Raw genomic sequence first — 111551 nt, 5'->3', positions numbered from 1 at the left:
AGGCCGCCGCATACGTGCGCGATCGGGAGGCGTTCGGTGCCAGTCTTATCGACGAGCCGACCATCCGCTTTGCACTGGCGGACATGGCAACCGCGTTGGAGTCGTCGCGGATGATGTTGTGGCGGGCGGCATCCGCTCTCGACAACGACGAGCCGGAGAAGGTGGAGCTGTGCGCGATGGCCAAGCTCCACGTGACCGATGCCTGTTATGACGTCGCCGACCGCGCGCTTCAACTGCACGGTGGGTACGGCTATCTGAGCGAGTACGGACTCGAGAAGATCGTCCGCGATCTGCGGGTGCACCGCATCCTCGAGGGGACCAACGAAATCATGCGCGTGGTGATCGGGCGGGCCGAGGCCGCCCGGGCCCGCGCTTCCGCGTAGAAGGAGATAGCTCGATGAGCACCGTGGCATTCTTGGGGCTTGGCAACATGGGTGGGCCGATGGCGGCCAATCTGGTCGCGGCCGGGCACACCGTGCGCGGATTCGACCTGGTGCCCGCGCTGAAGGCGGCCGCAGAGGACAAGGGCGCCAAGGTGTTCGACAGCGGCGCCGAGGCCGTTGCCGATGCGGACGTGGTGATCACCTCGCTGCCCAACGGCGCCATCGTCAAGGCCTGCTACGCCGAGGTGCTACCCGCGGCCAAGCCGGGCGCGCTGTTCATCGACACCTCGACGATCTCCGTCGACGACGCACGGGCCATCAACGCGCAGGCAGGAGAGCACGGCTTCGCGCAGCTCGACGCGCCGGTGTCCGGCGGCGTCAAGGGCGCCACCGCGGGCACGTTGGCCTTCATGGTGGGTGGTGACGACGCCGCCGTCGAGCGGGCCAAACCCGTGCTGGAACCGATGGCGGGCAAGATCATTCACTGCGGTGCGTCCGGCACCGGCCAATCCGCCAAGCTGTGCAACAACATGGTGCTCGCGGTGCAGCAGATCGCCATCGGTGAAGCCTTCGTACTGGCCGAAAAGCTGGGCCTGTCCGCACAGTCGCTGTTCGACGTGATCACCGGCGCCACCGGGAACTGCTGGTCGGTCCACACGAATTGCCCTGTTCCCGGCCCGGTTCCGACCTCGCCGGCCAACAACGACTTCAAGCCGGGGTTCGCGACGGCGCTGATGAACAAGGACCTCGGCCTGGCGATGGACGCCGTCAGCTCGTCGGGCTCCACCGCACCGCTAGGCACCCACGCCGCCGAGATCTACGCGAAGTTCGCCGCCGATCATGCCGACAAGGACTTCAGCGCCGTCATCGAACTGATCAGAAACGGCTAGTTGGTCGAGGGTGGTGGTTGGAATGGTTGGTACCACCACCATTGGGCGCGTTCGCCGGTCGGTCCCCGACACGGTTTGACCGCGGGTGGGGGTGTGGTCGGGGGTCGGGCCAGTGATCCGGCCTTCAGCGGTCTGCCTTGTTGGTCGGTGACGACGAGGTGCTGGGCGGGTCCGGTGATGGTGATGACACCCCGATGATGGGCCCGGTGGTGCTGGGAGCAGACCAGAACCAGGTTGTCCAACTCGGTCAGCCCGCCGTCCTCCCAATGCCGGACGTGATGAGCGTGCAGACCGCAGGTCGCCCCGCACCCAGGCACCACACAGCAGCGGTCGCGGTGCTCGAGAACACGGCGCAGCCGACGCCCGACCGTACGGGTCGCCCGTCCCGAGCCGATCACCCGGCCGTCGCGTTCGAACCAGACTTCGCAGGTGGCATCACAGGTCAGGTAGCGGCGGTCGTCATCGGATAACAGCGGGCCTAGATGCAGGGCGGCGACGCGGCTCTCGAGGTCGACGTGCACGACCACGGTTGTGCGCTGCCCATGCGGGCGGCGCGCGACGTCGGTGTCCCACCCGGCCTCGACCAGGCTCATGAACGCATCGACGGTGTTGGGTTTCGGCGGCGCCTGCGCCGCGACACCGTCTCCGTCTGGGTCTGCGTCGGTGTGGTCGCGTTTCCAGTCGGTGATCAGCGCGTCGCGATGCGAGTCGAGCGCGGCGTCGAACGTCGCGGCCTCATCGTGCGGCAGGGTGATCCGCCAGGTCGCGGTCTGCTCGTCGGCGGTCTTGCTGATCGAGCGCCGGGGTTCCGGCCGCGGCTCGGGCTCGGGTCGCGGTTCCAGCTTGATCGCGGTACGCAGTTGGTTGACCGTCGAGTAGGCGGCCATCTCCGCGTAGTGCGCGTCGGATCCGTCGGCGGCGCGTTCGGCGATGACGCCGACCTGATCCAGGGAGAATCGGCCCTCCCGCATGCCCTTCGCGCAGCGCGGGAACTCCTCGATCCGCTGCGCGACGGTGGCGATGATTTCGGCGTTGCGGGGTGACACACCGGTCATCCATGCCACCAACGAAGGCACCGAGCGGGCGCCGGTGGCGCCCCACAGCTCGTCGTGGTCGATCTCGGCCACGATGTCCACGATCTGCCCGTCGATCGCGTTGCGCTGGCCGGTCAACTCCGCCACCTTGTCCAACAACACATCGAGACGCTCAGCCGGGCTCACCTCAGGAGCGAAAGAGGCTGCAGGCGAGGACATACCACCATCAAACCAGAGGGGTACGACATTTTTGGCTCAGCTCTCCTAGTGCGTCAGCGCTGGGCTCTGACTCCAAGGACGTCGCGGAACACGGCTTGACGCAGGCTGAGTTCTCTCGGGTCGCTGAAGATGTGGAAGCCCATCTTGTTCATCACGTAGCCGAACCCGACACCGGTATCTGGATCGGCGAAGCCGAACGAGCCACCTGCTCCTGGCCATCCGAAGGCCCTGTCCGAGGAGCCGAATACGAATTCAGCGGTGGGCTTGCCGAGGCCCAGCGAGTACGACGCGTCGGTATGGATCACTTTGTCGCGCAGGCCCTTGGTGGGTGGCACCGCGGGGCCCTCCAGATCGTCGCGGACAGCCCTACTCAAGGCCAGCCCGGGACCTCCGCTGGCAGCGTCGCCGTACACCTTCGCGATCGACCGCGCGGTAGCCGTGCCGTTGACAGACGGCATTTCGAGCACCCGGAGTTCGTCGCGGTTGAAGTCTGCGGCGCCCTTGACACCCGCGGCGACCACGAAGGCTCTCGCAGACAGACTCGACGGGTTGAACATCGCGACTGCGAACATCGGGGGCATTGTGTTCAAGTGCAACACCAACTCCCGAAGGGCGAAGGCCTGCAACTGCGCCACCCGGTTTCGATCCACCGACACCGGCAGCCCGATGTAGAAGTCCAAGTCGAGTGGTGCCGCGATCTCCTCCGCGAAGAACCGGCCGATCGTGCGTCCCTTGGGGTCCACACGGCGAATGAGCTCGGACTGATACCACCCGAGCGTCACTGCGTGGTAGCCGTGCCTGGTACCGGGCAGCCAATGTGGTTCCTGCGCAGCGATCTTCGCCGACATCTTCTCCGGGTCCGCGATATCGGCCAGTGTCAACCGCGGTTCGACCGCAACCAGTCCCGCCTGGTGCCCCAGCAGTTGTCGCACGGTGATCGAGCCCTTGCCTGCCTGCGCGAACTCTGGCCAGTAGTCGGCAATCTTGGCGTCGTAGTCGAGCAGGCCACGTGAGACGGCGACCGCTACTGCAAGCGAGGCGATACCCTTCGTCGTCGAGAAGACATTGACGATCGTGTCCTGCTGCCACGGCGCTCGCGTGTTGGCGTCGCGATAGCCGCCCCATAGGTCGACGACCTTCCGACCCTCGCGGTAGACCGCGACCGCGGCGCCAAGCTCTCGACCACTGCTCAGGTTGCGCCGAAATGCGTCGGCGACCTTCCCATAGCCCTCGTCGACGTCACCGCAGACGGTATCGGTCGCAGTCGAGACACCCTTGGCCATGTCTCCACTCCATCGTCCAGTGGAGGTTTCGCGTGCGAAGTCCCCCGATCAAAAGATCGTACGTTCGGGTTCGGGGAGCGACGGTGAGAACTCAGATGTCTACCGGCCGGTGGTCTGCCAGCGCCGGTGCATCAGCTCGCAGCCCGCGGACAGCAGCCCGTCGTACTCGGACCGCACCTCCGCGGCACAGGCGAAGTCACCGCCGATGCTGTAGCCGGTGGTGACGACGAGCGTCGCCAGCTTCGCGGCGCGCGCGGCCCGCAGTCCGCGATGTGTGCCAGCCACCGCCAGCGCGCTTTCGGGCGCGAGCCCGAGTTCCCACAGTGCATACCCGTGCAGGTCGGGCTCACGGCCGGGGTTGGGGAGGTCGTCGGGGGTCACCACGGTCTCGGCGATGCCGTCGCCGACGAGCTGCCGCACCAGCGGCTCCACCCACGTCCGGGAACCCGTGCTGACGACCGCGATGGGCACGCCCGCGAAGAACAGGCTGTTCACCAGATCTTCGAGGCCCGTCCGCGCCGTGACGTCGCCGTTCAGCACGGATGCCTCGAACAGATCGTTCTTGGTCCGGGACACGTGTGCGGCGATCTCCGCGCTGACCCTGCCGAAACCACGCCTGCGCAGGGCCGACGCGATGCGTCGCTGCTCGTCGCCGATGCACATCAGCCGGCCGTACTCCTCGACAGTCCAGCTGATGTCCAGGCCATGTGCCGCGAACGCGGCGTTGAACGCCAACCGCTGGCCGTCGCGCTCCACGTCGGCCAACGCGCCATCGAGGTCGAAGATCACTGCCTTCAACGGCTCGACGGCGGCATGAGCCGGTCGCCCGGCATCCCACCAGAACGTCCTCACATCACACGCAACCGGCACGCTCACCAGGGTGTCCTACGTCACACCTGGCCCGACTCCCCCAAACGGGGGATTCGGGTAGCCATCTTGGGCACCGTCTTGGGCAGGCGTGATGACCTGCGCATCTAGGGTGATGGCATGAATCCGGTCAGGCTCGTCCTCATCGATGACCACGAGATGGTCATCGAGGGGCTCAAGGCGATGCTGGCCTCGTTCGGCGACCGGGTGGAGGTGGTCGGCCAGGCCGTTGGGGCCGAGCGCGCGCTCAGCGTCGTCGCCCATCTCGACCCCGACGTCGTCCTGTGCGACGTCCGCATGCAGGGCGCCAGCGGGCTGGACCTGTGCGCCGACCTTCGCAGCCAGGACCCAGGCCGCAAGATCGTGATGCTTTCGGTCTACGACGACGAGCAGTACCTCTTCCAGGCGCTGCGGGTGGGTGCCTCCGGCTACCTGCTGAAGAGCATCAGCAGCGACGAACTCGTCCGCCAACTCGAGTTCGTGCATCGCGGCGAGACGGCCATCGACCCCAGCATGGCGGCGCGCGCCGTCGACACCGCGGCGCGGCTGCAGCGCGACGAGTTCTGGCCAGGTGCCCGGCAGGGGCTGACCCAGCGCGAGAGCGAGATCCTGTCGCTCGTCGTCAACGGGCTGTCCAACAAGGGCGTCGCCAACAAGTTGGTGATCGGCGACGAAACCGTCAAGACCCACCTCCGGTCCATCTACCGCAAGCTCGGCGTCAGCGACCGTACCGGCGCCGTCGCCACCGCACTGCGAGAAGGCATCTACCAGTGAGGCGCCCATGACTGCCAAACCCAACGCCGTTCGCGACCTCGTCGACGCCGACCGCGAGCTGGCGCTGTTGCGGGAGTTGATCCAGGCGGCGTCGAGCGGTCCCGGTGTGGAGCCGCTGGCCGAGGCGGCAGCCAGGATGATCACCACCGCGACGGCCACCGACGTCTGCTTCGTGCACGTGCTCGACGACACCGAACGCTCGCTGACCCTGACGGGCGCGACACCACCCTTCGATAGCGAGGTCGGCAAGATCCGACTTCCCTTGGGGCAGGGGATATCCGGCTGGGTCGCCAGCCATCGCGAGCCGGTCGTGATCATCCACGACAAGGAGTCCGATCCGCGGTACAAGCCGTTCGAGTCGCTGCGCGGTTCGGACTTCACCTCGATGGTCTCGGTGCCGATGGAGACCGACCCCGGCGGACTGGTCGGCGTCCTCAACGTGCACACCGTGCAGCGCCGTGAGTTCGCCGACCGCGACGTGGAACTGCTCCTTGTCATCGGTCGGCTGATCGCTGGCGCCATGCACCAGGCGCGGATGCACCGCCAGCTAGTGGCCCGCGATCGTGCGCACGAGAACTTCGTCGAGCAGGTCATCCAGGCGCAGGAACTCGAACGGCGCCGGCTGGCCGGCGACATCCACGACGGCATCAGCCAGCGGCTCGTCACGCTGTCCTACCGGCTTGACGCCGCCAGCCGAGCCGTTGGCGACGATTCCACCACCGCTGCTGAACAATTGGCGCTGGCTCGCGAACTCGTCGATCTCACACTCGGCGAGGCCCGCGCGGCGATCAACGGGCTGCGCCCGCCGGTGCTCGACGACCTCGGGCTGACGGGCGGGCTGGCCAGCTTGGCGCGGTCGATCCCAGCCGTCGACGTCGACGTCGAGTTGGCGGACGCCCGGCTGCCCGACCACATCGAGATCGCGCTGTACCGCATCGCGCAGGAATGTCTGCAGAACGTCGTCAAGCACGCAAAGGCCACCAACGCGAAGCTCACGTTCTCGGTGGGCGACGAACACGTCCGACTCGAAATCGTAGACAACGGGCTGGGTTTCGATACGCTCGAGCATCCGCTCGGAGGCGACGAGATGGGCGGCTACGGTCTACTGTCGATGGCCGAGCGCGCGGAGATCGTCGGCGGCCGGCTCAACATCCGATCACGGCCAGGGTCCGGTACGGCAGTCACGGCGACCATCCCGCTGCCTTCGACCACAGCTCCTTAACCTCCCTTGCAGGAGATGTCGACGTAGACGGTGGTGAATTGGGTTGGGTCGATGATCGATCCATTCGAGTTGATGTTCGAATCGTGCAATCCTTCGATGCCGGTGACCTTGCATCCCGATAGCGGGTACACCGCTGCCCCGTTGAGCTGCACGTTGAAGCCCTGCACCTGCAGCGAGTTGATGGTGTCTTGGGCGTTGCCGAAGCCACCGGGACCGCCGGGTGCTGCCGCAGCCGCGGCCGGCGATCCAAGGCTTGCGGCAACGAGAATGGCGATGATGCTGAGCTTCTTCATGATTGGGGATAGGACCCCGGGTTACAGCCGCGCCCCTAGAAGCTCAGAAGTCGCCGGCGTGCCGCCGCAGTGACTCGATGGCGGCGGCCAGCGTTCGCGAATCTGCGGCCGACATCCCGATGTCGGCGAACACCTCGTTGTTGAGCGTCACCGTCGCGTCCTCGACGGTCGAGCGGCCAAGATCGGTCAGCCGGACCAGCGTGGTGCGGCCGTCGGTCGGGTGCGGGGTGCGTTCGACCAGACCGTCGCTCTCGAGCCGCCGGATGGCGTGCGTGACGCTGGTGACGTGCACCTGCAGGCGGTCGGAGGCCTTCGTGATCGGCAACGCGCCGCCGCTGGAGAATGCCAGCAGCCGCAACAGTTCATACCGGGAGAAGCTCAGGTCGTAGGGCCGCAACGCCGACTCGACGCGGGCAAGCAGGATCTGGTGCGCCCGCATCACCGACGTCACCGCCACCATGCCCTCGGCGACGTCACCCCACCCCGAACGCTCCCAGTTGTGGCGGGCCAATGCGATCGGGTCGCGCTTGACGGGCTCAGAGGACACGCCTCTTCATACCGCACCCGCGCAGCGGTCGCGGGGATCTCGGGGCGGTTAACTCAGAGAATCAGGCCGAAGCCAGCGCGGACAGCACCGCTCGCGACGACTGGCGGTTGCCGACGCTGATGCGCACGCCGCCGTCGGCGTAGCCACGCACCCGCAACCCGCGGCCCGAGAACACGTCCTGCCACGGCCGGGCGCATGCAGGCAGGTAGACGAAGTTCGCGTGACTGTCGGTGCTGTACACCCCCATCGCGGCAAGTCGCGCCCGCAGGTAGCGGCCCTCCGCGGAGATCACCCGGATGCGTTGCTGTAGTTCGGCTTCCGCATCGTAGGAAGCGGCGACGGCGACCAGCCCGGTGGTACCCATGCCGAACGGCAGCTGCATGGTCCACAACCGCCGCGCCAGATCCGGCGCGCAGAACCCGTATCCGATGCGCAATGCGGCCAGACCATATGCCTTCGAGAACGTGCGCAGCACCACGACGTTGGGGTACCGCGCCACCAGGGCCGGCGCGTCGATCCTCTGCTCGGGCGACAGGAACTCGACGTACGCCTCGTCGAGGAGTACCACCGTGTCCGACGGCACGCGCCGCAGGAAACGCTCGACGTCGGTCGCCGATTCGATGGTGCCGGTCGGATTGTGCGGGCGGCACAGCACCACCACCCGCGCCCTGGCGGCCGCCTCGGCCATGGCATCGAGATCGTGATGGCCGTGCCGGTCAAGGGCCACCGTCACCGAGTTCAGTCGCGCCATCTGCGCGAAGATCGGGTAGCCGTCGAACGTCGGGGACGTCATCACCATCGTGTCGCCGGGACTGGTCACCGCATGCAGCACCTGCATCACCACACCCGTGGCGCCAGCGCCGATCACCACCTGGTCATCGCGGACCCCCACCCGGCCCGCGATCAGCGACCGCATCCGCTCCGGGAGGAACTCCGGATAGCGATTGGCTGCGTCGATCGAGGCGACCAGCGCCGACCGCACCGACGGGAGCGGCGGGAAGGGGTTCTCGTTGAGCGACAACGCGAATGGGTTCACCGCGTCGGGTAGCGCGTCCACCGCATCCGTCAGCGCGTAGTGCATGCTCATGCGGTCCGTCCTCCCCACTGAACGGCAGCGGCCCCCGCGAAGTCACCGGCGTGCGCGAACGCCGCCATCATCACGACGTCACCCTTCTTCAGTCGACCCTCGGTGATCGCGCGGTCCAGGTTGACCGGGATGCCCGCGGCGAACAGGTTGCCGCAATCTTCGAAGGTGTCGGTGTGTTTCTCCTTCGGAAGCTCGAGCGCCTCGCGCCAGTTGCGCAGGAAGGCGCGGTTGGGCTGATTGGTGACGAGCAGGTCGAGATCCTTGGGCTGCATGCCGATTCGGTCGCACACCGCATACGACACCTCGGGCACCTGTCGGTTGCCGCGGGCCAGCACCTTGGTGATCTTGGCCTCGGTGAAGCCTATGCAGGCCTCACCAGGGCCCGCCTGCCACCACTTGCGGGGCGGGTCGATGGCCAGCGTCATGTCACCCGCATACTCGCCGTAGGTCCGGCACTCGATGTCCAGGATCGGCGACTCGTCGGACAGGGTAACCAGCCCGACCGCGGCGCCGTCTCCTGGCACGGCGGACTGCGCCTTGCGTCGGATGGTCGGCTGGTCGAATGCCGTTCCCGCCGAATTCTGGGCGACGGCGATGAGCGCGGTGCGCCCCTCTCCCGAGGCCAGCAGGTTGCGTGCGAGTTTCATGGCAAGCACGAACGCCGCGCACCCTCCGTTGTGCAGGTCGATCACCCAATTGGGTTTCATGCCAAGGCGATGCGCCATCCCGCCGCCACCGCCGTAGAACGGCATGTCCGGCATCTGGGTGTGGGTGATGAGCACGTCGGCTCCCGCGACGGCGTCCTGGCCATGTCGCTCGACCAGGCCTGCCGCGGCCCGTTCGACCATGTCGATCGCTGTCTCGTCTTCTGCGACGTGGTGGCGGAACTTCGGTGCGCGGAACATCAGGTTGTCGCGCAGTTCGTCGGAATCGGCGAACTGGGCGTAATAGTCGGCACTGATCGGCTTGCCGGGAAGGTAGGTGGAGACGTCGAGAAGACTGACGGGCGTCTGGGAGTTCACGGGGGTTCTCATCTCATCCAGGCCGGCGTCACCGGCAGTCCGTTGTGGTGCCGGTACTCGGCAATTGCCTTGAGGTTCTTCAGTTCCAGCTCGTGCCCCGCGCCGAACATGTCCCAGAAGTCGCCAACCCATACCGGCCGCTGCGACGGCGCCGCCTCGGGGTACGGGTTCTTGTCGTAGAACGGGTGATGGCAGTTGGTCCACAGCACCACCGAGCCGGGCTTGTTCAGCACCACCTGTGCGTCGACGACGCGCATCAGGTAGACCATCCACAGGTGTGTGCCCTGGTCCCAGGCGCAGTGGTAGTCGACCGTTCTGGCTTCGCGGTTGGCGACCGTGCGGGTGTAGATCTCGGTCTCCGACCCCAGTCTGTCGTAGGCCAGCCACAGCCCGGGTTCGTCGGTCGGCGTGAAACCTCGCAGGCTGTAGGTCCACTCCTCGAGGCTGCGGGTGTCGGAGAGATATTCGAACAGTTCGTCGGGCGGACAGTCGACGTAGTCGTTGACCGTGCAGTACTCACCGAATACCTGGTCGTGCGGGTACACCGACCGCATCATCTCCATGATGATCGGGGTGGCCTTCTCTCGCGGTGCCGTCTCGATCCGGACGACTCCGTCGATGGGTTCGGGATTGCCTGTGTGGTCGACGATGTCGTCAAGCGCGGGCAGCGACATGGTGCGTCATCTCCTTTTGTGTTGGATGCTGGTGTGAAGTACTGAGAAACGGTGCGAACGGCGGTATCTCGTCTGCGGAGCACTCGACGCTGACCACGGATGGTCCGTCATGTGCAAGGGCGGCGCGCACCGCACCGGGCAGTTCGGCGAAGTCGGTGACGTCGACGGACGGCAGTCCTGGGAACATCGCGGCGAGGCCTGCGCCGAGGCGGCTTGGCGTGAACCGGTTGTAGCTGTACCGGTCGCCGTAGAACAGCTGCTCACGGGTGACACACATGGCGTGGGCGTTGTTGTTGAACAGCACGACCGTGATGGGCAGGTCGTACTGGATGGCGGTGTGCAGTTCCATGCCGTGCATGAAGAACGAGCCGTCGCCGGCGATGACGACGGTCCGCTGGCTCTTTGCGCGCGGGCTCGTCGTCCGCGCGAAGCACGTCCCGATCGCCGCACCGAAGCTGTAGCCCATGCCCCCCATGCCGAGCGCGACCACGAATCGGCCGGATCGCCGCACGGGCAGGTGGTGGATGGCCGCCGCGCCGGTATTGCCCGCGTCGACGACGACGTCGACGCCGTCGGGAAGCACGTCGTCGAGGACGGTCATCGCGTCGCGGTAGCGGATGCCAGGGCCGTCGTGGGCGGGCGGCCGCAGTTCGCCGTGCGGCGACGGGTCAAGCACCCGCAATCCGTGCGGCCTGCCGTGACCCGTCAGGCCCTTGGTCAGTTGCGGCAACGAGACGCGCAGATCGTCGGAGTGAACGTGGGTGGCAGGCAGATACGGCGATTCGGCCCCGATCGACACCACGCGCACCCGCCCGAGGACGTCGTCGAGGCCTGCGCGCGCGGTGACGGGCAGGCGGGTGCCGATGAGCAGGCACACCGCACTCTCCGCCATGGCCTCGCCAATTCCCGGATGTCCCATCACCCCGGTGACGCCAAGCGACGACGACGCGCCGAGCCCGGGTGAGCCGCTGACGTCCTTGGCGTCGGGCACCGTGGCCACCCGCGCCCGCAGCACGGCACGCAGCTCTTCGAGCTCGGTGCGCGCGTCGTCACGGGCGACCTGGTCACCGGCGATGATGGTGACGGGGCCGAGCGCGCTGCGCAATTCGTCGAGGATCGGGTGCGGGTCACCTACTCGCGCGTCGTGCGCCGCCAGCGACCCGGAGCCGACGTCCACCAGTGCCTGCTGAATATCCTTGGGCAGCAGCAGGACCGCGGGGCCTCCGGTCCGTGCGGCGGCAATCGCCTCGGGCAGCGCGGTCAGGACGTCGGCCGGCGTCAGCAGCCGCTTGCAGTACACCGAGACGGCGGAGAACAGTGCATGGGCGTCGAGCGAACCACCCTCACCGCTGGTGTCCTGAAAGCTGCCAAGTCCGTCGAGGGCCCTCGGTGGTTGGCCGACGAGCGCCAACACGGGAATCCTGCTGGTGAACGACTCCCCCAGCCCCGCAATCAGATTCAGCGACCCGCCACCGGACGTCGCCGCCACCACTCCGAGATCGGAGGTGGCGCGGCTGAATCCGTCGGCCATGGTCGCCGCCGAGAACTCGTGTTTGGCCAGCACCGCGGTGATCCCGTCGCAGTCGTGTGCCGCGTCGTAGAGATCCTCGATGTTGGCGCCGTCGACGCCGAAGACGTGACTCACACCACGAGCCGCGAGGCTGCCGACCACGTAGTCGACGACTCTCTGCCTGCTGGTCATTGCTCACCTGCCTCTGATCCCTGTATGTGACACGACGTGCGTGCCACCGGGGTTCACCGCAGGCGGGAACTCACAGTTGACGTTCGAGCAAAACCTTCCCGTTGTCAGTCGAAACTAGTTGCACAGCAGCGATTTCCGACTTCTGAACTGGGGTGTTACCGCTGGGCAGCGCGGTGGCGCCGGACATTCCGAGCCACGTCGCGATCTGAGTGTGACTACCGTCACGACCGACGACCACCATGCCGAGGTTGCTCGGCGGAGGAACTTCGCCGCTCGACCATTGGCCGTAGGTGCAGGCCATGTCGATGCGGGTGCCCCAGGCGAAGCCGCTCAACGAGATGCTTGCGCTGAACGGGGTGTCCACCAGCTTGTCCATCGGCAGTTGCTGCGCCGTCGTCTGTTCCGTGCCGCTCTGAAGGCCAACGATGCCGGGGCGCACGGCGATCACCAGTCCGACGGCCAGCAGTGCTGCAGCCAATCCGACAGCGACCGACGTCAGCCACCGCGACCGGCGCCTGCGCCAACGCACCTTGTCCAGCACGGACTCCAACACCTCGGGGCGCAGCGGCGGAATGGGCTGCTCGGCTTCCAGCCCGCGGACGTCATCCACGTCGAGCAGTGACAGCAGTGCAGGCATGCCGCTGAGCTCCGCGACTGCTGCCCGGCACCGGTCGCACGTCTCGAGGTGCGCTTCGTACTCGCGGCGCTCGGCGCTCGAAAGCGAACCCAGTACGTAGGCCGCATCCCACGTCGCGTAGCGGTGGCCGTCCACCGCTTCCAATCCTCGGAATTCACCAGACTGTGTCACCGTGTCACCCCCATTTCCTGCAAGTTGAGACGAAGGGCTCGGACCGCGTAGTGCAGCCGCGACTTCACCGTGCCCTCGGCGATCTGTAGATCAGCGGCGATCTGCGCCACACTCCAGCCTTGGTAGTACGCACGCAGGATCACTGCACAGTGATCATCCGACAGTTGACTCATCGCGGTGCCAAGAAGTAATCGGTCAAGGGCTGTGTCCACCTCGTCGGGCCCTGCTCGGTCCGCCGCCGCTTCCACGTCGCCGGTCTGAGTCTCGTTGCGAAACCGCGCGCTGCGGCGCTCGTCGATGATCAGGTTGCGCGCGACGGTGAACAGCCACGCCCGCGCCGACCTGTCTGCGTCGTAGGTGACCTCCGGGTGGCGCCAAGCCCGCAGCAGGGTTTCCTGCACGACATCTTCGGCGCGTGCGGCATCGCCGGTCAACCGCAGCACGTAACGCCACAGCGCGCCCGCATGCTCGTCGTAGAGAACCCGCATCATGGCGGCCTCCGGATCATCCATTCCCAACCTCCGACAGTTAACACGCTGTGGACGGTCACGAAGTTCAGTCAACCCACGGTAGACGGCCAAGTGCGTCTCCGACCAGTGACGCGGCGGCAATCGGCCCTAGATGCGAAAACGCCTCGTTGAGATGGTGCTGGCGGCGGCGACTACTCGCGCTTCTACGCCAGGGGTGCCATCTCAACGGCAAGAGCTCAGAGCGTCAGGATCCGCGGACCGTCATCGGTCGCGGCGACCGTGTGCTCCCAGTGCGCCGCCCGAGACCCATCGGTGGTGACGACCGTCCATTCGTCGTCGAGCACGTTGGTCTTGGTGGTGCCGAGCGTCAGCATCGGCTCGATGGCCAGGACGGATCCGTGCGCCAGGTGGGGCCCACGGCCGGGTGCCCCCTCATTGGGCAGAAACGGGTCCATGTGCATGTGCCTACCGATGCCGTGCCCGCCGTAACCTGCGACGATGCCGAATGCGCGGTCGTAGCGCCTCTCGGCGGCGCGAGTTCCGGTCTCGATGGCGTGGGAGACGTCGGTCAGCCGGTTGCCGGGCACCATGGCGGCGATGCCGGCTTCCATCGACTCCCGGGTGGCCGCAGACAATGCCTCGTCGACGGGGATCAGCGCACCGACGCCGAACGTCACCGCCGAGTCGCCGTGCCAGCCGTCGAGGATCGCGCCGCAGTCGATGGACACCAGATCGCCGGCGACCAGGACTTCGGTGGCCGCCGGGATGCCGTGCACAACGCGGTCGTTGACCGACGAACAGATGCTCGCAGGGAAGCCGTGGTAACCGAGGAACGACGGTATGCCGCCGCCCTCGCGGATGACGGATTCGGCGATGGTGTCGAGGTCGAGCGTGGAGACACCCGGTGTGGCTGCCTGCTGGACGGCCCTCAGCGCCTTCGCGACCAGGGCGCCCGCAGCGGCCATGGCATCGAGCTCGTCAGCGCTTCGTTGGGGGACGACCTTGCGGCCACGAAGGCCAGGCAGGCCGATCATCGACTATCGACCTCTGCCTGATCGTCGGTTCACCGACCGAGGACCTGCAGCGCCCGCGCGAATACCTCGTCCACCGAGCCAATGGCGTCGACGGTCTTGAGCTCGGCCTGGTAGTAGTCCAGCAGCGGAGCGGTTTCGTCGCGGTAGACCTTCATGCGGTTGAGGATGACGTCCTCGGTGTCGTCGGCGCGACCCCGGCTCTTGAGTCGGTCGAGCAGCTCCTGCTCGGAGACCCGGAACTCCAGCACCGCGTCCAGCTTGGTGTCGCGCGCGGCGAGCATGTCCTTCAGAGCCTCGGCCTGCTCCACCGAGCGGGGGAAACCGTCGAGGATGAAGCCGTCCGCGGCGTCGGCGTCGTTCAGGCGGTCGTCGACCAGCCTGTTGGTCAACGTGGCGGGCACCAGATCACCGGAGTCGAGGTACTTCTTGGCCTCGAGGCCCAGCTCGGTCGCCTTGCTGATGTTGTCGCGGAACAGGTCCCCGGTGGAGATGTGCGGGATCCCGAGCTTCTCGGCCAGCTTCTGCGCCTGCGTACCCTTGCCCGCCCCAGGCGGCCCCAGCAAAACAATTCTCACTTGAGGAACCCTTCGTAGTTGCGCTGCATCAGCTGGCTCTCGATTTGCTTCACGGTGTCTAGGCCGACACCGACCATGATCAGGACCGCGGTGCCACCGAACGGCAGGTTCTGCACGGCGCCGGAGTTACCGATCTCGAGGAACAGGTTAGGCAGCACGGCGATCACGCCGAGGTAGATCGAGCCAGGAAGCGTGATGCGGCTCAGCACGTACCGCAAGTAGTCGGCGGTGGGCTTGCCTGGCCGGATGCCAGGGATGAAGCCACCGAACTTGCGCATCTCGTCGGCGCGCTCGTCGGGGTTGAAGGTGATCGACACATAGAAGTAGGTGAAGAAGACGATCAAGCCGAAGTAGAGCGCGATGTAGGCGGGGCTGGCCGGGTTGGTCAGATAGTCCGCGACGAACTTCGCCCACCAGCCGTTGCCCGGATTGGAGCTGCCGCTCTGGATCAGCTGAGTGATCAGGTGCGGGATGTAGATCAGCGACGACGCGAAGATGACCGGGATGACGCCTGCCTGGTTCACCTTCAGCGGTAGGTAGGTCGACGTACCGCCGTACATGCGCCGCCCGACCATGCGCTTGGCGTACTGCACGGGGATGCGGCGTTGGCCCTGCTCGACGAACACGACACCGACGATGATGATCAGGGCCGCGACGCAGACCGCTGCGAAGACGACACCGCCGCGGCTGTCGAGGATGGTCTTGCCCTCGGACGGGATCCGAGCGGCGATGCCCGCGAAGATCATCAGCGACATGCCGTTGCCGATGCCACGCTCGGTGACCAGCTCGCCCATCCACATCACCAGGCCCGCGCCCGCGGTGAGCACCAGCACGATGACGACGAGGGTGAAGATGCCCGAGTCCTGGATGATCTGCAGCGAACAGCCCTGCAGCAGCCCGCCATTGGCGGCCAGCGCGACGATCGAGGTGCCCTGCAGCAGCGCGAGCGCGATCGCCAGATAACGCGTGTACTGCGTCATCTTGGCCTGGCCGGACTGACCTTCCTTGCGCAGCTGTTCGAAGCGCGGAATCACCACCGTCAGCAGCTGAACGATGATGCTCGCGGTGATGTAGGGCATTACGCCAACGGCGAACACCGACAGCTGTAGTAGTGCGCCACCAGAGAACAGGTTGATCAGCGAGTAGATCTGCGCCGAGTCACCGCCCTGGACCTGCTCGATGCACTTCTGCACGTTCGGGTAGTTGACGCCTGGGGACGGCAACGTGGCGCCTGCGCGGTACAGGATCACGACCCCGAGCGTGAAGAGGATCTTGCGTCTGAGATCGGCCGTCCGCAGCGACGAAATGAAAGCCGAGAGCACTCTTCCTCCTGCGCAGCCGAGCACTTGTCGCGGCGTGCCAATGGGGCTGGTCCTACCAGCGTTTTGGTCAAGTCATGCGCGGTTGGTCCGCCAGCTCACGGGCATGCCCGCAGCCAGCAATGTCGCGCGTCAAACAGTCTACGAGAGTATCAGTCACCCCCGGGTGGACCCGCATCCGATCAGGGTGACCGCGGTCCAACCGGTCCTTCAGGTTCGAAGCGTACAGTCGGGTGAGCTCGTTACACAGGCTAATTAATATCGGTTCGAGGTTCTTCGGGAGATCGATGGCGCGCACCAGCAACGACTCGTGGGATCTGGCGTCCAGTGTGGGAGCGACGGCGACGATGGTGGCCGCCGGAAGGGCCCTGGCATCCAAGGAAGCCGACCCGCTGATCCAGGATCCCTACGCCGAACCCCTGGTCCGTGCCGTCGGCATCGACTTCTTCATCAAGCTCGTCGACGGAGTCATCTCCACCTCAGACGTCGACGACGGCGGCGCAGCCCACCTGATGACCGGAATGATGGCGGTCCGCACCCGCTTCTTCGACGACTTCTTCATCGACGCGACCGAGAGCGGCGTGCGGCAGGCGGTGATCCTGGCCTCCGGTCTCGATGCGCGCGCGTACCGGCTGGCATGGCCGGACGGCACCGTGGTCTATGAGATCGACCAGCCCAAGGTGATCGAGGCGAAGACCACGGCGATGGCCGACATCGGCGCCACCCCTACCGCCGACCGCCGCGCCGTCGCCGTCGACCTGCGCGACGACTGGCCGGAAGCGCTTCGCCGCGCCGGATTCGACGCCACCCAGCCGACGGCGTGGAGCGCCGAGGGGCTGCTGGCATACCTGCCGCCCGAAGCGCAGGACCGGCTCTTCGACGACATCACCGCGCTGTCAGCCCCGGGAAGTCAACTGTCCACCGAGTACCACCCCGACGCCGGGGCCAGCATCGGTGAACGTGCCAACGCCGTGACCGAGGCCTGGATCGACCATGGCTTCGACGTCAAACTGACGGACTTGTTCTATCCGGGCGACCGCAAACCGGTGGTCGACTACCTGACCGCTAGTGGTTGGCAGGTGTCCGCCCGCACCAGGCCCGAAGTGTGGGCCGGCTACGGCCGCGAGTTCCCCGATACCGAAGGCACCGCGGCGATGCGCACGTCGCTGTCCATCGTCGCCACCCGAATCTGAGCCACCCGAAAGCAAGAGGAGCACCACCATGGCACGAACCGACGGCGACACCTGGGACCTGGCCTCCAGCGTCGGAGCGACGGCGACGGCAGTCGCCGCCTTCCGCGCGATCGCGTCCCAGGGCCCCGACGCCCTTCTCGATGACCCATGGGCCGATCCATTGGTACGCGCGGTGGGCATCGACACCTTCGTCAAACTCGTCGACGGCGAGACCACGGCGACCGCCGAGACCACCGATCCGCTAGTGAGCCGTGCGGCGATGCGCGAGCAGATGACCGTGCGCACCCGCTTCTTCGACGACTTCTTCACCACCGGAGTCGCCCCGGCGACGACATCGGGTCAAGCAACCGATTCCGGCGTGCGGCAGGCCGTGATCCTGGCCTCGGGGCTCGACACGCGGGCCTACCGACTGGCGTGGCCTGCGGGCACGGTGGTGTACGAGATCGACCAGCCCGACGTCATCGAGTTCAAGACGCGCACGCTGGCCGGCCTCGGTGCCCATCCGACCGCTCAGCGTCGGACGATCGCGATCGATCTGCGCGACGACTGGCCGGCGGCGCTGCTACAAGCGGGTTTCATCACCAGCGTGCCGACCGTGTGGAGCGCCGAAGGACTCTTGGCGTATCTGCCGCCGGAGGCGCAGGACCGACTCTTCGACAACATCACCGATCTGTCGGCCCCTGGCAGCCGGGTCGCGTCGGAGTACATGGACATGCGCGGATTGCCATCGGACTGGGCAGAGCAGCTTACGGAGCGCTCCAAGCGCCTCGGCTCGACGGTCAACCTGGCCGAGTTGATCTACACCGGAGAGCGCAACGACGCCGCCGACTACCTGAAGACCCATGGTTGGCAGGTGGGCATACTTGGTGCCAATGAAGCGCACGCCGCGAACGGATTCGAACCGCCCGACAACGACATGAGGGCGTTCGGCGGCAACTACGGCTATCTCTCGGCGACATTGAACTAGGGGACGATCATGGCAAGAACCGATGGCGACAGCTGGGACCTGGCCTCCAGCGTTGGCGCGACCGCGACGATGGTTGCCGCGCAACGCGCGACGGCCCACCGCGAGAAGCTGATCGACGATCCGTATGCGGAGCCTCTGGTGCGGGCGGTCGGCGTCGACTTCTTCACCCGCGTGCTCGACGGCGACGTCGCGTTCGCCGACATCGACCCGGCGTTCACGGTGCGGCGCGCCGCCGAGGGCATGGCGGTGCGTACCCGCTTCTTCGACAACATGTTCCTCGACGCGGCCGCAACGGGAGTCCGGCAGGCAGTGATCCTGGCGGCAGGCCTGGACGCGCGTGCCTACCGGCTGGCCTGGCCGGACGGGACCGTGGTCTACGAAGTGGACCAGCCCGAGGTCATCGAGTTCAAGGCGTCGACGCTGGCGGGTATCGGCGCCAAGCCGACGGCGACCCGAAGGACTGTCGCCATCGACCTGCGCGAGGACTGGCCGAAGGCGTTGGTGGACAACGGCTTCGACCCGAAGCAACCGACTGCGTGGAGCGCGGAGGGACTGCTGATCTACCTCCCGCCCGAGGCCCAGGACAAGCTGTTCGACAACATCACCGCGCTGTCGGCGCCGGGCAGCATGCTGGCCACGGAACACATCCCCGACATGAGCGGCTTCTCCGACGAGCGCGCCCAGCGCATGTCGGAACGGATGAAGCAGTTCGGGTCCGACATCGAGATGACCGACCTGATCTACGAGGGCGACCGCAGCGACGTCGTCGAGCACTTGACCGCGGCTGGCTGGGACGTGTCCACGTTGCCGATGCGCGAGGCCCACCTGTCCAACGGCTTCGAGATGCCCGACGACGAGATGAGCGCCATCTTCGCCAACCTGAGCTACCTCAGCGCGACGCTGCGCGGATAGCAGAAGGTCAGAACCGGTAGTCCCCCAACCACAGCGCGTTGGCCCCTGACAGCGATCGCTCTGCTTGGACGAGGACGCCTGCGACCGATCGGCCCACCAGAGCGGCGACCGCTTCCGGCAGGGATGCCGCGGCGGGTTGCGACGACGGCTTGGGACGCAGCATGTCCACCCACGACGATCCGGGAAGACTGACCAGCTTGACGTCGGTGTCGGCGTCGAACCCTGCGAGCAACTTGGCGCGGTCGATCGCGGTGCGCAGCCCGCCCAGTTCGTCGACCAACCCCCGTTCAAGGGCATCCGCACCGGTCCACACCCGGCCGCGGGCGACGGCCTCGACCGCCTCGACGGTCATCCCCCGTCCCTGCGCGACGCGTTGCACGAAGTCGGTGTAGAACAGGTCAGCCTCCGCCTCGACGTGGGCGTGCTGTTCATCGGTGAACGGCTTGTTCAGCGACCACGCGTCAGCGTTCGGGTTGGTGCGCACCGAATCCGACCCGATGCCAAGTCGGTCCTTCAGATCGCGGGCCACCAGCTTGCCGGTCACCACGCCGATCGATCCGGTGATGGTGCCTGGATTGGCCACGATGGCGTCGGCGGACATCGACACGTAGTAGCCACCCGACGCCGCGACCGCGCCCATCGATGCGACGACGGGCTTGCCCGCCTCACGCAACCGATTCACTTCTCGCCAAACGGTTTCCGATGCGGTGACCGATCCGCCAGGGCTGTCGACGCGCAACACGACTGCAGACACCGCGTCGTCGGCACCGGCCTCGCGCAGCGCCGCGGCGATGGTGTCCCCGCCTGCGCTGGACGTGCCAAGAGGCGAGATTTGACGTCCGCCCCTTCCGCTGACGATTGGCCCCGCCAACGTCACGACGGCGATGGTGGGCTTGCCCTTGCGACCCGGCAGCGGCGGCGTCGGCACCGACAGGTTGGCGCGGGGATAGCGCGAGAGGTAGAGCCGCGGCGGGCCATCGGGACCGTCCGCGTCACCCGAATCCGATGGTGCGCCAACGAGTTCGCCGATCCGGTCGTAGGCCTCGTCGCGGTACCCGATCCGGTCGACCAGCCGGCCCTCCACCGCGGCGTCGCGCAGCAGCGGAGCCTTGTCGGCCAGCGCGTCGACCTCGGCGGGCTCGATGTGCCGCGACTCGGCAACGGCAGCCAACACCTGGGCGTGCAGGCTCTCGATCAGCCGGCTGTCGGCTTCCCGGTGGGCATCTGTGTAGCCGTCCTGCGTGAATAGGTTTGCGGCGGACTTGTATTCGCCGCGGGCGATGAACTGCGCCTGAACCCCTGCCTTGTCGAGCGCGTCGCGCAGGAACATCGCATTGGTGGCGAAACCCACCAATGCGACGGTGCCCGACGGCTGCATCCACACCTCGCGAAACGCCGATGCCAGATAGTAGGACAGTGTGCCGGGGTACGTCTCCGCCCACGCCAGTGAGGGTTTGGCGTCGCTGAACGCCGCGATGGCCTCGCGCAGCTCCTGCACCGGCCCCGCCGAAGTCGCCGGGATCTGCACCCTGGCGATCAAGCCGGCCACCCGGTCGTCCTCCGCGGCGCGGTGAATGGCGGTCACCGCGTCGCGCAGCAGCAGCGGGCGGCCACCGCCCGCGATCACGGCCAGCGGATCGAATCCACCCGTCTCGTTGGGCACCGATTGCAGATCGAGTTCGAGCACGCAGCCATCGGGAACGCCCTGGTGCCGTGCGGTGTCGACCTTGCGCGCGATCGCACGGAACTCGTCGGTACCTGGAATTCCTGACAGGAGACTAAACATCCCGCGAGCCTACCGATCACGGCATCACCTCGGTTTCGCCCGTAGCGTGGACGGGGTGCGATTCTCGATCTCCCTCCCCCAGCGCGACGCGGACGGCTTCGACGCAGCCGGATTCAAGGACTACCTGACCAGGGCCGAGGAACTCGGCTTCGAAGGCGGCTGGACACTCGAGCAGACGATCGGCGCCGCGCCGCTGATCGCGCCGATGGAACTGCTGGCCTACGCCGCCGCCTGCACCACCCGATTGCGGCTCGGAGTGGCGGTGATGGTGACGTCGCTGCATGACCCGCTGCAGTTGGCATCCGTCGCCACCGCCGTCGACCGGCTCAGTCACGGCAGGCTCGACTTCGGCGCGGCCCCTGGTGGCGGTTTCCGTCAGTTCGCCGCGTTCGGGGTCGATCCCGACACGTTCATCGGCAGCTTCACCGAGGGTCTCGAGTTGATGAAGGCCGCCTGGTCCGACGAGCCGACGGTGACGTTCCACGGTCGCTTCCGCGACGTCGACGGCCTGCCGATCGCACCCAAACCGGTGCAGCGTCCCCATCCGCCGATCTGGTTCGGAGCCAACGCACCCGCGGCGATCGCCAGGGCCGTTCGGCATGGTGACGCGTTCCTCGGTGCGGGCTCGTCGACGACGGCGAACTTCGTCGAGGCCGTCAAGGTGGTGCGCAGCGAGCTCGCGAAGCAGGGCAGGGACCCTGCGCACTTCCCCATCGGGAAGCGGGTGTACCTGACGGTCGACGACGATGCGGCGCGGGCACGGGAGCGGGTCGTCGCCGGACTGCACCGCATCTACGGCGAGATGCCGGGCGTCGAGGACGTTCCCGTGTCGGGCACCCCCGACGACGTGGTGGCCGGACTGCGCGCAGTGATCGACGCCGGTGCCCAGATGATCCTGCTCAACCCGGTCGGGGTGAACGTCAGCGACGACCGCGAGCAGATGGAACGGCTTGCTGCGGACGTGATTCCGCAGCTCAGCTAGGTCGGCAATTTTGCCAGAAATTAGGTGGTTTAACAGTCTGATCTTGGTGGTAAAAACAAGAGCATGATAGCCAAACTAAGATTCATCGCCCCGCTGCTCTTTGCGGGTGTCGCCGCGGCCGGAATCGCCTCGGCACCGGTGGCCGCCGCGGAGAACTTCGCGTGGGCGGCAGGTAATTCGATCACGCAATTCGCCCCCGCAAGCCCGGGCGGCGATGGTTGCGCCAACGGAGTCTGCGGTAGTGGTGACGCCGGCGGCGGCCAGGGCTGTACGGCCGATGGCACGTGCGGCAGCGGCGGTCCCCAGGGCGGCGGCGGCTGTACGGCCGACGGCGCGTGCGGCCACGGCGGCCCGCAGGGCGGCGGCGGTTGCGTGCCCGGTATCGGCTGCTTCAACTACGGGGCATAACCATCGAGAAAGCCCCGACACGCCTCTGGTGCGAGGTGTGTCGGGGCTTTTCGCCTCGTGCGGGATCTAGAGCTCGGTAGCCGATCCGCCTGCGGCGGTGATCTTCTCGCGAGCGCTGCCGCTGAACTTGTGGGCGGTGACGTCGACCTTGACGGTGAGCTTGCCGTCGCCGAGCACCTTCACCAGGGTGTTCTTCCGAACCGCACCGGCTGCCACCAGTTCCTCGATACCGACTTGGCCGCCCTTGGGGAACAGCCGGCTGAGGTCGGCCACGTTGACCACCTCGTACTCGGTGCGGAACCGGTTGCGGAAGCCCTTGAGCTTCGGCAGCCGCATGTGGATCGGCATCTGGCCGCCCTCGAACGTCGATGGGACGTTCTTGCGGGCCTTGGTGCCCTTGGTGCCGCGGCCTGCGGTCTTACCCTTGGAGCCCTCACCGCGGCCAACGCGGGTGCGGGCGGTCTTCGACCCGGGCGCGGGGCGCAGGTCGTGCAGTTTGATCGTCATTTCGACTCGACTCCTTCGACCGTGACGAGGTGGTTGACCACGGCGATGAGGCCGCGGGTCTGCGCGTTGTCCTCGCGGACCACGGACTGACGGATCTTCCGCAGGCCGAGGGTCCGCAGGCTCTCGCGCTGCTTCCAACGTGCACCCACGGTGCTGCGCACCTGGGTGATCTTCAAGTCAGACATCGTTAAGCCGATCCCTCACGCGCGGCCGTGGCGGCCAGCGCCTCGCTCTCACGTCGGGCCCTCAGCATGCCTGCGGGCGCGACGTCTTCGATGGGCAGACCGCGACGGGCTGCCACCTCTTCGGGACGCTGCAGCATCTTCAGCGCGGCAACGGTGGCGTGAACCACGTTGATCGCGTTGTCGCTGCCCAGCGACTTGGCCAGGATGTCGTGCACTCCGGCGCATTCCAGCACCGCACGCGCCGCACCGCCGGCGATGACGCCGGTACCGGGGCTGGCGGGGCGCAGCATGACGACGCCTGCGGCGGCCTCACCCTGCACTGGGTGCACGATCGTGCTGCCGATCAGCGGAACGCGGAAGAATCCCTTGCGGGCCTCTTCGACGCCCTTGGCGATCGCGGCAGGAACTTCCTTGGCCTTGCCGTAGCCGACGCCGACCATGCCGTTGCCGTCTCCGACGATGACCAGGGCGGTGAAGCTGAAGCGCCGACCACCCTTGACCACCTTGGAGACGCGGTTGATCGCGACTACGCGCTCGATGTAGTTGCTCTTCTCGCCGCCACCATCGCGGCCGCCACGGCCACCGCGGTCATCGCGACGGCCGCGGCCATCGCGGCCGTCACGGCCGCCGCCCCGGTTGTCGGACGTAGCCGGACCGCCGCCGGCACCAGTTGCCTGCTCGGCCATCATGCAGTCCTTCCGTTGGAAATAGTCATCAGAACTTGAGCCCACCTTCTCGCGCGGCGTCTGCCAGCGCGGCGATGCGGCCCCCGTAGGTGTACCCGCCGCGATCGAACACCACGGTGTCGATTCCTGCGGCCTTGGCGCGCTCCGCGATGAGCTGCCCGACGCGGACGCTGTGGGCCTTCTTGTCGCCCTCGACGGCGCGGACGTCAGCCTCGATGGACGACGCAGCGGCGAGCGTGACGCCCTCCTGGTCGTTCACCAGCTGCACGTGGATGTGCCGCGACGAGCGGTTGACCACGAGGCGTGGGGCCTCCGCAGTACCCGCGACCTTCTTGCGAAGACGCGCGTGCCGACGAATGCGGGCCACTCGCCGGGTCTCGGAGATGTTCTGCCCGACCGGCTTCCGCTTGGCGGCTTGATCTGTCTGGGTGGTAGCCATGGCTTACTTACCTGTCTTTCCGACCTTGCGGCGGATCTGCTCACCCTCGTACCGCACGCCCTTGCCCTTGTACGGGTCGGGGCGGCGCAGGCGGCGGATGTTCGCCGAAATCTGGCCGACCTTCTGCTTGTCGATCCCGGTGACCGAGAACTTGGTGGGCGTCTCGACCGCGAAGGTGATGCCCTCGGGGGCGTCGATGATCACCGGGTGGCTGTAGCCGAGCGCGAACTCCAGGGTGTTGCCCTTGAGCTGCACGCGGTAGCCGACGCCGAAGATCTCCATCTTGGTGGTGTAGCCCTCGGTGACGCCCGTGATCAGGTTGGCCACCAGCGTGCGGGACAGTCCGTGCAGCGAGCGGTTGAGCCGCTCGTCGTTCGGACGGGCCACCACGATGGCGCCTTCGTCGTTGCGTTCCACCGAGATCGGTTCCTTGACGGCGAGCGCCAGGGTGCCCTTCGGGCCCTTGACGGACACGTTCTGTCCGTCGATCGTGACGTCGACCCCGGACGGAACCAGGACCGGCTGCTTTCCAATGCGCGACATGTCTACTCCCTCACCACACGTAGGCGAGGACTTCGCCGCCCACGCCGCTTCGCGCTGCCTGGCGGTCGGTGAGCAGGCCTGAGGACGTGGAGATGATCGCCACGCCGAGGCCACCGAGTACCCGCGGCAGGTTGGTTGATTTCGCGTACACGCGGAGACCGGGCTTGCTCACCCGGCGCAGTCCCGCGATGCTGCGTTCACGGCTTGGGCCGTACTTCAGTTGCACCACCAACGACTTGCCAACCCGAGCATCCTCGGTGTGGAAGTCGGTGATGTAGCCCTCTGCCTTGAGGATCGTGGCGATGTTCGCCTTGATCTTCGAGTGCGGCAGGGTCACTTCGTCGTGGTACGCCGAATTGGCGTTGCGCAGACGTGTCAAGAAGTCTGCGATCGGGTCCGTCATGGTCATGACAGCCAGTTCACCTTCCTCGCGGCGGTTCCCACTGCCCAATTCTTTGGGGAGGGCCTACCGCAACTGTTAGTTAGTAGTTGTGGGCCGTTACCAGCTGGCTTTTTGCACACCGGGCAGTTCGCCGGCATGCGCCATCTCCCGCAAGCAGATTCGGCACAGGCCGAACTTGCGGTAGACGGCATGGGGACGGCCGCACCTGTTGCAACGCGTGTAGCCGCGCACCTTGAACTTGGGCTTCTTGTTGGCCTTGTTGACCAGAGCCTTCTTTGCCATCTGCTCAGTTCTCCTTGAACGGAAAGCCCAGCGCACGCAGCAGCGCGCGACCTTCGTCGTCGGTCGTCGCCGAGGTGACGACGGTGATGTCCATGCCACGGGGCCGGTCGATGCTGTCCACGTCGATCTCGTGGAACACCGACTGCTCGGCCAGTCCGAAGGTGTAGTTGCCGTTGCCGTCGAACTGCTTGGGCGACAAGCCTCGGAAGTCGCGGATACGCGGGAGTCCGATCGACACCAGGCGGTCCAGGAACTCCCACATGCGGTCGCCACGCAGCGTCACGCGGGCGCCGATCGGCATGCCCTCACGGAGCTTGAATTGCGCGATCGACTTGCGGGCCTTGCGGATCTCGGGCTTCTGGCCCGTGATCAGCGACAGGTCGTTGACCGCACCGTTGATCAGCTTGGCGTCGCGCGCGGCGTCGCCGACGCCCATGTTCACGACGACCTTGACCACGCCGGGGATCTGCATGACGTTGGCGTAGCCGAACTCGGTGTTCAGCGCGTCCTTGATCTCTTCGCGGTAGCGCTGCTTCAGGCGAGGCAGCGGTCGTTGGTCCGACTCCGCCGGACGTGTCTTCTCGGTGCTTTCTGCGGTGGTCATGCCTAAATGTCCTTGCCGTTGCGCTTGGAGACGCGGACCTTCTTGCCGCTCTCCTCGTCTACGCGGTAGCCGATTTTCGTCGGGTTGCCGTCGGAGTCGACGACCAGCACGTTGCTGACGTGGATCGCAGCTTCCTGCGTCACGATGCCGCCGGACTGCGCGCCACGCTCGTTGCGCGAGATCGCGGTGTGCTTCTTGATCCGGTTGACGCCCTCGACGAGCACCTTGTTGCGCGTCGGGTAGGCCGCCAGGACCTTGCCCTTGGCGCCCTTGTCCTTGCCGGAGATGACCAGCACGGTGTCACCCTTGTGCACCTTCATTTACAGCACCTCCGGGGCCAGCGAAACGATCTTCATGAAGCGCTTCTCGCGCAGTTCACGGCCGACCGGCCCGAAGATGCGGGTACCGCGCGGGTCGTTGTCGGGCTTGATGATGACGGCGGCGTTCTCGTCGAACTTGATGTAGCTCCCGTCGGCGCGGCGGCGCTCCTTGACGGTGCGCACGATGACGGCCTTGACTACGTCGCCCTTCTTGACGTTGCCACCGGGGATGGCGTCCTTGACGGTCGCCACGATGACATCGCCGATGCCGGCGTAACGCCGACCCGAGCCACCTAGAACGCGGATGCACAAGATCTCCTTGGCGCCCGTGTTATCGGCGATCTTCACCCGCGATTCCTGCTGAATCACTCGATCTCCTCGATTTAAAACACGTTTTACGCACGCTGAGCAGCACTGAATCGCTCGACGTACGCGGTCTTCGTCACCCAAGAGCACGCAGGGCTGACGCAAGCCAGCCGAGGTCTGCCCAAGGCAACCCCTACATACTAGGTGAGCACTGCGAATGCTCCAAATCGCCTCCCCTTCCCCCGCGAGCGCGCGTGTCTGCCGGCGACACGCCGACCAATTGACCACGAACATGCACGCTGGGACGGCCGTGAGCGTGCGTCGTTGCTGGCATGCAGCGGCGTGCCGAGCCGCAGACACGCGCGCTCGCGGGGAGCGCGATCGCGATTAGGCGGAGATCGAGACCACGCAGCGGAAGCCGATGTGGGTGGTCGCGCTGTCCTGTGACTGCGAGGACCGCGCCGCAGGCCGGTAGCGATGGCAGTACTCCGGGGCGCACAGGTGCGAACCACCCTTGAGCGTCTGGTTGATGGTCGGGTCCGGCGCTTGGGAGGGCGGGCAGCATCCGTTGGCTGCCCCCAGGTGGTGGGCGCCGAACCGCGTCGTCGTCCACTCCCACACGTTGCCGATCATGTCGAGCAGGCCGAACCCGTTTGGTGGGAACGCACCGACCGGCGAGGTGCCGACCCAGCCCAGCGCCCCGTCGTTGCGGTACGGGAACCGGCCCTGCCAGGTGTTGGCCATCAGCCGGCCGTCCGGCGCAACCTCGTCGCCCCAGGCGTAGGCCGTCGTCGCGCCACCCCTTGCCGCGTACTCCCACTCCGCCTCGGTCGGCAGCCGCCGGCCGGCCCAGGTCGCGTACGCCGCCGCGTCGGTGTAGGCCAGCTGCACGACGGGATGGTCCATCCGGTCGGTCCACGATGTTCCCGGTCCGCCGTCCTGGCCGAACGGATGACGCCAGCAGGCACCCGGCGCCCAGTCCCACCACTGCCGCCAGTCCCGAAGGTCGACCGGTCCTGCCGTCGACCGGAACACCAGTGCGCCTGGCAGGAGGTCCTCGGGCGCCACCCCCGGGTACAACGCCGGATCGAGCGGCTGCTCGGCGACCGTGACGTGCCCTGTGTCGGCGACGAACTCGGCGTACTGGGCGTTGGTCACGGGGTGCCGTTCGACCGCGAACGCATCGACGGTCGCGGTGTGCACGGGAGCCTCTTCCGGGTAGAAGCTCGTAGCGCCCATCCGGAACGATCCGGCGGGCAGTTCGACCAACTCCGTCAGCATCGACTCAAGGTAGGCGGACCTCGAAGTCCTCGGTGAGCAGCTTCCCCGCCGCATCGAGTTGACCGACACCGGTGGGCGCCTGAACGTGAACCGCCACCAGGAAGTTCTTCGTGTTGGTCCAGACGTGCACGATGCGGTCGACGAACTGGATGGAGTTCTGCGGGGTGTCCGACCATGCGCCCATCAGCTTCTGACCGCTGTAGTCGCACAGTTCACCGGGCAGGATGCTGACGCTGCTGACCGGCGACTGCGACATCACCCGGTCGGTGTACTCGCGGAAGGCGGCCGCGGGATCGAGCCCGGACGGGGCAATCGTGATGGTGGCCGACATGCCGTCGGGGCCGTCCATGCGTGCGCCGACGTCGCCGGACCCTGGCGACGAGTTCCAGCCGGGCGGCAGGGCGACGGTGATCTTGGGAGCCGTCGGGTCGGAGACGGCGGCCGTGATCACGGTCCCCGGCTTGGCGGGTGCCGCGCAGGTGACGGCGTCGATGGGCACGGGCACCTGGATCGTCGGCACCACGCCGGGCGGTGCCTGGTCGTTGGCGGAGGATGGCGACGCGGCGCCGGGGAGCGGTTTCGCGCTTGCCTCGAGCGATGATGCGGCGACGGGAACGCCCTCGTGGGTGCGGACGCAAGCCGATGCCACGCCCGCCGTCACGAACACGAGCGCGACGCCTGTCCATCGCCCGAGTTTCATCAGTCCTTAGAGAATGCCTGCGCAAGTTCTCGTTCCACGTCCACATAGGGCGTTCCCGAGATGTCCACCACCACCTTAGCGATCGTGCCGCCGGTGAACTCGTAAGGCGCCTTGTACGCACCCGACACGGGTTGACCGCCGTTGCGGCCTACCGCGATGCCGCCGCCTGCGAGACCGAAGCTGCCGGGGTGCGCGCGCACACCCGACATGGTCGCGACGGTGTCTCCGTCGACGTACAGCGACACGTCTCCGACGGGTGTGTGGCTGCCCTCGACGGTGCCGGTGCGCTCGTAGCGGACGCCGAACACATGGCTGCCGAGGGGAATCGGGTCGGGGGCGGAGAGCTTCTGCTCCTCTTCGCCCATGAAGTTGTAGACGTAGTGCAAGTGGGTGTCCTGGACGTACAGGACGTGGCCACCGTGCCCCGCGCCCTGCTTGAACAGCACGCCTTCCGCGCCGGTGGTGTCGATGGTCACCTCGGCGAGGACGGAGAAGGACTGGCCGCGGATCTCGGCCGCCGCACCGATGCCCACCTCGGCGGTGCCCGGGTAGTAGGTGAAGTTCTTGCGGTTGACCGACAGGTAGGGCCGGAAGCGGCCCAAGGTTTCGAAGATGTTCAGATCGCCCAGCGGAAGCCCGTTGTACTTGTCGGCTTCGGCGAACCACAGGGCCTTGAGTTCCTCGAGTTTGTCGGGCTGCTCGGCAGCGAGGTCGTGGCACTGGCTGCGGTCGGCTTCGATGTGGAAGAGCTCCCAGCGGTCGTCGCCGAAATGCGACCATCCGGCGGGGCTCGCCGCGTGCACGGTGTTGGCGAACCAGCCGTCGTGCCAGATGCCGCGCGTGCCGAGCATGGTGTAGAACTGGGTCTTCTTGCCCGTATCCGCAGCCGAATCATCAAGCGCAGCCTTGAAACTCACACCGTCGAGCGGCTTCTGCGCAATGCCGCTGACTTCGTTCGGCGGCGTGATGCCTAGTAGCTCGTAGATGGTCGGCGTGACGTCGCAGACGTTGACGTAGTTGTCGCGGACCTCGCCGTGTGCGTCGATTCCGTTGGGCCAGGAGATGATTGCCGTGTCGGCGATACCGCCTTCGTGCGAGGCGTAGCGCTTGAACAACTTGTATGGCGTGTTGAACGCCATCGCCCAACCGATCGGATAGTGGTTGTAGGTGTCCGGTCCGCCGAGGTGGTCGTAGAAACGCATGCTCTCTTCGACGGTGTCGATGTAGCCGTTGAAGAACTTGTTCTCGTTGACCGATCCGTTCGGGCCGCCCTCACCGCTGGCACCGTTGTCGGAGATCACGACGATGATGGTGTTGTCCAACTGCCCGGACTCATCGAGATAGTCGAGGACGCGGCCGATCTGGGCATCCGTGTAGGACAGGAAGCCGGCGAAGACCTCTGCCATCCGGCTGAACAACCGCTTCTCTTCGTCGTTCAGCGTGTCCCACGGCCGCACCGTGTCCTGATACGGCCACGCCTCGCCGTTGGGGCCCTTGACGTCGAGATACGGGTTGACGGGCGACAATTCGGTGTCCTGCGGGACGATGCCGAGCTTCTTCTGGTTCTCGAGCACGATCTCCCGGTAGGCCTCATAGCCCATGTCGAAGCGGCCGGCGTACTTGTCGGCCCAGTCTTTGAAGACGTGATGCGGGGCGTGGCCTGCGCCGGGGCACAGGTAGCTGAACCACGGCTTGTCCGGTGCGATCACCTTCGCATCGCGGATGAACTCGATGGTCTTGTCGGCCAGGTCCTTCGACAGGTGGTAGCCCTCCTCGGGCGTGGCGGGCGCGGGCACCGGATGGTTGTCGTACACCAACTCCGGATACCACTGATCGGTCTCGCCGCCCATGAAGCCGTAGAACCGCTCGAAGCCGCGGCTCAGTGGCCAATGTCGTTTGGTGGAGGCCAGATTGGACTCTTCGAGCGGCGTCAGGTGCCACTTGCCCACGCAGTAGGTGTTGTAGCCACGTTCGACGAGCACCTCGGAGAGCAACGCGGTGTCGAACGGGATCCGCCCGTTGCAGTTCGGGAACCCGTCGGTGAACTCCTCGATGGTCGCCATCCCGACGGTGGTGGCGTTGCGTCCGGTGAGCAACGACGCCCGGGTCGGCGAGCACAACGCGGTGGTGTGGAACTGCGAGAGCCGCACCCCCCGCTCGGCGATGCGGCTCATCGCCGGCATCTCGACAAGGCCACCGAAGCAGTCCCATGTGGCGATGCCCGTGTCATCCCAGACCAGATACAGGACGTTGGGTGCATCGGGCGGCGCGACTGGAGCTTGGTAGGGACCCCAGTCCGGCTCGGAGTCGCGGATGTCGAGTTCGATCTTGCCGTTGAATCGACCCATTTTCTTTCCCGTCGCTTCGCTCGCCCTAGCCATTTTTTTCCCGTCGCATCGCTCGCCCCAGTCATTCGCCCGGAGGTTACACCCGCTGCGTGTCGGCGGGTTGAGAAATTGACGGGGGCGACACAACTGGGTGACGCCGCAGCCACCACCGCACCGCGAGCAGGGGAATCGTCCAGCCGAGCCAACCGCCCAGACCGGCCACCAACCAGATGAAGCGTTCTTCGTCGCCACCAAACACGCTGTTCCGCATGGGTTGCAGGCCGATGTAGAGAATCGGGTTCCAGATCCGATTGGTAATGATGGAGAACGCGAGCGTCACGCTGCACAGCATGTTGCGCCGATGGTCGGCGAAGCGATGGCGGCGCGCGGCCAGATACCCGTTGACGGTGAAACCGAACCACAACACCGCCAGCACGACGCTGCCTACCGCGAGGATCGGACCGAACGGGGTCGCAGCGCCGATCACCATGCCACTGGCCGCCGCAGGCAGTGCCGCGGCGACGTACACCCTGCCCGCGCGCCGATGCACGCGCGGCCACCGATCCAGCACACCGGGCCCGATCTGTACCAACGCCATCACCATGGCGACGGTGGCCAGTGCCACGTGCGCGATCAGCAACGGATAGTGCAGACCGAAGGTCGACGGCACCCGCGATTGAGCGGGGTCGACGGTCAGATACGGCGGTAGCGAGAAGGCCAGGAAGGCAGCGACCACGACTGTCAGAAGCGCGGACCAGCGATATGCGTATGACATACGCATTAGCGTACGCCATACGCACAACTCGGGCGATCGGCTACGCTAGGCCCACATGACCAGCGACGAAGCCGACGAGACGCCGGTCCCGCGCGCGCTCGAATTGCTGTGGCGGGGGCCGAGTCCGTCGCGCCGCACGGGCGGGTTGACTAGAGAGCGGATCGTCGCTGCGGCAATCGATCTCGCCGACACCGAAGGACTCGCGGCCCTGTCGATGGCCCGCCTCGCGGAGCGACTGGGGTGCGGAACCATGTCGCTCTACCGCCATGTCGCCAACAAGGACGAGTTGGTCGTGTTCATGCTCTCCGAAGCACCGGCACCGCCGCCCGCACCGGCGGACGGCGCGAATTGGCATGATGCCCTTTCGACTTGGGCTTCCGGACTGTGGGACGTGTACCACCAGCATCCGTGGGTTCTGCAAACCGCCTCATCGGGCCCGCCCGCCGACCCAGGACAGGTCGCCTGGCTCGAAGCGGGACTCGCCACCTTGACCGGCACCCCACTGTCCGAGCGGGACAAGCTCGCCGCGGTCATGGCGGTACTGCACTTCGTCCGTGGCGCAGCAGCACTATCGGTCGAGACGGGCACGTTCGACAACTCCGGCTACTCCGACCTACTGCGCCGCCTGATCGACCCGACTCGTTTCCCTGCATTGACATCGGCCGTCGACGCCGGGGTCTTCGACGGATCCGATGATGACCCGCTCGCCGAATTCCATTCCGGTGTTGCGCAATTGCTGGATGGCATCGCCGCCAGGATCGGCCAGTCGGGGCCCTAAGGCCCTACCCGCGTAGTGCTGGGATCAATGCCGGAAGCAGCACCCGGGTGTCCGGCACGAATGGCCAGTCCGGGTCCGCGAGGTGCGCGACGAGTTCGGCATCGGTCCACCACCAACCGTCGGCGATCTCCTCGGCCTGATGACGGATCGGGCCGTCGTAGTGGATCTGATACGCGAAAAGATGACAGCGCATGGGCTTTCCGGCCCATTGGCCGTCCCACGCCACCGAAGTCAGCGCCGTCATCGGTACCCCGGTGATGCCGAGTTCCTCGGCGAGTTCGCGGGTGGCGGTCTGCGCGGGTGACTCCCCCGGGTCGACGACGCCGCCGGCCAGACAATCGTGCATGCCTGCGAAGACTGCCTTGGTCGTGGTCCGGCGATGGACGTAGATCCGGCTGCCGTCAGTTGAGCGGACGAGCACTCCGGCGCTCGCGTGCCAGAGTCCCTCGGCGTACACGCATGAGCGCGGCGCCGCACCGGTGACCTCACCGTCGGCGTCGAACACCGCAACCAGCTCGTCGGTCACCATCTGTTGCCCACCCAACGCAAAAGCACCCGAAACCTTTGCGTTTCGGGTGCTTTCACTGGTGGTGCAAGCGAAGAACGTCTTGTTACTTGGCCCGCTCGAGGACCTCGACGAGGCGCCACCGCTTGGTCGCCGACAGCGGTCGGGTCTCCATCAGCGACACACGGTCGCCAACGCCGGCGGTGCCGTTCTCGTCGTGCGCCTTCACCTTGGTGGTGGTGCGAATGATCTTGCCGTAGAGCGGGTGCTTGGTGCGCTCCTCGAGCTCGACCACGATGGTCTTCTGCATCTTGTCGCTCACCACGTAGCCGATGCGCGTCTTGCGACGACCGCGCGGCTTCTCGGTCCGAGGCGTGTGCGCCGGGCCCTTCTCGGCGGTCTTCTTCTCAGTGCTGCTGTCTGCCATTACGAATCCTCACCAACGGGTCCGGATGCCAGACCCAATTCACGTTCGCGCAGCACGGTGTAAACGCGTGCGATTTCTCCTCGTACGATGCGAAGCCGACGGTTGTTGGCCAGCTGACCGGTGGCCATCTGGAAGCGAAGGTTGAACAGCTCTTCCTTCGACTCACGCAGACGGGTGGTCAGCTCCTCCTCGGTCAGCTCGCGCAGTTCGCCAGGCGAAGTTCCCACTGCCATCAGAACTGCTCCTCTCTGCTAACGATGCGTGCCTTGATCGGCAGCTTGTGGATCGCGCGGGTCAGTGCTTCCTTCGCGATCTTTTCATCGGGGTAGCTGATCTCGAAAAGCACGCGGCCGGGCTTGACGTTGGCGATCCACCACTCCGGGCTGCCCTTACCGGAACCCATGCGGGTTTCGGCGGGCTTCTTGGTCAGCGGGCGGTCAGGGAAGATGTTGATCCACACCTTGCCGCCACGCTTGATGTGCCGGTTGATGGCGATACGAGCGGACTCGATCTGCCGGTTGGTGATGTAAGCGTGCTCCAGCGCCTGGATGCCGTAATCGCCAAAGCTCACCGACGTGCCGCCGCTGGCAATCCCGCGCTGACGCGGGTGGTGCTGCTTGCGGTGCTTGACCTTGCGGGGAATCAGCATGACTAGCTCTCCGTGCTCTCTGTCGCCTCCGAAGCAACGACGACTTCGGGGGCGGCGGACGTCGCGACGTCCTCAGTGACGGGCGCTTCCTCGCTGGCCGCGCGGCCTGCTTCGGTGCTCGTCGCCGTGGTACCCGATGCACCACTGCGGCGTGGGCGGGTGCCCGACGGACGATCCCGACGCGGGCGCTCGGCGCCTGCGGGAACGGCGGCGGTCAGCTCACGCTTGCCACCGACGATGTCGCCCTTGTAGATCCAGACCTTCACGCCGATCCGGCCGAACGTCGTCTTGGCCTCGTACAGGCCGTAGTCGATGTCGGCGCGCAGCGTGTGAAGCGGTACGCGGCCTTCGCGGTAGAACTCCGAGCGGCTCATCTCGGCGCCGCCGAGGCGGCCCGAGCACTGCACCCGGATGCCCTTGACGTTGGGCTGACGCATGGCCGACTGGATCGCCTTGCGCATGGCCCGCCGGAACGCAACGCGGTTCGACAGCTGCTCGGCAACACCCTGGGCGACCAACTGAGCCACCGACTCGGGGTTCTTCACCTCGAGGATGTTGAGCTGCACCTGCTTGTTGGTCAGCTTCTCCAGGTCGGCGCGGATGCGGTCGGCCTCGGTGCCGCGGCGTCCGATGACGATGCCGGGCCGCGCGGTGTGGATGTCAACGCGAACCCGGTCACGGGTGCGCTCGATCTCCACGTCGGCGATGCCGGCGCGCTCCAGACCCGTTGCCAGCAGACGACGGATCGCAACGTCTTCCTTGACGTAGTCCGCGTACTGCTTGTCGGCGTACCACCGGGACTTCCAGTCGGTCGTGATGCCGAGGCGGAAGCCGTGGGGGTTGATCTTCTGGCCCACTACTCCGAGCCTCCCTTCGAATCAGAGGTCTCAGCGGTGGTCGTGTCGACCTTCGCCTCGGCCACCTTCTTGGCAGGCGCCTTCTTGGCGGGTGCCTTGTTCGCGGCCTTGCTGCCCTCGGCACGGCGTGCGCGAGATGCGGATGCGGAGGCACTCTTGCCGGCGCTTGTTCTGATCGGCCGGCTCTCCACGATCACCGTGATGTGGCTGGTGCGCTTGCGGATCCGGTACGCACGCCCCTGGGCGCGCGGGCGGATGCGCTTTGCGGTCGGGCCCTCATCGGCATAGACGGTAGCAACGACCAGAGTCGACGGGTCGAGCCCATCGTTGTTCTGCGCGTTGGCCGCTGCACTGGCGATGACCTTTGCGACCGTCTCGCTCGCGCCCTGAGGCGACCAGCGCAGGATGTCGAGCGCCTCGGTCACGGACTTGCCGCGCACCAGGTCGATCACCCGGCGTGCCTTGGACGCCGAGATGTGCACGAAGCGTGCCTTCGCCGTCGCAGACGGATATTCGGTAACAGTCGTGGTCATCGCCGCTTGCTCTTCCGGTCGTCCTTGATGTGACCCTTGAAGGTCCGCGTCGGGGCGAACTCGCCCAACTTGTGACCGACCATGGACTCCGAGACGAACACCGGGACATGCTTGCGTCCGTCGTGGACGGCGAAGGTGTGTCCGATGAAGTCGGGGATGATGGTCGACCGACGCGACCAGGTCTTGATGACCTGCTTGGTGTTCTTCTCGTTCTGGACGTCGACCTTCTTGAGCAGATGGTCGTCGACGAACGGGCCCTTCTTCAGGCTGCGTGGCATCGCTGGGTACTCCTAGCGCTTGTTCTTGCCGGTGCGACGGCGTCGGACGATGAGCTTGTCGCTCGGCTTGTTCTTGCGGGTGCGGCCCTCGGGCTTGCCCCACGGGCTCACCGGGTGACGACCACCGGAGGTCTTACCCTCGCCACCGCCGTGCGGGTGGTCGACCGGGTTCATCACGACACCGCGGACGGTGGGGCGCTTGCCCTTCCACCGCATACGGCCGGCCTTGCCCCAGTTGATGTTGCCCTGCTCGGCGTTGCCGACCTCGCCGACGGTGGCGCGGCAGCGCACGTCGACGCGACGGATCTCACCACTGGGCATGCGCAGCGTCGCGTAGGTGCCCTCCTTGCCGAGCAGCTGGATGCTGACACCGGCCGAACGGCCCATCTTGGCGCCGCCACCGGGCCGCAGTTCCACCGCGTGGATGACCGTGCCCGAGGGGATGTTGCGCAGCGGCAGGTTGTTACCCGGCTTGATGTCGGCGTTCGGCCCCTGCTCGATCACGTCGCCCTGCGAAAGTCCTTGCGGCGCGATGATGTAGCGCTTCTCACCGTCGACGTAGTGCAGCAGCGCGATGTTCGCGGTGCGGTTGGGGTCGTACTCGATCTGCGCGACCTTGGCGTTGACGCCGTCCTTGTCGTGGCGACGGAAGTCGACGACGCGGTAGGCGCGCTTGTGGCCACCACCCTTGTGGCGGGTGGTGATGCGGCCGTGCGCGTTACGACCACCCTTGCCGTGCAGCGGGCGGACCAGCGACTTCTCCGGCGTGGAGCGAGTGATCTCGGCGAAGTCCGAGACGCTCGACCCGCGACGACCCGGAGTCGTCGGCTTGTATTTGCGTAAAGGCATGTCTGTCTTGTCCTCTGTGCTTCCGCCGGCGGTTAGGCCGGTGCTCCGAACAGGTCGATTGGCTTGCTATTCGCGGCCAACGTGACGATGGCGCGCTTGGTGCTCTTGCGCGTGCCGTATCCGGCGCGGGTGCGCTTGCGCTTGCCCTGCCGGTTGAGCGTGTTCACGGAATCGACCTTGACGGAGAAGATCTTCTCGATCGCGATCTTGATCTGCGTCTTGTTCGAGTTGGGGTGAACGACGAACGTGTAGACGTTGTCCTCGATCAACCCGTAGCTCTTCTCAGAGATCACGGGGGCCAAGATGATGTCGCGGGGATCGGTCACGGTAGCCATCAGGCCGACACCTCCTCAGTGCTCTTCGTGTTTGCGCTGATGTAGGCATCGAGCGCCTCGACGCTGAACACCAGATCGTCGGCGTCGAGCACGTCGTAGGTGTTGAGCTGATCCGGCGAGATGACGTGCACGCCAGGCAGGTTCCGCACGCTCTTGGCGCTGACCTCGTCGCTGCGGCCGATGACGACCAGCACCTTGCGGCGCTCGGTCAGCGTGGCCAGGAACGTCTTGACGCTCTTGGTCGACGGCGTCTGACCACCGATCAGTTCGGTCACCGCGTGGATCCGCTCGTTGCGGGCCCGATCCGACAGCGCGCCGCGCAGGGCAGCGGCGATCATCTTCTTCGGGGTCCGCTGGCTGTAGTCACGCGGCTGGGGACCGTGCACGACGCCACCGCCGGTGAACTGCGGCGCACGCGTCGAGCCCTGACGGGCCCGGCCGGTGCCCTTCTGCCGGTACGGCTTCTTGCCGCCGCCGGAGACCTCACCGCGGGTCTTGGTGGAGTGCGTGCCCTGACGCTTGGCCGCCAACTGCGCGGTGACCACCTGGTGCATCAGCGCGATGTTGGGCTCGACGTCGAACAAGTGGGCGGGCAGCTCGACGCTGCCGTCCTTCTTGCCTGCGGGGGTATGAACGTCAATCTTCAAGGAAGCCATTACTTCTCACCTCGTTTGATCGCGCTGCGGACCATGACGAGTCCGCCGTTGCGGCCGGGGATGGCGCCCTTGATCAACAGCACGCCGTTCTCGGCATCGACCTTGTGCACCACCAGGTTCTGCGTGGTGATCCGGTCGCTACCCATGCGGCCCGACATCCGGGTGCCCTTGAAGACACGGCCGGGGGTGGAGCAGCCACCGATCGAGCCGGGCCGACGGTGCACGGCCTGTGCGCCGTGGCTGGCGCCCTGGCCCTTGAAGCCGTGACGCTTCATGGTGCCTGCGAAGCCCTTGCCCTTCGAGGTCCCCGTCACGTCGACGAAGCTGCCGTTGGCGAAGATCTCGGCGGTCAGCTCCTGGCCGACCGCGTAATCGGCGGCAGCGGCCTCGTCGTCGAGCCGAAGCTCGGCGATGTGCCTGCGCGGGTTCACGCCTGCAGCGGCGAACTGACCGGTGACCGGCTTGGTCACCTTGCGCGGGCTGATCTCGCCGTAAGCGAGCTGCACGGCGCTGTAGCCGTCGAGCTCGGGGGTACGGATACGGGTCACCACGTTGGGGCCGGCCTTGACGACCGTCACCGGGACGACTTTGTTGTTCTCGTCGAACACCTGCGTCATGCCCAGCTTGGTGCCCAAAATGCCTTTTCTAGCCATTTTTCTTGGGTCTCCTACTGAATGTTGACGTCGACACTCGCCGGCAGATCGATGCGCATGAGTGCGTCAACGGTCTTCGGCGTCGGGTCGAGGATGTCGATGAGTCGCTTGTGGGTGCGCATCTCGAAGTGCTCCCGCGAGTCCTTGTACTTGTGCGGGGACCGGATGACGCAATAGATGTTCTTCTCGGTCGGCAGCGGCACCGGACCGACCACGCTGGCGCCCGTTCGGGTGACTGTCTCGACGATCTTGCGCGCCGAGGCGTCAATCGCCTCATGGTCGTAGGCCTTGAGCCTGATGCGGATCTTTTGTCCCGCCACGCTTGTCCTACCTCACTCTTTACGGGCCCGTAGCTCGGGCCATGTTCGCTCTGCCTAGTCGGTGCGCGCGCCTTCGGGTTGCCCCTCCGGCTGCGCGCTGGCTATGCCGCCGCTGTTTACCTGTCGTATGTGCTCCGACCCCCGCGCTCGGGTGTGTCGCCCTTGCGCACGCTCGCTCGCGGCGAAAATCCGTCGCGCTCGAAGGTTGGGACCGGATGCGCCCGTTAGGGCGCTGGTCGTATGCCATGGCCAGGCAGTCCCGAAAAGGGCACCGTCCCGGCGCAAGGCAACCCGAACAGTATGCCTCAGAACTGGGCCTCTTCCAAATCCCCGGTCAACGGTGATCGGCCGTGGTCAGTGCCGTCGACATTGCGCCTAGGGCTGTGGTCGGCACCCGGATCGCGACCGTCAGCGCAGTATCGACGGATCGTTGCACCCAACCTCGGGCGCCACGCCGATCTTACTCCAGAGTAAGATTAGCGGTCATGACGACGCAGAGCTCGACGTATCGCGCCTGGAAGCAATTGTCCGACCGCCCCCTGGGTAGCCGGTTGTTCTCCGTCGCGGCGATGGCACGGGTGCCCTACTTCGCCTCGGTACTTCCACATGTCCGGCGCATGGAGCCGGGCATCGCCGAGGTCGACGTGCCCAAGTGGTTCTTCGTGCACAACCACCTACACACCGTGCACGCCATCGCCTCTTGCAACGCGGCGGAGATTGCCATGGGCATGCTGATGGAGGCGACCGTGCCGACCACTCACCGCTGGATCCCCAAGGCGATGAACGTGCAATACCTCGCGAAGGCGACCACATCGCTGCGCGCCACCGCCCGCCTCGATCCGCCGGACTTCGACGCAATCCGCGAAGGCACCGAGATCACCGTGCCGGTCAGCATCGTCGACCGCTCCGGCACCGAAGTCGTGCACGCCGACATCACCACCTGGGTGACGCCGGCCTGAGATGCCAACCAGTTTCGGCTCGGCCACCCTCGCGACGGGGGCCGAACTTCGTTCTATGACCGCACTACTCCCCTAGGGTTCACAGAATTTCGCTCTCCGGGTTCGGCTCTCCGCCCGCAGGGTCCTTCTCGCCTCCCCGCCCCGGCCAGTCTGCGAGGTCAACGCCACCCCCTGTCTCGGCCCCCAAAACGAGGGTCAGGACCGCTGCAGCGGCCATCCCGAGAAGTTTCTTCCAGGTTTTTTCCTTGCGGTTCGAGCCGTTCATCGTGATTTCCTGGGGGACTGTCGCGGCCCTAGGTGGGCTGCGTTCATCAGCTAGGAGCGACCAGTCGCACCAATTCCCACAGTATTTCTGCGGATCAATCTTTGATCAACATGTCGGCCCAAGGCAGTCCGCGACGACTGTGGCTACAACCTGACATTCTTCGTGCACAACCATCTACACACCGTGCACGCCATCGCCTCGTGCAACGCGGCGGACCAGTGCTCCTACGAGCAGGTCAGAGCTGACCCAGCGGTCGGCAGACATTGGACAACGCGTTCCAGTACTCACCGGGTGCACAGTTGTCCGCCGGACGCGGCGTCTGGCAGGTGTTGGTGATCGGATCCCAGAATTGCCCGTTCACGCAGTTAAGTGGCTCTGCAGAGCCGATCCCAACGCTGAACAGCGACACGGCAGCAGCGATGGGAGCGGCTGCAACGGCGGCGATGGTCGAGCGGCGTAGAAGACTTCGCATGAGTTGATGATGCCCCGAAACACAGACCCTCAAACGCGACTCAGCACTAAATCGCGGGCACCGCCTGACATGACGAACAGTTCGGCCCGCCACCCTCCTGCTGGCCGATTTATGGGTGCCGGGCGAGTCGAGTAGTCAACTACGCGTGCATACGGTTCGCGCGTAAAGCAACCTGTGACCGCGGCCCAGCCGTCAGGGCGTGGCCCGAATCCCAAGGGGGATGGATGTCCTACATCATCGGCGCAAACAACAATCCGTTAACGAACTTCACCTTAAGTCCTGGCCAATCGACACGAATTACCTGGTCGGGCGGAGACGCGAACTACCCAGTCGGCTTTCCCTTTCCGTCAGCCGTCTTCACCGTGGCGGGCCGCATCGTTGCCACCGAGAACACAATGGAATGGTCCAGTCAGGTGGGCGGCGACGGCCTCCTCTACGGGACAAACCTGCGCGCGGAAAGCAACGGCTCGGGTGCGGCCGCATTCCGAATGCAACTCGGCAAACTGAGCTAGAGGAGATGACATGAAACGACTCATTGTGACCGACGACAGCGGTCAAATCATCGCGACCGGCCCGCATCCGGACGACGTGCCTGAGACGAAAGTGCAGTTCGGCTTCGAAGCGCTCGATGGCCAACGGGTACACGAAGTTGAGTTACCCGAATACGTCACCACCGTCGAGCACCTCCAAGAGCTCCACCAAACGCATGTCGTCAACGTGAAAGGCAAAACAGCAAGGCTAGTGAGCAATTCCTGACACTGCACAATCATGGAAGTCGGCCCGCCACCTCTCTCGGTGACGGGCCGACTGACTGCGATCGGGCTTCAGGGGGTTGTCGTGGCAGCCGCGCTCCGGTTCAGCACCGGGAGCTTCTGGAGCGTTTGGTTCACGACCGGCTTCTTGGGGCCGACGTTGCGACTCGGCGCGGCGCTGACAGTGATGACTCCGCCGCTGCAGGTGACGGTCTTCCCGTCGACGATGACACCCTGGCCGTCGTCGATCGGGATGTCGTAGCCATCCTTGTCGGTGTAGTGGCATCCGCCGTCGGCACCATTGGACCCGACGGGCTGGGCGTGGGCGGTCGCCGGGGCGAGGGCGACGATGGCCAGTGCGCCGACGAGCGTCGCGGCGTACTGGAAGCGGGTCAGCTTGCGGGTGGTCGAGCTGTTCATGGTGATCTCCTCGAGGCTGTCGCGGCCCCTGGGTGGGCCGCGTTCAACAGCTAGGAGCAACCAGCCACACCAATTCCCACACTTTTCTGCGGAGCAATTCTCGAGACACCACCGTCTGGGTGACCCCCGCCTTCGGCGGTTAGTTCAAGTAGGTGCCGTGGCCCTCGCGGACGAGATCCCCGTCGAAGATCAGCACCTCGTTCACCGACTCGCCGCGGTGATTGCGGTAATTGATCACCAGAAGCGACTCACCCCGGTAGACGTCGATCAGCTCGAAGTGCAGATCCGGTAGCAGACCAAGCGCGGTCACCCAGTAGTCGCGCAGCGCGGCCTTGCCCCGCACCACTCCCCCGGTGTCGGGCAGCAGTCGCGCCGCGACCGGCGAACTGAACAGCACGTCATCGTGGAAGTGCGCGAGCACCGCTTCGACATCGTGGTCGTTCCACGCCTGCACCCATGCAGCGGCGAAGTCCTGCGGATCAGGAGTCGGCACGTCTCACCTCTGCAGGCTCGCCCAGAACGGGCACTGATGGGTCCGGTCGAAGTCGGTGATCACCGTGAGATCGCCGGGCTGCAGAGACAACCGGTTGTCAGCGTTGCCGAGTTGCGGCCAGTCCGGTTGATTGGCGACGTAAGGGGCGCCCGTGGTGACGAACTCACTCCAATAGTCGATCATCCGATCCGACAGCACCTGTTGCGCTGGATCCAGCGCAGGCGCGCCGCCGATGTCGAAGAGGTAGCGCAGTTCCAGCGAGTGACTGGCCCCAACGGGAAAGGGCAAGGTACGCAATGGATCCGGCGTTGGCGGATTGCGGTCGTTGAACTCGTAGGCGTAGACGGGACCGTGCGCGGCCAGCGACTCACCGATCCGATCGGCCACGCACGCGAACGTGCTGTCCGTCACCGCGGCTGAGTACGCCAACGATGCGCTGCCGCCGTACCGGTCGAGTGGATAGTGAGCCGCCACCGCACCGGCGTCGGCGCCGAACGTGCCGGACAACTGATGCGGGTACCGCGTGGGTGTCAACTCCTTGCCACGTAGGTACTGCAGCGCGACGAACAACGTGAACTCGTCGCGGTTGGTGCCGATCGCGACCGGCACCTTCGCGGCCTCGCCCCTGGCGATCGCCGTCATCGGATCCACCGGCAAGGTGGCCGTCCCGGTAACCGGCCCGCTCAGCCTGTCGTCGCCGATGCCGTAGTACCACACCGGTTCTCGTAGCTCGTCGGCCGGCAACGCGCGCAGGCAGACAGCGGCCGTCACCGGATCGCCGCAGCCGGCCTGACGCGCATAGTCGAGGCTGGCCCGCTGCGCCTCGGGTAGGGCGAGCTGCGCCTGGCACGGTCCGCTCTGCAGGATCGCCGCGCGGAACAGCCCGGCCGATCCGGGCGCGACGAGGTGATCGCACACCGACATGGCACCCGCCGATTCACCGGCGATCGTCACCTTGTCCGGGTCCCCGCCGAACTTCGCGATGTTGTCGCGCACCCAGCGCAGCGCAGCCTGCTGGTCGGCCAGTCCGTAGTTGCCGACGTCACCCTTCGGGCCGAGTGCCGGATGGGCGAGGAAGCCAAGGGCACCGAGCCGGTAGTTGATGGTGACGACGACGATGTCGCCGCGGGTTGTTAACCAGCGCGCGTTGTAGATCCCGCCGCTGCCGTTGACGAACGAGCCGCCGTGGATCCACACCATCACCGGTCGCCGCTCGTCCGGCGCGGGCGGCGGCGTCCAGACGTTGAGCGAGAGGCAGTCTTCGTCGGTATGTCTCCCGAGCTCCAGATCGGTGCTGTCCTGCATGCAGCGGGGACCCGGTCGGGTGGCGTCGCGCACTCCCGGCCATGGCGGCGCGGGTGCCGGCGGCTGCCACCGCAGCGGGCCGACGGGCGGGGCAGCGTAGGGAATTCCGGCGAACAGTCGATGGTCGGGCGCGACGACGCCGCGCACGCTTCCCGATGCAGTCTGCACGACGGCCGGGTCACTCGGAGTCGTCGGAGCGGGTACGGCACCGTCGCCCTTGCCGCAGCCGACCAGCAGCAGCATGACCACGGCGACCAGCCTCATCAGGCTCTGGCCGATCCGCCGGGAGGTTGCGGGCTGCATCAGGCCGAGCCTACTGATCCCGAATCGGCGCAATCGGGCCGCGACGGCGTAGCGTCGCATTTACACTCGGACTTGACACCCGTCAATTCCTAGATCCGCGCGATGAGGAGACGTCATGAGCACGCCCACGGTGGACGACGCCGCCAAGGTCCTTGCCGACCCTTCGGCCTACGCCGACGACGACCGGCTGCACGCGGCGCTTACCCATCTGCGCGCGAACAATCCCGTTGCGTGGGTGGATAATCCGCCGTACCGGCCGTTCTGGGCAATCACCAAACACGCCGACATCATGGCGATCGAGCGCGAGAACAATCTGTTCATCAGCGAGCCGCGGCCCTTGCTCGCCACCGCCGCAGTCGACGACATGTCCCAGCAGCAGCTCGAGGCAGGCATCGGTCTGCGCACGCTCATTCACATGGACGATCCGCACCACCGCAAGGTGCGGGCGATCGGTGCCGACTGGTTCCGACCAAGGGCCATGCGCGACCTGAAGGTACGCGTCGACGAATTGGCAAAGCGCTACGTCGACAAGATGGCCGAGATCGGGCCGCAATGCGACTTCGTCACCGACATCGCCGTCGACTTCCCGCTCTATGTGATCATGTCGCTGCTCGGCCTGCCAGAATCCGACTTCGGCCGCATGCACATGCTGACCCAGGAGATGTTCGGCGGCGACGACGACGAGTACAAACGCGGCGCCACCCTCGAGGAGCAATTCGCCGTGCTCCTCGACTTCTTCACCTACTTCTCCAAGCTGACGGCATCGCGGCGCGAGCATCCGACCGATGACCTGGCTTCGGCGATCGCCAACGGCAACATCGACGGAGAACCGTTGTCGGACGTAGACACCGCGTCCTACTACGTGATCGTCGCCAGCGCCGGACACGACACCACCAAGGACGCGATCTCGGGCGGCCTGCTCGCCCTGATCCAGAACCCCGGCGAGCTCGACCGGTTGCGACGTGATCCTGCATTGATGGGTACGGCGGTCGAGGAGATGATCCGGTGGGCCACTCCTGTCAAGGAATTCATGCGCACCGCCACCGCGGACACCACGGTGCGGGGTGTCGACATCGCCAAGGGGGAGTCGGTTTATCTCGCCTACGTCTCGGGCAATCGCGACGAGGAGGTCTTCGACGACCCGTTCCGCTTCGACGTGAGCCGCGATCCGAACAAGCACGTGGCATTCGGCTACGGCGTGCACTTCTGCCTGGGTGCCGCGCTGGCCCGGATGGAGATGAGCAGCCTCTTCGCGGAACTGATCCCGCGTCTGAACTCGATCGAATTGGCAGGCGAGCCAGAGCTTTCCGCCACCACGTTCGTCGGCGGACTCAAGCACCTTCCGGTTCGCTACTCACTGCGCTGACGCCATCGGGGCCGGGGTCCTTCGCAAAGCACTTGAGGAACGCGTCGACGGCGGCCACTGCGACGCTCCGGTAGTCGAAGTCGGCAAGGGTGCTGAGCCTGCCGAACGCCAGCGGGCCGATCAGCAGCGCGAGTGCCATTGTGCGGTCGACGGGTTCGAGTTCCGCGGCGGCCTGCGGGCCTTCGAAGATCACGTCGAAGGGCGCGGAGTATTGCTGAGCGATGCGTTCGCGCAGCGAGCGCATCTCGATACTGCCCGCATCGCCGTGCTGCGCGTCCGGCAGGTGCCCGATGTCCGGCCCCAGCGACAGCCACGCCATCGCAGTCAAAGTGGTGGGCGCCTCCGCGATCGATTCGGCCCATGCCACCACGATCGCGGTCAGCCGCTCCCGCAGCGAACCATGCTCGGGCGGCATCGGCGGCGGCGGTATGAGGCTTACGAACGACGCAGCCAAAAGGTCATTGGCACTTGAGAAGTGGCGATACAGCGTGGCCCTGGCGACGTTGGCGCTACGAGTCACCGCGTCGATGGTCACCGCGCCTGGGCCGCCCGAACGGAGCAATGCCGTCGCCGCATCGAGCAACCGGGCCCGCGACCGAGCCGGCCGCGGGTCGCTTCGCCCGCCGGTCATCGTGTACCTCATCTCCGGACTGACGTTCAGAACGAGACTATCGGTCCCGCACCGAGACTGTTAGTCTCAAAAATATCCCAGTGAAGGAGCGCGCCGACCATGGTCGACACCCTCGTCCCGTCCGATCAGGATATCGATCCCGGCCTCGCCCTTCTGTCCAAGCGTGCCCGCGTCTGGTTGCTAGTGGTGGCCTGTCTCGGCGTCTCGCTGGTCATCTCGTCCATGGTGGCGCTCAACGCCGCGCTGCCGGACCTCGCGCGGGAGACGTCGGCCACCCAGTCTCAGCTGACGTGGATCGTCGACGGCTACACCCTGGCGCTCGCCTGCATGCTGCTGCCCGCAGGAGCGATCGGCGACCGATACGGCAGGCGCGGCGCCCTTCTCATTGGCCTGGCGATCTTCGCCCTCGCCTCGCTGGTCCCGATCTTCCTCGACAGCCCGGTGCAACTGATCATCGCCAGGGCGGTGGCCGGGGCAGGCGCGGCGTTCGTCATGCCCGCGACGCTGTCGCTCTTGACCGCCGCCTACCCACGGGCCGAACGCACCAAGGCGGTGGGGATCTGGGCGGGCGTCGCGGGTTCCGGCGCCGTCATCGGCTTCCTGGTGACCGGAATCCTGCTGCACTTCTGGTCGTGGCAGTCGATCTTCTGGGCGTTCGTCGGCGCAGGCGCAGTCCTGTTCGTGCTCACCTGCACGGTGTCGTCGTCGCGTGACGACGATACCGCGCCGGTCGACTGGGCGGGCGCGGCGCTGATCGGATCGGCGATGGCGGCCTTCGTCTTCGGCGTGATCGAGGCGCCGGCACGGGGATGGGCGGACGTCGTCGTCTGGGCTTCGATTGCGGCAGGCCTGACGTTGGCTGCGGTGTTCACGGTGGTTGAGTTGCGCCGGCGGTTCCCACTGCTGGACGTCCGCTTGTTCTCACGGCCCGACTTCGCGACCGGCTCGGTCGGCGTGACGTTCCTGTTCTTCGCGAACTTTGGCTTCTTCTACGTCGTCATGCAGTACATCCAGTTGGTCATGGGCTACAGCCCACTACAGACGGCGCTGGCGTTGGCGCCGCTTGTGGTGCCGGTCGTCGCCCTCAGCGTCACCTCACGCTGGTACCTGCCGCGGCTGGGACTGGGAGTGACGGTGTCGGTCGGCCTCTTGATCGTCGCCGCGGGCCTGATCAGCATGCGCGCACTCAACGTGGGGTCGTCGTACCTCGACCTGACCTGGCTGCTCCTCATCACCAGCACCGGGGTCGGGTTGTGCACGGCTCCAACGACTTCGGCCATCATGAGCGCCGTGCCGGACGAGAAGCAGGGTGTCGCGTCGGCGGTCAACGACACGACGCGAGAGGTCGGCGCCGCGCTGGGCATCGCGGTCGCAGGCTCGATGCTCGCCGCCCAGTACACCAACACCCTCGCACCGACGCTCGCACAGTTTCCCGAGCAGGTACGTGAATCCGCCGTCGGATCACTCGCCGAGGCCCTCGCCGTCTCCGGCCGGATCGGGCCGGAGGGGCCACGGCTTGCCGAGCTCGCGCAGAGTGCCTTCCTGCACGCGATGGACGCGTCGCTTCTGGTGCTGGCAATCGTCATCGCCATCGCTGCGGTCTTCGTCGCGATCTGGTCGCCCGGCCGGGACGGCAGGCAGTTGCGCATCGTGCGGCGGCTGCTCCTGCGCCGCCGCGCTCGAGCCGTGGCTCGGCACCGTACGTAATCGGCGCTTAGGCTGACAGCGTGCGTCTCTTGCTGATCAACCCGAACTCCACGGCATCGATGACCGCCGCGATCGAATCGACCGCGGCGGCCGTCGCGAGCTCGGGCACCATCGTCGAGGCCGTCAACCCTCCCGTCGGTCCAATCAGCATCGAGAGCGAAGACGACGAACGCCGTTGCATACCAATGCTTCTCGACGAAGTCAGGCAGGCCGCCGCGCGGCCCGACCACAACAGGCCCGACGCCTACGTGGTCGCCTGCTTCGGGGATCCCGGACTCGATGAGGTCCGCCGTCTGGTGGACGTGCCGGTGCTCGGCATCGCTCAGGCCGCCATGCACGCCGCGGCCCTGACCGCCGGCGACTTCTCCGTGGTGACGTCGACGTCGGGCACGGTTCCCCGCGGCTGGGAACTGGCCAAGTCCTATACGCCAAGCCAGTGCCTCGGGGTGTACGCCTGCGACATCCCGGTCTTGACGATCGACTCCGACCCCAGCACCGTCGGTCCCATCGGCGACCACTGCGAGGCGGCACTCGCCGCCGACGGAAGCAGGGCCATCGTGTTGGGCTGCGCCGCCATGGCGAAGTTCGCCGGACCCCTCACCAAGCGCCTTGGCGTGCCGGTGATCGACGGCGTAGTCGCTGCGACGTTGCTCGCCGAAGCATTGGTCAGGCTCAACCGGGTCAGCTGACCACGAACTCCGCCGCGCGGTGTCCGATCATGACGATGGTCGCGTGCGGACCACGGCTGGTGATCGACGGCATGATCGACCCGTCGATCACCCAGAGGCCATCGACACCGCGCACCCGGCACTGCTCGTCCAGCGCCGACGCGTCCTCGTCCGCGCCCATCGGCACCGTGCCACACAAGTGTTGCGACGTCGACCAGAACGATTCGCGCACTTCGTATCCCGTGCCGGCCAACTCGTGCGCCAGATCCGCACCCGCCTCGAGGGCGGCGACGTCGGCGGGTTCGCTGTCGTAGCGATGCTCGATCACCGGAGCCACCGAGTCGTCCGCCGACGCCAGCGTGACCCGACCCCGCGACCGAGGACGCATCAGGGTGACCCCGAGATGCGGCCGGTCCGCCGGGTCGGAGTCTCGACTGCCGGTCATGGCCGCGAACCCCGTCGTGTAGGACCTGATCTCCAACCCGTCGGTCGTGGTGAGCATCGCCTCCAACGGTGGTCGGCCGGGGGTGGCGGGCCAGTCCACCGGAAGCACCCATTCCGGGTGATCGGCGGTTGCCGTTCCCACCGGCAGGTCCACCAGCACCTCCACGCCGGCAGACGTCAGCCCCGCTGCAGGTCCGATGCCGGAAAGCATCAACAGCTGCGCGGATCCAATTGCTCCCGCCGACAGCACGATTCGACCGGCAGGCAGGTATGTCCGGCCGTTCGGGCCGTGGCACTCGACGCCGGTGGCTCGACCGCCGGAGACCCGGATGCGCGTGACGCGGGTTTTGTCGAGCACGGTGAGGTTCTGTCTGCCAAGCGCAGGGCCAAGGAACGCGCCACCCGGCCCGACGCGGGTACCGCCGTCGATGTTCAGTGGCACCGCCCCGACGCCGGGCGGTAGTGGATCTTGGGGTGTTGCGCCGTTGAAATCGTCGATCCAGCCGAAGCCGAGGTCACGGGCGGCCTGAACGAAAGATGCGGCACCTACCTCTAATTCCGCGACTCGGCGGATGATCATCGGACCGTCGGCGCCGTGCAACGGCCCAGCGAAGTCGAGATCGGTCTCGATCGCCAGGAAGTGCGGCAACACGTCATCCCATGCCCAGCCCGGCAGGTTCCACGAGTCGAAGTCGGTGGGCAGGCCGCGGCAGAAGTAGCCGCCGTTCACCGCCCCGGAACCGCCGACCACCGCACCCCTCGTGATCACCGCAGTGCGTCTCGGCGAATCGGTCAGCGAGGTCGAGTAGCGCCGCACCACTGAACTGGCATCGCCGATCGGCAGCCGCAGTCCATCGCTGATCTGCTCCATCACCGCCGGATCGGACAGGCCTGGGCCTCCTTCGACCACCGTGACCCGGCAGCCGGAATCACGTGAAAGCCGTTCAGCCAGAACGCAACCAGCACTGCCAGCACCGACTATGAGCACATCGGGCAAGGTCGGCGTCAGGTCCGGATCTGCGGTTTGAGCGCGCCAAGGTTGCGCTCCCGGACGACGCCCTGCCACAGTCCAAGACCGTAGGCGATGTCGTCGAGGCGTTTGAGCAGGAGATACGCAGGCAGCCCGACGCGCTTGACCTCGTCGTCGGCTGTACGGTTGCGGGTGACCCAATCGACCACGCCGTCGAGGACCGCGGCGATCAACACGAGGTGGCGACAGCGCCGGAAGAACACCGCGGCGATGAGTGCGATGGGCCAGTAGTGCCGACAGATCGCGGACGCCAGCTGCAGCGCCGCCGACCACAGCCCCTTCGCGGCCAGCGCCGCCACCTCGGTGGGTTCGGTGTCCACTGCGCTCAACGACTGGGCGATCCGGCGGCCCGTCATCCCGGCGACGACCGTCGAGCCGACGTAGCCGAAGCCGGAGCCCATCGCCATCAGAATCCACGCAAGCAGCGTCCACCCCGAGATCACCAACGGCGCCGTCTTGCCGGGGTGTCGAACGGCCAGCGGAGCAGCCGATGTTCCATAGAATGCCTTGCGTACGAACCACTCTCGAAGCTGGGTGCGGTGATCGTGGCCGACCAAGGCGATGGGCTCGTAGCGCAGCCGGGCGCCCGCCTCGATGAATCGCCAGCAGAGATCGACGTCCTCGCCCGACTTCAGCGTCTCGTCGAACCCGCCTACGTCCTTCAGCGCCGTGCGACGGCAGATGATGGCCGCGCTGGGCACGTAGGACACCGTCCCGTAGGGAACCACCGGCGCCTCCCGGTGCCCGAGGTCAAGCGAGGACCGCACCGCCTCGTAGCGGGCCACCAGGTTCTCCGGCTCCTGCAGGCCCACGATGCGCGGCGCCACCAGCGCGACGGTGGGGTCACAGAAGTGCCCGAGCAGCGCCTCGAGCCAGCCTCTGCGCGGCACCACGTCGGAGTCCAGGAAGGCGACGAAGTCGGTCTCACACGCGGCCAGTCCCGTGTTGCGGGCGGCCGAAGGGCCCTTGCTCCTGTCGTGCCGAAGCACCGTCACGTTGCAGTACGTGCCGTCGAAGCCCTCGGCCCTGACGGGCAGAACCGACCCGTCGTCCACCACCACGATGCGCATCCCACGCAGCGCATGGACCAGCCGGGTAAGCCCGAATGCGTTGTCGCGCACCGGAATGATGACGGTCACGTCACGATGGGACGGTCCGCTCGCAGGCCGCGGATGGGCGACGGTGGCATCGAGTAGCGTGCGCGCCAGCTGTGCACTCTGCGCGTCGTGTACCTCGAGCCGACCATCGGCGAGCATCGTCTGCGCGGCAGGCGCCAAGCGGAGCAGCCGGGTTGGCGACCCGCCAAGAAGGGCCGCGCCCTCGCCGAGCACCTTGACCCGCCGGTCTACTTGCACAGCGAACCCATCGGGTAGTCGCGGTCCATTCACCTAAGCATCCCCCCACCGTCCGGACTCCAAGCCACGATACGGCGCACACTCTCATCGACCATCTCAGCGAACAGACGGGCCCCCTCGTCTGCCGACGCAGTGGTCGGATCCCCCAACACTCCGACGGGGCTGACGGCGGCGATGCCTCCGCGCCGCATCGGGCCGATCAGCTCTGCGAGCGGCGCGGCGTTACCTGGCGCGCATTCCTCGGTCCAGACGTCTTCTGGCGAAATATGTAGCAATACAGACGTTTCAGTATGGCCGGCATGTGCGTCTCCGTCGGACACGGCGCACGGACACCAGGCGGCGTCACGGCCTTCCTCGCGCAGCACCGTGGTCGCCTCAGCTACCGCTTGCACGTTCCCGCCATGACCGTTGGCGAAGACCAGCCGGGACGCCCACCGACAGGCCGACCGGCCATACTCGATCAGCAGAAGCCGCAGGGCAGCGGTACCGATCGACACCGTGCCGGGGAAACCCTCGTGCTCGCCACTGGCGCCGTAGGCGACCGCGGGCGCGAGCATCCAGTCCCCCGCGAGGTGCCCCGCGACGGTCCTAGCAACCGCGGTCGCGATTCGCGTGTCAGTGTCCAACGGCAAGTGCGGCCCATGTTGCTCAGTGGAACCTAGCGGGATAATCAACGCGGGCGACAGGCTACGCAGCTGTCTCGTCGTTGAGTTCCCGAGTTCGCTGGGGAAGGCCACCCGCCGATGGTAAGCCGAATTCACCTGGTGTGCGCCAATTGTTGGTGTATGCGCTGCGGGAGATTTCGGATTCCTTCAATCAGAGCTCGGCGGGCCACCACGTCAGCCACGTCTGCCACGCCTGTACCACGCCGTTTGGGACGCCGCGCCGCCTGCAGGTCAGGCGTCCCGGTCACCGGGCACGCCAAGCGCCCGAGCGAAGTCGGCCGGCACCAGGATGTCGTCGACCGACAGGTGGTGGATCGACGCCTTGCCGAGGCCCCGCAGAGCCGAGTCGATACCCCCGCTCAAGATGTCGAGAACGTTCTCGACACCGGCCTGCCCGTTGGCCGCAAGGCCCCACAGATAGGCCCGTCCGATCATGACGGCGCGGGCGCCAAGTGCCAGTGCCTTTATGACATCGCTGCCACGCCGGATGCCACCGTCCAGCAAAACATCGACCTGATCGCCGACGGCCTCGGCGATCGCGGGCAGACAGCGGATCGCCGCAGGGGTGCCGTCCAGGTTATTACCACCGTGATTGGACACCGTGATTGCCGAAACACCGGCATCGACAGCGCGTTTGGCGTCATCGACGCGGACCATGCCCTTGAGCAGGAAGGGGCCGCCCCACTGTTCGCGCAACCAGGCGATATCCTCCCAGGTCGGTGGTGGCGTGCCCATCCACTGGCCGTAGGCCTCGAAGAACGTCGGGCCCGGCTCACCACGCCGGGCCTGATTGGGAACCCGCAGGTCCGGCGGACGCAGATGCTTGCCGAAGCTCCACAACCACCTCGGCTTGGTCAGCACCTCCGGTGACATCTGCAGCATCGTCTTGAGGTCCATCCGCTCGGGGATCTTGGGGCTGCCCCAGTCGCGGCCGTGCGAGAAGCTCCAGTCGGTGGTCGCGATCAGGCCGACCGCACCCGCGTCCTTGGCGCGCTGCACCCGCTCGGCGATTTCGTCGCGGCTGCCCAGCCAGTAGATCTGGAAGAAGATCTTGTCGTTGACGGCTGTGACTTCCTCCATCGGCTTGCTGGCGAAGGACGACAGCCCCATGGCGGTACCGCGTGCTGCCGCCGCACGGGCCACCGCCACCTCGCCGTCCGGGTGAACCGCCTGCACACCCGTCGGCGAGATGATGACGGGCATCGAAATGTCCTGGCCCATAACGGTCGTCGCCATCTCGCGCTTCTCCGTGGCGCCGATGACGTGCGGGGCGAATCCCAGCTCCGCGAACGCCTCGACGTTGTCGGAGACGGACACGCCCTTCTCACTCGCGGAGATCAACGACGAGTAGGCGGACTTGGGCAGCCGCTTCTTCGCACGCTGTTGGGCGATGGCGACGGTTTCGAACCAGGTATCGCGGGCCATGATCAGACAGGACTTTCGTTGCAGAATTTCTTGGGGGGAACGCTCAGCAGCGTCAGCGGGATGGGACCTGACGGCGTCTTGCGCTTTCCGCTGCGGGAGTGGTCGACGCTGGACTTGGGCTTGTCCCGCTCGCGGGCAAGGGCCGGTTCGCCGTAGCCCTGCACGCACTCGGGGTCGGGCCCGTCCAACGGAAGACCGGTGAAGAACTTGGCAGCCATGCAGCCGCCGCGGCACGCGTCGTAGTGCCCGCAGCCACTGCACGCACCGGCCGACTGCGGCTCGCGCAACTCGCGGAACAGCGTCGAGTTCTGCCAGACGTCCTGGAACCCGTTGCTCGACAAGATGTTTCCAGCTAAGAACTTGTCGTGTATCGCGAACGGGCAGGCGTACACGTCGCCGACGGGATCGATCAGGCACACCACGCGGCCTGCACCGCAGAGGTTCAGGCCCGCCAACGCACCGGGCTCGCCGAGTCCGGACAGGTGGAAGAACGAGTCGCCGGTGAGCACCCGCTCGCCGCGGGCAACCAGCCAGTCGTAGAGCTGGACCTGTTGGGCAGACGTCGGGTGCAGTTCGTCCCAGACGTCGGCGCCGCGCCCGGACGGTCGCAGCCGGGTGATGCGCAGGGTGGCGCCGTACTGATCCGCCAACGCCTTGAACTCGTCGAGTTGGTCGACGTTGTGGCGTGTGGCCACGACCGAGATCTTCGCGTCCTTGAACCCTGCCGTGGCGAGGTTCTCCAATGCGCGGATCGCCATCGCGAACGAGCCGGGCCCGCGTACGGCGTCGTTGACTTCGGCGGTCGCGCCGTCGAGCGAGATCTGGACGTCCACGTAGTCGCTTGCAGCCAGCTTGGCCGCGACCTCCTGGTCGATCCGCACCCCGTTGGTGGAGAACTTCACGCCAACGTGATGGGCCGTCGCGTAGTCGACGATTTCCCAGAAGTCCGGTCGCACAGTCGGTTCGCCGCCGCCGATGTTCACGTAGAACACCTGCATGCGTTCGAGCTCGTCGATGATGTCCTTGCACTGCTCGGTGCTCAGCTCGCGCGGGTCGCGCTTGCCCGAGGAGGACAGGCAGTGCACGCACGACAGGTTGCAGGCGTAGGTGAGCTCCCACGTCAGGCAGATAGGCGCATCGAGGCCGAGTTCGAACTGATCGACAAGGCGGGGTACGGGCCGCTCGGTCGTGGCGGGTGCAGTCATTGGGTAACGCTTCCTTCTTTGCAGACCAGCATCTTGGATGCGGCCAAAACACTCAGTGCGTGCAGGTAGGGCGCCTGCTGCTGATCGCCGATGCCGGCCGCCCGCAGCGCCGCAATCGCGTCGGGCTGTTCGTCGAGCGACTTCACCACGTCGACGATGGTCCGGTTCTTCAAGAACGAAAGCTTGCGGGTACCAAAGTGATACAGCAGCGCCCCGAACGGCTCGGGGCGCACCGACACCTGGTGGTGCAACCGCCAGCCGAGGCCGGGATCGAACGCCACCAGGGGCTGCGCGAGGCCCGTAGTGGGTTCGGCCACGTCAGTAGACCCCGCACATGCCGTCGATCGACACCTCTTCGACGAGCGTCTCGGTGACGAGCTCGGCCTGGGTCTCTGCCTGCTGATTCGGCTCCATGGGGGTTCACCTTTCGTATCGTGGGTCTCGACAAGTGTGACCCGTGTCGCACACAATATGGCATCGAGTGCCGAAATGGAAGGGTGTCGATCTGATGCTGGGAGATCAGGGCAGGCGGACCCGCCCTGGCCCCCGCGTGGGGAGACGCCGCTCGACCACGCAGGACCACATCACCGACGTCGCCCTCGACCTCTTCGCCAGCAGGGGCTTCGACGAGGTGAGCGTCGACGACGTCGCGAACGCGGCAGGGATCGCCCGCCGCACCCTGTTCCGCTACTACTCGTCGAAGAACGCGATCCCGTGGGGCGACTTCGATGCCTATCTCGAGCACATGCGCAACCTGCTCGACGCGATGCCCAGCGACGTCGCAGTCAACGACGCGCTGCGCTCGGCGCTGTTGGCGTTCAACAGTTTCGACGAGACCGAAACGGCCATCCATCGCAAGCGCATGCGGCTCATCCTGGAGACGGCGGCGTTGCAGGCGTACTCGATGACGATGTACGCGGGCTGGCGCGGAGTGGTGGCCGCGTACGTCGCCCGCCGAATCGGCGCCAAGGCCGAGGACCTGATACCCCAGACCGTCGCCTGGACGATGCTCGGCGTCGCGCTGTCGGCCTACGGCCACTGGCTGGCCGACGAGTCGCAGTCGCTGCCGCAAGCGCTCGGCGACGCGTTCGACACCGTCAGCGACGGCCTCGCCGGACTCGGTCGCAAAAAGATCTGAATTGGGGCGTCGGAGTTCGGGCCGCAACGGCGACGATGAGGGTGTGAGCGCCGAACCGGATCCCCAGAGGGCCCCGCGCGCGCTGCTGGAGCTCTACGACGAGGCCCTGCCGGACGTGTACGGATACTTCGTCCGACGGTGCCCCGACCGCGCCACGGCCGAGGACCTGACCTCGGAGACGTTTCTGGCGGCGATGGACGCCGCCAGGAAGCAATCCTCGCCCGCGATCACCGTGCCGTGGCTGATCGGGGTGGCGCGGCACAAGCTGGCCGATCACTACAGGCGCCGCCACGACCGGTTCAGCGTGCCGGTGGCCGAGTTGCCAGAACCGGTCGAGCCTGCCGATCACTGGGACGCCGAACTCGACCGCATCGTTGCCGAGAGCGTGCTGGCCAGATTGGGCGAACATCACCGCACGGTGTTGTCGCTGCGCTACCTGGACGACTGCTCGGTGCCCGAGTGCGCCGAGTTGATCGGCAGGACCGTGCACGCCACCGAAGCCCTGCTGGTGCGGGCCCGGCGCGCTTTCAGATCGCAATACCCAGGACCGGAAGGAGGCACGCCATGAACAACGACCACGATCCGCTGAGCGTGCTGCGCGGTGCCGACCTTCCGGTGCAACCCGATCCGGAGTTCGCGGCACGACTGCGCGAACGCCTGGAATCCGCACTCTCATTACCGAATCGAACCCAAGGAGTTGTCATGAGTGGCACCGATACCGCCATCGCCGACCTGAACGACACGAGCGCTCCCACCGTTGCGCCCGTCGCACCCCGCTCGGCTGCCGTGCCCTATCTGGCCGTCGACGGGGCGAGGGAGGCGATCGCCTGGTACGTCGACGCGCTGGGAGCGGTCGTCGTCGGCGAGCCGATCGTCATGGACGACGGCCGCACGGGGCATGCCGAGCTGGCGATCGGCGGCGGCGTGTTCTACCTCGCTGACGAGTACCCCGAGCTCGGGCTGAAAGCTCCTACGCCGCAGTCGACTTCGGTGAGCCTGATGCTGCACGTACCCGATACCGACGCGACGCTTGAGCGTGCCAGGGGGCGCGGTGCCGACGTGCAGCGAGAGCCCTACGAGAACTACGGGTCGCGCAACGCCACCATCGTCGACCCGTTCGGGCATCGCTGGATGCTCAGCGGACCGGCGACCGGCGCGGCGACGCCGATTCAGCACGGCGACGTGGGCTACGTGTCGGTGTGGACGCCGGACGCCGATCGCGCGGCAGCGTTCTACGGCCACGTCCTCGGGTGGACCTACGACCCCGTGACCCACCAGGTGACCAACACCAAACAGCACATCGGGCTCTTCAGCGTTCCCGGTCCGCGCACCCTGTTCTGCTGCTACGCGGTCTCCGACCTCGACGGTGCCAGGCAGTCGATCCTGGCCGGTGGCGGAACCGTCGACGAGGTCCAGGTGTTCGACTTCGGTGAGGTGATGGGTGCGACCGATGCGCAGGGGATGAACTTCGCGGTGTTCCAGCCGGTTGCCGGCGAGCCACGGCCGGACCTCAACGGCGCTGGGCCCGGCGAACTTTCGTACATCACGCACGAGGTCACCGACTCAGCAGCGTTCAAGGCGTTCTACAGCAGGGTGTTGTTCTGGACGTTCGAGCCGGGTCGCATCGACGACGGCTGGGGGGTGCAGTCGGCACACCCGATGTCGGGCATCGCCGGTGGCAGCGCGCAGCAGGTGACGGTGCCGATGTGGACCGTCGCCGACGTCGAGGCCGCGGTGGTGCGCGTCATCGAGGCGGGCGGCACCGTGATCGAGGACCCGTCACAGCAGTCCTACGGCACGTCTGCACAGTGTGTGGACGACCAGGGCGCCCGGTTCTACCTCGGCCAGTTTTAGCGATTTCGGCGTGCTCCGTCGCGCTCAGCGTGACGGAGCACGCCGAAATCGCTATGGGGCGGGGAGGACGTCGGCGATGGGCACGCCGTTGGCGATCTTGCTCCGCTGCTTCATCACCTTGCCGGGCATGCCGCCACCGACCACCCCGACGACGACGCCGTCGCGCTCGTAGAAGGCCAGGAACTTGCGGCCGTCGTCCTCGACCAGGTGCACGATGTCGTCGGCCTCCGGCTCGCCGAGGCACTGGATCTTGACGTCGTACTGGTCGCTCCAGAAGTAGGGCACCACGACGGTGGATGGCGCCTCGCCGCCGAGCATCGTGGGAACGATGGTCCGCGCCTGATCGGCGACGTTGCTCCAATGCTCCACGCGCACTTGGTGTCCCGACACGTCCTGCCACGAGGCCACGTCACCGATGGCCCACACGTTGGGCGCCGATGTGCGGCCTGCGGCGTCGCAGACGACGCCGTTGTCGACCTCGACGCCGCTGCCATCGAGCCAGTCGGTCGACGGCCGCGAGCCGATGCCCACCACGACGATGTCGGCGTCGAGCTCGGTGCCGTCGGACAGCACTACCTTCTCGACGTGACCGGTGCCGGTGACACCCGCGACCCCGACGCCGCAGCGCACGTCGACTCCCTCGGAGCGGTGCAGCCGGGCCACTAGGTCACCAATCTGTCGACCGAGAACCGACGCCAGCGGGGAGGGTTGCGGCTCGACCAGGGTCACTGCGACGCCGTGCTTGCGCAGGCTCGCGGCGACCTCGCAGCCGATGAAACCCGCACCGACGATGACGGCGCGTTCGGCCGATTCGGCGTGCCTGCGCAGGGCAAGGCTTTCGTCGAAGGTGCGCAGCACCCGGATGCCCTCCAGGTCGGGCAGCGAGGGAATTCGCTTGGGCACCAGTCCCGTTGCGATCACCAGCTCGACGTAGCCGATCACGTCGCCGTTGGCCAGCGTGACCGTCCGCGCGGTGGTGTCCAGCTTCGTCGCGCCCGAACCCAGCAGCAACGTGATGTCGTTCTCGGTGTAGAACTCGGCGGGCTTGAGCGCGACGTCGTCGGTCTCCGCGCGCAGTACTTCCTTCGACAGTGGCGGCCTGTCGTAGGGCAGGTGGTCCTCGTCGCTGACGATCGTGATCGCTCCGGCGTACTCGGCGCGACGCAGCTGTTCGGCCGTCCGCGACGCGGCCAGTCCCCCACCGACGATGACGATGCCCGCACTAGTAGTCACGTGGGCTTTCTTACACGATGGGCTCCGCGAGATGTCCGCCAACCCCGAGATCAGGGGCGTGTGCGCTCGATGATGTTCGACAGCACGACGATGCTCTCGCTGCGCTCGATGTCCGCACTCGAGCGGATCCGTTCCAACGCCTCCTCCAGGTGCCGCATGTCGCGGGCGAGGACGTGCAGGATCGCATCCGCCGTACCGGTCACCGTGGCAGCACTGACGATCTCGGGGATGTCGACCCAGGCGCGCCGGAGCTCGTCGGGCGCGATCGTGCCGTGGCAGTACACCTGTACGTACGCCTCGGTGGTCCAACCGATGGCGTTGCGGTCGACGATGGTGGTGAAGCCGCGGATGACGCCGTTGTCGAGCATCCGGTCCACGCGGCGTTTGACGGCAGGCGCGGACAGGTTCACGCGCTGTCCGATCTCGGCGAACGTCGCCCTGGCGTGCTCCCCCAACTCGGCAAGGATCAGCTCGTCGGTCTCGTCAAGACGGTCCAAGAGGCCACACTCCCGTCGCTACGCAATGGATCACCGGAATTCTACGCCTTACGCAACAAACCAAGCACCAACACGCAATGAGTGAAGATTGATTGCGTCAAACATGCGCAATATCGTTGATACATGACGATCTCAGAGGTTGCCGGCACCGTATCCCCTGCGAGCCCCCAATCAGATGTCGCCGCAATGGAGCAGCGCACCCGTACCCCCCATCTCCGCCACTACGCCATGACCGCTCCCACGTTCTTCACCGTCGCGTACGCCATCAACCCCTGGATGGACATCGAGACGCCGGTCGATGCCGGCCTCGCCGTGCGGCAGTGGGAGGTTCTTCGCAACACGTACGAGTCACTGGGCCACACCGTCGAACTGGTCGAGCCGGTCGCCGGACTGCCGGACATGGTCTACGCCGCCAACGGCGGCCTGATCGTCGGCGGCAAGGCCGTGGTCGCCCGCTTCGCCTACCCGCAGCGCGAAGGTGAAGCGGCCGCATACGCCGAGTGGATGTCCGCGCACGGCTTCGCGCCGCTGCACACCCGGCACATCAACGAAGGCCAGGGCGATCTGCTGGTCGTCGGTTCGATGGTGTTGGCGGGATACGGTTTTCGCACCGATCGGCGGGCGCACGACGAGATCGCCGAGATGATCGGCATGCCACTGGTCAGCCTCGAACTCGTCGACCCCCGCTTCTACCACCTCGACACCGCGCTCGCGGTGCTCGACGACGACACCATCGCGTACTACCCGACGGCATTCAGCGACGCATCGCGCGCCCGGCTGCAACAGCTGTTCCCCGACGCCATCGAGGTGGCCAGCGCCGACGCGTACGTCCTCGGCCTCAACGTCGTGTCGGACGGGCTGCACGTGGTCCACCCCGCGGCAGCCGTCGGTTTCGCCGCGCAACTTGCCGACGCCGGCTTCGAGCCGATCGGCATCGACCTGTCCGAATTGCTCAAGGGCGGCGGATCCGTCAAATGCTGCACGCTGGAGGTGCACCCGTGACCATCCTCGATACCGTGACCACACAAACTGGCAAGGCCACCGAGGCCGCGATCGCGGTCGACGACCAGTACGCGGCGCACAACTATTCGCCGCTGCCCGTCGTCGCCGCATCCGCCGAAGGCGTCTGGATCACCGACGTCGACGGCAGGCGATACCTGGACTGCCTTGCGGCCTACTCGGCGGTGAACTTCGGGCATCGCCATCCGGAGATCACCGCGACGGCGCACGCTCAACTGGACGCCGTCACCCTGGTCAGCCGTGCCTTCCACTCCGACCGGCTCGGCCCGTTCTGTGCGGCACTGGCTCAGCTGTGCGGCAAGGACATGGTGCTGCCGATGAACAGCGGCGCGGAAGCCGTCGAGAGCGGCATCAAGGTGGCCCGCAAGTGGGGCACCGACGTCAAGGGCGTTCCGGCCGGTGAATCCAACATCATCGTCGCGCGCAACAACTTTCATGGCCGTACCACGACCATCATCAGCTTCTCCGACGACGAGACCGCACGCCGCGGCTTCGGTCCGTACACGCCGGGTTTCCGGGCGGTGCCGTTCGGTGACGCCAACGCTCTGGCTGCTGCGATCGACGAGAACACCGTCGCCGTACTGCTCGAGCCCATCCAGGGTGAGGCAGGCATCATCGTGCCGCCAGACGACTACCTGCCCCGCGTGCGCGCGTTGTGCACGGAGCGCAACGTGCTGATGATCGCCGACGAAATCCAGGCAGGCCTTGCCCGCACCGGGAAGACCTTCGCGTGCGACCACTGGGGCGTGGTCCCCGACATGTACCTTCTCGGCAAGGCACTCGGTGGCGGCATCGTTCCGCTCTCGGCCGTGGTAGCCGACCGCGACGTCCTCGGCGTCCTGCATCCCGGTGAGCACGGCTCCACCTTTGGCGGCAACCCGCTGGCGGCGGCGATCGGAACGACCGTCGTGGCGATGCTCGCACGGGGTGACTTCCAGTCGCGCTCAACCGAACTCGGGGAACACCTGCATCGGCGGCTGAGCGACCTGATCGGTCACGGCGTGCTCGCGGTTCGCGGCCGCGGTCTGTGGGCGGGCGTTGACCTCGACCCTCGTCTTGGGACCGGCAAACACGTCAGCCTGTTGCTGGCCGATCGTGGCGTCCTGGTGAAGGACACCCACGGCTCCACCCTTCGCTTCGCCCCACCACTGGTCATCACCGAAGCGGAGATCGACTGGGCCGTGGATCGTTTCGCTGCCGTTCTGGCAGAACAGGGTTAAGTTCGACTCACTTTGCTCCGCAGCATCGCTCAGGAGGCACCATGGCATCACCCTCACCGACGGTAAGTTTCACCCAACAGATGCTGCGGCGTCGCCCCATCATCGGGGCGCCGGTGGCTCACGGCGCCTCAGATCATCTCAAGCGAACCATCGGGGTCTTCCAGCTGACCATGTTCGGCGTGGGCGCCACCGTCGGCACCGGCATCTTCTTCGTGCTGTCAGCGGCGGTGCCGGAGGCTGGCCCCGCGGTCATCCTGTCGTTCCTGTTGGCGGGCGTGGCTGCCGGCCTGGCGGCGATCTGTTACGCCGAGATGGCCTCGGCCGTGCCGGTTTCCGGATCCACCTACTCCTACGCCTACACCACGCTCGGTGAGTTGATCGCCATGGGCGTGGCCGCCTGTCTACTGCTGGAGTACGGCGTGTCGACCGCCGCGGTCGCCGTCGGCTGGAGCCAGTACCTCAACAAGCTCCTGACCAACATCTTCGGAGTCGAACTGCCGCGGGCGATCACGGCGGCGCCCTGGGACCCGGAACCGGGCATCATCAACCTCCCGTCAATCCTCCTGGTCGTCATGTGCATGCTGCTGCTCATTCGTGGCGCGTCGGAGTCCGCCAAGGCCAACACGATCATGGTGCTGATCAAGCTCGGCGTGCTGGGCATGTTCATCGTCATCGCGTTTACCGCCTTCCAGGCCGACCGCTTCGCCGACTTCGCCCCGATGGGCACCGCTGCGATCGGACTGGCCGCGGGCACGATCTTCTTCTCCTACATCGGATTGGACGCCGTCTCGACGGCGGGCGACGAAGTGAAGGACCCCCAGAAGACGATGCCGCGAGCCATCATCGCCGCGCTGCTGATCGTCACCACCGTCTACGTCCTGGTCGCGTTCGCCGCACTCGGCGCGCAGAACTGGGGAGACTTCGCAGACCAGGAGGCCGGCCTTGCCGTCATCCTGGAGAACATCCTGCACAACCAATGGGCCAGTACGGTTCTGGCTGCGGGTGCGGTGATCTCGATCTTCTCGGTCACCCTGGTGACGATGTACGGCCAGACCCGCATCCTGTTCGCGATGGGGCGCGACGGACTGCTGCCATCCATGTTCGCGAAAGTGAATCCGCGGTCGATGACGCCGGTCAACAACACCATCATCGTGGCGATCGTGGTCTCGATCCTGGCCGGGTTCATCCCGCTGGACAAGCTCGCCGACATGGTCTCGATCGGCACGTTGACCGCCTTCATCGTGGTGTCCATCGGCGTGATCATCCTGCGAGTGCGGGAGCCCGATCTGCCACGCGGATTCAAGGTGCCGTTCTACTACGTCATCCGAACGCCGGAGCGCAACATCCACATCCCGATCGTTCCGGTGCTGTCGGTCCTCGCGTGTGGCTACATCCTGTACAGCCTGCACTGGTACACCTGGATCGCGTTCAGCGCGTGGGTCGTCATCGTGGTGGCATTCTACTTGGCGTGGGGCAGGCACCACAGTGCACTCAATGACGGCGGCGACGGCCTCATCCCGACCGCCGCGCCGCAAGAAGACGAGGTACTCATCCATCCGCCGACGGACGCGTCGTGACGGTCATAGTCGGATACCTGGCCGGAAGGGCCGGTATTTCGGCACTGCACCTCGGGGTGGAAGCCGCCAGGACGCTCAAGACATCGCTCGCGGTGGTCACCGTCGTCCCGAAGCCCTGGACCACGCCGTCGCCCGCACGCATCGACGCCGAGTACGCCCAGTACGCAGATCGACTCGCGGCCGACTCTGCCGCCGAAGCGAAACAGTGCATCACGTCCCTGGACCCCAATCTCGAGGTGAGCTTCCACAAGTTCGCTCATCGCTCGGCACCCGGGGGCCTCGTGGCCGCCGTGGAGGAGCTGAAAGCCGAAGCGCTGGTACTGGGTTCGGCCGCGGACGGCAGCCTCGGGCAGGTGGTGGTCGGTTCGACCGCCGACCGGCTGCTGCACTCGTCGCCGGTGCCGCTGGCGATCAGCCCACGCGGCTACCGCGGATCCAAGACGCATGGGCTGACCCGGCTCACCTGCGCCTACCCCGGCACCGACGAGTCCCTTCACGTCGTCGAACGCGTCGCCACGTTGGCGGCGCAACTCGGGGTCCCGATGCGGGTGATCACGTTCGCGGTGCGGGGCCGCACCATGTATCCGCCGGAGGTCGGTCTGCACGCCGAGGACTCGCTTCTCGCGTCCTGGGCCTCGCAAGCGCGAGAAGCATTGGCGAAGTTGAAGTCCGACGGTGTAGTAGGCGACGACGTCGAACTCCAGGTGGTCACCGGCAACGGCTGGGATCAGGCCCTCGACAACGCCGAATGGGACGACGGCGAACTGCTGGCCATCGGCACTTCACCGCAGGGTGCGATCGCGCGGGTGTTCCTTGGCTCGAAGGGCACCAAGATCATTCGGCACAGTCCGGTGCCGGTGCTGGTTCTCCCCAACTAACCTAAACGGGGAACGTCTCGTCGAGGAAGTCGACCAAGCTGGCCCACGCGCGCCGATAGGTCTTCTCGTCGTGCTGAATGCCGCGCTCGGGGGCGTTGGCGAACGTCGCCATGAACGCGTGCATCGCGTGCCCGTAGGCGTGCAACTGCCAGTCCGCTCCGCGCTCGGTCAATTCGGCCGCAAGCGCCACGACGTCCGCAGGCGGCGCTAAGGGATCCGCCCACCCGTGGTAGACGGCGATCTTGGGGTGGATGGGCGCATCGGACGGCTCAGGCAGCGGCGTCAGAAGGCCATGGAAGGCGCCGACGGCCCGCAGCTTGACACCATGCCTCGCGGCGTCGAGCACGCACAGTCCGCCGAAACAGAATCCGATGGCCGCCATCGCGTCGGCGTCGATCCCCGATAGGTCCCGAATGGTATCGACCACGCCGATGATCCTGTCCCGCAACGCCCTTCGATCCTTCAGGAACGCGTCCATCGCAGCGGCGCATGCGTCCGGCCCCGCCTCCGTGACCGCGCGGCCGAAGAGGTCGACCGCAACCGCCCTGTAGCCCAGTTCGGCGAGCAGATGGCAGAACTCGACCTGCGCGTCGCTGCGCCCCTCCATGCCGTGGAACACCAGCACGGCCGGTGCGTTCGGACGCTCGCCGGATACCAGCACTCCGCCGAAGTCGAGCCCGGCGTGTTCGTAGTCGAAGGGAAGTGTCGTCAGCGTGGCCATGACGCGACCGTACCCACGGTTGACCCGTCGGCGATACGCCGTTCGCTCTGCGCTTAGTCGGTCAGTACTTTGCAGTCCCGCGGTCGACCGCGATCTGGGAACCGGAGATCGTCGCCGACCCATCGCTGGCCAGCCAGGCCACCACGTCCGAAACCTCTTCTGGCGCCATGAATTCCTGCAGCCCCTTCTTACCGTCGTGATTGACCGGCTTGTACGGCATCGGGGCGAAGCTGTGCAGGAAGGCCGGCCACTTTCCGAAGACCTCCATCATGGCTTCCTTCTCGACCATCGGCGTGTCGATCGAGTAGGGGTGAATCGAGTTGACCCGAATCCCGAACTCCCCCACCTCGATTGCCAACGCGTTGGTGATCGCGACGAGGCCGTGCTTGGACGCCGAGTAGTGCCCGTTTCCAGGGGTGGCCTTGGTGCCAGCCGACGAACTCACGATGATGATCGATCCGCCGTTGCCCGCTTCGATCATCGCGGGGACGGCAGCGCGGACAGTGCGCCACGTGCCGTTCAGGTTGACGTCGATGACGCTGTCCCACTGCTCCTCGGACATCTCGAACATCCGGCCCCAACTGAGGATGCCTGCGTTGGCGACCACGACGTCGAGCCTGCCGAACTGCTCGATGGCGTCGGCGACCACCTGCTGCTGGGCGGCGAGGTCGCGGATGTCGACCTCGCGGGCGAGCACCTTGCGGCCGGTCGCCTCGACCAGTCGGACCGTCTCCGCGAGGTCCTCCGCGGTGGGCATCGGATAGGTGACGGTGTTCGTGATGGGCCCGCAGACGTCGATGGCGACGATGTCGGCGCCCTCGGAAGCCAGGCGCACCGCGTGTGCCCGCCCCTGGCCGCGCGCGGCACCGGTGATGTAAGCCACCCGTCCTTCGAGTGTCCCGTTCGCTGCCGCCATCGCCAGTCCTTTCATCAACCCACGGTCAGGCTAGCAGCCGAACTGGAACGTGTTCTAGTAGTGCCTCCGGCGGAAACCGTCAGTAGTCGACGGGATCGCGGATGATCGGGCATGTCATGCAGTGTCCGCCACCTCGTCCGCGGCCCAGTTCGGCGCCGACGATCGTGATGACCTCGATGCCTGCCTTGCGCAGCAGCGAGTTGGTGTGGATGTTGCGGTCGTAGGCGAACACCAGCCCCGGTCCGACGGCGACCAGATTGTTGCCGCTGTCCCACTGTTGCCGCTCGGAGTCGTATTTGGTGCCCCCGGTCTCCACCACGCGCAGCTCCCCGAGACCCAACGCCGCGGCGACCACTTCGACGAAGGGTTTCGTCTCCACCACGACCTCGACGCCCGGTGTCTGGTCGCGGGGCAGAAGCGTGAACGTCTGCATGTTGTCGACGATGTCGGGATAAATGGTCACCACGTCGCGGTCGGCGAACGTGAACACGGTGTCCAGGTGCATCGCCGCCCGCAGTTTCGGCATCCCGGCGACGATCACCTTCTCGACGGCGCCCTCGGCAAACAATTGCGCAGCCACCTGGGTGATGGCCTGCCGCGACGTGCGTTCGCTCATGCCGATGATGACGACGCCGTTGCCGGGCACCAACACGTCGCCGCCCTCGATCGTGGCCATCCCCCAGCCCTTTTCGGGATCACCCCACCACACCCGAGAGCCGACGAAGTCAGGATGGAACTCGTAGATCGCCTTCATCAACAACGTCTCGTCATGACGGGCAGGCCAGAACAACGGGTTCAGCGTCAGCCCGCCGTAGATCCAGCAGGTGGTGTCGCGGGTGTAGAGGGTATTGGGTAGCGGTGGCATCAGATACTCGGTGACGCCGGTGGCTTCGCGGGCGAGCGCCCGGTAGCCCGACTTGAGCTCGGCGGGAAGATCGCGTGTGGACATGCCGCCGATCAACAGCTCGGACAGCCGGCGTGGCTCCAGCGACTCCAGAAACCCGCGGGTGTCGTTGACCAGCCCGAGGCCCACCTCGTTCGGCACGATCTTGCGGTCGAGCAACCAGGCCTTGGCCACCGGGTCGGCCACCGTCTCGGTGAGCACGTTGTGCAGCTCGAGGACCTCGACGTCGCGGTCACGCATCTTGTCCATGAAGTCGAAGTGGTCCCGCCGCGCATTCTGAACCCACAGCACGTCGTCGAACAACAGGTCGTCGCAGTTCGTCGGGGTGAGGCGTTCATGCGCGAGGCCCGGCGAGCAGACCAGCACCTTGCGCAACTTGCCCACCTCAGAGTGCACCCCGTATCCCGCTGAGGCTCGCGTGGGTTGCGTCATCGTGGATCCCTTCGTCGTCAAATCTCGATTGCACCCGTCGCGAGGGCTACTAAACCGGCAACGGCGCCCACGACGATGGTCGCGAACAGCACCAGCTCGGCGGGGCGGAAAACGCGGAGATTGCGTTCGCGGCGCGCGATCACGTACAGGGCGGCCCCCGGCGCGTACAGCACACACGACAGCAACAGTTTGTCGAATCCTGCGGCGTAGACCAGGAACAACGTGTACAGGGTCGCAAGCCCGGCGATGACTGCATCGCCGAACAGCGATTTCCCGTTCTGATAGGTCTCGCGAGTGGCCGTCAGTTTCAGCGCATACCCAGCCGCCAGCAGATAGGGAATCAACGACAGCGCCGCGGTGAGGTCGAGCATGAAGTCCAGCGCTTCGGAGGTGAACAGAATCAGGATCAGGAGCAATTGCACGAGGCCCGCGGCCATCACCAACGCCGCCACCGGCGCGCCATGCCGGTTGGTACGAGACAGGAATCGCGGCATGTCGTCCGTGGTAGCCGGAATGTAGAGGATCTCGGCAGCCATCAACGTCCACGCCAGATACGCACCGAGCACCGAGACGACAACGCCGACCCGAATGAAGATCGAACCCCAATGCCCGACAATGGATTCCAGCACCGATGCCATGGACGGCTGGCTCACGCCCGCCAGCTCGGCCTGCGGCATGATCCCGTACGACAACAGGGTGACGAGCGCGAACACGCTGAGCACGCTGAGGAATCCGATCACCGTGGCGCGTCCGACGTCCTCGCGCTTGCGTGCGAAACGCGAATACACGCTGGCCCCCTCGATACCGAGGAAGACGAAGACTGTGATCAGCATGGTGCCCTTGGCCTGCTCGAAGACCGACGAAAAGGATTCGTCGCCGCCACCCCAGAAGTTGTCCGCGAACACGTCGGCCTTGAAAGCGACCACGGCGATCGCGATGAAGGTCAGGATGGGCACAACCTTGGCGATGGTGGCAATGCGGTTGATGACGGCCGCCTCTTTGACACCGCGCATGATCAGGTAGACGAACAGCCACACCCCGACCGATGACACCAGCACAGCAACCACGGTGTTTCCGGAACCGAGCGCGGGGAACAACGCACTCGTGGTCGTCATGATCACGACCCAGTACGAGGTATTTCCCGCACACGCCGAGGCCCAGAATCCGAACGCGGAGTTGAAGCCGACGTAGTCGCCGAAGCCTGCCTTCGCATACGCGAAGATGCCCGCGTCCAGGTTCGGTTTGCGGGTGGCCAGGCGCTGAAACACGAACGCCAACATCAGCATTCCCGCGCCCGCGATGGTCCAGGCAATGATGGCGCCGAGCACGCCCGTTTCGGTGCCGAACCGTCGCGGCAACAGGAAGACACCGGAGCCGATCATCGAGCCGATGACCATCGCCGTCAGCGTTGGAAGGCTGACCTTCTGATCCGTGCGCTCGGTCTGCGCGTCGGCGCTCGCCATCTTCGACACTCCGGCTTTCTCAGTGAAGCAACATCGCCACGACCTCGAATAGCTAGAACGATATCGGACTCACACGGCCGTCTGGCCGGATCGGCAAATGAAGCCTGCCGAAACTACTGCATCCCTTGCGGTTCCGACCCGGTCATGCTGGGCCAGCAAACTCTTACAGCGCGGAGATGATCTGCTGTCGTTTAGCCGCGTACTCCGTCTCGGAGATCGCGCCCGTCGCCCGCAGCGTCTCGAGCTCCTGCAATCGCTGTGACGTCGACGGCTCCGGTGGCGCCGTTGCGGTGAACGAGGATGCCTGGGCCGGCGGGGGCATGTACGCAGGCGGAGGTGCCTGCTGGGCGGCCGTGCGACGCACGACGTTCATCACCTGCTGGCGCACCGCAGGATTGGACCTGATGTCGATGGTGCCGTTCATCGCGACGTTGTTGGCCTTGAGAATCTGCATGATCTCCATCAACGGCGCTGCCTGTCCGGACAGGTCGTAGGTGCGGTTGTCCTCGGCGAGCGTGAACTGCGCGGGCACCATCCCGACCACCAAAGCGCTTCGGTTCCAATCGATCTGGTACTGGTTGGTGGCCGGGTCGACCAGCAGGACGAGCTTGCGTCCCGTGATCATCGGCAGCCGTGACACCGAGGCGAGAACCGAGTCCTGGGTGTCGAACGGCGTGAGACCCGGCCCCTCGACGTGGAGGCTGAGCTTCACGAGGGGTTGCTCGTTGATCCGTGTCCCGGTCTCGGCGATACCGGTGACCTGTGCCAGCGCCAGCACGCCGGTGGCCTCGAGCATCTGGGTCTTGGCGTCGGTCTTGGCCCCGAAGTTCGCCAACGCCAGCGCGATCAACACGTCGGCGGCGGTGATCAGCAGGCCGACGTAGAACATCCACTGGATGTACGGGCGGGTTCCCTCACCAAGCGCGAAATACACCACCAGGAAGATCGGCCCCACCAGGCCGCCACACAAGAGCACCATCATCTGGGACTTCAGATACCGACCCAACATCTGCCACGCTCCTCGGTTCGCCGGGCGTGGGCCCGCCGGACGGTCTAGGAGATCAGATTAGCGCCAACCCGCGACGTTTGGCCTAGCTGTGCAACTGTGGGCTGCTGTCAAAGGGCCCGCAGGCCGAGGCATGTCGCCGTCGATCGAGGACGCTACTGCTCAGAACCCGATCCCGATCGGGGTGCCGGGAATGCCGATCCCGGGCCGGGGAAGACTGGGCAGCTGGGGCGGACCGATCTGCGGCAGCTGGGGCGGACCGATCTGCGTCCCGATCGGGGTCCCGGGAATGCCGATCGACGTGGACAGCGAGGGCACACCGAGCGAGGGCACACCCACACCGATCTGCGAAAGCGCAGCAGGTGCGGCCAGGGCCGTATTCACAACGCTGCTTGTAGCGTTCGGGGTTCCGTAGTAACCCAAGTTCGCCAAGATCAGGGTGTTCACCAGATTGCCCGCGTTGTTGCCGACGATGCCCAGCGCGGTGTTCCCGATCCCTGAAGCGAAGCCGACGATGGCACCGGTGGTGGCGTCCGCGCCGGAGTTCTGCCAGAGGTACTGGGCCGCGGCGTTCTGCAGATTCGAGTTGAGGTCGTTCCAGTCGAGGCCGTTCAGATCGCCGTTGGGCAAGGTGACCGTGGGAAGGTTGACGGTCGGAGTCACATCGGAGGCAGGGGCAGGCGCGGTCGGCGCGATCGCCGCCATCGCGGGGTTGCCCAGAATCTCCGAGTTGGGACCGGCGGCAGGCGCAGCGGCTGGTGCCGCCTCCGGTGCGGGAGCGGGCGCGAGAGTTTCCGCTGGCGCGGGTGCAGGCGCCGGTTCGGGCACCAGTGCCGCAGCGGGTGCCGCGGGAATGGGCTGCTTCACCGCGATGTCCGCGGGCATCGCCGCCTGCTGCGACACGACGGGCGCGGACACACCGGTAACCGTCCAGACGAGCACGATGACCGCGACGATCAGGGCCATGACGCCGGCGGTGCCGACGATGATGGCCAGCTTCAGCAGCCGTTCAGGGGACGGCGCAAGGGACGGTGAGATGGCCGGAATTGGCTCGGTCTGATCCATTACCATGAGGAGCTCCCCCGATCCCGCTGGATTCGGCCTAAAAGGCCTAATCACGGGCGTGCGTCACACGTTTACATTTGAGCCCCCAGATTAACACCCCCAGCAACCTGACGCGTCTCGCTTTGGACCGCATAGATCGCTAATTGCTCTTGGCAACCCACGCGACGCGGACCGCGCGCAAACAGGCGTTTCGTTGCTAGAAAGCTCATTTTTGGCGCAATTTCGACGGTGTCACGTTATTCGAAAGAAATCTGTGATTGCCGACATGCGCGGCATTGATCAGAGTGGCCAATCAGGAGTCGTCACTGCGTGCAACGTCGACGATCAGGAATGAAAAGTTGTCCTCGGCACCATTGGCGCGCGTGGTTTCGATGATCCGCGCCGCGCAACCATTCAGATCGGGCTGCGCGGCCGCTTCCGTGAGTTCGTCGAACGACATCATCCCGCTGACCCCGTCCGAACACAGCAGGTAAGTGCCAGGGAGCAGGGGCAGCGACAGCACGTGCGGCCGAACCGGACCGGGCTGGCCAAGTGATTGGGTGATGACGTTCGTCGGCCGGCCCGCGGAGTCGAAGACCGAGTCGTCGATCGAGATCTGCCTGACGGGCCCTGGGGTGATCGAGTAGATCCGGCTGTCGCCGACGTTGAACACGAGCAGCTCGTCGGAAAGAAAGCATAGCCCGGCGACCGTCGTTCCCAGCCCGCCGAGGTCGTTGCCCGCACCTACGGCCCGCACGTGCTCGTTGACGACCTCCAACGACGCGGACACGTCATCCGCGTTGCTCCAGCCCGGCGACACCTGCGCGATCACCGTCAGCGCCACCCGGCTGGCCAGGTCGCCACCGACGTGCCCGCCCATACCGTCTGCGACCGCGCACACGAACGGCGGTTCCGGCGCGAAATCCATTGTGACGAGCGACCCGTCGTGCGACTGGCACTGCCAGCCCGCCACCAGGACGGCATCTTCATTGCGCTTGCGCAGGAGGCCCACGTCGGTGAACGCGCGAACCGTGAACTGCGTCATCTACAGTCGTCCTCACTTTTGCCGGAGCCCCCATGCAAGCATCTATGGGCCGTCGTCATACGGGAAACGAAGCCACACGGGAAACGAAAGCGGCGCCCACCCCTTGGGGTGAGCGCCGCTTCCATTCGTAGGCTGAGCCTACTTGTTGATCTTCGTCACGCGGCCGGCGCCGACGGTACGACCACCCTCACGGATGGCGAACCGCAGGCCCTCGTCCATGGCGACGGGCTGGATCAGCTTGACGGAGATGTCGGTGTTGTCACCGGGCATCACCATCTCGGTGCCCTCGGGAAGGGTCACCACGCCGGTCACGTCCGTCGTGCGGAAGTAGAACTGCGGACGGTAGTTGTTGAAGAACGGCGTGTGGCGGCCGCCTTCGTCCTTGGACAGGATGTAGACGCTGCCGTCGAACTCGGTGTGCGGCGTGGTGGTGCCGGGCTTGACCACGACCTGGCCACGCTCGACGTCCTCACGCTTGACACCACGGACCAGCAGGCCGACGTTGTCGCCCGCCTGACCCTGGTCGAGCAGCTTACGGAACATCTCGACACCGGTAACGGTCGTCTTGGTGACGGTCGGCTTGATGCCGACGATCTCGACTTCCTCGTTCACGTTGACCACGCCACGCTCGACGCGACCGGTGACCACGGTGCCGCGGCCGGTGATCGTGAAGACGTCCTCGACGGGCATCAGGAACGGCTTGTCGGTGTCGCGGACCGGGTCCGGAATCGACTCGTCAACGGCGTCCATCAGATCCTCGACGGCCTTGACCCACTGGGGGTCGCCCTCGAGGGCCTTGAGCGCCGACACCTTGATGACCGGGGCGTCCTCGTCGAACTCCTGGGCGGCCAGCAGTTCGCGGACCTCCAGCTCGACGAGCTCAAGGAGCTCCTCGTCGTCGACCATGTCGGCCTTGTTCAGGGCAACCAGGATGTAGGGCACGCCGACCTGGCGGGCGAGCAGCACGTGCTCACGCGTCTGCGGCATGGGGCCGTCGGTCGCGGCAACCACCAGGATCGCGCCGTCCATCTGGGCTGCACCGGTGATCATGTTCTTGATGTAGTCAGCGTGGCCGGGGGCATCGACGTGCGCGTAGTGACGCTTCTCGGTCTGGTACTCCACGTGGGAGATGTTGATCGTGATGCCACGTGCACGCTCTTCGGGCGCATTGTCGATCTGGTCGAATGCGCGCGACTCGTTCAACGCCGGGTACTTATCGTGCAGAACCTTGGTGATTGCTGCGGTAAGCGTGGTTTTGCCGTGGTCAACGTGACCGATGGTCCCGATGTTGACGTGCGGCTTCGTCCGCTCGAACTTCGCCTTCGCCACTTCTGTGTCCTCCTGGACTTGTTGGTGCTTTGGTTAAGCAGGTGTAGATGTGTTCAGTTGTGATGGCCGACGGATCAGCCTACAGACCCGTTATTGGCCCGTTGCCTTCGCGATGATTTCCTTCGACACGTTTGCCGGAACTTCGGCGTACGAGTCGAACACCATGGAGTAGTTGGCCCGGCCCTGGGTCCGCGACCGAAGGTCACCGACGTAGCCGAACATCTCCGACAGCGGCACATGCGCCTTGACGATGCGCGCACCGCTGCGCTCCTCCATGGCTTGAATCTGACCACGGCGAGAGTTCAGGTCGCCGATCACGTCACCCATGTAGTCCTCGGGTGTGGTGACCTCGACGGCCATGATCGGTTCCAGGATGGTCGGCTGTGCTTGCGCGGCAGCCTTCTTCAGCACCTGGGAACCAGCGATCTTGAAGGCCATTTCCGACGAGTCGACGTCGTGGTAGGCCCCGTCAAGCAGGGTGAGCTTGATGTTGACCAGCGGGTAGCCGGCCAGCACGCCGTACTGCATGGCGTCCTGCGCACCGGCATCCACCGACGGGATGTACTCGCGCGGGATGCGGCCGCCGCTGACCTTGTTCTCGAACTCGTAGGTCGCACCGTCCTCGCCGCTGAACGGCTCGATGCTGACGAGCACCTTCGCGAACTGGCCGGAGCCACCGGTCTGCTTCTTGTGCGTGAACTCGACCTTGTCGACCTTGCGCTTGATGGTCTCCTTGTAGGCCACCTGCGGCTTGCCGACGTTGGCCTCGACCTTGAACTCGCGACGCATGCGGTCGACCAGGATGTCCAGGTGGAGCTCGCCCATGCCACCGATGATGGTCTGGCCGGTCTCGTGGTCTTGGTTGACCTTGAAGGTCGGGTCTTCCTCAGCGAGCTTCTGGATGGCCAGGCTCAGCTTCTCCTGGTCACTCTTGGTCTTCGGCTCGATGGCGACCTGGATCACGGGATCCGGGAAGGTCATCGACTCGAGCACCACTTGCTGGCTCAGATCCGAAAGCGTGTCACCGGTGGTGGTGTCCTTCAGGCCGATCACGGCGTAGATGTGGCCAGCTGCTGCCGTCTCGACCGGGTTCTCCTTGTTGGAGTGCATCTGGAACAGCTTGCCCAGACGCTCCTTCTTGCCCTTGGTGGCGTTGATGACCTGGGCGCCGGAGTCGACCTTGCCCGAGTACACCCGGATGTAGGTGAGCTTGCCGAAGAACGGGTGGGTGGCCACCTTGAACGCGAGCGCGGAGAAGGGCTCGTCGGTCGACGGCTTGCGCACGACCTCGACGTCCTCCTTGCCGGGCGCATGGCCGATGGCAGCAGCCACGTCCAGCGGGGTTGGCAGGTAGTCGATGACGGCGTCGAGCATGGGCTGAACGCCCTTGTTCTTGAACGCGCTGCCACACAGCACCGGGTAGATCTCGGAGTTGATCGTCAGCTTGCGGATCGCGCCCTTGATCTCCTCGACGGTGAGTTCCTCGCCACCGAAGTACTTCTCCAGCAATACCTCGTCGGTCTCGGCGACCGTCTCGAGCAGCTTGGTGCGGTACTCCTGAGCCTTTTCGAGCAGCTCAGCGGGGATCTCGATGGTGTCGTAGGTCTCACCGAGCTTGGTCTCGCCACGCCACACCTTGGCATTCATCTCGACCAGGTCGACGATGCCCTCGAAGTCACCCTCCGAGCCGATGGGCAGCTGAATCGGCAGCGCCCTGGCACCGAGGCGCTCCTCGATCGTGCGCACGGTGAAGTAGAAGTCGGCGCCGATCTTGTCCATCTTGTTGACGAAGCAGATGCGCGGCACGTCGTACTTGTCGGCCTGGCGCCAGACCTGCTCGGACTGCGGCTCAACGCCTTCCTTGCCGTCGAAGACGGCAACGGCGCCATCGAGAACACGGAGCGAACGCTCTACCTCGACGGTGAAGTCGACGTGTCCAGGGGTGTCGATGATGTTGATCTGGTTGCCGTCCCAGAAGCACGTGGTGGCGGCGGAGGTGATGGTGATCCCCCGCTCCTGCTCCTGTTCCATCCAGTCCATCGTGGCGGCACCGTCGTGCACCTCACCGATCTTGTAGCTGATACCGGTGTAGTAGAGGATGCGCTCGGTCGTCGTCGTCTTGCCGGCATCGATGTGCGCCATGATGCCGATGTTGCGGACCTTGGTGAGGTCGGTCAGCACGTCCTGTGCCACGGCTAGATTCCCACTCTTTCGCTTGCTTGGTTGCTGTTGTCTTCATCCCCGGGCGCGCACACCTTTTCGTGCTCGCCAGCGGCAATCACCAGCGGTAGTGCGCGAAGGCCCGGTTCGCCTCGGCCATCTTGTGGGTGTCCTCACGTCGCTTGACGGCGGCACCCAGGCCATTGCTGGCGTCGAGGATCTCGTTCGCCAGACGCTCGACCATGGTCTTCTCACGACGCGCCTTCGAGAAGCTGACCAGCCAGCGCAGTGCCAGCGTGGTCGACCGCTCGGGACGCACCTCGACGGGAACCTGGTAGGTCGCGCCACCAACGCGGCGGCTGCGCACCTCGAGGGCGGGCTTGACGTTGTCGAGAGCGCGCTTCAGGGTGACTACCGGATCGGTGCCGGTCTTGTCACGGGCCTGCTCGAGCGCACCATAAACAATGCGCTCAGCCAGTGATTTCTTCCCATCCAGCAGGACTTTGTTGACCAGCTGGGTGACCAGCTGCGAACCATAGACCGGGTCGTTGACCAGCGGCCGCTTCGGTGCGGGGCCCTTGCGCGGCATTAGCTCTTCTCCTTCTTGGCGCCGTACTTGCTACGGGCCTGCTTGCGGGACTTGACACCTTGGGTGTCCAGCGAGCCGCGGATGATCTTGTAGCGCACACCGGGGAGGTCCTTCACACGACCACCGCGCACCAGCACCATCGAGTGCTCCTGCAGGTTGTGACCCTCACCCGGGATGTAGGCGGTGACCTCGACCGCGCTGGTCAGCTTCACGCGCGCCACCTTCCGAAGTGCCGAGTTCGGCTTCTTCGGGGTGGTTGTGTACACGCGGGTGCACACGCCGCGGCGCTGCGGGCTGCCCTTGAGGGCCGCGGTCTTGACCTTGGCGATCTTGTCGCGGCGACCCTTGCGGACCAGCTGGTTGATGGTTGGCATGTACCGGCTTTCTGTGTTGCTTCTGCTTGTATTCGGTTGTTCTCAAGTCTGTGTACTGCGGGTTTCGCTCGTTCGCGTACCCCGCGACCGGGCGTGTCGCACGCGCCCGCGCACCGATGTTCTTTCGATGCACCGTGGACATGCGAATTGGCCCGGCGTGCAGGCATGCTTGCGAAACCACTCAGCCGCAAGCGCCTCGGCCAGGCACGATGGACCACGATACCCGCCCACGGTAGGGCAGGTCAAAGCGCGTCAGACCAGCCCCTTCGGGCGGCCGCTCAGCGCCTCTCCATGCCGGACGCCAGGCGCAGCACCATGTCGCTGAATACCGCGTCGGTGTCGACGTCGTCCATCACACCCGTCATCTCCAGCAGAACGAATCCGTGCAGGGCAGACCAGAACTCGAGCGCGGCATAGAACGCGTTGTCGCCGTCGAGTCCGTAGGACGACAGCACCTCGATCACCGGACCTGCCGCGAGCCGCGTCGCCTCCGTGTATTCGGGGTCGTCCCCGCCGAGGGGCATCCGGGTGAACGCCGAATAGCGGCCGGGATGGTGGTGGGCGTAGCTGCGGTATGCACTCGCCATCGACGACACCGCGTCATCGCGGGTGCGGCCGTCGCCGACCGCGTTGAGCATCCCGAGGATGTCGTCGATCACCCGCATCCTGACGGTGCGCCGCAGGTCATCGAGGCTGTCCACGTGGTTGTACAGCGACGGGCCCTTGGTCCCCAGCTGGATCGCCAGCGCGTTGATGGTGAGAGCGTCCCAGCCCTCACGATCGAGGAAGGTCAGGGCGGCGTTGACGATCGCCTCACGGCTGAGCTTGGTGGTGCGCGCCTGATTTCGCGGTCGGCCACCCGCCGAGCGCGACTCCAGCCGAGCTGCCATGTGTGCGTCATCCTTAACTTGGGGCGAGCGAATGTTCGGTTCGTCATCACTGATCCAGCAATTGGGCCAGCGAATGACTCTAACCGTTTACCGCCCGGGAGTTCAGTTCACGCGCTGTTGGCTGAGCTGCGCGAGATGCTCGGTGATCCCACACAGATCGGGCAGCATTGCCGGATTCATCGTCTGGATCGACCAGGTCACGACGTCGCCGCCCTTCGCGACGTAGATGCTGCAGGCGTTGTCGTCGGCGGCCTTGAAGCCCTTGTTGCCGTCGAGCGACAGTTCCGTCAGGGTGCGGCCTGCGCTCACTTCGAGTGTCCGTTCGGTGTCCAGGTCGCTGCCGCGGTACCACCAAGTCGAGATGCCCATCCCGATGCCGAACGTGCCGATCGCGGTGTTCTCCTGCCAGAAGCAGCCGGCCTCGCTGTCCACGACCTTGGTGAAGAGCGACGAACCGATCACCTTGGTGACGTCGGCGTCGGTGACGCCGTTGCAGGGCTCGCTGCGGAATCCGACGCCGGTCACCGGGGCCGCGGGCCGCGGGGCGTGATCCGGTCCGCACGCCGTCAGGGCCATGGCGCAGGCGGCCGCGAGTGCGGCCAGCCACCTGGCTGACGTCGCAGCCATCACAAATCCGAAGACAACGTCGCCGCAAGCAGCTTCTCGGCGGCCTGGCACGGCTCGCCCCCGGTCACGGGACGGAACTGCACCCACCACGTCAACACGCCGGTGCCTGCCGCCGCGGTGGCTGAGCAGGCCGCGTGGTCACCACCGACTTCGGCAAGGAATGCGTGGTGACGCTCGACGTCGGTGTCGGTGATCGTCGCACCCCGTTGCGCGGCCAACCCGCGTTCGCGCTCGAAGCTGCCGGTTTCGAACCAGGAGAAGACGACGTCGACGAGGCCGGTCTTCCTAGCCAACACGTACTGACAGACCGCGCCGCTGTACGGCCGCACAATGCTGTCCGCGCTCAATGTCTGCTGGATCGAATCGTCGGTCAGCAGCCCGCAGCGGTTGTCGACGTAGCCATAGCTGCGGTCCGGGTCGGGAACGGACGGCCGGGCCCGTTGGGCGTCACCCGTGACGGTCTGCGAGCACCCGACGGTCAACGCCGCGGCGACCGTCACAGCAACAAATCCCTTGATCCGGCATCGCATCGTGTGCACACGCTACCCAGCACGGCGGGGGCGAGCGACTCATACGATCAGCCCGACTCGGATTGAACGGGCGAACTGCTGTCACAGCGGTCACCCAGCGACGTAGGCTGCGGTGATCGGAGTTGATGGGCAGTTGAATTAGGGCTGATCCGAGCCGCCGACGCGAAGGGGCCACGGAGTGCGAATCAGGACGTTTGGCGGGTTGTTGGCGACGGGATTGATCGCGGCGGCTGCGACGGTCACCGTCGGTACCCCGATGGCGCACGCCAAGAACGGCGACACCCACATCACGGGCCAGGGCATCACCCAGACCCTCGACTGCAACGAGTCCACGCTCTACGTGATGGGTAGTGGTAACTACATCACCGCGAAGGGATCGTGTTGGGGCGTAGCGGTTCAGGGGTCGTCGAACGTCGTCATCGTCGACAACGTCATCAACGACATCGTGGTGTACGGCTTCGACCAGACCGTCCTGTTCCACGACGGTGCACCGTCCCTCTGGGACCGTGGTCGTGAGCTCGGCATGACCAACCGCATCGACCGGGTTCCCGCGTAGTCTTGGCAGCCACGGCAGAGCCTTGCCGTGGATCGCCGATGAGATGAGGATCCCCCTATGCGCGCGCACTCCCGAGGATTCGTCGGAGGCGTCTGCGCCGCAATCCTCGTGGTCGGCATGGCCGGCTGCGGTTCGCAGGGCACCGACACCAACCCGCCGACGGCCACTGCGGGCACGTCGGGCGCGCAGGTCGAGGTGAACAACACCATCAACTACGGCTCGTTCGGCACGACGGCCGACATCGACTGCGCCGACGGCAAGTCACTCAACGTCGGCGGCTCGAACAACACGCTGACCGTGAAGGGCACGTGCGCCAGCGTGAACATCGGCGGCGCGGACAACAAGGTCACCTTCGACAAGGTCGACAAGGACATCAGCCTCGTCGGCTTCAACAACACCATCACCTACAAGGACGGCGACCCCAAGGTCAGCGACGTCGGTTCTGGGAACACGATCAAGAAGGGCTGAGCGTCAAGCCCGAGCGCCGTGGCGGCCCGCGCCACCCGCGAATCTCTGTGCCCCTGCCAATGATTCAGAGGCCACCCGCGACAGGCTGGCGAACTCGGAGTCGATCGCCTCGGCCTCGGACAAGCCCCACTGGTTGAGCGCCGACAGCCGGTCGGCGCGCAGGCACAGCTGCGGCAGCGCAGCGAGTTCGGCTGCCAACTGCTCCGCCGCCGCGCGGGCCTGCCCCTTCGGCACCACCCGATTGGCCAGCCCCATGGCGAGTGCCTCCTGGGCCTCGACGGCGCGACCGGTAAGGATCAGGTCCATGGCCCGGCTGTGACCGATCAACCGAGGCAACCGCACCGTGCCCCCGTCGATCAGCGGTACGCCCCAGCGGCGGCAGAAAACGCCGAACACCGCGTCCTCCTCGGCGACCCGCAGATCGCACCACAGCGCCAGCTCGAGACCACCCGCGACCGCGTAGCCGCTCACCGCGGCGATGACGGGTTTGGTCAGCACCATCCGCGATGGACCCATGGGTCCCGGCCCGGTGCGGTGTGCCGGGTTCATGTCGGGTGTGCCGAAGGCCTTGAGATCCGCTCCGGCGCAGAAGGTTCCGTTGTCGCCCCACAGCACCGCCACCGATGCGGAGTCGTCGCGATCGAACTCCTCGAAAGCCGCGAAGAGCGCGGCGGCGGCAGGACCGTTGACGGCGTTGCGCGCCTCGGGCCGGTTCATGATCACCGTCGTCACCGGTCCGTTGCGTTCGACCCGGACACCGCCGTTCACACTCTCCGGAAAAGTCATGTCGCCTCCATCAATTCGCTGTCGTCTCGCCGCGCCAACAGTTCGGCGGCGAAGTCACGGTATGCCGAGCGCAGCGTGGCGCCAGGCCAGTCGTCGGGAAGAAGTTCGGATGGCAGGACCGGGTCGGTGAGCAGGTGCCGAACCATGCCCGCGGCCGCGACGAAGCGACGCGGCACGTCGCTCGCCCCGGCCATGTCGCCGAGCAACCGATGTCCAGTGCTCACCCACTCGGTCAGATCCCAGAGCCGGGCGGTGAGATCGGTCGGATCGTCGTCTCGGGCCCGCAACACGCGCACCCGACCGCGCAGGGCGTCCGTCAGCTCCAACTCGAGGTTGGCCGGCCGCATCCACACGCCCTCACGCAGTTCGGCGAAACGCTTGTCGTGCAACGTGGTACGCAGCTGCGCACGGGTTCGTGCGTCGATGCCCACGCTGGTGACGACCAATGTCGTCCACGTTCCGTCCCACCGTCGCAGGCGCGGGTCCAGTGCATCGTCCTGACGTCGCTGCCGGGCCAACAGCCGCTCGGAGAGCCGGTAGCCGTCCGTCGACCGGACCAGGTCCCCCGCGCTGACCATCCGGGTCAGCGCCACCCGCAGGGTCGGCTCCTTGATGTCGAAATCGGCTGTCAGCCTTACCAGTTCGGCTGACGATGCCCACGCCGGATGCGCCCCGAGCAGCACGCTCAGCACCACCGAGCGCGCGGTCAGACGAGACACTCCCGGGTCCCGCCCGCTGGACACCATCCTGCTACACCCCGGAGGTCTTGCGGCCCGCGTCGCCGAACGGTTCGTCGCGGCTCTTCACCGCGTCCCGGAAGCCGTGCTCACGCGACTCGGCGACGAACGCGTGTCCTTCTGGGGTGTGCCTGGCGACGCCGTCGAAGACGGTGCTCACCATCCGGCTGGTCGCAATGCCCTGGTTGATCAGCGTCGTGTTGAGCGCCAACTTCGCCATGATCAGTTGGTTGACCGGCATCGCGGCGATACGCCCGACGAGTCGTTCGGTGCGCTCGTCCAGGTCGGCCGGGTCGGGCGCCTCGATCGCAAGACCCCACTCGGCTGCTTGTGCGCCGGTGATGCAATCCCCGGTGAACAGAAGACGTTTCGCGCGTTGGTCACCAAGCCGGTGGGCCCACAGGCCGGCGGCGGGCACGCCCCACACCCGCATGGGTGGGTACCCGATCTTGGCGTCCGAGGCCACGATCACCTGGTCGGCGTGCAGGGCGATGTCGGTTCCGCCCGCGACGCAGTAGCCGTGAATCTTGACCACCGTCGGCTTGTCGCAGTGCATCAGGCTCGAGAAGCCCCGCACGAAGCGACTCATCATCTGGTAGTCGATCATCGGATCCCATGGCTGATCCGGCAGGTGGTTGATGGCCTGGGTCTTTCCGGAGAGCACCGTGTCCTGATATGGATTGCCACCGCCCGCAGAGGACGATCCCTCGGCGTACGCGGACAGGTCGAACCCGGCGCAGAACCCCTCCCCACGACCGGATACCAGGATCACGTGGACGTTCGGGTCCAGATCGGCGCGCTCGACGAGCGCCGACAACTCCAGTGGCGTATCGGCGACGATCGCGTTGCCCTTTTCGGGGCGGTTCAAGGTGATCCGTGCAACCCGGTCGGTGACCTCGTAGGTCATCGTCTTTAGGTCGTCGAAGTTCACGGGCCTGATCGCGTGAGTCATGCGGCGGTCACCCCTCCCCGCGAGCGCGCGTGTTTGCGGGCGACACGCCGCTGTCTTGCAGGAGTTTGCGCGCGCTCGCCGGGGGATTTCATCCCTTGACCAACGCGCGCTCGATGATCGGCGCGAGATCCAGCCCGGTAGGCAGCGTTCCGAACGCTCCACCCCACTGCCCGCCGAGCCTGCTGGCCAGGAAGGCCTCCGCGACCGCGGGGTGACCGTGCCGCACCAGCAGCGAGCCCTGCAGCGCGAGCGAGATGTCCTCGGCCACCTTGCGTGCCCGGTACTGGATGGTCTCGAGGTCGCCGAGTTGCGTGCGCAGGGCTACGACGTGCGAGTCCAGCCGCGGGTCCTGGCCCGTCGTCCGGCTCAGCTCGTCGAACAGCACGTCGACGCACTCCGGTCGGGTTGCCATGGCCCGCAACGTATCCAGTGCGCTGACGTTTCCGGAGCCCTCCCAGATGCCCATCAGCGGCGCCTCGCGGTAGAGCCGCGGCATGCCGGACTCCTCGACATAGCCGTTGCCGCCAAGACATTCCATCGCCTCGGCGGCGTGCGGAGTGGCCCGCTTGCAGACCCAGTACTTGCCCGCGGCCAGACCGATCCGGCGCAGCAGCGTCTCCCGCTCGTCCCCGCGTATCGCGTGGTCGGTGGCACCCGCCATCCGCATGGCGAGCATGGTCGCCGCCTCGGCCTCGACCGCGAGGTCGGCGAGCACGTTCCGCATCAGTGGCTGGTCGATCAGATACGCGCCGAACGCCTTTCGGTGCTGCGCGTGGTGGATGGCCCGGGTCAGGCCGGTGCGCATGCTGGTGGCACTGCCGAGCGTGCAGTCCAGCCGGGTCAGGTTGACCATCTCGATGATGGTCGCGACGCCGCGGCCCTCCTCGCCGACGAGCCACGCCGTTGCGCCGTCGTACTCGACCTCACTGGACGCGTTGGCATGGTTGCCCAGCTTGTCCTTCAAGCGCTGCAACAACATTCGGTTGCGGGTGCCGTCGGGTAGCACGCGGGGCAGGAAGAAGCAACTCAAACCGCCTGGCGCTTGCGCGAGCACCAGGAACACGTCGCACATCGGCGCCGAGGTGAACCACTTGTGGCCCCGCAGCGAGTACGCGCCGTCGCCGTTCGGCGTCGCTTCAGTCGTGCCAGCACGGACGTCGGAGCCGCCCTGCTTCTCGGTCATCGACATTCCGGCGGTGATCCCGGCCTTGGCGGTCGGCACCTTCAGTTCGGGGTCATACGACCGGCTGGTCAGCAACGGCTCGTAGACAGCGGCCAGTTCGGCGTTGTGGCGCAGTGCGGGGACGACGGCGTAGGTCATCGAGATCGGACAGACGTGGCCTGCCTCTGGCGTCCACACCGAGGTCTTGGCGGCGCGCACGACGTGGGCGCCCGCGCGGTCGTCGGCCCACGGTGCCGCGTGCAAGCCGTGGCCGATCGCCACGGTCATCAGTTCGTGGTAGGCGGGGTCGTACTCGACCTCGTCGATGCGGTTGCCGTAGCGGTCGTGGGTGCGCAGCACGGGCTGGTTGCGATCGGCCAACTCCCCCCACCGTTGCGCCTGGGCACCGCCACCGAGTGCACCGAGGACGTTGACCTCGTCGAGGCCCCACTGACCGCCCTCCCTGATCAGCGCCTCGGTGAGCACCGGCGACGTGGCCGGGTTGTAGTTCTCAAGGGGCGGGACCTGATTGGTGACGACGTGCGTATCTCCCATACCTCCATGTTACATTTTTCCGACAATCGCACAAGAGTCGTAATACGGGCTGCGAACGTGCACGCGCGCGGGCAAGGTGGTTCGCGTGAAACCGAATACCTCGATCCGAGCCAGCGCACTCGACCTCGACACGCAACCCGTCGCTCCCGATCAGACGGTGAGCGGCCAGCCCCGCACCGCCGTGCACACCCTCACGGAGTTCAGTGGTCTCGAGGTCGGCGTGTGGGAGATGACGCCGGGTGTAATGAGCGACGTCGAGTCAGACGAGGTCTTCGTGGTGCTGTCCGGTTCTGCCACAGTCGAATTCGCCGACGAGAGCGAGACGCTGCACGTTCAGGCCGGCGACGTGGTGCGACTTGCCGCAGGCGCCAGCACGGTATGGACGGTCACCGAGACAATCCGCAAGGTCTACCTCGCCTGACCGGGATGGTTCGCGAAGAACGTCCAGATGACGCTCGTCGCGTTCAGGGCCGGTGACGGCGGGTCGGCACCCCCGCGGACCGTCTGCCCTCCCGGCCACTGGTGCCCGGCACCGTCGATGGTGATCAACGTGACGCCGCGACCGTCGGCGCACGCCGCGCGCGACGTCGACACCGGTCCGTCGACACTGACGGTCGGCGGCGCGCACCGATCCACGCCCCGCCAGAACGCGTTGACGTCAGGAACGGGCGGGCCGTCGATACCCGCAACGCCATCGCCCGGTTGCCCGTCGTAGCGGATGTTGCGGTCCGCGGTGCCGTGGACGTGCACGACCGATGTCGGGTGCGGCGACGGGCAGGGGTCGAGTTGGGTGGCCGCGTCGGGTCCGATCGCCGCGAACAGATCGGTGTTGCAGGCCAACGTGTAGGCCATCATGCCGCCGTTGCTGATGCCCGTCGCGTAGACGCGGGCCGGATCGATGGCGACGTTGGCCGTGATGTCGCCGACCACCGCACTGATGAACCCGACGTCGTCGACGTTCTGTCGCGCAGGTCGGCCGCAGCAGCCGTTGACGTTCCAAGCACGGCCGACACCGTCCGGATAGGCCACGACGAACTTCGCGCCGTCCGCCAATTCATCCCAGCCGTAGGATCTTTCGGCCTGCTGACCACTGCCGAAGCCGCCATGAAGCATGACCACCAGCGGTGCCGGTGAAGCCACGCCATCGGGGACGTACAGCCGGTAGCTGCGATCCAGCCCGCCGACGCTCAGCGAATGTGCTGTCGACCCTGCGCCGAATCCCGCAGGCTCCGCCGAACCGGATGCCGCACAGCCTGCGACCACGAGCAGCGCGGCGAACAGAGCGGTCAGTCTCGGGGCCATGCCTCCACGGTATTGACCATCGGGCGATCTCGCCGCCACGCGTCATACCGGTTGATGGCGCAGATTACGGCCGCGGCGAACGCCCAGCCGAGCACGATGTCGACGACGTAGTGCTCGGCGGTGTACACAAGCGTGAACGCCATGATCAACACGTAGGCCACCAGCACCGGCCGCCACCCGCGATGCACCCGATGCCACAGGAACGCCGCCACCGCCGCCGTCATCCCGGCATGCAACGACGGAATGGCCGCGACCAGGTTGACACTGGCCTGACCCTGGTCGATCAGCGCGGTCGCCGAGTGCAGATTCAGCTTGCCCCAGCCACGCGCGACGATCCGCTCCACCCAGGCGTTCGCACCGTCCTGACTGGTCTGCATACCGCCGAGCAGGCCGCCGTCCGGCACGCCGCGCGCAGACCGGAACATGCACCCCGGTCCGGACGGGCCGCCGCTGACGTCGACGGCCGTGCAGCGAGCGGCCGCCCACGGCGGGGCTGCGGGCAGCAGCGCGTAGACGACCAGCGCCGCGAACGACAACCCGACGAACAGCCGGACGAACGCCTTCCACTCGTCACGGTCGCGGAGCCACAGCACGCCGGCCACCACGTACGGCAGGACGAAGAACGACATGTAGACGGTGCTGATGGCGACCTCCCACCACGGCGCGTGTGGCAGTTTCAGCCGTTCCTGCAACCACACCGTCGGCATCGTCCCGAAGAACAGCCAGCGGTCGGCGTCAGCCTGCCAATGCCATAGCGTCGGCCGCCCGATCAGCGTCGCCGCTCCCCTGCTCACGTCGTAGGCGAGCAACACCAACGCGAACGGCAGCCAATCGCGAATGACGTACAGCATGCGGCGGCCCTGGCCGATGCTGGCGGCCAGCAGACCCGTCGCGATGTAGAGCAACAGCAGCTCACGGTTGAACGCGAGTCCGTCGGTCACCGTCCGGTAGATCACGGCGGCGCCCCATGCGGCGATCGCCACCCACCGCACGATCGTCAGCCGGCGCTCACCCCTCGGGACGGGATCCTCGGCGCACGTCAAGGCCATGGACGGTTGCTCGTCAATCGCGGACACATGAGCCTCTCGGTTACCGGGAGGAGCGATTCCCGCGATCAGCCTAGTTAACCGTGGCGTCACCGCCAGTTCGGCGGCAGTTCAGTTGCGAAGGAACGGCGCCGGCCGGTAATGGTGGTTCGTCGATGCGCGCGATGACCATTCGACCGGTTTCCAACAAGCCCAACGCGGGCAAACAAGATCAGATACCGAGAGCGACTTGCAATTCAGCCATCGCACCTGGATAAACAGCCTGTGCTGGGATACTGAGCAAACTTCAGATTATCGCCCAGCAATGTATTCAACTCGGTAAACTAACGCTGACGTCAGCAGCATCCTTCTTGAGGATCTGGCCTGCAGCGCGATCGCGACCGCGGGTAGTCGAGTACTGACCGGGGGGTCGTGGGGACGATGGAATACAGCAATTTCGTGGGTCGAATTGGAGCGCTCGCAGTCGCACTGGGCGTGGGGTCCGCCATCGCCGCACCGGCGGGAATCGCGTGGGCGAACCCTGACACGACGAGCGACTCGCCGTCGGCGGACGGTCAGGGCGCCGACGGGGGCACCGACGCCACCGAGCCATCCGCCGCGCAGCCGGGCCCGGCCAACGGCTCGTCATCGGGAACGACGACGCCGCCGCCGACGGACGTCGACAAGGGTTCGTCGGAGACCGTCGAGGTGGCGCCCGGCGTGACGGTGTCGTCCTCGGGTGGCGCTCAGTCGTCGACCCACGGCACTGTGTCGAATCCAGCCGAGCCGACCGACGGCACCGCCGGCCGAGCCCACGCGTCCGTCCAATCGGACACCACGTCCACACCGGCAACCTCGCTGCCACACAACAAGTTCCGCGACAGCGGGATGCCGTCTGACACCGCAATGTCGTCGGCCCCCGCTCCAAAGCCGACCCCGTCGACACTCGCGCACACCTCCGGCCGCAGCACCACCGCCGATGACGGTGTCGCCCCGCCGCTTTCGCTGATGAGCGCGAAGGCGCCAGCCACGGGCATTACCGCGACGCAACTCTCGGTCTCGACGGCACCGACCATCGTGACGCCGGCACTCAGCCCGATCGAAACGACAATCACGTCGGTTCTGAGAAACGTCGTGGCGCCGGTGTTGTCGTCGTTCCTCGCGGCGCTGCAGCGCGGATTGACGGAGTCGCCGCTGGCGTGGATGTTCCTCGCGGCAGCCCGCCGCGAAGTCGGTACAGAAGCCGTAGCGGAAGTCGCACCGACCGCCATGCGGATGGCCGCTGCCCAGGTCGTCGCGACGGCGGTCGTGAACCAGGCTCCGACGGCGGTGGGAACGTTCTCGACGGCCAACCCGGTCACGGGTGCGGTGACGGGAAAGGTGGTCGCCACCGACCCAGAGGGCACGACGCCCACCATCACCCTGACCACCAACCCGTCCCTCGGGACGCTGGTCTACAACGCGACCGCGGCCACGTTCACCTACACCCCCACCGCCGCGCAGCGGATCCTCGCGGGGAGCACCCCATGGCAGGCCACCACTGTCGCCATGACCGTCACCGTGTCGGACGGCGTGAACAAGGTGCCCGTCCAGATCAACATCCCCGTCTCGGCCGTCCTGATCGGTGTCCGCACCGACGTCGCCGGGGTGGGCGGTGCAGGTGCCGTCGCAGCCACCAATACCCGCGCCTACGTGACGAACCGGGACGCGGGCACCGTCACGGTGATCGACACCGCCACGGCCACCGTGCTGGGCACCTACGCCGCCGGCGCTGCACCCGACGGCGTGGCCGTGAAGCAGGACGGCACCAGGCTCTACGTGTCGAGCTCGACCAAGAACACCGTGACGGTTCTGGACACAGCCACCGGAGCGGTCAAGGCGACCATCGCCGTCGCCAAGCCCACCGCGATCACCATGGCCCCCGGCGGCGCATCCGTGTACGTGACGAGCTATGACACGGCCAAGGTGCTGCGCATCAGCACCTCGACCAACACGGTCGCCACCACCACCACACTGCCCACCGGGTACCGCCCGACCGGTATCGCCGCCAGCCCCGACAACACACGGGTCTACGTCACCACTGACACGCCCACCGGCGGCACCGCGGTCCTGACCTTCGGGCCGACCTCGACGACGGCCACCCAATTGACGCAATTGACCAGCAAGGCAACCTCGTTGACGGTCAGCCCCGACAACGGGAGGCTCTACGTCGGCTCCGACAACGGAACCGTATCGGTCATCGACACCAAGACCCGCGCCCTGATTGGAGTCATCCAGACCGGCGGCTTGCCCGCCGCTGCAGTGGCCGTCAGCGGTGACGGCACTACACTGATCGTGACTGATGCCGCCGGTCGCGTCGGTGCGTTCAACGCCGCGAACGGCGGAATGTTCGTCGCCATCGCCACTCGCCCGACGAACGACATCTCGCAAAGCCCAGGGGCGACCGTTAGCCCCGATGGCACCGAGCTATACGTGACCGACCGCCCAGCCGGCGTCGTGCACGTCATCTCGTTGACTGCGCCGAACGCGAATCCGGTGGTAGGGACCGCGACGAAGGGCGCCCCCAACGCGACCACGGGTGCGATCACCGGAACCGTCGGCGTGACCGACCCCAACGGAGATCCGTTGAGCTACACCGTGTCCGGGGCGCCGACCAAGGGAAGCGTCGTCGTCGGCGCGAATGGCACGTTCACCTACACACCGACCGCGGCCGCCCGGCATGCCGCCTCGACGGTCGGCGCGCCGTCGAGCGTCACCACCGACTCGTTCACCGTGACCGTGACCGACGGCAGGCGTGGCGTCGTCACGACCAGGATCACCGTCGACGTCAGCCCGACGAACACGGTTCCGACGATAACGAAGACCGTCGGCTCGCCGAACAGCGCGACGGGAGTCGTCACGGGCAACGTCACGGGCGTCGACGCCGACAACGACGTCATCACCTACACGTCGTCCGTTCCCACCAAGGGCAGCGTGACGCTCACGGCCACAGGCGGTTTCACTTACACCCCGACGGCCATCGCACGTCATGCCGCGCAGAAGGTCGGCGCCACAGCCGCCGACAAGCAGGACACCTTCACCGTCGCGGTCAATGACGGGCACGGCGGCGTCGTCACCACCTCGGTCACCGTGAGCATCAGCCCCACCAACACCGCGCCCACCGGTGGCACGGGCACAGTGACGCAAGTCAATACGACGACGGGCGCGGTCACCGGCACCCTGACGGCGGTCGACCTCGACGGCGACAAGTTGACGTTCACCTCGGCAACGCCGCAGAAGGGCACGCTGACCATCGGCGCCAACGGCAGCTTCACCTACACCCCGGCGACCGCAGCGCGCGACGCCGCCTCCGCGCCGAACGCCGCCCCGGCCACGAAGACCGAGGCCATCGCGATCACCGTGGCCGACGGGTACGGCGGGACCGCCACGTTCACTCTGACCGCACCCATCACGCCGTACTCGATCGGGAATCATGCGCCGGTAATCGGCATTACCACCGTCGGCAGTTCGTCGTCGGCAATTGGGACCGTAACGGGCAAGATCACCGCGACCGACCCGGACGGCGATGCGCTGACCTACACCGTCACTGCCGGTCCGGCCAAGGGCGTCCTCAAGGTCGACGCCGCCACGGGTGCCTACACCTACACCCCCACGGTCGATGCCCGCTACACCGCGCTGGTGACGCCCGGCGTCGACACCGACGTGTTCACCGTGACGGTCAAGGACGCACTCGGTGCATCGACGACCACCACGGTGTCGGTCACGGTCGTGCCGCCCGCGGCGAACGCCGTCGACCAGCGCGCCACAAGCGTCGCCATTCACGTGCCGGATCTGTTGTTCTACTCGCAGGCCGAGATCGACACCGCACTCGATGCGCTGCAGTCCGTCGGCGTCACCGACATCCGCGTGTTGGTGCCGTGGGCGGCCGTCGAGCCCGTGCAGGGCTGGGGCGACTGGAGCGCGGTGGACCGCGTCATCAACAGCGCGGCGGCACGCAACATCAAGGTACTCGGGATACTCAACTCCACGCCGACCTGGGCGGCGGTGCCGAACACGATGCCGCTGGCCGGAATGCCAGCCGACAACGCGCAATTCGCCGCGTTCGCCGGGCTCGCCGCCGCACGCTACAAGGGCAAGGTCACGGCGTGGGAAGTGTGGAACGAGCCCAACGGCATCAACTTCTGGCAGCCGGGGCCCAACGCCGCCCAGTACACCGCGCTGTTGAAGCCGACATACCTGGCCATCAAGGCTGCTGATCCCAACGCCGTCGTGGTGGCGGCATCCGTCGGTTCCGTCGTCGACTTCGGCGACTGGTTGGTGAACCCGGTGCGATTCGTCTCGGAGATGTACGACGCCGGCGCGGCAGGCTACTTCGATGCGCTGTCATTCCACCCGTATCAGTACACGACGCCCTTCACGCAAGGCGGAATCTACTACGAGTCGCCGCTTACCCAGGTCAACCGGATCCACGACCTGATGGTCGCCAACGGGGACGGTTACAAGAAGATCTGGGCGACCGAGTACGGCGAGCCGTCATCGGCAGCTGACGATGCCAACCAGGCCGCGTATCTGAGCGACTTCCTGCGGGGGTGGCGCACGGTGTCCTTCGCCGGGCCGGCGTTCATCCACACCCTCGTTGACAATGCGAACGCGGATCCGGCCGAAGCGTCGTTCGGTCTGTTCCGGGCGGACTGGACGCCGAAGCCCTCGGCTGCAGCGGTAATCACGGTGATCGCGGAGAACGACGCCATCGAAGCTGCCAAGAACGCGAGCGTCCTGTAGTCCGGTCAGACGTGGTCGCGCAGAAACGCGATGTCGTCCTTGCGGCCCTCGTCGGCGGTCTCGCAGATCACCGGCGCATCGGCGGCGTTGACGACCGCCACCAACAACTGGGGGTCGATCTGGCCGGTGCCGAAGTTGGCGTGGCGATCGGCGCCCGAGCCCGCGGCGTCCCGAGAATCGTTGCAGTGCACCAGGTCGATGCGGCCCGTGATGGCCTTGATGCGCTCGACGGCGTCGATCAGCGCTTCGCCGGCCGCCCAGGCGTGGCAGGTGTCCAGGCAGAAGCCGATGCCCTTGTCGCCGATGCGGTCCCACAGTCGGGCGATCGTGTCGAAGTGGCGTGCCATCGCGTGGTCACCGCCGGCGGTGTTCTCCAGGTACACCGGCATATCGGTCTTGAGGGAGTCGAGCGCCTTGACCCAGCGGTCGAACCCGGCCTCCATGTCCTTGTCGTCGGCGTGCCCGCCGTGCACGATCACCGCGGTGGCACCGACCTCGGTCGCCGCGTCACAGGTGTCCTGCAGGATCTTGCGCGACGGGATGCGCACCCGGTTGTTGGCCGACGCCACGTTGATCAGGTACGGCGCGTGGACGTAGAGCGGGACCGTGGAGGCTTTGAGCGTCTGCGCATCGTCGCGCGGTTTCGGCTTCTTCCAGCTCTGCGGGTCGCCGAGGAAGAACTGCACGACCTCGGCGCCGTCCGCGTCGGCGGCAGCGAGCGGGTCTTCGGAATGAACATGCGAACCAATCAGCACGTGGCCAGTTTATGCACGGACCCCGACATGCCACCTTGGGGCGCCGAGTGTGAACGTGACGAGATTCTCGGGCCGATTTCATCGTGACGCGCACAGTGGAGGGCTGTGGATGAGTTCGACGGCGGATCGCCCGAAACGCGCACCATCCGCTCATGTCATCGCCGCCCTGGCCGTTCATCGGCACCGAAGCCCTGTCGGCCCGAATGGTCCCCGAGCACACCGTCCGTACCCGCTATGAGCAGATCTACCCCGGCATCTACGTACCGAAGGGCGCTGACGTGTCCGCGATCCAACGCGCCACGGCTGCCTGGCTGTGGTCGAAGAGGCGCGGTACCTTGGCCGGGCAGTCGGCGGCCGCCGTGTTGAGGACCAAGTGGATCGACGGCGCCGACCCGGCCGAACTGATCCACGACAACCGCAGGGCACCGACGGATCTCGTCGTCCGGACCGAAGACCTCCGGCCCGACGAGGTGACAAGCGCCGGCGAGATGCGGGTAACCGCCCCCGCACGGACGGCATACGACATCGGCAGGCACACCGTTGGCAGGATTCAGGCGATTCAGCGCCTCGACGCGCTCGCCAACGCGACACGCGTAACCATTGAAGACGTCGAAGCCATCGCCACCGCACACGCCGGTGCACGCGGCCTGCACCGGCTGCGCCGCGTCCTCCCGCTGATGGACGGCGGCGCCGAATCGCCCCAGGAAACCGACGCTCGCCTGGCCTTGATCGACGCTGGCCTGCCCGCGCCCTCAACTCAGCACGTTATTCGAGGCCGCTACGGCGAGTTCATCGCGCGTGTCGACATGGCCTACAAAGGCGTCAAGGTCTCCATCGAATACGACGGCCCGCAGCATTGGACCGATCCGATCATCCGGCAGCGTGATATCGACAAGGGGTACGAGCTCAACGACCTGGGCTGGGCCGTCATCCGAGTGAGCCGCGACCTCCTGTACTACCGAAGAGCGACCTACGTGCGCCGCGTCGAAACACTCCTCCGAGAGCGCGGCATGGTCTGGTGACACCGCGAATGTGCGCCTGACGAGATTTGAGCCCCACTTCCCTCGTCAGATGCACACTCGCGCAACGAAAAAGGCCCCCGGGGATCCCGGGGGCCGTTCTCGTGACATGACTAGCGGTAGTCGCTGAAGCCGTAGTCGTCCAGCGGGACGGCCTGGCCGGAGCTCTGGCCGAAGTCCGGGCTGTAGTACTGATCCTCGTAGGACGGGATCGTGTACGCCGCGGCGCGGGCTTCCTCGGTCGGCTGCACCTGGATGTCCCGGTAGCGGGCAATGCCCGTACCGGCCGGGATCAGCTTGCCGATGATCACGTTCTCCTTCAGACCATTCAGCCTGTCGCTGCGGCAGTTGATCGCCGCATCGGTCAGGACGCGAGTGGTCTCCTGGAACGACGCCGCCGACAACCACGAATCCGTGGCCAGCGATGCCTTCGTGATACCCATCAGCACCGGGCGGCCTGCCGCGGGCTCATTGCCCTCGGCCACGACGCGCCGGTTCTCCGACTCGAACTCCGCACGCTCGGTCAACGAACCGGGCAGGAATTCCGTTGCGCCCGAGTCGATGATGGTCACGCGACGCAGCATCTGCCGGACGATGACCTCGATGTGCTTGTCGTGGATCGACACGCCCTGAGCGCGGTAGACGTCCTGCACCTCGTTGACGAGGTGCATCTGGACACTGCGCTGGCCCTGCACGCGCAGAACCTCGTGCGGGTTGGCCGAGCCCTCCATCAACTGCTGGCCGACCTCGACGTGGTCGCCGTCGGAGAGCAGACGCTCGGTGCCGTCCTCGTGCTTGAACACCTTCAGGCGCTGACGACGAGAGACCTTGTCGTAGACCACTTCTTCGCTTCCGTCATCCGGAATGATCGTGATCTTGTAGAACTTCTCGGTCTCCTCCAGACGAATCCGCCCGGAGACGTCCGCGATGGGCGCGGTGTTGCGCGGCACGCGGGCCTCGAACAGCTCCTGCACGCGGGGCAGACCACCGGTGATGTCCTCACCGACGCCACCCTGGTGGAAGGTACGCATGGTCAGCTGCGTGCCGGGCTCACCGATCGACTGGGCGGCGACGATGCCGACTGCCTCGCCGATGTCCACCAGCTTGCCGGTGGCCATCGAACGGCCGTAGCACATCGCACACACGCCGGTACCGGTCGTGCAGGTCAGCACCGAACGCACCTTGACGGTGGTGATGCCGGCGGCGAGGAGAGCCTCGATCGCCGGGTCGCCAAGGTCGTGGCCGCGCGAGATGACGACGTTGCCCTTCTCGTCGACCGCATCGGTGGCCAACGTACGTGCGTACGCCGACGTCTCGATGTGCGGATCGCGGATGAGCTCGGCGTCGGCCGACAGCTCGGCCAAGGTGACGTTGATGCCACGCTCGGTCTCGCAGTCGGTCTCGCGAACGATGACGTCCTGGCTCACGTCGACCAGACGACGGGTCAGGTAACCCGAGTCAGCGGTACGAAGTGCGGTGTCCGCCAGGCCCTTACGGGCGCCGTGGGTGTTGATGAAGTACTCCAACACCGTCAGGCCCTCACGGAAGGACGACTTGATCGGGCGCGGGATGAACTCACCCTTCGGGTTCGTCACCAGGCCCTTCATGCCTGCCAGCGTGCGGGTCTGGGTGAGGTTACCCGTGGCACCGGACTTCACGATCGTGATGATCGGGTTGTCCTCGGGGTAGTACTTCTCCAGCGCCTTGCCGACCTCTTCGGTGGCGTCCTGCCAGATCTTGACCAGTGCTTCGTTGCGCTCTTCCTTGTTCAGAGCGCCACGCTGGTACTTCTTCTCGATGCCGTCGGCTTCGGCCTCGTAGCGGTCGAGGATCTCGACCTTCTGCGGCGGCACCAGCACGTCGGCCATCGCCACCGTGACACCGGAACGGGTGGCCCAGTAGAAGCCGGCGTCCTTGAGCTTGTCGACGGTCTGCGCCACCACGATCATCGGGTAGCGCTCGGCGAGATCGTTGACGATCCGCGCCTGGACCTTCTTGTGCATCTGCTCGTCGACGAAGGCGTAGGCCTTGGGCAGCAGCTCGTTGAACAGCACCCGGCCCAACGTGGTCTCGGCCATCCAGGCGTCGCCCGGTCGCCAGCCACCCTCGCCGAACATTGCCGCCTCGATGTCGGCGGGCGGGCGCAGCTGCGTCAGCCTCACCTTGATCTTGGACCGCACCGAGAGCGAGCCACGGTCGACGGCCATCTGGGCCTCGGCGGGCGTGCTGTACACACCCGACTCCGGCTGATCCTTGGCGGCAGGCACGTACTCGCCGATGTCCCCGGGAATCAGGGTGGTCAGGAAGTACAGCCCGGTCACCATGTCCAGACGGGGCATGGCCAGCGGACGGCCCGATGCCGGCGACAGGATGTTGTTGCTCGACAGCATCAGGATGCGTGCCTCGGCCTGCGCCTCGGCGGACAGCGGCAGGTGGACTGCCATCTGGTCACCGTCGAAGTCGGCGTTGAACGCCTCACAGACCAGCGGGTGCAGCTGGATTGCCTTGCCCTCGACCAGCATCGGCTCGAAGGCCTGGATACCCAACCGGTGCAGCGTTGGTGCGCGGTTCAGCAGCACGGGGTGCTCGGAGATGACCTCTTCGAGGACGTCCCACACCTGCGCACGCTGACGCTCGACCATGCGCTTGGCGCTCTTGATGTTCTGCGCGTGGTTCAGGTCGACCAGACGCTTCATCACGAACGGCTTGAACAGCTCGAGTGCCATCAGCTTGGGCAGACCGCACTGGTGCAGCTTGAGCTGCGGGCCGACCACGATGACCGAACGGCCCGAGTAGTCGACGCGCTTGCCGAGCAGGTTCTGACGGAACCGGCCCTGCTTGCCCTTGAGCAGATCGGACAGCGACTTGAGCGGACGGTTGCCCGGCCCGGTGACGGGACGGCCACGACGGCCGTTGTCGAACAGCGCGTCCACCGACTCCTGCAGCATCCGCTTCTCGTTGTTGACGATGATCTCGGGTGCACCGAGGTCGATCAGCCTCTTGAGGCGGTTGTTGCGGTTGATCACGCGGCGGTACAGGTCGTTCAGGTCGGACGTGGCGAAACGGCCACCGTCGAGCTGAACCATCGGGCGCAGCTCCGGCGGGATCACCGGAACGGCATCGAGCACCATGCCCATGGGCGAGTTGCGGTTCATCTGGAACGCGGCGACGACCTTGAGTCGCTTGAGGGCACGAAGCTTCTTCTGGCCCTTGCCGTTCTTGATGGTGTCGCGCAGCGACTCGGCCTCGGCGTCGATGTCGAAGTTCTCGATGAGCTTCTTGATCGACTCCGCGCCCATGGCGCCCTGGAAGTACTCGCCATAGCGGTCGACGAGCTCGCGGTAGAGCACCTCGTCGACGATGAGCTGCTTGGGCGCCAGCTTCACGAAGGTGGTCCAGATCTCGTCGAGCCGGTCCAGCTCACGCTGGGACCGATCGCGGAGCTGACGCATCTCGCGCTCGCCGCCGTCGCGCACCTTGCGGCGAACGTCGGACTTGGCGCCTTCCTTCTCGAGCTCGGCCAGGTCGTTCTCGAGCTTCTGGCTACGCTCGGCCAGATCCAGATCGCGCTGATCCTCGACGGCCTTCTTCTCGACGACCATCTCGGCTTCGAGCGTGGACTGCTCGTTGTGCCGCATCTCGGTGTCGACGGCGGTGATGACGTAGGCAGCGAAGTAGATGATCTTCTCGAGATCCTTCGGCGCCAGGTCGAGCAGGTAGCCCAAGCGCGAAGGAACGCCCTTGAAGTACCAGATGTGGGTGACGGGTGCGGCCAGTTCGATGTGGCCCATCCGCTCACGGCGCACCTTGGCACGCGTCACCTCGACGCCGCAGCGCTCACAGACGATGCCCTTGAAGCGAACGCGCTTGTACTTGCCGCAGTAGCACTCCCAGTCGCGAGTAGGTCCGAAGATCTTCTCGCAGAACAGGCCGTCCTTCTCGGGCTTCAGCGTTCGGTAGTTGATGGTCTCCGGCTTCTTGACCTCGCCGAAGGACCAGTTGCGGATGTCGTCCGCAGTGGCGAGGCCAATGCGGAGTTCATCGAAGAAGTTGACGTCTAGCACGTAACTCCCTTTCCCCTTGCGGGTTTAGTAACTGCTAACTACTTAGTGTCCGCGGCAGTGCTGCGGCTATGCCCAATGCTCTTCGCGCAAGCGCTCATCGCTAAGCAAGGTCTTCGACGGACGGAGACTCGTTGCGGGACAAGTTGATTCCCAGGTTCGCGGCAGCGCGCTCCAGGTCCTCGTCGTCCGTGTCGCGCATTTCGATCGTCTGGCCCTCGGACGAAAGCACCTCGACGTTGAGGCACAGCGACTGCAGTTCCTTGAGCAGCACCTTGAACGACTCGGGAATGCCCGGCTCGGGGATGTTCTCGCCCTTGACGATCGCCTCGTAGACCTTGACGCGACCGACGGTGTCGTCGGACTTGATCGTCAAGAGCTCCTGCAGCGTGTACGCCGCGCCGTAGGCCTGCATGGCCCAGCACTCCATCTCGCCGAACCGCTGGCCACCGAACTGCGCCTTACCACCCAACGGCTGCTGGGTGATCATCGAGTACGGGCCGGTGGAACGGGCGTGGATCTTGTCGTCCACCAAGTGGTGCAGCTTCAGGATGTACATGTAGCCGACCGTCACCGGGTACGGGAACGGCTCGCCACTGCGTCCATCGAACAACTGCGACTTGCCCTCGGCGTTGACCATCACGTCACCATCGCGGTTGGGCAGCGTCGAGCCGAGCAGGCCCTCCAGCTCCCCTTCACGGGCGCCGTCGAACACCGGCGTGGAGACGATCGAGTTCGGGGGCGACTCCAGCAGTCCCTCCGGCAGAGCGGCCGCCCATTCGGGCGTCCCCTCGGCGACGTTGATCTTCCAGCCACTCTTGGCCACCCAGCCGAGGTGCGTCTCGAGGATCTGGCCGATGTTCATCCGTCGCGGCACACCGTGCGTGTTCAGGATGATGTCGACGGGGGTGCCGTCCGGCATGAACGGCATGTCCTCGACCGGCAGGATCTTGCCGATGACGCCCTTGTTGCCGTGGCGTCCGGCGAGCTTGTCGCCGTCGGAGATCTTGCGCTTCTGGGCCACGTAGACGCGGACCAGCTCGTTGACGCCGGCAGGCAGCTCGTCGTCGTCCTCGCGAGAGAACATCCGAACGCCGATGACCTTGCCGGACTCACCGTGCGGCACCTTGAGCGACGTGTCGCGAACCTCGCGGGCCTTCTCGCCGAAGATCGCGCGCAGCAGCCGCTCCTCCGGGGTCAGCTCGGTCTCGCCCTTCGGGGTGACCTTGCCGACCAGGATGTCGCCGTCACGAACCTCGGCGCCGATGCGGACGATGCCGCGCTCGTCGAGGTCTGCGAGCACCTCGTCGGAGACGTTCGGGATGTCCCTGGTGATCTCCTCGGCGCCCAGCTTGGTGTCGCGCGCATCGATCTCGTGCTCCTCGATGTGGATGGACGTCAGGACGTCCTCCTCAACCAGGCGCTGCGAGAGGATGATGGCGTCCTCGTAGTTGTGGCCTTCCCACGGCATGATCGCCACGAGCAGGTTCTTGCCAAGCGCCATCTCACCGTTCTCGGTGCATGGGCCGTCGGCGATGACCTGGCCGCTCTCGACGCGCTGCCCGGCGTCCACGATCGGACGCTGGTTGGCGCACGTGCCGTGGTTGGACCGAGCGAACTTGCGCATCCGGTAGGTGTGCCGGGTGCCGTCGTCGGCCATCACGGTGATGTAGTCGGCGGACACCTCCTCGATGACGCCGGCCTTGTCGGCGACGACGACGTCGCCTGCGTCGATGGCGGCACGAAGCTCCATGCCGGTACCGACCAGCGGCGACTCGCTGCGAACCAGCGGAACTGCCTGGCGCTGCATGTTCGCACCCATCAGGGCGCGGTTGGCGTCGTCGTGCTCGAGGAACGGGATCATCGCGGTCGCGACGGAAACCATCTGGCGCGGCGAGACGTCCATGTAGTCGACCTGCGCGGGCGTGACGTTCTCGACCTCACCACCCTTGCGGCGGACCAGGATGCGGTCCTCGGTGAAGCGACCATCGGCATCGATCGGCGAGTTGGCCTGCGCCACGACGTGGCGGTCCTCCTCGTCGGCGGTCAGGTGCTGGATCTCGTCGGTGACCACACCGTCGACGACCTTGCGGTACGGCGTCTCGATGAAGCCGAACGGGTTGACCCGTGCGTATACCGACAGCGAACCGATCAGGCCGATGTTCGGGCCCTCAGGGGTCTCGATCGGGCACATCCGGCCGTAGTGGCTGGGGTGCACGTCGCGAACCTCGAGGCCGGCGCGCTCACGGGACAGACCACCCGGGCCCAGCGCCGAAAGACGGCGCTTGTGGGTCAGACCCGACAGCGGGTTGTTCTGGTCCATGAACTGCGACAGCTGGCTGGTGCCGAAGAACTCCTTGATGGCCGCAACCACCGGGCGGATGTTGATCAGCGTCTGCGGCGTGATCGCCTCGACGTCCTGAGTGGTCATCCGCTCACGGACGACGCGCTCCATGCGGGACAGGCCGACCCGGATCTGGTTCTGGATCAGCTCGCCGACCGTGCGCAGGCGACGGTTGCCGAAGTGGTCGATGTCATCGGTCTCCACCGGAACCTCGACGCCGCCGGGGGCGGTCATCGTGGTCTGACCCTCGTGCAGGCGCACCAGGTACTCGATGGTGGTGGCGATGTCCTCGGGCGTCAGCGTCGAGCTGGTGATCGGCGCGCCGGCGTTGAGGCCCAGCTTCTTGTTGACCTTGTAGCGGCCAACGCGAGCCAGGTCGTAGCGCTTCTCCTTGAAGAACAGGTTCTCCAGCAGGGTCTGCGCGGACTCCTTGGTGGGCGGCTCGCCCGGGCGCAGCTTCCGGTAGATGTCGAGCAGTGCCTCGTCGGAGCCGGCGGTGTTGTCCTTCTCCAGCGTCGACATCATGATCTCGGAGAAGCCGAAGCGCTCCACGATCTGCTCAGCGGTCCAGCCGAGCGCCTTGAGCAGCACGGTGACCGGCTGACGGCGCTTGCGGTCGATGCGGACACCGACGGTGGCGCGCTTGTCGACGTCGAACTCGAGCCATGCGCCACGGCCCGGGATGACCTTGACACTGGTCAGGTCGTTCTCGGTGGCCTTGTCCTTGGACCGGTCGAAGTACACGCCGGGCGAACGGACGAGCTGGGACACGACGACACGCTCGGTGCCGTTGATGATGAAGGTGCCCTTTTCGGTCATCATCGGGAAGTCGCCCATGAAGACCGTCTGGCTCTTGATCTCACCGGTCTGGTTGTTGATGAACTCAGCGGTGACGAACAGCGGGGCCGCGTACGTCTGGTCCTTTTCCTTGCAGTCGTCGACGGGCGCCTTGACCTCGTCGAAGCGCGGGTCGGAGAAGCTCAGCGAGAGCGTGCCCGCGAAGTCCTCGATCGGCGACAGTTCGGCGAGCACCTCTTCGAGGCCACCGACGGGGGTGGGCTCGCCGCGCTCTAGGGCCTTTTCACGCCACCGGTCGGAACCGATGAGCCATTCGAACGAGTCGGTCTGTACGTCCAGCAGTCCCGGAACCTCGAGCGGCTCACGAAGCTTGGCGAAGGAAACTCGACCAGGGGCTCCCGGAACGGAATTGTTGGTGATATCGACTGACTTGCTCTGGCGAGAGACTGCCAAGATGCATCCTTCCAGCACCCGTGCGACGATCGGATGCCTGGTGAAGGGCCAGACCCGTTACGCCGCGTTATCTGCGGTTCGGCTGGCTCTCGCCTGTCCGCTTCACGGACACACGGCACGCAACTAGATCACTGAGCAGGGCTCAGGCTAAGACCACGGTGTCGGGGTGCGGTGAGGTGGGCAGGAGGCAGCCAGCGCAACGTCCAACAATAGCGCAGGACGGCGCATTCCTCAACTACCGCATGAAGGGGTGCACAAGGCGCTGGCTGGCGTCTTCAATCCGTGCACACATGCTGACCAACAGATTGGACCGTTTGGGTCCGTCCGTCAAGAGATAGCGCCGCGTTTTGTCTGGAGTTTTCCTGGAAGTCGTCGCCCCTGTTGCTGGCTCACTTGCACAACTGAGCGATCCGGATCCTGCTGGCCTCACCATCACGCAGCCGGGCAGCCTGGGCCGGATCGGTGTTCGGCACGTCGGCGAGCGCGTTCATCCCGATGTCTTGCAGGTTGGTGGCAAATGCGCGAACGGCGTCGCCCAGCTCCTTCGGGGTGTTCGGCCCAAGCATCCTCAGGAGGTAGTCGCCGCCGCCCAATATTGCCAAGCGTGCGTTGCCGGCGACCGCCCTCTGCGCGACCGGATCGGGTCCCAGATCGGCGTTCGTTTGGATCTGCACCGCCTTGCCCACGGTCTCGACCCAGCCGCCATGACGCGACGGTAGTTTGCCGCTCCGCGCGGGTTTGCCAGATAGGCTGACGGTGTTAGGCGACGAGGAGGAATCTCATGGACATTCCGCCCGTGGCATCAGTCGATCCGGCGCTGTTGCGCCACGCCATGGCGTGGCGGCTGCATCACCGTCGGTGGCGTGAAATATCCACTGCGGCAGCCGAATTCCCACTGACGATGATGGCGACTCTGTGACCGCCCGCCCCCACGATCTGCCTCAACTTGATCGTCCGCAACGAGGCGCACATCATCCAAGAGGTGCTCGGCTCGGTCGCGCCCCATGTCGCCTCCTGGGTGATCGTGGACACCGGCTCCGACGATGGCACCCAGGACGTGATCCGCAGCCAAATGGCGGACCTTGGCATTCCCGGTGAACTCACGAACGGCCGTGGCGAGACTTCGGCCACAACCGGTCGGAGGCGCTGACCCTCGCCAAGGGGCACGGCGACTACATCTGGGTCATCGATGCAGACGACGTGGTCGTGGGTACGCCCGACTTCGACGGCATTCACGCGGACGTCTACAACCTGCGCTACGGCGACGGCGGGCGCAGAGCCATCCGCAGCGAGATCGAGTGTCGCTTCTGGCTGCATCTCGGCGAGGGTTGGCGATTCTTCGCGCCCGAGCCTCTGATCAGCCGTCTGACCGCGGTTCTCGACGCGGAACCAGAGGTGGTCCAGGTCGGGATCAACGTCGGTGATGCGGTGACGCTGACGGGCGTCAGCGCAGCGGAGGACGCGGTGCGCCGGGCCGCTGATGGTGGCCGCTACGTCCTCACCGACGTGATTGCCCGCGGCCCGGCGATGTTCGACACCTGGCGTGTGGATCGAGCGATTGCCGATGGGCTGAAGGCCGCCAGCCTCGACGAGGTGCTCTGCATCGCGGCACCAAACTGAATGAACACCGCCCGACAGGGGCGCGTCAGCAGGACGCGCGTGCGATTGGCTAACTCCCCGGTCGTGTCGACCGGGACCGATCACTCCTTGGCGACGGGGATCGAGGCCGTGGGCGAGTCGTCCTCGGTCTGGCGGTGACGCGCGGTCGGATCGTCGCCGAACTCGTGCGATGCGTACTTGTGCGTGCCCTCGAGGTCGTCGCGGATGGCTTCCTGCGCCGCGGGCGGCAGCGTGTGCATGATCTCGCGCACACGGGCCTGACGACGGCCGACGGCCTTGCGCTCCGGCATACCCGGAGTGGCCAGGATCTGCGGCGGCACACCCTCGATCTCCTCGACGCCACCATCGTGGTGACCGGCATCGGCGAGCGCCTGCTCCTCGGCCATCTGCGACTCGTCCTTCTCCTCCGACATGCCGATCGGACCCAGCCGGCGACCGTTGAGGAACTGCTTCACCACCGGCTCATCGGAGGTCAACAACACCTCGCGCGGACCGAACATCACCAAATGCTTGCGGAACAGCATGCCCATGTTGTCGGGCACAGTGCGGGCGATGTTGATGTTGTGCGTGACGATCAGGATGGTGCAGTCGATCTGGGCGTTGATGTCGATCAACAGCTGGGACAGGTATGCCGTACGGACCGGATCCAGACCGGAGTCCGGCTCGTCGCACAGAATGATCTGCGGGTCGAGCACCAGCGAACGGGCCAACCCGGCGCGCTTGCGCATACCACCGGAGATCTCACCGGGGAACTTCTGCTCGTCACCGGTCAGACCGACCAGTTCCATCTTCTCCATGACGATCTGGCGGATTTCGGATTCCTTCTTCTTCGTGTGCTCACGAAGCGGGAACGCGGTGTTGTCATACAGCGACATGGAGCCGAACAGCGCACCGTCCTGAAACATCACCCCGAACAGGGTGCGGATCTCGTAGAGCTCCTTGGCCGAGCACTCGATGATGTTGGTGCCATCGACCAGGATCTTGCCGCGCTCGGGCCGCAGCAGCCCGATCAGCGACTTCAAGAACACCGACTTACCGGTACCGGACGGGCCGAGCAGCACGCTGACTTCACCAGCGGGGATCTCGAAGGTGACGTCCTCCCAGATTCGCTGGGGCCCGAAGGACTTCGTCAGTCCCTCAACCTGAATACCGATGCCCACGCGCGATCCTTCCGCCAATGCTGCGTTTTCGCCACACGCCACCCAGCTGTGGCTTGAGTCACTGTAGCTTACGCATCTGGACGGCCACACCTTAATGCGTAGCGCCGGACGGTAACCCCCGTGAGACGACTGTGGGGCCGATCTGTTTGCCAGATCGACCCCACAGTGCACACTTCGTCGGCTGCGCCGACGTGTGCCGAATCTACTTGACGGTGACCGAAGCGCCTGCGGCCTCGAGCTTGGCCTTGGCCTCCTCGGCGGCGTCCTTGTTGACCTTCTCGAGCAGCGGCTTGGGAGCGCTGTCGACCAGATCCTTGGCCTCCTTGAGGCCCAGGCCGGACACGATCTCGCGGACGACCTTGATGACGCCGATCTTCTTCTCGCCGGCACCCTCGAGGATGACGTCGAACTCGGTCTGCTCTTCAGCAGCCTCGGCGGGGGCGCCACCGGCGGGGCCGGCAGCGGCAACGGCGACCGGAGCGGCCGCGGTGACGTCGAAGGTCTCCTCGAACGCCTTGACGAACTCCGAGAGCTCCAACAGGGTCAGTTCCTTGAACGCGTCGAGCAGGTCTTCGGTGCTGAGCTTGGCCATGATTGTGGTCCTTCCTTATTACTTCTTGCTTGGTGGGATTTTGGTAGTGCTTATTCGGCGGATGCCGGTGCTTCTGTTTCCGCCTCGGCGGGTGCCGGTGCTTCTGCTTCTGCCTCGGCAGGTGCCGGTGCTTCTGCGTCGGCGGCTGCCGATGCCTCGGCGGGCGCTTCCGCGGCCCGCTTCTCCTGCAGCGCGAAGATGAGGCGGGCGACCTGCGATGCCGGGGCTGCGAACAGCGCCGCGGCCTGGCTGGTCTTGGCCTTCATCGCGCCGGCCAGCTTGGCCAGCAGCACCTCGCGCGACTCGAGGTCCGCGATGCGGTTGACCTCGTCCACGGACAGCGCCTTGCCGTCCATGTAGCCGCCCTTGATGACCAGCGACTTGTGATCCTTGGCGAAGGTCTTGATCGCCTTGGCGGCGTCAACGGGCTCGCCCTTGATGAACGCGATCGCGGTGGGACCGGCGAACAGTTCGTCGAGGCCTTCGACTCCGGCCTCGCTCGCCGCCCGCTTCACCAAGGTGTTCTTGGCGACGGAATAGGTGGCGGAACCGCTGAGCGAGCGTCGGAGCTCGGCCAGGTTGGCCACCGTCAGGCCGCGGTACTCGGTGACGACGGTGGCCGTCGCCTCCTTGAACTGTTCGGCGATGTCAGCGACCGCGGTGGCCTTGTCAGCCTTGGCCATGCATGCCTCCTCGTGGATGGTTTCGGGTGTTCACCGCGAACCGTCACGAAGGGCCGAGAAATGACGAACGCCCCGACACAGAATGGCCGGGGCGCGCAAGAATGCAACTACCTCGTCCTCCTGCGTGGGCCGCCGGGACAAATCCCGGACCTTCAACCGATTTCTCGGTGACCGACGGTCTTCGGTGGAACCCGACAAGAATAGCGTGCCGCTCCCCGATCAGCCAAAACGCCGTCGTCCGCCCCCCACCCCCCTGCAATTTGTGCACGCGGGGTCGCGCTCTCGCCGCAACTCAGCGTGCCGAAATCACCAGGAGGAGGAAGAGCGCGGCCAGCAGGACCACCCGCAGCCAGTGCAGTCGGTCCCATCGGCCTGCGAGCTCGCGCGAGACGTCCGCATCCGTCTGCCACCGGCCGATCCGGTTGTTGATCGGGACGAGCGTCGTGACCGACAGCAGCACAGCGGCCGCCATCAGCGTGGCCGCGCCGATCACGAGGGCGCCGCGGGACAACACCGCAGCGGCGATGAGCAACACCAGAGCGCCGATGTACCAGAACGGCATCACCACACCCAGCAATCGGCCCCCACCGCTGCGGAATTGACGGAACGCGGCGTCGGGCAGCTTCGCGACGACCGGGGTGGTGAAGGCGGCCACCCCGAACTCGACGCCGACCAGCGGGCCCACCACCAGAAGTGCGGCGATTTCTATCAATTCGATCACGGCATCGACCCTGCTCGGTATGCTGTCAGAAAACAAGGTACTGACAAATCTGGCAGCGTGAAGGGTCCGGGAGGTGCGGTGGCGGTTTCGAAGAAGGGCATCAACGAGTGCCCGATCGATACGGCGCTGACGGTGATCGACGGCCGGTGGAAGGGCACCATTCTGTGGCGCCTGACCGACGGCCCCATGCGCACCGCCGAGCTACGCCGCAGCATCCCCGACATCACCGAGCGCATGCTCATCCGCCATCTGCACGACCTCGTCGACGCGGGCATCCTGGACCGCCACGACGCGCAGACGGTGCCGCCGTGCGTGCACTACTCCATCTCGGAGTACGGCATGACCCTGGCGCCGGTCCTCGAGAGCCTGTGCGGCTGGGGCCGAAAGCACATGGAGCGCACGATGTCTCAGGAATTCACCAAGGCCGCCGCGCCCACCAGGCCGGCGTCGCCGGCCAGCTCGGCGGGCAGCACCCGCAGCCCGCGGATGAAGTCGAGGCCGGCGTAGGTCGTCAGCGCCTCGCGCAGCGGGTCGAACAGCAGCGCGCCCGATTTGGCCACACCACCGCCGATGACCACCAGGTCGAGGTCGCACACCGCAGCCACCGACGCGATCATCCTGGCCAGCGCTGTCCCGCCGCGCCGGAACGCGGACAGCGCAACGGGATCGCCCGCGTTGGCCGCGTCGGCGAGTTCCTTGGCATCGGCTTCCGCAGGGGCGTTCCAGCCGTGCTCGCGCGCCCACCGGGCCAGGTGCGGGCCCGACGCGACGGTCTCGACGCAGCCGCGGCCACTGCAGGTGCACGGCACGCCGTTGGGTTCGACGACGACATGGCCGACGTGTCCGGCGTTGCCGGTGCGCCCGTCGTAGGGAGCGCCGTCGAGCACCAGGCCGCCGCCGATACCGGTGGACACCACCATGCCGAGGAGGAACTGCGCGCCCCTGGCTGCGCCGCGCCATTGCTCACCGAGGGCCATGCACAACCCGTCGCCGCCCAGCCGAACAGGACCTCCGGTCAGGGCCGTCACCCGTTCGACGATCGGAAACCGTTGCCACTCAATGATGTTGATCGGGCTGACGGTGCCACTGGCCAGGTCGATCGGTCCTGCCGAGGCGATCCCGACGCCAGCCACGTCGCCGCCGGCCTTCTGCAACGTCTCGACGATCAGCGTCTGCGCCACCGCCCACACCGCCTCGGCGTCGCCCTCGGCAGTTGGCAGCTGAGAGCGGTGCACCAGCGTGCCGTCGGCATCGACGAGGCCCGCGGCGATCTTGGTGCCGCCGACGTCGAGTGCGAGGGTCAAGGCGCTCATCAGTGCTTGTGGGTGTTGTCGGGCTGACGCGGATCGCCGGGGTGTTCGTAGCCGGGCGCCAGTTCGACCAGTGCCGCGCGCCGGGCGTCGAGCCAGACGCGAAAGCTTCGGCGACGGGCGGCCGCCAGCAGATTCTGGGTGATGGCCGGCCGGACGTCGGCCAGCGCCGGCGCGGTGGCGGGATGGTGCCAGCCCCCGGTAGTCATGGTGGGCGTGGCGAAGCGAAAGGGATTGCGCGCGTGGTAATCCTCGACCTCGGCGTCGCTGATCTGGACGTCGGCGGTGACGCGTGCGTACAACGCCCGGCCCATCGGATCCTCCAGCGCCGACGCCGCCACGCTGCCGATCTCTAGGCGGGCGGCCACGTCGGGCAGCAGCTCGTCCTCGGCTGGTGCGCCGTCGGCGGTCAGCCCGCGCACGGCGGCCTCTGCGGCCACGACCCGTTCGGTCACCAGCAACTGGGTGAGCCACCGCCGCAGTTGGCGCCCTTCACTGGTTCCTGCACGCGGTAGCGCCGCGGCCAATGCCGTTGCGCGAAGACGTGTTTCACGCAGATCGACCTCACTCACCAGTACCGGGCGCCCACCGACCGTCGCGGCGATGTGCTCGCTCATCGGACCGTCACCTTCACCGCGGGTGTGTACAGCAGGTGGCCTGCGCAGGCGATCCGGATCAGCGCCCACCACTCGCCCGGCTGCACTGAGGCAGGAGGTGTCACCGCGAAGTCGAGAACGACCGATCCGCGGGCAGGGATCTCCGCACCGACGACGCAGGGCCCCAACCACTCCCACGTCCCCCACGGGCTGATCAGGTGCGCTTCGGCCGCGAGGTCCGCGTATGCGTCGGTGCCAACGATGACGCTGAGCGTGGCCGCCTCCCCCGCGGACACGTCCACGGCCCGCGGTTCGGTGAGCAGTCGCAGGATCTGATCGGTGGTCGCGCCGACCGACACCACGCACACGTCCTCGACCACCTGGCGCCATGACGCGGGGATCGGCGCGTTGCCGGTGACCGCGAGTTCGGCGCGCACCGGGTAGAGCCCGGGTGCCGCGTTCGTCGGCGACGTCAGCGCGACCGTCGCCTCGAGATGTTCGCCTGGCGGAAGCACGAACGGCAGCTCAATGGGTTCGACCGTCCACTCGGGTGGGGCGACCAGCCGCACCCTGCCGTGCAGCACCGAATCGGTGCAGTCGCTGGCAGCGGTCAGCTGCAACTGCACCGGCGCACCGGGGTCGGCCACGACGTCGTGTGGATGCAGGTGCGCGACCACGGGCAGACCGCCCAGCGGCGCCGGACCGCGATTGTGCAACCAGTAGCGCGCGTAGAGCGGTTGCGCGACTTCGGCATCCGGCGCGAGCGTGACCTGCTCGGCGTCGAGTATCCGCGGCATGTTCAAACGGGCCCGCACCGTGGCGATCTCGTAGCCGTGCAGTCGCAATGCGTCCCCGGCAGGCCCTCGCGACTGTTCCAGCAGATCGAGGCGTTTTGGTGTGGCGACGTTGCGCAGGCCGGATCGGATGACGACGTCCGTTGTGCGGCCGCGAGTTTCGACCAACCTCAGGGCGAGGCCGTCTTCGACGTCGAGGTGCTCGGCGCTGCCCCGCGGGATGGGATTGCCTGCCACCTTGAGCGTCCCGAGCGCGATGCCAACTGCGGGCTCCACCTCGAGAAGCGATCCCCACTCGGGAAGGCCGCCGGCCGACGATGCGGTCCCGACGACTCCGAGCAGCGGTTGGCCGAACTCCGCGCTGGTGGCGGGCAGCCCTGCGTCGCGCCAGTCACCGTCGGCGGCCACGACGGCGTAGTCGAACGTGTGCGTCCAGTGCTGCAGCTGGAAATTGGACCCATCCGGTGCGGTGCGTCGGGGCGGGTCGATCCACGTGCCCGACGGCCATCCCGTGCACGACCTCATGAGCGACGTGTGCAGCGTGCCATCGGTGTCGACGGCGAAGCTCGGCACGCCGCGGTTGAGCACGGCCACGGTCCGGCCCTCGAATCCGTCGATCCCGCTTGGCACGTCCTGGTCGACGGTGACCTCGGCGTCGGCAAGGTCCTCGACGAGCGCCGCCGCGGCCGACTCGAAACCGTCACGGCCTGCGACGACGAGGACGGGCAGGGCACGGGTACCGCGCAGATCGGCGCCGGGCACCCAGCGTTGCGCCAGTGGCGCGTCGGCCGGTACCCAGACCCGTGCGACACCATTGGCCTCGAGCTGACGGTGGAGTTCCTCGGTGTAGGCATCGTCGGCGGCGGCGAGAACCGCTGCCGTGAAGGCGTTCTCGTCCGGTCCACCCAACGCGATCCGGGTGTCGGGGAGGTTCGAGTCGACGGTCAGGTCGCCGTACCGCGGCTTGTCCGCACTGCTGCAGGTCGCCGTGACGCCGGCGCGAACCAAGGCGACCATCAGGTCCCGCGTCGCGGCGTCCCGGTTCGGCGACACCACCTCGGCCACCGAGACGGCACGGGTGCTTAGGTCGTCCTTGCTCCTCGCGTGCGCGCCCCCCACCCGGACCCGCACGGCCGACGACAGCCCAAACCAGCCGAAGGCGGGGTTGTCGAGTGTGGACGGATGCTGGGCCGAGTCGACGGCGTGTGCCGGATCGTGGTCGTGCATCAGGCCGAAACCGCGACCGATGACCGCGTCGCCGACCTCGCTGACGGGCATCGCGCCAGGCACCGGGCAGGGCCAGCGCAGCCGGAGCAGGCGGTCCGCTCCGGTGAATTCATCGATGGTGGTGCGGCAGTCGACGCGGTCGACGCCGTCCCACAGGGTCACCGTCTGGGTGTAGCGCAGCAGCCCGTCGATCCTGCCGCTGATGGTGAGCCGTTCCCCGAGCGCGCTGCGTTGGGCGTGGACGTCGGCGGGATGGGCCGACGAGCAGACCACCGGACCGGAGGGCAGAAGATGCCACGGGCCTTCGCCGGCCTGCGGGTGCGCCGAATACTCGTCGTAGACGGCCAATTCGTTTCCGACGCGGTCGTCGGCGATCAGCTGCCGGCCGTCCACCGTCAGAGATGACACCCCGCCGCCACGGGCGGGGTCGACGCGCAGCCGGTAGGTGTCGTTGCCGATCTCGTTGCCGTCGAACGGCTCCCAGTCGGTCGCGGCGCCGTCGCCGAGCCGGTAGGCCCGCCACCCCAGCGACGGGACGTCACGCGCCAGCCAGGTCACCGAATGTCCGTCGTGCTCGACCAGCGTTGGCACCGCGTTGCCGTCGGCATCGACGACAGTGCCGCGGAACGGCTCGTCGAGCTGGACGGTGACGACGTCGGTGCGGTTGTGCACCAACGGATTCCACACCACCGCCCAGCCGTCGACGGCGCTTGACAGCAGGGCCAGCGCGTTGTCGCGGGCGGTTCGGCCCAGCTCCCACGCGTCGCGCCACCCGGTCAGGAGGTCGAGGTAGACCTGGTCGGATTCCGAGCCGGTGATGGCGTCGTGATGTGCACCGTAGGCCAGCTGGACCCATGCCTTGGCCAGTGCCGCATGGGGATACGTGGCGCCCGCGAGGAGTCCGGCGAAGACGGCGAACCGTTCGGCCTCCAGCACGGCGTGTTCGGCCGCGCGGTTGGCCTGCTTGGTGTCGATGTAGGAGACATGACAGCCGGTGTAGATCGGGTTCATGTCCCGGGTCTGCGGCGACGGCGTGCCACCCCGCTCGTCGAGTTCGGCCCGCACGGCGGCGAAGAACTCGCTTGGCAGCGCACAGACGAAGCGCGGCCAGGTGTAGCGCGCGTTCCAGTCGCGGTGGATCTCGGTGACCCACTTGTTCGGCGGGGTGTAGTCGGTGCCGACGGGCAGGAGCACGTTGCGGGTCAACGCGACTCGCTTCAACCCTGCGAACAGGTCGTAGGTCGCCACTTCCGCCTCCGCCAGTGACGGCGAGGAATCCATCCACCATCCGGCCGCGTAGTGCGCGGGCATGTAGTGCGTGAGCAGCCCGCGGCCCGACGGTGACATCCATTCGAACTCGCTGGCGAACTGCATGCGTTCGGGATCGCCGCCGCCGGCCATCGGGCCCCACTGGTGATGTGGTCCCCTGGCCCACGAACTGGACGTCAACCCGGCGTCGGCCGCCATCCCCGGGAACTGCGGATCGTGCCCGAACACGTCGAGTTGCCATGCGGTGGCCGGATCGGCACCCATGACGTCGCGCTGAAAGCCGAACCCGTGCACGAAGTTCCGGATCGCGGTCTCGGGGCTGGTGAGGTTGGTGTTCGGTTCGTTGTAGGTGCCGCCCATGATCTCGACGCGGCAGTCGGCGATCAGCCGCTTCAGATCGGCACGGTCGCGGGGATGGGTGTCCCAGTACGGCTTCAGGTAGTCGACCTCGGCCAGGACGAACTTGTATTCGGTTTCCCTCCTTGCCATTTCGAGGTGTGCATGGACCAGGTCGAAACCGTTCGTCTGGCGGCAGCGACCGGGTGGGTTCTCGGTCCACACGCTGGTGTAGGCGGCCTGGGTGTTCCACCACACCGGGTCGTAGTGGAAGTGGCTGATCATGAACATCGTCCAGCCGGGTTCGGCGACGGTGAAGTCGAAGGCGAGTTCGGCGTCTTCAGCGTCACCGGCGACCGCGCGCGCGCCACGGACGTCGCCAACGGCGCCACCAACGACCCGCACGGAGACCTCGACCGTGCCGTCACCGGGCGCGGCGATCGGGGATTCGACGGTTTCGAGGCCGTCGCCGAGCACCCGCACGGGCGTCGGCTCCACGCAGCCGGTGTAGGAAACCAGTACGACTTGACGCGGCTCGTCCGGTGGTCCGGTGAACAGCTCCGTCGACTCCGCAGAGATCAGCTCGACCGGCATGTCCGCACTGTACGTTCGCCAGACCCGGTCGGGAAGGCGAATTCGAGTTGAACTCGCGTCAACATTCGTATCGGTGTCATTGGGCAGCAATTCATTTCACCGACAGCCGGGCGTCCCCGTGCGTCGGATGCCGATACGTCGATCGTGTGTCACAGTGGAGTTACTGTGAATGACGACTTGAGACCGCCGAGGGGAGCGCCCACGTGGCGCGATCCGTTGTCGCTGTCGTTCGAGGGTCACCGGCGCGTCCTTCTGCTGCGTCTGCGCTGGCATGCCTCGGCGGCCGACCGCCGGACCCGGCGGAAACCGCGACGCCTCCTGGGCCCGCGACGCTGAATCCCTACGTCGTGATCGCGCGGCGGAGGCGATCGGCGACCACATGGACGGCGTCGACCACCTCGGGTGGTGAGAGGACCTCGAAGTCGTATCCCGGCATGCCCAGGTACAGCACCATCCGCTCGGGATCGTCGGCTCCTGTGGTGACGATGCATGCGTCCGCGCCGTCGGGCTCGATCTCGACCGATGCCGGCGAGAACACCTTGGCGATCTGGTCCGGTGTTGCGCGGTAGCGGACTCGCGTCGTGTATCGATACGGCGATGACGAGATCGCGCGCCGCACGTAGCTTGCCGCGTCGGGTGCCTCCCGCGGCGTGAACGTGCTGCCGAGCGCCCGCACGTCGGCCATCCGGTCCAGCCGCAGGCTGCGCCAGTCCTGCCGGTCGCGGTCGTAGGCCATCAGGTACCAGCGGCGGCCGGTGGTGACCAGCTGATAGGGCTCGAGTCGGCGTTGCGTCGCGTTGCCGCGGATGTCGACGTACCCGCTGCTGACGTGTTCGTGGTCGCGGCTGGCGCGCGCGAGCGTCATCAGCACGTCGGGCTCCACCGGCGAGTCGGAATGGTTGGACGTCAACGTCACGGTGGTGTCGTGCACGGCCGAGACCTGTGACCGCAGCCGTGCGGGCATCACCTGGTCGAGCTTGGACAGCGCCCGTAGCGCCGACTCCCCCACACCCGCGATGCTGCCTCCCGCCGCCAACCGAAGGCAGACGGCCATGGCGACGGCCTCATCGGGGTCGAGCAGCAGCGGCGGAAGCGCCGCCCCCGCGCCGAGCTGATACCCGCCGCCGTGCCCCTTGCTGGCGTGCACGGGATAACCGAGGTCGCGCAGGCGTTCCACGTCGCGACGCACGCAGCGGGTGGTGACGCCGAGCCGCTCGGCCAGTTCCTCACCCGTCCACACCCGTCGCCCCTGGAACAGACCGAGCAGCTGAAGCACCCGGCTGGTCGTTTCGGACATGCCAAGAGTCTGCCGCACTCTTAGGACCGTTTCTGT

Annotated in this window: 120 protein-coding genes and 1 pseudogene (1 of these 121 only partly in view); 33 read left to right on the top strand and 88 right to left on the bottom strand. The window is 66.4% G+C overall.

Translation table 11 applies throughout. From position 1 onward, the window contains the following. Positions 1 to 383 carry the end of an acyl-CoA dehydrogenase family protein gene (locus HNP02_RS21640; protein ID WP_184442341.1) on the top strand. 793 nt of this gene lie to the left of the window's left edge, so only the last 383 of its 1176 coding nucleotides appear in the window; the start codon falls outside the window, past its left edge; its stop codon occupies positions 381 to 383. Between the two features lie 14 nt (positions 384 to 397). Further along, positions 398 to 1273, top strand: coding sequence for a 3-hydroxyisobutyrate dehydrogenase (mmsB, locus tag HNP02_RS21635; protein WP_184442339.1), 876 nt, complete (start codon positions 398 to 400; stop codon positions 1271 to 1273). Here the strand turns inward: mmsB and HNP02_RS21630 are convergent. The 3 genes from HNP02_RS21630 to HNP02_RS21620 all read right to left on the bottom strand — a co-directional run bounded on the left by HNP02_RS21630 (position 1270) and on the right by HNP02_RS21620 (position 4685). Then, positions 1270 to 2526 (bottom strand): HNH endonuclease signature motif containing protein, encoded by a 1257-nt coding sequence (locus tag HNP02_RS21630; protein WP_184442337.1) that lies wholly within the window; start codon positions 2524 to 2526, stop codon positions 1270 to 1272. The genes mmsB and HNP02_RS21630 overlap by 4 nt on opposite strands. A 53-nt stretch (positions 2527 to 2579) precedes the next feature. Beyond that, a complete protein-coding gene (locus HNP02_RS21625) occupies positions 2580 to 3809 on the bottom strand; it encodes a serine hydrolase domain-containing protein (RefSeq protein ID WP_184442335.1) in 1230 nt (409 codons plus the stop codon). 99 nt (positions 3810 to 3908) lie between these two features. Next, positions 3909 to 4685, bottom strand: coding sequence for an HAD hydrolase-like protein (locus tag HNP02_RS21620; protein ID WP_309241650.1), 777 nt, complete (start codon positions 4683 to 4685; stop codon positions 3909 to 3911). Between the two features lie 111 nt (positions 4686 to 4796). On the opposite strand from HNP02_RS21620, the gene HNP02_RS21615 reads away from it, so the two are divergent. Together HNP02_RS21615 and HNP02_RS21610 are read left to right on the top strand one after the other, a co-directional pair. Next, the gene (locus tag HNP02_RS21615) at positions 4797 to 5450 is read left to right on the top strand and encodes a response regulator transcription factor (protein ID WP_184442333.1); all 654 of its coding nucleotides are present in this window, start codon (positions 4797 to 4799) and stop codon (positions 5448 to 5450) included. Between the two features lie 7 nt (positions 5451 to 5457). After that, positions 5458 to 6672 carry a GAF domain-containing sensor histidine kinase gene (locus tag HNP02_RS21610; protein WP_184442331.1) on the top strand — a complete coding sequence of 405 codons (1215 nt, stop codon included), beginning with the start codon at positions 5458 to 5460 and terminating at the stop codon, positions 6670 to 6672. Here the strand turns inward: HNP02_RS21610 and HNP02_RS21605 are convergent. From HNP02_RS21605 to secY, 11 genes are all read right to left on the bottom strand, one after another. After that, entirely contained in the window at positions 6669 to 6965 is a 297-nt protein-coding gene (locus tag HNP02_RS21605) for a hypothetical protein (RefSeq protein ID WP_184442329.1), read from the bottom strand. The two genes, HNP02_RS21610 and HNP02_RS21605, sit on opposite strands and share 4 nt — an antisense overlap. A 43-nt stretch (positions 6966 to 7008) precedes the next feature. Then, complete coding sequence (locus HNP02_RS21600) at positions 7009 to 7512, bottom strand: MarR family winged helix-turn-helix transcriptional regulator (protein WP_184442327.1); 504 nt, start codon at positions 7510 to 7512, stop codon at positions 7009 to 7011. Positions 7513 to 7573: 61 nt separating this feature from the next. Then, on the bottom strand, positions 7574 to 8599 hold the full coding sequence (locus HNP02_RS21595; protein WP_184442325.1) for a histidinol-phosphate transaminase: 1026 nt from the start codon (positions 8597 to 8599) through the stop codon (positions 7574 to 7576). After that, positions 8596 to 9621 (bottom strand): 3-oxoacyl-ACP synthase III family protein, encoded by a 1026-nt coding sequence (locus tag HNP02_RS21590; RefSeq protein ID WP_375373697.1) that lies wholly within the window; start codon positions 9619 to 9621, stop codon positions 8596 to 8598. Before HNP02_RS21590 ends, HNP02_RS21595 begins: the two co-directional genes overlap by 4 nt. A gap of 8 nt (positions 9622 to 9629) precedes the next feature. Beyond that, positions 9630 to 10295 carry an SRPBCC family protein gene (locus tag HNP02_RS21585; protein WP_184442314.1) on the bottom strand — a complete coding sequence of 222 codons (666 nt, stop codon included), beginning with the start codon at positions 10293 to 10295 and terminating at the stop codon, positions 9630 to 9632. Next, a complete protein-coding gene (locus HNP02_RS21580) occupies positions 10276 to 11997 on the bottom strand; it encodes a thiamine pyrophosphate-binding protein (protein WP_184442312.1) in 1722 nt (573 codons plus the stop codon). Before HNP02_RS21580 ends, HNP02_RS21585 begins: the two co-directional genes overlap by 20 nt. A gap of 70 nt (positions 11998 to 12067) precedes the next feature. Continuing rightward, complete coding sequence (locus tag HNP02_RS21575; RefSeq protein WP_184442309.1) at positions 12068 to 12805, bottom strand: anti-sigma factor; 738 nt, start codon at positions 12803 to 12805, stop codon at positions 12068 to 12070. After that, the gene (locus tag HNP02_RS21570) at positions 12802 to 13317 is read right to left on the bottom strand and encodes a sigma-70 family RNA polymerase sigma factor (protein ID WP_184442307.1); all 516 of its coding nucleotides are present in this window, start codon (positions 13315 to 13317) and stop codon (positions 12802 to 12804) included. Before HNP02_RS21570 ends, HNP02_RS21575 begins: the two co-directional genes overlap by 4 nt. Before the next feature lie 194 nt (positions 13318 to 13511). After that, positions 13512 to 14309 carry a type I methionyl aminopeptidase gene (gene map, locus HNP02_RS21565; protein ID WP_184442305.1) on the bottom strand — a complete coding sequence of 266 codons (798 nt, stop codon included), beginning with the start codon at positions 14307 to 14309 and terminating at the stop codon, positions 13512 to 13514. Between the two features lie 29 nt (positions 14310 to 14338). Continuing rightward, a complete protein-coding gene (locus HNP02_RS21560; RefSeq protein ID WP_184442303.1) occupies positions 14339 to 14884 on the bottom strand; it encodes an adenylate kinase in 546 nt (181 codons plus the stop codon). Then, positions 14881 to 16206 (bottom strand): preprotein translocase subunit SecY, encoded by a 1326-nt coding sequence (gene secY, locus HNP02_RS21555; RefSeq protein ID WP_184442301.1) that lies wholly within the window; start codon positions 16204 to 16206, stop codon positions 14881 to 14883. The genes HNP02_RS21560 and secY overlap by 4 nt, the downstream gene beginning before the upstream one ends. A gap of 284 nt (positions 16207 to 16490) precedes the next feature. Here secY and HNP02_RS21550 point away from each other — a divergent pair, with 284 nt between their 5' ends. Genes HNP02_RS21550 through HNP02_RS21540 form a run of 3 tightly spaced genes read left to right on the top strand, consistent with a single transcriptional unit; the run spans position 16491 to position 19275 of the window. Further along, positions 16491 to 17396, top strand: a complete 906-nt coding sequence (locus tag HNP02_RS21550) for a class I SAM-dependent methyltransferase (RefSeq protein WP_184442299.1) — start codon at positions 16491 to 16493, stop codon at positions 17394 to 17396. 28 nt (positions 17397 to 17424) lie between these two features. Beyond that, on the top strand, positions 17425 to 18363 hold the full coding sequence (locus tag HNP02_RS21545; protein WP_184442297.1) for an SAM-dependent methyltransferase: 939 nt from the start codon (positions 17425 to 17427) through the stop codon (positions 18361 to 18363). Between the two features lie 9 nt (positions 18364 to 18372). Next, positions 18373 to 19275 (top strand): class I SAM-dependent methyltransferase, encoded by a 903-nt coding sequence (locus HNP02_RS21540; RefSeq protein ID WP_184442295.1) that lies wholly within the window; start codon positions 18373 to 18375, stop codon positions 19273 to 19275. 7 nt (positions 19276 to 19282) lie between these two features. Here the strand turns inward: HNP02_RS21540 and sppA are convergent, their stop codons facing one another. Next, complete coding sequence (sppA, locus tag HNP02_RS21535; RefSeq protein WP_184442293.1) at positions 19283 to 21061, bottom strand: signal peptide peptidase SppA; 1779 nt, start codon at positions 21059 to 21061, stop codon at positions 19283 to 19285. 55 nt (positions 21062 to 21116) lie between these two features. Here sppA and HNP02_RS21530 point away from each other — a divergent pair, with 55 nt between their 5' ends. Then, positions 21117 to 22043: an LLM class flavin-dependent oxidoreductase gene (locus HNP02_RS21530; RefSeq protein WP_184442291.1), complete on the top strand. Its 927-nt coding sequence runs from the start codon at positions 21117 to 21119 to the stop codon at positions 22041 to 22043. 63 nt (positions 22044 to 22106) lie between these two features. After that, a complete protein-coding gene (locus HNP02_RS21525) occupies positions 22107 to 22451 on the top strand; it encodes a PE-PGRS family protein (protein ID WP_221317824.1) in 345 nt (114 codons plus the stop codon). Between the two features lie 66 nt (positions 22452 to 22517). Here the strand turns inward: HNP02_RS21525 and rplO are convergent, their stop codons facing one another. The 14 genes from rplO to HNP02_RS21455 all read right to left on the bottom strand — a co-directional run bounded on the left by rplO (position 22518) and on the right by HNP02_RS21455 (position 31809). Further along, complete coding sequence (gene rplO, locus HNP02_RS21520; protein WP_149374964.1) at positions 22518 to 22958, bottom strand: 50S ribosomal protein L15; 441 nt, start codon at positions 22956 to 22958, stop codon at positions 22518 to 22520. Next, complete coding sequence (gene rpmD, locus HNP02_RS21515) at positions 22955 to 23143, bottom strand: 50S ribosomal protein L30 (protein ID WP_184442289.1); 189 nt, start codon at positions 23141 to 23143, stop codon at positions 22955 to 22957. Before rpmD ends, rplO begins: the two co-directional genes overlap by 4 nt. Before the next feature lie 2 nt (positions 23144 to 23145). Next, positions 23146 to 23829: a 30S ribosomal protein S5 gene (gene rpsE, locus HNP02_RS21510; RefSeq protein ID WP_184442287.1), complete on the bottom strand. Its 684-nt coding sequence runs from the start codon at positions 23827 to 23829 to the stop codon at positions 23146 to 23148. 28 nt (positions 23830 to 23857) lie between these two features. Continuing rightward, on the bottom strand, positions 23858 to 24268 hold the full coding sequence (gene rplR, locus HNP02_RS21505; protein WP_184442285.1) for a 50S ribosomal protein L18: 411 nt from the start codon (positions 24266 to 24268) through the stop codon (positions 23858 to 23860). Positions 24269 to 24271: 3 nt separating this feature from the next. Then, positions 24272 to 24811 (bottom strand): 50S ribosomal protein L6, encoded by a 540-nt coding sequence (gene rplF, locus HNP02_RS21500; RefSeq protein WP_184442283.1) that lies wholly within the window; start codon positions 24809 to 24811, stop codon positions 24272 to 24274. Between the two features lie 10 nt (positions 24812 to 24821). Then, the gene (gene rpsH, locus HNP02_RS21495; protein WP_184442281.1) at positions 24822 to 25220 is read right to left on the bottom strand and encodes a 30S ribosomal protein S8; all 399 of its coding nucleotides are present in this window, start codon (positions 25218 to 25220) and stop codon (positions 24822 to 24824) included. 90 nt (positions 25221 to 25310) lie between these two features. Next, positions 25311 to 25496 carry a type Z 30S ribosomal protein S14 gene (locus HNP02_RS21490; protein WP_184442279.1) on the bottom strand — a complete coding sequence of 62 codons (186 nt, stop codon included), beginning with the start codon at positions 25494 to 25496 and terminating at the stop codon, positions 25311 to 25313. 4 nt (positions 25497 to 25500) lie between these two features. Beyond that, positions 25501 to 26100, bottom strand: a complete 600-nt coding sequence (gene rplE, locus HNP02_RS21485; protein ID WP_184442271.1) for a 50S ribosomal protein L5 — start codon at positions 26098 to 26100, stop codon at positions 25501 to 25503. A gap of 2 nt (positions 26101 to 26102) precedes the next feature. Further along, positions 26103 to 26420, bottom strand: coding sequence for a 50S ribosomal protein L24 (gene rplX / locus HNP02_RS21480; protein WP_184442269.1), 318 nt, complete (start codon positions 26418 to 26420; stop codon positions 26103 to 26105). Then, positions 26421 to 26789 (bottom strand): 50S ribosomal protein L14, encoded by a 369-nt coding sequence (rplN, locus tag HNP02_RS21475; RefSeq protein WP_184442267.1) that lies wholly within the window; start codon positions 26787 to 26789, stop codon positions 26421 to 26423. A gap of 324 nt (positions 26790 to 27113) precedes the next feature. Next, a complete protein-coding gene (locus HNP02_RS21470; protein WP_184442266.1) occupies positions 27114 to 28007 on the bottom strand; it encodes a formylglycine-generating enzyme family protein in 894 nt (297 codons plus the stop codon). 4 nt (positions 28008 to 28011) lie between these two features. Continuing rightward, positions 28012 to 28707 (bottom strand): hypothetical protein, encoded by a 696-nt coding sequence (locus tag HNP02_RS21465; RefSeq protein ID WP_184442264.1) that lies wholly within the window; start codon positions 28705 to 28707, stop codon positions 28012 to 28014. Then, positions 28707 to 31055, bottom strand: coding sequence for an arylsulfatase (locus HNP02_RS21460; protein WP_184442262.1), 2349 nt, complete (start codon positions 31053 to 31055; stop codon positions 28707 to 28709). Before HNP02_RS21460 ends, HNP02_RS21465 begins: the two co-directional genes overlap by 1 nt. 76 nt (positions 31056 to 31131) lie before the next feature. Beyond that, complete coding sequence (locus HNP02_RS21455) at positions 31132 to 31809, bottom strand: DUF2306 domain-containing protein (RefSeq protein WP_184442260.1); 678 nt, start codon at positions 31807 to 31809, stop codon at positions 31132 to 31134. 55 nt (positions 31810 to 31864) lie between these two features. On the opposite strand from HNP02_RS21455, the gene HNP02_RS21450 reads away from it, so the two are divergent. Further along, on the top strand, positions 31865 to 32587 hold the full coding sequence (locus tag HNP02_RS21450) for a TetR/AcrR family transcriptional regulator (RefSeq protein ID WP_184442258.1): 723 nt from the start codon (positions 31865 to 31867) through the stop codon (positions 32585 to 32587). 4 nt (positions 32588 to 32591) lie between these two features. Here HNP02_RS21450 and HNP02_RS21445 read toward each other — a convergent pair whose 3' ends face one another. The 12 genes from HNP02_RS21445 to rpsJ form a co-directional block, all read right to left on the bottom strand. Then, entirely contained in the window at positions 32592 to 33116 is a 525-nt protein-coding gene (locus tag HNP02_RS21445) for an NUDIX domain-containing protein (RefSeq protein ID WP_184442256.1), read from the bottom strand. A gap of 82 nt (positions 33117 to 33198) precedes the next feature. Continuing rightward, entirely contained in the window at positions 33199 to 33519 is a 321-nt protein-coding gene (gene rpsQ / locus HNP02_RS21440) for a 30S ribosomal protein S17 (RefSeq protein WP_184442254.1), read from the bottom strand. Then, entirely contained in the window at positions 33519 to 33752 is a 234-nt protein-coding gene (gene rpmC / locus HNP02_RS21435; RefSeq protein ID WP_149374946.1) for a 50S ribosomal protein L29, read from the bottom strand. Before rpmC ends, rpsQ begins: the two co-directional genes overlap by 1 nt. After that, complete coding sequence (gene rplP, locus HNP02_RS21430) at positions 33752 to 34168, bottom strand: 50S ribosomal protein L16 (RefSeq protein ID WP_184442252.1); 417 nt, start codon at positions 34166 to 34168, stop codon at positions 33752 to 33754. Before rplP ends, rpmC begins: the two co-directional genes overlap by 1 nt. 2 nt (positions 34169 to 34170) lie before the next feature. Further along, positions 34171 to 35025 (bottom strand): 30S ribosomal protein S3, encoded by an 855-nt coding sequence (gene rpsC / locus HNP02_RS21425; protein WP_184442250.1) that lies wholly within the window; start codon positions 35023 to 35025, stop codon positions 34171 to 34173. Further along, positions 35025 to 35558, bottom strand: a complete 534-nt coding sequence (gene rplV, locus HNP02_RS21420) for a 50S ribosomal protein L22 (protein ID WP_184442248.1) — start codon at positions 35556 to 35558, stop codon at positions 35025 to 35027. The genes rpsC and rplV overlap by 1 nt, the downstream gene beginning before the upstream one ends. Next, positions 35555 to 35836, bottom strand: coding sequence for a 30S ribosomal protein S19 (rpsS, locus tag HNP02_RS21415; RefSeq protein WP_149374942.1), 282 nt, complete (start codon positions 35834 to 35836; stop codon positions 35555 to 35557). The genes rplV and rpsS overlap by 4 nt, the downstream gene beginning before the upstream one ends. Before the next feature lie 12 nt (positions 35837 to 35848). Then, positions 35849 to 36685 (bottom strand): 50S ribosomal protein L2, encoded by an 837-nt coding sequence (rplB, locus tag HNP02_RS21410; RefSeq protein WP_184442246.1) that lies wholly within the window; start codon positions 36683 to 36685, stop codon positions 35849 to 35851. Positions 36686 to 36717: 32 nt separating this feature from the next. After that, positions 36718 to 37020, bottom strand: coding sequence for a 50S ribosomal protein L23 (gene rplW / locus HNP02_RS21405; protein WP_184442244.1), 303 nt, complete (start codon positions 37018 to 37020; stop codon positions 36718 to 36720). Then, entirely contained in the window at positions 37020 to 37676 is a 657-nt protein-coding gene (rplD, locus tag HNP02_RS21400; RefSeq protein ID WP_184442242.1) for a 50S ribosomal protein L4, read from the bottom strand. The genes rplW and rplD overlap by 1 nt, the downstream gene beginning before the upstream one ends. Further along, positions 37676 to 38329, bottom strand: coding sequence for a 50S ribosomal protein L3 (gene rplC, locus HNP02_RS21395; RefSeq protein ID WP_184442240.1), 654 nt, complete (start codon positions 38327 to 38329; stop codon positions 37676 to 37678). Before rplC ends, rplD begins: the two co-directional genes overlap by 1 nt. A gap of 14 nt (positions 38330 to 38343) precedes the next feature. Then, positions 38344 to 38649 carry a 30S ribosomal protein S10 gene (gene rpsJ, locus HNP02_RS21390; protein ID WP_003925843.1) on the bottom strand — a complete coding sequence of 102 codons (306 nt, stop codon included), beginning with the start codon at positions 38647 to 38649 and terminating at the stop codon, positions 38344 to 38346. 485 nt (positions 38650 to 39134) lie between these two features. Here rpsJ and HNP02_RS21385 point away from each other — a divergent pair, with 485 nt between their 5' ends. Then, positions 39135 to 39608, top strand: coding sequence for a hotdog fold domain-containing protein (locus HNP02_RS21385; RefSeq protein WP_184442238.1), 474 nt, complete (start codon positions 39135 to 39137; stop codon positions 39606 to 39608). A 79-nt stretch (positions 39609 to 39687) separates the two neighbouring features. Here HNP02_RS21385 and HNP02_RS21380 read toward each other — a convergent pair whose 3' ends face one another. Beyond that, positions 39688 to 39873: a hypothetical protein gene (locus tag HNP02_RS21380; protein ID WP_184442236.1), complete on the bottom strand. Its 186-nt coding sequence runs from the start codon at positions 39871 to 39873 to the stop codon at positions 39688 to 39690. A 162-nt stretch (positions 39874 to 40035) separates the two neighbouring features. Here HNP02_RS21380 and HNP02_RS44095 point away from each other — a divergent pair. Continuing rightward, positions 40036 to 40089: pseudogene (locus HNP02_RS44095) on the top strand (thioesterase); the annotation flags it as partial. Positions 40090 to 40108: 19 nt separating this feature from the next. Here the strand turns inward: HNP02_RS44095 and HNP02_RS21375 are convergent. Next, entirely contained in the window at positions 40109 to 40345 is a 237-nt protein-coding gene (locus HNP02_RS21375) for a hypothetical protein (RefSeq protein WP_184442234.1), read from the bottom strand. 224 nt (positions 40346 to 40569) lie between these two features. On the opposite strand from HNP02_RS21375, the gene HNP02_RS21370 reads away from it, so the two are divergent. Next, positions 40570 to 40857 (top strand): hypothetical protein, encoded by a 288-nt coding sequence (locus HNP02_RS21370; protein WP_184442232.1) that lies wholly within the window; start codon positions 40570 to 40572, stop codon positions 40855 to 40857. Between the two features lie 10 nt (positions 40858 to 40867). Beyond that, entirely contained in the window at positions 40868 to 41101 is a 234-nt protein-coding gene (locus tag HNP02_RS21365; RefSeq protein ID WP_184442230.1) for a hypothetical protein, read from the top strand. A 68-nt stretch (positions 41102 to 41169) separates the two neighbouring features. Here the strand turns inward: HNP02_RS21365 and HNP02_RS21360 are convergent, their stop codons facing one another. The 3 genes from HNP02_RS21360 to HNP02_RS21350 all read right to left on the bottom strand — a co-directional run bounded on the left by HNP02_RS21360 (position 41170) and on the right by HNP02_RS21350 (position 43618). Next, positions 41170 to 41517 (bottom strand): hypothetical protein, encoded by a 348-nt coding sequence (locus HNP02_RS21360; RefSeq protein ID WP_184442228.1) that lies wholly within the window; start codon positions 41515 to 41517, stop codon positions 41170 to 41172. A gap of 139 nt (positions 41518 to 41656) precedes the next feature. Then, positions 41657 to 42010 carry a nuclear transport factor 2 family protein gene (locus HNP02_RS21355; RefSeq protein WP_184442226.1) on the bottom strand — a complete coding sequence of 118 codons (354 nt, stop codon included), beginning with the start codon at positions 42008 to 42010 and terminating at the stop codon, positions 41657 to 41659. A gap of 3 nt (positions 42011 to 42013) precedes the next feature. Next, positions 42014 to 43618, bottom strand: a complete 1605-nt coding sequence (locus HNP02_RS21350; RefSeq protein ID WP_184442224.1) for a carboxylesterase/lipase family protein — start codon at positions 43616 to 43618, stop codon at positions 42014 to 42016. 115 nt (positions 43619 to 43733) lie between these two features. Here HNP02_RS21350 and HNP02_RS21345 point away from each other — a divergent pair, with 115 nt between their 5' ends. Then, the gene (locus HNP02_RS21345; protein ID WP_184442222.1) at positions 43734 to 44984 is read left to right on the top strand and encodes a cytochrome P450; all 1251 of its coding nucleotides are present in this window, start codon (positions 43734 to 43736) and stop codon (positions 44982 to 44984) included. Here HNP02_RS21345 and HNP02_RS21340 read toward each other — a convergent pair. After that, the gene (locus HNP02_RS21340; protein ID WP_184442220.1) at positions 44950 to 45615 is read right to left on the bottom strand and encodes a TetR/AcrR family transcriptional regulator; all 666 of its coding nucleotides are present in this window, start codon (positions 45613 to 45615) and stop codon (positions 44950 to 44952) included. The genes HNP02_RS21345 and HNP02_RS21340 overlap by 35 nt on opposite strands. A 99-nt stretch (positions 45616 to 45714) precedes the next feature. On the opposite strand from HNP02_RS21340, the gene HNP02_RS21335 reads away from it, so the two are divergent. Both HNP02_RS21335 and HNP02_RS21330 read left to right on the top strand, forming a co-directional pair. Beyond that, positions 45715 to 47322, top strand: a complete 1608-nt coding sequence (locus tag HNP02_RS21335; RefSeq protein WP_184442218.1) for an MFS transporter — start codon at positions 45715 to 45717, stop codon at positions 47320 to 47322. Positions 47323 to 47342: 20 nt separating this feature from the next. Next, on the top strand, positions 47343 to 48011 hold the full coding sequence (locus HNP02_RS21330; RefSeq protein ID WP_184442216.1) for an aspartate/glutamate racemase family protein: 669 nt from the start codon (positions 47343 to 47345) through the stop codon (positions 48009 to 48011). Here HNP02_RS21330 and mftG read toward each other — a convergent pair. From mftG to mftA, 7 genes are all read right to left on the bottom strand, one after another. Beyond that, on the bottom strand, positions 48004 to 49431 hold the full coding sequence (gene mftG, locus HNP02_RS21325; protein ID WP_184442577.1) for a mycofactocin system GMC family oxidoreductase MftG: 1428 nt from the start codon (positions 49429 to 49431) through the stop codon (positions 48004 to 48006). The genes HNP02_RS21330 and mftG overlap by 8 nt on opposite strands. A gap of 8 nt (positions 49432 to 49439) precedes the next feature. Further along, complete coding sequence (mftF, locus tag HNP02_RS21320; protein ID WP_184442214.1) at positions 49440 to 50852, bottom strand: mycofactocin biosynthesis glycosyltransferase MftF; 1413 nt, start codon at positions 50850 to 50852, stop codon at positions 49440 to 49442. Continuing rightward, positions 50849 to 51580: a mycofactocin biosynthesis peptidyl-dipeptidase MftE gene (gene mftE / locus HNP02_RS21315; RefSeq protein ID WP_184442212.1), complete on the bottom strand. Its 732-nt coding sequence runs from the start codon at positions 51578 to 51580 to the stop codon at positions 50849 to 50851. The genes mftF and mftE overlap by 4 nt, the downstream gene beginning before the upstream one ends. A gap of 135 nt (positions 51581 to 51715) precedes the next feature. Further along, the gene (gene mftD / locus HNP02_RS21310; protein ID WP_184442210.1) at positions 51716 to 52909 is read right to left on the bottom strand and encodes a pre-mycofactocin synthase MftD; all 1194 of its coding nucleotides are present in this window, start codon (positions 52907 to 52909) and stop codon (positions 51716 to 51718) included. A 2-nt stretch (positions 52910 to 52911) separates the two neighbouring features. Next, positions 52912 to 54114, bottom strand: a complete 1203-nt coding sequence (mftC, locus tag HNP02_RS21305) for a mycofactocin radical SAM maturase (RefSeq protein ID WP_184442208.1) — start codon at positions 54112 to 54114, stop codon at positions 52912 to 52914. Then, positions 54111 to 54431: a mycofactocin biosynthesis chaperone MftB gene (gene mftB, locus HNP02_RS21300; protein ID WP_309241649.1), complete on the bottom strand. Its 321-nt coding sequence runs from the start codon at positions 54429 to 54431 to the stop codon at positions 54111 to 54113. Before mftB ends, mftC begins: the two co-directional genes overlap by 4 nt. 1 nt (position 54432) lies before the next feature. Beyond that, the gene (mftA, locus tag HNP02_RS21295; RefSeq protein ID WP_149374926.1) at positions 54433 to 54528 is read right to left on the bottom strand and encodes a mycofactocin precursor MftA; all 96 of its coding nucleotides are present in this window, start codon (positions 54526 to 54528) and stop codon (positions 54433 to 54435) included. 94 nt (positions 54529 to 54622) lie between these two features. Between mftA and mftR the strand changes: the two genes are divergently transcribed. The 3 genes from mftR to HNP02_RS21280 are packed head-to-tail and all read left to right on the top strand — an operon-like array spanning position 54623 to position 57106. Further along, positions 54623 to 55252, top strand: coding sequence for a mycofactocin system transcriptional regulator (gene mftR / locus HNP02_RS21290; RefSeq protein ID WP_184442203.1), 630 nt, complete (start codon positions 54623 to 54625; stop codon positions 55250 to 55252). Positions 55253 to 55295: 43 nt separating this feature from the next. Next, on the top strand, positions 55296 to 55820 hold the full coding sequence (locus HNP02_RS21285; protein ID WP_184442202.1) for an RNA polymerase sigma factor: 525 nt from the start codon (positions 55296 to 55298) through the stop codon (positions 55818 to 55820). Then, on the top strand, positions 55817 to 57106 hold the full coding sequence (locus HNP02_RS21280) for a VOC family protein (protein WP_184442201.1): 1290 nt from the start codon (positions 55817 to 55819) through the stop codon (positions 57104 to 57106). The genes HNP02_RS21285 and HNP02_RS21280 overlap by 4 nt, the downstream gene beginning before the upstream one ends. 51 nt (positions 57107 to 57157) lie before the next feature. Here HNP02_RS21280 and HNP02_RS21275 read toward each other — a convergent pair whose 3' ends face one another. Then, positions 57158 to 58372: an NAD(P)/FAD-dependent oxidoreductase gene (locus HNP02_RS21275; protein ID WP_184442573.1), complete on the bottom strand. Its 1215-nt coding sequence runs from the start codon at positions 58370 to 58372 to the stop codon at positions 57158 to 57160. Between the two features lie 17 nt (positions 58373 to 58389). Continuing rightward, positions 58390 to 58836, bottom strand: coding sequence for an Lrp/AsnC family transcriptional regulator (locus HNP02_RS21270; RefSeq protein ID WP_184442200.1), 447 nt, complete (start codon positions 58834 to 58836; stop codon positions 58390 to 58392). 123 nt (positions 58837 to 58959) lie between these two features. Here HNP02_RS21270 and ddaH point away from each other — a divergent pair, with 123 nt between their 5' ends. From ddaH to HNP02_RS21250, 4 genes are read left to right on the top strand one after another with little or no spacing between them, the layout of a single operon-like run. Further along, positions 58960 to 59838 (top strand): dimethylargininase, encoded by an 879-nt coding sequence (gene ddaH, locus HNP02_RS21265; protein ID WP_184442198.1) that lies wholly within the window; start codon positions 58960 to 58962, stop codon positions 59836 to 59838. Next, on the top strand, positions 59811 to 61076 hold the full coding sequence (gene rocD, locus HNP02_RS21260) for an ornithine--oxo-acid transaminase (protein WP_184442197.1): 1266 nt from the start codon (positions 59811 to 59813) through the stop codon (positions 61074 to 61076). Before ddaH ends, rocD begins: the two co-directional genes overlap by 28 nt. A 41-nt stretch (positions 61077 to 61117) precedes the next feature. Next, positions 61118 to 62653, top strand: a complete 1536-nt coding sequence (locus HNP02_RS21255) for an amino acid permease (RefSeq protein ID WP_184442196.1) — start codon at positions 61118 to 61120, stop codon at positions 62651 to 62653. Then, positions 62650 to 63531: a universal stress protein gene (locus HNP02_RS21250; protein ID WP_184442195.1), complete on the top strand. Its 882-nt coding sequence runs from the start codon at positions 62650 to 62652 to the stop codon at positions 63529 to 63531. Before HNP02_RS21255 ends, HNP02_RS21250 begins: the two co-directional genes overlap by 4 nt. A gap of 1 nt (position 63532) precedes the next feature. Here the strand turns inward: HNP02_RS21250 and HNP02_RS21245 are convergent, their stop codons facing one another. The 14 genes from HNP02_RS21245 to HNP02_RS21180 all read right to left on the bottom strand — a co-directional run bounded on the left by HNP02_RS21245 (position 63533) and on the right by HNP02_RS21180 (position 77561). Continuing rightward, a complete protein-coding gene (locus HNP02_RS21245; protein WP_184442194.1) occupies positions 63533 to 64252 on the bottom strand; it encodes a dienelactone hydrolase family protein in 720 nt (239 codons plus the stop codon). Between the two features lie 61 nt (positions 64253 to 64313). Beyond that, positions 64314 to 65168, bottom strand: a complete 855-nt coding sequence (locus HNP02_RS21240) for a mycofactocin-coupled SDR family oxidoreductase (RefSeq protein ID WP_184442571.1) — start codon at positions 65166 to 65168, stop codon at positions 64314 to 64316. Positions 65169 to 65247: 79 nt separating this feature from the next. After that, the gene (locus tag HNP02_RS21235) at positions 65248 to 66504 is read right to left on the bottom strand and encodes an arginine deiminase (protein ID WP_184442193.1); all 1257 of its coding nucleotides are present in this window, start codon (positions 66502 to 66504) and stop codon (positions 65248 to 65250) included. A gap of 17 nt (positions 66505 to 66521) precedes the next feature. Further along, on the bottom strand, positions 66522 to 67967 hold the full coding sequence (locus tag HNP02_RS21230) for a basic amino acid/polyamine antiporter (RefSeq protein WP_184442569.1): 1446 nt from the start codon (positions 67965 to 67967) through the stop codon (positions 66522 to 66524). Between the two features lie 163 nt (positions 67968 to 68130). Beyond that, complete coding sequence (locus HNP02_RS21225; protein ID WP_184442192.1) at positions 68131 to 68976, bottom strand: SHOCT domain-containing protein; 846 nt, start codon at positions 68974 to 68976, stop codon at positions 68131 to 68133. Positions 68977 to 69135: 159 nt separating this feature from the next. Continuing rightward, positions 69136 to 70044: a hypothetical protein gene (locus HNP02_RS21220; RefSeq protein WP_184442608.1), complete on the bottom strand. Its 909-nt coding sequence runs from the start codon at positions 70042 to 70044 to the stop codon at positions 69136 to 69138. A 286-nt stretch (positions 70045 to 70330) separates the two neighbouring features. Next, the gene (locus HNP02_RS21215) at positions 70331 to 71062 is read right to left on the bottom strand and encodes a PP2C family serine/threonine-protein phosphatase (protein WP_184442191.1); all 732 of its coding nucleotides are present in this window, start codon (positions 71060 to 71062) and stop codon (positions 70331 to 70333) included. Positions 71063 to 71200: 138 nt separating this feature from the next. Beyond that, positions 71201 to 72391, bottom strand: coding sequence for an elongation factor Tu (tuf, locus tag HNP02_RS21210; RefSeq protein ID WP_184442190.1), 1191 nt, complete (start codon positions 72389 to 72391; stop codon positions 71201 to 71203). 90 nt (positions 72392 to 72481) lie between these two features. After that, positions 72482 to 74584 (bottom strand): elongation factor G, encoded by a 2103-nt coding sequence (gene fusA / locus HNP02_RS21205; RefSeq protein WP_184442188.1) that lies wholly within the window; start codon positions 74582 to 74584, stop codon positions 72482 to 72484. Between the two features lie 85 nt (positions 74585 to 74669). Then, positions 74670 to 75140: a 30S ribosomal protein S7 gene (rpsG, locus tag HNP02_RS21200; protein ID WP_057166992.1), complete on the bottom strand. Its 471-nt coding sequence runs from the start codon at positions 75138 to 75140 to the stop codon at positions 74670 to 74672. After that, positions 75140 to 75514, bottom strand: a complete 375-nt coding sequence (rpsL, locus tag HNP02_RS21195; protein ID WP_149374913.1) for a 30S ribosomal protein S12 — start codon at positions 75512 to 75514, stop codon at positions 75140 to 75142. Before rpsL ends, rpsG begins: the two co-directional genes overlap by 1 nt. 278 nt (positions 75515 to 75792) lie before the next feature. Then, positions 75793 to 76404 (bottom strand): TetR/AcrR family transcriptional regulator, encoded by a 612-nt coding sequence (locus HNP02_RS21190; RefSeq protein WP_184442187.1) that lies wholly within the window; start codon positions 76402 to 76404, stop codon positions 75793 to 75795. A gap of 102 nt (positions 76405 to 76506) precedes the next feature. Beyond that, complete coding sequence (locus HNP02_RS21185; protein ID WP_184442185.1) at positions 76507 to 77031, bottom strand: DUF3558 domain-containing protein; 525 nt, start codon at positions 77029 to 77031, stop codon at positions 76507 to 76509. Beyond that, on the bottom strand, positions 77031 to 77561 hold the full coding sequence (locus HNP02_RS21180) for a DUF3558 domain-containing protein (protein WP_184442567.1): 531 nt from the start codon (positions 77559 to 77561) through the stop codon (positions 77031 to 77033). The genes HNP02_RS21185 and HNP02_RS21180 overlap by 1 nt, the downstream gene beginning before the upstream one ends. A 178-nt stretch (positions 77562 to 77739) precedes the next feature. On the opposite strand from HNP02_RS21180, the gene HNP02_RS21175 reads away from it, so the two are divergent. After that, positions 77740 to 78117, top strand: a complete 378-nt coding sequence (locus HNP02_RS21175; protein ID WP_375373696.1) for a DUF3060 domain-containing protein — start codon at positions 77740 to 77742, stop codon at positions 78115 to 78117. Positions 78118 to 78174: 57 nt separating this feature from the next. Continuing rightward, positions 78175 to 78585: a DUF3060 domain-containing protein gene (locus HNP02_RS21170; protein WP_184442183.1), complete on the top strand. Its 411-nt coding sequence runs from the start codon at positions 78175 to 78177 to the stop codon at positions 78583 to 78585. A 3-nt stretch (positions 78586 to 78588) separates the two neighbouring features. Here the strand turns inward: HNP02_RS21170 and HNP02_RS21165 are convergent, their stop codons facing one another. The 4 genes from HNP02_RS21165 to HNP02_RS21150 all read right to left on the bottom strand — a co-directional run bounded on the left by HNP02_RS21165 (position 78589) and on the right by HNP02_RS21150 (position 82777). After that, positions 78589 to 79353 carry a crotonase/enoyl-CoA hydratase family protein gene (locus HNP02_RS21165; protein ID WP_184442564.1) on the bottom strand — a complete coding sequence of 255 codons (765 nt, stop codon included), beginning with the start codon at positions 79351 to 79353 and terminating at the stop codon, positions 78589 to 78591. Positions 79354 to 79367: 14 nt separating this feature from the next. Next, positions 79368 to 80117: a PaaX family transcriptional regulator C-terminal domain-containing protein gene (locus HNP02_RS21160; protein ID WP_184442182.1), complete on the bottom strand. Its 750-nt coding sequence runs from the start codon at positions 80115 to 80117 to the stop codon at positions 79368 to 79370. 4 nt (positions 80118 to 80121) lie between these two features. After that, a complete protein-coding gene (locus HNP02_RS21155) occupies positions 80122 to 81060 on the bottom strand; it encodes a crotonase/enoyl-CoA hydratase family protein (RefSeq protein ID WP_184442181.1) in 939 nt (312 codons plus the stop codon). Positions 81061 to 81148: 88 nt separating this feature from the next. Next, complete coding sequence (locus tag HNP02_RS21150; protein WP_184442180.1) at positions 81149 to 82777, bottom strand: acyl-CoA dehydrogenase family protein; 1629 nt, start codon at positions 82775 to 82777, stop codon at positions 81149 to 81151. A gap of 85 nt (positions 82778 to 82862) precedes the next feature. On the opposite strand from HNP02_RS21150, the gene HNP02_RS21145 reads away from it, so the two are divergent. Next, positions 82863 to 83198 carry a cupin domain-containing protein gene (locus tag HNP02_RS21145; RefSeq protein WP_184442179.1) on the top strand — a complete coding sequence of 112 codons (336 nt, stop codon included), beginning with the start codon at positions 82863 to 82865 and terminating at the stop codon, positions 83196 to 83198. Here HNP02_RS21145 and HNP02_RS21140 read toward each other — a convergent pair. Both HNP02_RS21140 and HNP02_RS21135 read right to left on the bottom strand, forming a co-directional pair. Continuing rightward, positions 83186 to 84079 (bottom strand): PHB depolymerase family esterase, encoded by an 894-nt coding sequence (locus HNP02_RS21140; RefSeq protein ID WP_184442178.1) that lies wholly within the window; start codon positions 84077 to 84079, stop codon positions 83186 to 83188. The genes HNP02_RS21145 and HNP02_RS21140 overlap by 13 nt on opposite strands. After that, a complete protein-coding gene (locus HNP02_RS21135) occupies positions 84064 to 85128 on the bottom strand; it encodes a phosphatase PAP2 family protein (protein ID WP_184442176.1) in 1065 nt (354 codons plus the stop codon). Before HNP02_RS21135 ends, HNP02_RS21140 begins: the two co-directional genes overlap by 16 nt. Positions 85129 to 85563: 435 nt before the next feature. On the opposite strand from HNP02_RS21135, the gene HNP02_RS21130 reads away from it, so the two are divergent. Beyond that, a complete protein-coding gene (locus HNP02_RS21130; protein WP_184442174.1) occupies positions 85564 to 89886 on the top strand; it encodes an Ig-like domain-containing protein in 4323 nt (1440 codons plus the stop codon). 5 nt (positions 89887 to 89891) lie between these two features. Here HNP02_RS21130 and HNP02_RS21125 read toward each other — a convergent pair whose 3' ends face one another. After that, the gene (locus HNP02_RS21125; protein ID WP_184442172.1) at positions 89892 to 90641 is read right to left on the bottom strand and encodes a deoxyribonuclease IV; all 750 of its coding nucleotides are present in this window, start codon (positions 90639 to 90641) and stop codon (positions 89892 to 89894) included. 152 nt (positions 90642 to 90793) lie between these two features. On the opposite strand from HNP02_RS21125, the gene HNP02_RS21120 reads away from it, so the two are divergent. Further along, positions 90794 to 91663 carry a hypothetical protein gene (locus HNP02_RS21120; protein WP_184442171.1) on the top strand — a complete coding sequence of 290 codons (870 nt, stop codon included), beginning with the start codon at positions 90794 to 90796 and terminating at the stop codon, positions 91661 to 91663. 110 nt (positions 91664 to 91773) lie between these two features. Here the strand turns inward: HNP02_RS21120 and HNP02_RS21115 are convergent, their stop codons facing one another. The 3 genes from HNP02_RS21115 to HNP02_RS21105 all read right to left on the bottom strand — a co-directional run bounded on the left by HNP02_RS21115 (position 91774) and on the right by HNP02_RS21105 (position 100002). Beyond that, on the bottom strand, positions 91774 to 95724 hold the full coding sequence (locus tag HNP02_RS21115) for a DNA-directed RNA polymerase subunit beta' (RefSeq protein WP_184442169.1): 3951 nt from the start codon (positions 95722 to 95724) through the stop codon (positions 91774 to 91776). Between the two features lie 100 nt (positions 95725 to 95824). Next, a complete protein-coding gene (locus HNP02_RS21110; RefSeq protein WP_221317820.1) occupies positions 95825 to 99316 on the bottom strand; it encodes a DNA-directed RNA polymerase subunit beta in 3492 nt (1163 codons plus the stop codon). A gap of 389 nt (positions 99317 to 99705) precedes the next feature. Continuing rightward, complete coding sequence (locus HNP02_RS21105; RefSeq protein ID WP_184442165.1) at positions 99706 to 100002, bottom strand: hypothetical protein; 297 nt, start codon at positions 100000 to 100002, stop codon at positions 99706 to 99708. Positions 100003 to 100097: 95 nt separating this feature from the next. Here HNP02_RS21105 and HNP02_RS21100 point away from each other — a divergent pair, with 95 nt between their 5' ends. The 3 genes from HNP02_RS21100 to HNP02_RS42905 are packed head-to-tail and all read left to right on the top strand — an operon-like array spanning position 100098 to position 100936. Then, the gene (locus HNP02_RS21100) at positions 100098 to 100235 is read left to right on the top strand and encodes a hypothetical protein (RefSeq protein ID WP_184442163.1); all 138 of its coding nucleotides are present in this window, start codon (positions 100098 to 100100) and stop codon (positions 100233 to 100235) included. A 27-nt stretch (positions 100236 to 100262) separates the two neighbouring features. Continuing rightward, positions 100263 to 100466 carry a hypothetical protein gene (locus HNP02_RS42910; protein WP_255506756.1) on the top strand — a complete coding sequence of 68 codons (204 nt, stop codon included), beginning with the start codon at positions 100263 to 100265 and terminating at the stop codon, positions 100464 to 100466. Between the two features lie 56 nt (positions 100467 to 100522). Then, positions 100523 to 100936: a hypothetical protein gene (locus HNP02_RS42905; RefSeq protein WP_255506755.1), complete on the top strand. Its 414-nt coding sequence runs from the start codon at positions 100523 to 100525 to the stop codon at positions 100934 to 100936. Between the two features lie 80 nt (positions 100937 to 101016). Here the strand turns inward: HNP02_RS42905 and HNP02_RS21090 are convergent, their stop codons facing one another. The 4 genes from HNP02_RS21090 to HNP02_RS21075 all read right to left on the bottom strand — a co-directional run bounded on the left by HNP02_RS21090 (position 101017) and on the right by HNP02_RS21075 (position 104092). Next, entirely contained in the window at positions 101017 to 102096 is a 1080-nt protein-coding gene (locus tag HNP02_RS21090; protein ID WP_184442161.1) for an ABC transporter ATP-binding protein, read from the bottom strand. 202 nt (positions 102097 to 102298) lie between these two features. Continuing rightward, positions 102299 to 102688 carry a 50S ribosomal protein L7/L12 gene (gene rplL, locus HNP02_RS21085; RefSeq protein WP_184442152.1) on the bottom strand — a complete coding sequence of 130 codons (390 nt, stop codon included), beginning with the start codon at positions 102686 to 102688 and terminating at the stop codon, positions 102299 to 102301. 50 nt (positions 102689 to 102738) lie between these two features. Next, positions 102739 to 103371, bottom strand: coding sequence for a 50S ribosomal protein L10 (rplJ, locus tag HNP02_RS21080; RefSeq protein ID WP_184442150.1), 633 nt, complete (start codon positions 103369 to 103371; stop codon positions 102739 to 102741). A gap of 292 nt (positions 103372 to 103663) precedes the next feature. Continuing rightward, positions 103664 to 104092 (bottom strand): DUF1772 domain-containing protein, encoded by a 429-nt coding sequence (locus tag HNP02_RS21075; protein WP_184442148.1) that lies wholly within the window; start codon positions 104090 to 104092, stop codon positions 103664 to 103666. 57 nt (positions 104093 to 104149) lie between these two features. On the opposite strand from HNP02_RS21075, the gene HNP02_RS21070 reads away from it, so the two are divergent. After that, complete coding sequence (locus tag HNP02_RS21070) at positions 104150 to 104599, top strand: helix-turn-helix domain-containing protein (RefSeq protein WP_309241648.1); 450 nt, start codon at positions 104150 to 104152, stop codon at positions 104597 to 104599. On the opposite strand, the gene HNP02_RS21065 is transcribed toward HNP02_RS21070, so the two are convergent. From HNP02_RS21065 to HNP02_RS21050, 4 genes are all read right to left on the bottom strand, one after another. Further along, on the bottom strand, positions 104500 to 105405 hold the full coding sequence (locus HNP02_RS21065) for an ROK family protein (protein WP_184442146.1): 906 nt from the start codon (positions 105403 to 105405) through the stop codon (positions 104500 to 104502). The two genes, HNP02_RS21070 and HNP02_RS21065, sit on opposite strands and share 100 nt — an antisense overlap. Next, complete coding sequence (locus HNP02_RS21060) at positions 105405 to 106019, bottom strand: malonyl CoA-ACP transacylase (RefSeq protein WP_184442144.1); 615 nt, start codon at positions 106017 to 106019, stop codon at positions 105405 to 105407. The genes HNP02_RS21065 and HNP02_RS21060 overlap by 1 nt, the downstream gene beginning before the upstream one ends. Continuing rightward, positions 106016 to 110218, bottom strand: coding sequence for an NEW3 domain-containing protein (locus tag HNP02_RS21055; RefSeq protein WP_184442142.1), 4203 nt, complete (start codon positions 110216 to 110218; stop codon positions 106016 to 106018). The genes HNP02_RS21060 and HNP02_RS21055 overlap by 4 nt, the downstream gene beginning before the upstream one ends. A gap of 340 nt (positions 110219 to 110558) precedes the next feature. After that, positions 110559 to 111515, bottom strand: coding sequence for a YafY family protein (locus HNP02_RS21050; RefSeq protein ID WP_184442140.1), 957 nt, complete (start codon positions 111513 to 111515; stop codon positions 110559 to 110561). Between the last annotated feature and the right edge of the window lie 36 nt (positions 111516 to 111551).

It is taken from the genome of Mycobacterium sp. AZCC_0083 (assembly GCF_014202335.1).
Taxonomy (GTDB): Bacteria; Actinomycetota; Actinomycetes; order Mycobacteriales; family Mycobacteriaceae; genus Mycobacterium.
Note: the sequence above shows the minus strand (reverse complement) of the source record. Positions and strands in the feature narration are given on the sequence as shown.

Bases quoted from the DNA above. Each gene is read 5' to 3' on its own strand.
- HNP02_RS21100 (WP_184442163.1), top strand. From the start codon at position 100,098: ATGGACATTCCGCCCGTGGCATCAGTCGATCCGGCGCTGTTGCGCCAC.
- HNP02_RS21245 (WP_184442194.1), bottom strand. From the start codon at position 64,252: ATGGCCACGCTGACGACACTTCCCTTCGACTACGAACACGCCGGGCTC.
- HNP02_RS21385 (WP_184442238.1), top strand. From the start codon at position 39,135: ATGACGACGCAGAGCTCGACGTATCGCGCCTGGAAGCAATTGTCCGAC.
- HNP02_RS21460 (WP_184442262.1), bottom strand. From the start codon at position 31,055: ATGGGTCGATTCAACGGCAAGATCGAACTCGACATCCGCGACTCCGAG.
- HNP02_RS21060 (WP_184442144.1), bottom strand. From the start codon at position 106,019: ATGAGCGAGCACATCGCCGCGACGGTCGGTGGGCGCCCGGTACTGGTG.
- HNP02_RS21585 (WP_184442314.1), bottom strand. From the start codon at position 10,295: ATGTCGCTGCCCGCGCTTGACGACATCGTCGACCACACAGGCAATCCC.
- HNP02_RS21280 (WP_184442201.1), top strand. From the start codon at position 55,817: ATGAACAACGACCACGATCCGCTGAGCGTGCTGCGCGGTGCCGACCTT.
- rplJ (WP_184442150.1), bottom strand. From the start codon at position 103,371: ATGGCCAAGGCTGACAAGGCCACCGCGGTCGCTGACATCGCCGAACAG.
- HNP02_RS21375 (WP_184442234.1), bottom strand. From the start codon at position 40,345: ATGCGAAGTCTTCTACGCCGCTCGACCATCGCCGCCGTTGCAGCCGCT.
- sppA (WP_184442293.1), bottom strand. From the start codon at position 21,061: ATGTTTAGTCTCCTGTCAGGAATTCCAGGTACCGACGAGTTCCGTGCG.
- HNP02_RS21360 (WP_184442228.1), bottom strand. From the start codon at position 41,517: ATGAACAGCTCGACCACCCGCAAGCTGACCCGCTTCCAGTACGCCGCG.
- HNP02_RS21225 (WP_184442192.1), bottom strand. From the start codon at position 68,976: ATGTTGGGTCGGTATCTGAAGTCCCAGATGATGGTGCTCTTGTGTGGC.
- HNP02_RS21160 (WP_184442182.1), bottom strand. From the start codon at position 80,117: ATGGTGTCCAGCGGGCGGGACCCGGGAGTGTCTCGTCTGACCGCGCGC.
- rplW (WP_184442244.1), bottom strand. From the start codon at position 37,020: ATGGCTACCGTGACCGATCCCCGCGACATCATCTTGGCCCCCGTGATC.
- HNP02_RS21610 (WP_184442331.1), top strand. From the start codon at position 5,458: ATGACTGCCAAACCCAACGCCGTTCGCGACCTCGTCGACGCCGACCGC.
- HNP02_RS21550 (WP_184442299.1), top strand. From the start codon at position 16,491: ATGGCGCGCACCAGCAACGACTCGTGGGATCTGGCGTCCAGTGTGGGA.
- HNP02_RS21595 (WP_184442325.1), bottom strand. From the start codon at position 8,599: ATGAGCATGCACTACGCGCTGACGGATGCGGTGGACGCGCTACCCGAC.
- HNP02_RS21470 (WP_184442266.1), bottom strand. From the start codon at position 28,007: ATGCTGACGGAGTTGGTCGAACTGCCCGCCGGATCGTTCCGGATGGGC.
- mftC (WP_184442208.1), bottom strand. From the start codon at position 54,114: ATGACTGCACCCGCCACGACCGAGCGGCCCGTACCCCGCCTTGTCGAT.
- HNP02_RS21350 (WP_184442224.1), bottom strand. From the start codon at position 43,618: ATGCAGCCCGCAACCTCCCGGCGGATCGGCCAGAGCCTGATGAGGCTG.
- map (WP_184442305.1), bottom strand. From the start codon at position 14,309: ATGATCGGCCTGCCTGGCCTTCGTGGCCGCAAGGTCGTCCCCCAACGA.
- HNP02_RS21240 (WP_184442571.1), bottom strand. From the start codon at position 65,168: ATGGCGGCAGCGAACGGGACACTCGAAGGACGGGTGGCTTACATCACC.
- HNP02_RS21155 (WP_184442181.1), bottom strand. From the start codon at position 81,060: ATGACTCACGCGATCAGGCCCGTGAACTTCGACGACCTAAAGACGATG.
- HNP02_RS21190 (WP_184442187.1), bottom strand. From the start codon at position 76,404: ATGGCAGCTCGGCTGGAGTCGCGCTCGGCGGGTGGCCGACCGCGAAAT.
- HNP02_RS21490 (WP_184442279.1), bottom strand. From the start codon at position 25,496: ATGGCAAAGAAGGCTCTGGTCAACAAGGCCAACAAGAAGCCCAAGTTC.
- HNP02_RS21630 (WP_184442337.1), bottom strand. From the start codon at position 2,526: ATGTCCTCGCCTGCAGCCTCTTTCGCTCCTGAGGTGAGCCCGGCTGAG.
- HNP02_RS21570 (WP_184442307.1), bottom strand. From the start codon at position 13,317: ATGGATGATCCGGAGGCCGCCATGATGCGGGTTCTCTACGACGAGCAT.
- HNP02_RS21545 (WP_184442297.1), top strand. From the start codon at position 17,425: ATGGCACGAACCGACGGCGACACCTGGGACCTGGCCTCCAGCGTCGGA.
- HNP02_RS21150 (WP_184442180.1), bottom strand. From the start codon at position 82,777: ATGGGAGATACGCACGTCGTCACCAATCAGGTCCCGCCCCTTGAGAAC.
- rplV (WP_184442248.1), bottom strand. From the start codon at position 35,558: ATGACCACGACTGTTACCGAATATCCGTCTGCGACGGCGAAGGCACGC.
- HNP02_RS21235 (WP_184442193.1), bottom strand. From the start codon at position 66,504: ATGACGCAACCCACGCGAGCCTCAGCGGGATACGGGGTGCACTCTGAG.
- HNP02_RS21540 (WP_184442295.1), top strand. From the start codon at position 18,373: ATGGCAAGAACCGATGGCGACAGCTGGGACCTGGCCTCCAGCGTTGGC.
- rplF (WP_184442283.1), bottom strand. From the start codon at position 24,811: ATGTCGCGCATTGGAAAGCAGCCGGTCCTGGTTCCGTCCGGGGTCGAC.
- rpsL (WP_149374913.1), bottom strand. From the start codon at position 75,514: ATGCCAACCATCAACCAGCTGGTCCGCAAGGGTCGCCGCGACAAGATC.
- rpmC (WP_149374946.1), bottom strand. From the start codon at position 33,752: ATGGCAGTGGGAACTTCGCCTGGCGAACTGCGCGAGCTGACCGAGGAG.
- HNP02_RS21455 (WP_184442260.1), bottom strand. From the start codon at position 31,809: ATGTCATACGCATATCGCTGGTCCGCGCTTCTGACAGTCGTGGTCGCT.
- HNP02_RS21625 (WP_184442335.1), bottom strand. From the start codon at position 3,809: ATGGCCAAGGGTGTCTCGACTGCGACCGATACCGTCTGCGGTGACGTC.
- mmsB (WP_184442339.1), top strand. From the start codon at position 398: ATGAGCACCGTGGCATTCTTGGGGCTTGGCAACATGGGTGGGCCGATG.
- rplC (WP_184442240.1), bottom strand. From the start codon at position 38,329: ATGGCTAGAAAAGGCATTTTGGGCACCAAGCTGGGCATGACGCAGGTG.
- HNP02_RS21465 (WP_184442264.1), bottom strand. From the start codon at position 28,707: ATGAAACTCGGGCGATGGACAGGCGTCGCGCTCGTGTTCGTGACGGCG.
- rpsG (WP_057166992.1), bottom strand. From the start codon at position 75,140: ATGCCGCGCAAGGGCCCCGCACCGAAGCGGCCGCTGGTCAACGACCCG.
- rplO (WP_149374964.1), bottom strand. From the start codon at position 22,958: ATGACGATCAAACTGCACGACCTGCGCCCCGCGCCCGGGTCGAAGACC.
- HNP02_RS21140 (WP_184442178.1), bottom strand. From the start codon at position 84,079: ATGGCCCCGAGACTGACCGCTCTGTTCGCCGCGCTGCTCGTGGTCGCA.
- HNP02_RS21170 (WP_184442183.1), top strand. From the start codon at position 78,175: ATGCGCGCGCACTCCCGAGGATTCGTCGGAGGCGTCTGCGCCGCAATC.
- HNP02_RS21220 (WP_184442608.1), bottom strand. From the start codon at position 70,044: ATGGTAATGGATCAGACCGAGCCAATTCCGGCCATCTCACCGTCCCTT.
- HNP02_RS21525 (WP_221317824.1), top strand. From the start codon at position 22,107: ATGATAGCCAAACTAAGATTCATCGCCCCGCTGCTCTTTGCGGGTGTC.
- HNP02_RS21335 (WP_184442218.1), top strand. From the start codon at position 45,715: ATGGTCGACACCCTCGTCCCGTCCGATCAGGATATCGATCCCGGCCTC.
- HNP02_RS21055 (WP_184442142.1), bottom strand. From the start codon at position 110,218: ATGCCGGTCGAGCTGATCTCTGCGGAGTCGACGGAGCTGTTCACCGGA.
- rplL (WP_184442152.1), bottom strand. From the start codon at position 102,688: ATGGCCAAGCTCAGCACCGAAGACCTGCTCGACGCGTTCAAGGAACTG.
- HNP02_RS21615 (WP_184442333.1), top strand. From the start codon at position 4,797: ATGAATCCGGTCAGGCTCGTCCTCATCGATGACCACGAGATGGTCATC.
- rpmD (WP_184442289.1), bottom strand. From the start codon at position 23,143: ATGTCTGACTTGAAGATCACCCAGGTGCGCAGCACCGTGGGTGCACGT.
- HNP02_RS21065 (WP_184442146.1), bottom strand. From the start codon at position 105,405: ATGAGCGCCTTGACCCTCGCACTCGACGTCGGCGGCACCAAGATCGCC.
- rocD (WP_184442197.1), top strand. From the start codon at position 59,811: ATGCTGCACGCTGGAGGTGCACCCGTGACCATCCTCGATACCGTGACC.
- HNP02_RS21255 (WP_184442196.1), top strand. From the start codon at position 61,118: ATGGCATCACCCTCACCGACGGTAAGTTTCACCCAACAGATGCTGCGG.
- HNP02_RS21340 (WP_184442220.1), bottom strand. From the start codon at position 45,615: ATGACCGGCGGGCGAAGCGACCCGCGGCCGGCTCGGTCGCGGGCCCGG.
- HNP02_RS21450 (WP_184442258.1), top strand. From the start codon at position 31,865: ATGACCAGCGACGAAGCCGACGAGACGCCGGTCCCGCGCGCGCTCGAA.
- HNP02_RS21370 (WP_184442232.1), top strand. From the start codon at position 40,570: ATGTCCTACATCATCGGCGCAAACAACAATCCGTTAACGAACTTCACC.
- mftR (WP_184442203.1), top strand. From the start codon at position 54,623: ATGCTGGGAGATCAGGGCAGGCGGACCCGCCCTGGCCCCCGCGTGGGG.
- rplX (WP_184442269.1), bottom strand. From the start codon at position 26,420: ATGAAGGTGCACAAGGGTGACACCGTGCTGGTCATCTCCGGCAAGGAC.
- HNP02_RS21215 (WP_184442191.1), bottom strand. From the start codon at position 71,062: ATGACGCAGTTCACGGTTCGCGCGTTCACCGACGTGGGCCTCCTGCGC.
- HNP02_RS21050 (WP_184442140.1), bottom strand. From the start codon at position 111,515: ATGTCCGAAACGACCAGCCGGGTGCTTCAGCTGCTCGGTCTGTTCCAG.
- rplD (WP_184442242.1), bottom strand. From the start codon at position 37,676: ATGGCTTCCTTGAAGATTGACGTTCATACCCCCGCAGGCAAGAAGGAC.
- rpsH (WP_184442281.1), bottom strand. From the start codon at position 25,220: ATGACCATGACGGACCCGATCGCAGACTTCTTGACACGTCTGCGCAAC.
- rpsQ (WP_184442254.1), bottom strand. From the start codon at position 33,519: ATGGCAGACAGCAGCACTGAGAAGAAGACCGCCGAGAAGGGCCCGGCG.
- HNP02_RS21445 (WP_184442256.1), bottom strand. From the start codon at position 33,116: ATGGTGACCGACGAGCTGGTTGCGGTGTTCGACGCCGACGGTGAGGTC.
- HNP02_RS21120 (WP_184442171.1), top strand. From the start codon at position 90,794: ATGTCATCGCCGCCCTGGCCGTTCATCGGCACCGAAGCCCTGTCGGCC.
- HNP02_RS21580 (WP_184442312.1), bottom strand. From the start codon at position 11,997: ATGACCAGCAGGCAGAGAGTCGTCGACTACGTGGTCGGCAGCCTCGCG.
- mftA (WP_149374926.1), bottom strand. From the start codon at position 54,528: ATGGAGCCGAATCAGCAGGCAGAGACCCAGGCCGAGCTCGTCACCGAG.
- HNP02_RS21180 (WP_184442567.1), bottom strand. From the start codon at position 77,561: ATGCGATGCCGGATCAAGGGATTTGTTGCTGTGACGGTCGCCGCGGCG.
- HNP02_RS21185 (WP_184442185.1), bottom strand. From the start codon at position 77,031: ATGGCTGCGACGTCAGCCAGGTGGCTGGCCGCACTCGCGGCCGCCTGC.
- rpsE (WP_184442287.1), bottom strand. From the start codon at position 23,829: ATGGCCGAGCAGGCAACTGGTGCCGGCGGCGGTCCGGCTACGTCCGAC.
- mftD (WP_184442210.1), bottom strand. From the start codon at position 52,909: ATGGCCCGCGATACCTGGTTCGAAACCGTCGCCATCGCCCAACAGCGT.
- rplR (WP_184442285.1), bottom strand. From the start codon at position 24,268: ATGGCTACCACCCAGACAGATCAAGCCGCCAAGCGGAAGCCGGTCGGG.
- HNP02_RS21135 (WP_184442176.1), bottom strand. From the start codon at position 85,128: ATGGCCTTGACGTGCGCCGAGGATCCCGTCCCGAGGGGTGAGCGCCGG.
- rpsS (WP_149374942.1), bottom strand. From the start codon at position 35,836: ATGCCACGCAGCCTGAAGAAGGGCCCGTTCGTCGACGACCATCTGCTC.
- rplE (WP_184442271.1), bottom strand. From the start codon at position 26,100: ATGACCACCGCAGAAAGCACCGAGAAGACACGTCCGGCGGAGTCGGAC.
- HNP02_RS21365 (WP_184442230.1), top strand. From the start codon at position 40,868: ATGAAACGACTCATTGTGACCGACGACAGCGGTCAAATCATCGCGACC.
- ddaH (WP_184442198.1), top strand. From the start codon at position 58,960: ATGACGATCTCAGAGGTTGCCGGCACCGTATCCCCTGCGAGCCCCCAA.
- HNP02_RS21380 (WP_184442236.1), bottom strand. From the start codon at position 39,873: ATGAACGGCTCGAACCGCAAGGAAAAAACCTGGAAGAAACTTCTCGGG.
- rplB (WP_184442246.1), bottom strand. From the start codon at position 36,685: ATGCCTTTACGCAAATACAAGCCGACGACTCCGGGTCGTCGCGGGTCG.
- HNP02_RS21345 (WP_184442222.1), top strand. From the start codon at position 43,734: ATGAGCACGCCCACGGTGGACGACGCCGCCAAGGTCCTTGCCGACCCT.
- rplP (WP_184442252.1), bottom strand. From the start codon at position 34,168: ATGCTGATTCCCCGCAAGGTCAAGCACCGCAAGCAGCACCACCCGCGT.
- HNP02_RS21230 (WP_184442569.1), bottom strand. From the start codon at position 67,967: ATGGCGAGCGCCGACGCGCAGACCGAGCGCACGGATCAGAAGGTCAGC.
- HNP02_RS21605 (WP_184442329.1), bottom strand. From the start codon at position 6,965: ATGAAGAAGCTCAGCATCATCGCCATTCTCGTTGCCGCAAGCCTTGGA.